Consider the following 115,343-nt stretch of genomic DNA (forward strand, 5'->3'; position numbering starts at 1 on the left):
CGGCTGCGCACGCCCGCGGGCTGCTCGGCCGCACCGGGTTCCGGTCCGCGGTGCAGGAGCTGACCCCGGACCTGGCCGCGGAGGTCCGGGGCGTCGCCGCGGGCGCGGGGGTCGACCCGGACCTGCTGCTCGCGCTGCAGCTGATCGACGAGGAGCCCGCCGCCCGGTCGGTCGCGCTCGCCAAGTGCACGGGGTTCGGGCTCGCGCTCCCGGACGGTCCGACCTGGATCGGGCAGAACATGGACCTGGGTGCGCACACCCGGGGCCACCAGGTGCTGCTGCGGGTCGCCCCGCGCGGCGACGCCCCGGCCGCGCTGGTGTTCACCGTCGCCGGCGTCGTCGCGCTGATGGGGGTGAACGCGGCGGGGGTCGGGGTGTGCGTCAACGCCGTGCCGCAGCTCCCCGCCGCCCGCGACGGCCTCCCGGTCGCGTTCGTGATCCGCCGGCTGCTGCAGGCGCGCTCGCTCGACGAGGCCGTGCGGCTGGTCCACGACCTGCCGCACGCGACGAGCCAGCACTACCTGCTCGCCGCCCCGGGCCGGGTGCGGTCGCTCGAGGCGCGGCCGGACGGCGTGGCCGAGCACCACCCGGCCGACCCGGCGCGGGTGCTGCACACCAACCATCCGCTCGGCCCGGTGACCGGGACACCCGGGTCGCCCGCCGCGCACCGCGACTCGGAGGCCCGCCTGGCCGCCGTCCGGGCGCGGGTGGGGTCGGGCACCCCGGCGCTGGCCGACCTGCAGGACGCGCTGCGCTCCGCCGACGACCCCGCGCACCCGGTCTGCCGGGTGGGCGGCGCGGGCCCGCAGGACTACACCACCGGGTCGATGATCTCGGCGCTGCGGCCGGGCGAGCCGGTGCACTCCTGGGTCAGCCCGGGCCCGCCGAGCGAGGTCCCCTACGCGCACGCGGTGCTGCGGGACGGCCGTTCCTGACGGGAGCCGACGAGCGGGGCCGGGCGCGCCCGCGTCGACCGTGACGGTCGCGGGCCGTCGTGCTCCGGGCGGGCTTGTCCGGCGGCGCCCGGCCTGGTCCGATGACGCCGTGGACCTCGGACTAGCGGGACGGCGGGCGGCGGTGGCCGCGGCGAGCGGCGGGTTGGGCTTCGCGAGCGCGGCGGCGCTCGCGGCGGAGGGGGCGCGGGTCACGATCTGCGGCTCCGACGAGGGGCGGGCGATGGACGCCGCCGAGCGGATCGGGGCCGCGTTCGTCGTAGCCGACCTGACCCGCCCGGAGGAGGGGACGCGGTTCGTCGAGGAGGCGGCGCGGCTGATGGGCGGCGTCGACATCCTGGTCACCAACGGCCCCGGCCCGGCCCCCGGCACGGCGCTGGACACGCCGGCCGACGCCTACCCGGCGGCGCTGGAGCGCAGCCTGCTCGCGGTCGTGCACATGTGCCTGGCCGCGGTGCCGGGCATGCGGGCCGCGGGATGGGGGCGGATCGTCGCGATCACGTCGCTGGGGGTGCGCCAGCCGTACCCGAACCTGGTGCTGTCCAACACCGCGCGCGCCGGGGTGACCGGGTTCCTCAGGACGCTGGCGACCGAGACGGCCGCCGACGGCGTCACCGTCAACTCGGTGCTGCCCGGTTTCCACGACACCGCGCGGCTGCGGAGCATGAACGACGGCGGCCTGCCGGACGTCCCGGTCGGCAGCGCCGACGACTTCGGCGCGGTCGTCGCGTTCCTGTGCTCGCGCCAGGCCGGGTTCCTGACCGGGACCGCGGTCCCGGTCGACGGCGGGGCGAACCGCGCGCTGCTGTAGTCCAGATGCCGGTCAGCTGGGCGGGCGCCACGGCCGCGGCGGCAGCACCGGCAGGCCGGACGGGGCGCACTGGCCGCCGCGCTCGCCGGCGAACCGGAAGATCGACCAGCCGATCAGCCCGGCCAGCAGCGAGCCGGCCAGGATGCCGATCTTGGCCTGGTCGACCAGCGCCTGGTCGTCCAGCGCCAGGTCGGTGACGAACAGCGCCACGGTGAACCCGATCCCGGCCAGCCCGGCGCCGCCGATGAGCTGCCCCCAGCGCAGCGTGTCGGGCACCCGCCCGATCCCGGTGCGCAGCGCGACCCAGGTTCCCGCCGACACGCCGACGACCTTGCCGACGGTGAGCCCGACGACGATCCCCCAGGTGAGCGGCGACGACGCGGCGGCGGCGAGCGTCGCGCCGTCGAGGGGGACCCCCGCGTTGGCCAGCACGAACAGCGGCACGATGACGTAGCTGCTCCACGGCTGGATCCGCAGCTGCAGCCGCTCGTTGGGGGAGACGGCCTCGGTGACCGCCGCCTGCGTCGCGAGCGCCCGCTGCGGGCTCGGGTCGACGAGGAAGCTGCGGCCCAGCACCGCGACCTGGTCGATGTCGTACTGGCGGGGGGCGTAGGCGTTGACCAGCAGGCCCAGCGCCACCCCGACGACGCTGGGGTGCACCCCGGACTCCAGCACCGCGAGCCACATCACGAGCCCGATGACGACGTAGAGCGGGGTGCGCCAGAACTGCGCGTAGCGCAGCGCGAGCAGGGCGAGGAACAGGACCCCGGCCAGCAGCAGCGGCGTGACCTGCACGTCGTCGGTGTAGAAGAACGCGATGGCGGCGACAGCGCCGATGTCGTCGACGATCGCGAGCGCCAGCAGGAACACGCGCAGCTGGTCGGGGCAGCGGGGCCCGACCAGCGCGAGCACCCCGATCACGACGGCGGTGTCGGTGGAGATCGCGATGCCCCACGCCCCCGCGGCGGGCCCGCCGGCGTTGAACGCGAGGAACAGCAGCGCGGGCACGACCAGCCCGCCCACCGCGGCCAGGGCCGGCGCGGCGATCGCCCGGGCCCCGCGCAGCTCGCCGAGCACCGCCTCGCGCGACATCTCCAGCCCGACGCTGAAGAAGAACAGCACCATCAGCCCGTCGTTGACCCAGTGCCGCAGGTCCTCGGTGAGCGCGGTGTCGCCGATCCGCAGGGAGAACTCGGTGTGCCAGAACTCCTCGTACCCGCCGCCGAGGTTCACCCAGAGCAGGGCGACGACGGCCGCGGACAGCAGCAGCACGGCCGAACCGGACTCCGTGCGCAGGAAGCCCCGCGCGGCGCGACTGAGGTCTCCGCGCTCGGCTAGTGTCGTGGTCACGGGCTCGATCATCCCCTAGGAGGTCGACGATCAGCACCACGCCTCTGGACCCGCCCATCGGGCCCTACGACCACCTCAAGGGTGTGCTCGGGGCCCCGCTCACGCTCGTGGAGTACGGCGACTTCGAGTGCCCGTACTGCCGGGCCACCGTGCCCGTCGTCCACGAGGTGCTCGAGCGGCTCGGGCGCCGCGTGGTGTTCGCGTTCCGGCACTTCCCGCTCGCGGAGCTGCACCCCTACGCGCTCTCCGCCGCACTCGCGTCCGAGGCCGCGGCGCTGGTCGGGCAGTTCTGGCCGATGTACGGGCGGCTGATGTCGGGTGACGAGCCCGCGCTCACCCAGGCCGACCTGCGCCGCTACGCCGAGGAGATCGGCGTGCCGCCCGAGTCGGTGCTGTGGCCCGCGACCCAGCGGGTGGAGGACCGGGTCGAGGCCGACTTCAACTCCGGGGTCCGCAGCGGCGTGCGGGGCACGCCGGCCCTGTTCGTCAACGGCATCGCCTACCGCGGCGAGCGCACGGTCGACGCGCTGGTCGCGGCGCTGGAGGCGCACGACGCCGACCAGCCGGTCACCTGAGCCGGCCCCCCGGCGTCAGAGGATCGCGCCCGGCTCGTCGGCGGCCTCGGGCAGGATCACGCCGTCCTCCAGGACGTTCGCGCCCGGCACCTCGTGCAGGAAGATCGCCACGTCCTCCTTCGCGTCGCCGGTGATCGCGCACCAGGCGTCGGCCAGGCCGTGCAGGAGCTTGCCCCGCAGCTCCGCGGAGCGGCCGTTGCGGATCAGCCCGACCATCCGCGGCCCGGTGACGGCCTCGCCCGCGGCGAAGATGCTGCCCGGGGGGACCTCGACGAACGAGCAGTGCACGTACCGGCCCGGCGCGCCCGTGACCTCGGAGTGGACCTTCGTGACGGCCGCGGCCACCTCCGCCCTGTGGGCCAGCGTGGCGCCGCCGGTCGGGACGGTGAACTGGTAGTAGGGCATGTCGTCCTCCTGGTGGATGGTCGAACTCGAATCGAACGTGACAGTAGCACTCGATTCGTGTCCTACAGTGTGACGATGAAGCACGACGAGCTCCAGGACGTCTACTGCTCGGTCGCGGGCACCTGGTCGGTGATCGGCGAGCGCTGGACGATGATGATCCTGCGCGAGTGCTTCCGCGGCGAGCGCCGCTACGACCACTTCCGCACCAAGCTGGGCCTGGGCAGCAACGTGCTCAACGACCGGCTGCGCGTGCTCGTGGCCGAGGGGATCCTCGACCGCGTGTGCTACCAGGACCACCCGCCGCGCCATGAGTACCGCCTCACGGCGAAGGGGGCCGACCTCTACCCGGTGCTGCTCGCGCTGATGGAGTGGGGCGACAAGCACGTGCACGAGGTGCCGCCGGTGCGGCTGGTGCACACCGGCTGCGGGCACGCCGCGCAGCCGCGGATGACCTGCGCCCACTGCGCGGAGCCGGTGGCGTGGCGGGCCATGACGGCGGAGTTCGAGCCGGACGCCTGGTAGCGCGGCGGGTCAGGCGTCGTCGAGGACGGTCCGCGTGCGGCGCGCCACCTGGTCCTTCGCCTCCTGCGGCAGCTCGTCGACCCCGGCGAGCAGCGGCAGCAGCTCCGGCGAGGTGAGCAGCGCGCGGAACGTCGTGCCGATCGTGACGCCGTGCCCGGGCCGGTGGACGACCTCGACGGCGTCCCCGGCCCGCACCTCGCCCGGCACGACGACCCGCAGGTAGGCCCCGGGGACGGCGGCCTCGGTGAAGGTGCGGACCCAGCCGCGGCGGTCGAGCCAGGCGGCGAAGGTCCGGCACGGGACGCGCGGCACCGTCACCTGGAGCACCAGGTCCGCCCCGACCCGCCAGCGCTCGCCGATCACGGCGCCGGTGACGTCGACGCCGCGCGTCGTCAGGTTCTCCCCGAACGCCCCGGACGCGAGCGGCCCCAGCACCTCGGCCCAGCCGTCGAGGTCCTCCCGGGCGTAGGCGTAGACGGCCTGGTCCGGCCCGCCGTGGTGCCGGACGTCGCAGATCCGGTCCCCGGACAGCCCGCTGCCGCCCGCGTCCGGCTCCCGCACGCGGACCGGACCGGCGACCGGGCGCTTGTCGATGCCGGTGAACCCCGACTTCGCCGCGATCGGCCGCACCCCGCCGACGTTGACCGACTCCACCACGCTCATGCCCCGACGATAGGCGGGTCTCAGCGGGCGGCCCCCGCGCGCCGCTTGTTGTAGACGTCGAACGCGACGGCGAGCAGCAGGACCAGGCCCTTGACCATCGACTGCACCGACTGGTCGACGCCCATCAGCTGCATGCCGTTGCTCATCACGGCCATGATCAGGCCGCCGACCATCGCCCCCACGACCGTGCCGACGCCGCCGGTCACCGCCGCGCCGCCGATGAACGCCGCCGCGATCGCGTCGAGCTCGAACATGGTGCCCGCGGCGGGCTGGGAGCCGTTGGACCGCGAGGAGTAGATGATCCCCGCGACGGCCGAGAGCAGGCCCATGTTCACGAAGATCCAGAAGTTGACGGCTCTGACCTTGACGCCCGAGAGCGTGGCCGCGTTGAGGTTGCCGCCGATCGCGTAGACCTGGCGGCCGAAGATCGTCCGCTTGGTCACGACGCCGTAGGCGAGCACCAGCACGCTGAGGATGATCAGCACCAGCGGCAGGCCACGGGCGTGCGCGAGCTGCCAGGCGAAGGCCATGACGACCGAGCCGACCAGCACCACGCGCGTCACGAACAGCGGGAACGACTCGACCGGCTGCAGGTAGCGGACCCGGGCGACCCGGGTGCGGAACCCGCTCACGGCGTAGCCCGCCACCGCGAGCGCCCCGATGAGCAGGGTGAACACGTCGTAGCCGTCGCCGCCGAGCAGCCCGTTGAGGAAGCCGCTGGCCACGAGCTGGTACTCCGCGGGGAACGGCGAGAGCGAGATGTTGTCGAGCACCCGCAGCGTCAGCCCGCGGAACAGCAGCATCCCGGCGAGGGTGACGATGAACGCGGGGATCCCGACGTAGGCCGCCCAGAAGCCGTGCCAGGCGCCCACCGCGAGACCGACGGCGAGCGCGGCGAGGACCCCGACCCACCACGGCAGGCCCTGGCCGATCACCAGCACCGCCGACACCGCGCCGGTGAGCGCGACGACCGAGCCGACCGACAGGTCGATGTGCCCGGCGACGATGACGATCACCATGCCGATCGCGAGCACCAGGATGTAGGAGTACTGCAGGACGATGTTGGTGATGTTGCCCGGGCTCAGCGACACCCCGCCGGTGAGGATCGCGAACAGCGCCACGATCGCGACGAAGGCGATGTAGATGCCGCTCTGGCGCAGGTTGCGGGTGATCAGCGCCCGGATGTCGCTGGTCCCGGTGTGCAGGGCGGCGGCGGGCGCGTCGCCGCCGACCGGGTCCTTCTGCTGGGGGGCGGTGGTGGTCATGCGACGGCCTCCGGCTCCTGGGTCATGAGGGCCATCAGGCCCTCCTGGGTGGCGTCGGCCACCGGCACCTCGCCGGTGATCCGTCCGGCGGACAGGGTGTAGATGCGGTCGCACACGCCGAGCAGCTCCGGCAGCTCCGAGGAGATGACGACGACGGCCTTCCCGGCCGCGACGAGCTGGTTGACGATCACGTAGATCTCGTACTTCGCGCCGACGTCGATGCCGCGGGTGGGCTCGTCGAGGATGAGGACGTCGGGGTCGGTCAGCAGCCACTTGGCCAGCACGACCTTCTGCTGGTTGCCGCCGGAGAGCGTGCCCACGACGCTCATCACGCTGGGCGCCTTGATGTTCATGTCGCGGCGGCTGTCCTCCGCGGCGCGGGTCTCCTCGTTGCCGTCCACCCAGCCGCGGCGCGAGAGCCTGCCCAGCGCGGCGGCGGAGACGTTGCGGCGGATGTCGTCGATGAGGTTGAGGCCGTACTTCGTGCGGTCCTCGGTGGCGTAGGCGATGCCCGCGTCGATCGCCTCGGCGACGGTGCGGGTGCGGACCGGGCGACCCCGGACGAACAGCCGTCCGGTGATGTCGCGGCCGTAGGAGCGGCCGAAGACGCTCATCGCGAGCTCGGTGCGGCCGGCGCCCATCAGCCCGGCGATGCCGACGACCTCGCCCGCCCGCACGTGGAACGACGCGCCGTCGACGACCGTGCGGTCCTGCACGGGATGGCGCACCGTCCAGTCCTCGACGCGCAGCACCTCCTCGCCCGGCGCGGAGTCGCGCGCGGGGTAGAAGGAGTCGATGTCGCGCCCGACCATCCCGCGGATGATCCGCTGCCGCGGGTGCTCCTCGGCGGCCAGCGCGAACGTCTCGACGGTGCGGCCGTCGCGGATGACGGTGGTGCGGTCGGCGATGCTGACGATCTCGTCGAGCTTGTGGGAGATGATGATCGAGGTGATGCCGCGGTCGCGGAAGCTGCGCATGAGGTCGAGCAGGTGCGCGGAGTCGGTGTCGTTGAGCGCGGCGGTGGGCTCGTCGAGGATGAGCAGCCGCACGTCCTTCGACATCGCCTTCGCGATCTCCACCAGCTGCTGCTTGCCGACGCCCAGCTCGCCGACCGGGGTCACCGGGCTCTCCGCCAGCCCCACCTGTTCCAGCAGGCCCGTGGCCTCGGCGTTGGTCCGGTTCCAGTCGACCAGGCCCCCGCGGCCGCGCCGCTCGTTGCCCAGGAACAGGTTCTCCGCGATCGACAGGTGCGGGACCAGCGCCAGCTCCTGGTGGATGATCACCACGCCGCGCTGCTCGCTGTCGCGGATGCCGGTGAACGGAGCGGGCGTCCCGTCCAGGACGATCTCGCCGTCGTAGGTCCCCGCGGGGTGCACCCCGGAGAGCACCTTCATCAGCGTCGACTTGCCGGCGCCGTTCTCGCCGCAGATCGCGTGGATCTCGCCGCGGCGCACGGCGAGCGTGACGTCGGCCAGTGCCGTCACGCCGGGGAAGGTCTTGGTGATGCCGCGCATCTCCAGGATGTGGTCGTCCATGACGTCGTCCTCGGTGCAGTGGGGGCGGCCGCCGGTCCCGGTGGGGGACCGGCGGCCCGTCGGACGGGGCCGTCAGCCGGCCTGGCCGCTCTCGACCTCCTCGGCCGTCCAGTAGCCGGAGTCGACGAGCACCGACTGGATGTCGTCCGCGTACACGGTCTCGACCGGCAGCAGGTAGGACGGGACGACCTTCACGCCGTTGTCGTAGGTCGTGGTGTCGTTGGCCTGCGGCTCGCCGCCGTCGAGGAACGCCGTCGCGGCGATGACGGCCTGCTCGGCGAGCAGGCGCGTGTCCTTGAAGACCGTCGAGCTCTGCACGCCCTGCGCGATGAGGGAGACCGAGGCGATCTCGGCGTCCTGTCCGGTGACGGTGGGCATCGGGTTGGCGGCCGTGCCGTAGCCGGTGTTCTGCAGCGCGGTGATGATGCCGCGGGACAGGCCGTCGTAGGGGGACAGGACGCCGTCGACGCGGGTGCCGTCGTTGTAGGCCGAGGTCAGCAGGTCCTCCATGCGCCGCTGCGCGGTCTCCTGCTGCCAGCGCAGGATCGCCACCTGCTCGATGGAGGTCTGGCCGCTGCCGACGACGAGGGTGCCGTCGTCGATGCGGGGCTGCAGCACCGACATGGCGCCGTCGAAGAAGAAGAAGGCGTTGTTGTCGTCCAGCGAGCCCGCGAACAGCTCGATGGTGAACGGTCCCGTCGCGGTGCCGGGTGAGCCGTCCTCCGTCTGCAGGCCCAGGCCGGTGAGCAGGGCGTTCGCCTGCGCGACGCCGACCTGGAAGTTGTCGAAGGTGACGTAGAAGTCGACGTTCGGGGTCTCGCGGATGAGGCGGTCGTAGGAGATGACCGGGATCCCGGCGTCGGCGGCGGCCTGCAGCTGGCTGCTCAGCGCGGTGCCGTCGATCGCGGCGATGACCAGCAGGTCGGCGCCCTGGGTGATCATCTGGTCGACCTGCTGGCTCTGGGTCGGGATGTCGTCGCCCGCGAACTGCAGGTCGACCTGGAACCCGGCGTCGGTGAGCTGCTGCTGCACGGCGTTGCCGTCGGCGATCCAGCGCTCGGAGGTCTGGGTCGGCATCGACACCCCGACGAGCAGGTCGGCGGCCGCGGCGTCGGTTCCCGCGCCGCCGGAGCCGCCCGCCCCGGACCCGCCGCAGGCGGTCAGGCCGACGGCCAGCAGTGCCCCCACCGCGACGGCGCGCAACCGTCCCGTCACGTGCAGTCTTCTCATCACGTGGATCTCCTCTTCGAGACGTCGGTACCGGTCGTCGCCGGGTCGCGGAGGTGAACGCGCGCACCGCCGCATGTGAGCGCTAACAATCGAAGCGTCGCCGCGGTTTGTCAAGGGGCTCGGCGACATCCGTCGCCACCGTTCGACGGGTCAGGGGCCGGCGTGCAGGATCGCCCCGGCCAGCGCCGCGATCCGGGCCTCGACGCCGGGGCCGGGGTGCCGGCGGCCGGTGCCGGCGAGGTCGTGCACGGCGTTGCGGGCGGCGTGCACCAGCAGCTCGGCGTCGACGGCCGCGAGGCCGGGCCGGGCGGCCCGCACCGTCGCGACCCACCGGTCGACGTCGGCGCGCAGCGCCGCGGCGATCTCCCGGGTCGCCGCGGGCGGCAGGTTGATGTCCTCGGTGACGTACACGCCGAACAGCTCCCGGTGCTGCACGGCGAGGCCCGTGTAGCGCTCGACGAGGTCGCCCAGCGGGTCGGCCGCACCGGGGTCGGGCCGGGGGAGCAGGGCGGCGGCGCGGGAGAACGCGGCCAGCAGCAGCTCGGCCTTGGTGGGGTAGTGGTGGTAGATGCTCGGGCCGGCCATCCCCGCGGCGGCCCCGATGTCGTCGACGCTGACCGCGGCGTACCCGTGCCGGTGGAACAGCGCGATGGCGGTCTCCAGCACCTGCTCGCCGCGGTCCGGGGACGCCGCGGCCCGGCGCCCGCGCGCCGGGCGCCCGGGCGCGGCCGCCGGGAGGACCGTGGCGCACGCCGCCGTCGCGGCCCGGGCCAGCCCGGTGCGGTAGCGCTCGTGGGGGAGGTCCAGCGGGCGGGTCGACGGGCTGGCGAGCGCGGCGAACGCGCCGGCGGCGAGCAATTGCGCCTGCCCGGCGTCGACGTCCGGACGGGCCGCCCGCACGTGGTCGGTGAACGCGTCGAACAGGCCGCGGAACCGGGCGGTGGCCTCGGTGCGGTCGCGGTCGTCGAGGTGGCGGATCTCGCGCCGGAACAGGACCCAGAAGTCGCGGCGGGCCAGCGCGGCGTCGGTGAGGCGGTCGAGGGCGTCGGCGAGCCCGGTGGCCCCGTCGAGGGCGGCCTCGACGTGGTCGAGCCCGGTGGCGACGGCCCCCGCGAGCAGCGCGTTCTTGTTGCGGAAGTGCCGGTACACCGCCGGGGCGGTGACCCCGACGCCCGCGGCCACGTCGGCCAGTGCGACCCGGTGGAAGCCGAGGCGGTGGAAGTGCGTGGCCGCGGTCTCGGCCAGCTCCCGGCGGCGCTGCCCCGCGGGTGGACGGCGCTGCCCCGCGGGCGGACGGGCCGCGCGCACGCCGCCTGCCTCGATCGCCACCGCACCCTCCCCGCCCCGTCCGTCGGCTCACGCTACCCGGGGCCCGGCCGGTCCCACGAGGGGCTTGCCTAGTGAATATTCACTAGATAGCGTGCGGCCCATGGCGACCACGGGAGAGAACCCGGAGCAGCGGTACCGGGAGGCCGGCTACCGGGCGACCGGCCTGTGGACCGAGCAGACGCTCGCCGGACTGGTGGCCGCGCAGGCCGCCCGGCACCCGGACCGGGACCTGTTCCTGTTCCAGGGCCGCCGCGTCACCTACGGCGAGTTCGAGGTGTGGACGCGGACGGTCGCGGCCGACCTCGTCGGGCGCGGCGTGCGGCCGGGCGACCGCGTGCTGGTGCAGCTGCCCAACTGCCTGGAAGCGCTGGTCCTGCAGGTGGCGGCGTTCCGGGCCGGGGCCGTCGACGTCCCGGTGATGCCGATCTACCGGCAGCACGAGATGCGCCAGATCCTCGCCGACTGCCGCCCCGCCGCGGTGTGCACCGCGACCGAGCTGGGCGACCGGGCCCCGGTCGCCGAGATCGACGCGCTGCTCGACGAGCTCGGGCTGGCCCCCGCGGTGCGCTACGCCGTCGGGGAGGCGCACCCGGGCTGGTCCGCGGTGCCGGGGCCGGTCGACGCGCCGGTGGAGCTGCCCGGGCCGCCGCCGGTGGACGAGCCGGTGCTGCTGCTCTACACCTCCGGGACGACCGCGGCCCCCAAGGGGGCGCTGCTGAGCAGCCGCGCGCTGATCGCGCACCTGGTCAACTTCCGCGACGCGCTCGGCGCGGGCGAGCACACCGTCACCCTGGCCGCGACGCCGCTGTCGCACCTGGGCGGGTTCGTCGCCGCCGTGGTGTTCCCGGTGTTCCTGGGCGGGCGCTCGGTCGTCATGCCCGGGTGGCAGCCCGACACCGCGGTCGAGCTGATCGACCGCGAGGGCGTCAACCTGATGATGGGGGCCACGGTGTTCGCGGCCGACCTCACCGCGCGCTACGAGTCCGCCCCGGCCTCGACGCGCCGCCTCGACGTCTACGCGTGCGCCGGTGCGGCCATCGCGCCCGAGGTCGTCGACCGGGCGTCGGCGGTCGGGATGGCCGTCGTGCGCGCCTACGGGATGACCGAGACCGCGGGGGTCTGCGCCGTCGCCTGGTCCGGCGACCCGCTGGCGCGCCGCCGCGAGTGGGACGGGCGGCTGCTGCGCGGCATGGAGATGCAGGCCGTCGACGACGAGCGGCGGCCGGTCCCGCCCGGCACGGTCGGGCACCTGCGCATCCGCGGCCCCCAGCTGCTCACCGCCTACACCGACCCCGCGCTGACCGCGGGCCAGATCGACGCCGACGGCTGGTTCTACCCCGGCGACGTCGGCCGCGTCGACGCCGAGGGCTGGGTGCAGATCGCGGGGCGCACCAAGGACATCGTCAACCGCGGCGGCGAGAAGTTCTCCACGATGGACATCGAGATCGCGATCTCGTCGTGCCCCGGGGTGCGTCGCGTCGCGGTCACCGCCGTCGCCGACGAGCGGCTCGGCGAGGCCGTCGGCGCCTGGATCGTCGTCGACGACGACCTGCTCGCCGCGGGTCCCGACCGCGTGGTCGCGCACCTGCACGAGCGCGGCCTGGCCCGGCAGAAGACCCCCGTCGAGTGGCACGTCGTGGACGAGATCCCGGCCACCGCGATCGGCAAGGTGCAGAAGCACCGGCTCGCCGACCTCCCCGACCGCCGGGTCTGGACGACTGGCCCGACCCCCGTGAAAGGTTCCCGATGAGCAGCACGACGAGGACGGTCTCCGACGGCGTCGGCGTCCTCACCTTCGACCGCCTCGAACGGCGCAACGCCCTGAGCATCGAGATGTTCACCGAGCTCTCCGACACCCTCGACGCCTGGGCGCACGACGACTCCGTCGCCGTCGTCGTGATCACCGGCGGCGAGGACGTCTTCTGCGCGGGGCTGGACCTGGACCTGCAGTCCGGCTTCACCGACGAGACGCGCGCGGAGTACTCCGAGGTGTGCCTGCGGGCCTACGGCACGCTGCTCGACTACCGCAAGCCCACGATCGCCGCTGTCGCCGGGGCGGCCCTCGGCGGCGGCTGCGACATCGCGGTCTTCTGCGACATGCGCATCGCCTCGCGGAACTCGGTCTGGGGCTTCCCGCAGATCAAGTTCGGGCTCACCCCGTACTTCTCGCCGCTGTGGAAGATCGTCGGGCTGAGCCAGGCGAAGCTGCTCACGTTCTCCGGCGAGCGGATCGACGCCGCGGAGGCCCTGCGGATCGGCCTGGCCGACCGGCTGACCATGCCGGGGGAGGTGCTGACCGGCGCGCTGCGGCTGGCCCGCTCGATCGCCGAGACCACCGTGGAGTCCGCCGTCAACAACAAGGAGCTGGCGCGGCGCTCCCCGGCGATGGACCCGATCAGCGCCCTGACCTACGAGACGCTGGCCTACCGGGAGGTCATCCGGCACCCCGAGGTCATGGACCGGATCGCCGAGGCCTACCGGGCGGTCCGGGAGCGGAAGGGGGAGAAGTGAGCGCGTTCCTGCACGACTTCGCCGACCGGTGGCTCGCCGCGTGGAACTCCCACGACACCGGCGAGGTGCTGGCCCTGCTGCACGACGACGTCACCTGGGACGACCGCGTCTTCTGGCCAGGGGTGATCCACGGGATCGACGGCATGCCGGCCTACGTCGACCGGATCTGGCAGGCGATGCCGGACGTGGTCTTCACCGAGACCGAGCGCTTCCTCAACCCCGACCACAGCCGCGGCCTGGTGCTGTTCGAGCAGTCCGGCAGCGCCCCGGCGAAGCTCGGCACCGGCGGCACGTTCCGCTCGCACGGCTGCGACATCTTCCTGGAGTTCCGCGACGGCAGGCTCGCGCACTACCTCGCCGCCTACGACATCGTCGGGATGCTGGAGCAGATGGGCGCGCTGCCGCCGCGGGGGGACCGCACCGGCAGCGCGTACGTGATGTCGCTGGCCCGGTCGGGAGCGGGGTGAGCCTCGACTCCGCCGTCGCCGGGTTCGGCCGCGTCGACGACCGGTCCGACCACCCCACCACCGTCGCGGACCCGCCGGCCGCCGCCGCACCGCAGGAGGAGACCACCTGATGTACCTGAACACCTCGGTCGAGGACGGCGTCGGCATCCTGGCGCTCGACCACCCCGAGAAGCGCAACGCGCTGGGCTGGGAGCTGCACGAGGGGATCGTCGCGGCGCTGGAGGCCTGGGCCTACGACGACGCCGTCGCCGCCGTGCTGCTCATCGGCACCGAGGAGCACTTCTGCTCCGGCTGGGCCCTCGACGTGCTGCAGGGCACCACCGCGGCGGACCGGACCCGCTTCACCGACCTCGCGTACCGCCTCATGATCACCCTCTACGACTTCCGCAAGCCGACGGTCGCCGCGGTCGCGGGCGTCGCCCCCGGCTACGGCATGGACCTGGCGAACATGTGCGACATCACGATCGCCTCGGAGAACGCCGCGTTCGGGTCGACGCAGGTCAAGTACGCGATGAACGGCTTCTACCACGGCATGCTGCGCAAGACGAACAGCCAGCGCGCCCGCCGGATGTACTTCACCGGCGACCCGATCGACGCCCACGAGGCGCTGCGGGTGGGCATCGCCGACGAGGTCGTGCCGGTCGGACGGCTGCGCGAGAGCGCGCTGCGGCTGGCGAAGCAGATCGCCGAGCACGGCGCCGAGCTGACGACGGTGCTCAAGGAGGTGGCCCTGCGCGCCTCGCACATGGACCACGCCGCGGCCACCGCCTACGAGCTGCGGGTCACCCACGACCTGCTCGGCCGCGAGCTGTTCGAGCGCTCGATCGCCGAGGGCCTCGACCGGCTCCGGCAGGGCCGGAGCAGGGCGACGCAGCGGCTGGGCGGGGACCGTGGCTGACCGCTTCCCGCGCACCGTCTACGACGCCGACCACGAGCAGCTGCGCGCCACCGTCCGGTCGTTCATCGCGACCGAGGTGGCCCCGCACCACGACGACTGGGAGCGCGCAGGCGTCGTCGACCGGGACCTGTACCGCCGCGCGGGGGACCACGGCCTGCTGCTGCCCGCCACGCCCGAGGAGCACGGCGGGGCGGGCGTCGGGGACTGGCGGTTCTGCGCCGTGCTCGACGAGGAGTTCGCCCGCTCCGGGTACGCCGCGGCCGGGCTCGGGATCGCGCTGCACAACGACGTCGTCGGGCCGTACCTGCTCGACCTCACCACCGACGAGCAGAAGCGGCGCTGGCTGCCGGGCGCCACGTCCGGCGAGCTGGTCGGGGCGATCGCGATGACCGAGCCGGGCACCGGCAGCGACCTGTCCGGGATCGCCACCCGCGCGGTCCGCGACGGCGACGACTACGTCGTCGACGGCGCGAAGACGTTCATCTCCAGCGGCCAGCTCGCCGACCTCGTGGTGCTCGCGACCCGGACGTCGCCGGAGCGCCACCGCGGGCTCACGCTGTTCGTCGTGGAGGCCGACACCCCCGGCTTCACCCGCGGCCGCAACCTGGACAAGCTCGGCCTGCACGCCCAGGACACCAGCGAGCTGTCCTTCACCGGCATGCGCGTCCCGGCGGCCAACCGCCTGGGCGAGGAGGGCGAGGGCTTCCTGCAGCTCGTGCGCAACCTCCCGCAGGAGCGGCTGTCGCTCGCCGTCACCGCGGTGTCGGCCGCGGAGGGGGTGCTGGCCCGCACGCTGGAGTACGTCGCGGAGCGCACGGCGTTCGGCCGGCCCGTCGGGTCGTTCCAGAACAGCCGCTTCCTGCTCGCCGAGCTGCGCACGGAGCTCGACATCGCCCGCGTGTTCGTCGACCGCTGCGTCGAGCTGCACGCCCGGGGCGAGCTCACCGCGGTGCAGGCGGCCGAGGCGAAGTGGTGGACCACCGAGCTGCAGGTGCGGGTCGCCGACCGATGCCTGCAGCTGCACGGCGGGTACGGCTACATGCGCGAGCACCCGGTGGGGCGGGCGTTCGTCGACGCACGGGTGCAGACCATCTACGGCGGCACGACCGAGATCATGAAGGAGATCATCGGGCGGGACCTGGGCCTGTAGGGGCCGCGGGGACGGTCATACGCGTCCCGGGGCGGCGCACCAGCACCCCCTCGGAGCACAGCGCGCGGACCGCCCGGCGCACGGTGTTCTCGGAGACGTCGTAGTGCCGGGCGATGGCCCCGGTGGACGGCAGCGGCCCGTTCCCCGCGAGGGCGCCGCGCCCGACCGCCGCGCCCAGGTCGTCGGCGATCTGGCGGGTCAGGGAGCGGTCGCCGGTCCGGTCGACGCGGCCGAGCACGGACGCGAGCAGCGCCCGCGTGGCGTCGACCGGGTCGGGGGCGTCCGCGAGGGCCCGGCCCAGCGCGTGCACGTCCCAGTACCGGCGCCGGGTCGCGCTGCGGGCGTCCGGGCGCAGGCCGATGCGTTCGATCTGCCGGCGCAGCGTCGTGGGCCGGATCCCCAGCTCCCGGGCGGCGACGGCCTCGGACACGAGGCCCGGATGGATCCACACCGCGTCGCCGTGGGTCATCTGCTCCGTGCCTGTCGGGTGTGCCGCAACCGGGGAGGGGAGGTTAGCCTCGGGGTAGGGGCGGCGTATCTCCCCAGTATTGAGGGGGTGGGATGCTCGCGGTCTTCCTCGTCGACGACCACCGCGTGTTCACCGAGCTGCTCGCGATGGGCCTCGACGCGCAGCCGGACCTGCGCTGCGCCGGCACGGCGCACTCGGTGGCCGAAGCGGTCGAGCAGGCGCGGACCCTCGCCTTCGACGTCGCGGTCGTCGACCTCCAGATGCCCGACGGCGGCGGCCTCACGGCCATCCCGCGGCTGCGGGAGCTGCGCCCCGCCGCCCGGATCGTGGTCCTGACCGCGCACCCGCGCCCGGAGCTGGTCCGGCTCGCCCGGCGGGCGGGGGCCGCCGCGGTGCTGGCGAAGGACGCGCCGCTGGCCGAGATCCTCGACGCGGTGCGGGCCCCGGCGGACGGTCCGGCGGCGCCCCCGGAACCGACGCCCGCCGCGCGGCTCACCCCGCGCGAGCTGCAGGTGCTGGTCGAGCTGGGCCGCGGCCGCGACGCCACCCGCATCGCGGCGGCGCTGGGGATCTCCGTACACACCACGCGCGACCACATCCGCGCCGTGCTGGCCAAGCTGGGCGTGCACACCCAGCTCGACGCCGTGGTCACCGCCGACCGGCTCGGCATCGTCCTGGTCGGCGGCGGGTGCTGAGCATGTGGTCCGACCCCCGTGCGGCCGGGCTCCGCCCGCCCGACGCCCGCCCCACCGTCCGGGCGACGGTGCTGCGGCACACCGCGCTGATCGTCGCCGCGGCCGTCGTGCTGTCGGCGCTGGTCACGGCCGGGGTGTGGGCCGTCGCGCAGGGCGAGGCGCGCCGCACGGCCGAGCGGGTCGCGACGCAGGTCGGGGCCGCGGTCATGGTGCCGCTCACCGCGCGCGACTACGCGCAGCCGCTCGACCGCGCCGACCTGCTGCGCGACCTCGACCCGTTCCTGCGCTCCGGCGTGGTGCACCGCGTCAAGGTGTGGCGGGTCGACGGCGACCAGGCGGAGATCGTCTTCTCCGACGAGCCCCGGATCGAGGCGACCCGCCGCGGGACGGACCTTGGGCTCGGCCGCCGGATCGACGCGGGGGAGACCGTGGTCCTGTCCGTCCCCGACGACCCCGAGCACCGCTTCGAGAGCGCGCGGGCGGACGAGCTGCTGGAGGTGTTCGTCGGCTTCCGCGACGCCGGGGGGAACCCGGCCCGGCTCGAGGTCTACGTGCCGGTCGACGTCGCGGGCACGACCCGCTCCGCCGTGGTGGTGCTCCTGCCGATCGCCCTGGGCGGGCTGCTGCTGCTCGGCTCGGCCATGCTCGCGCTATCGGTCGCGCTGGCCCGGCGCATCGACCGCGACCGCCGCGAGCGCGCCGACACGCTGCACTACGGCCTGGCCGCGTCCGACCTGGCGCGCCGGGACCTCGCGCGGTGGCTGCACGACGACGTCATCCCCGACCTCGCCGGGGCGGGGCTGCTGCTCGACACCGCGGCCGGGTCGGGGTCCGGCGAGCTGGTGGGGCGGGCCCGCTCCATGATCGGCGAGGACGTCCGCCGGATGCGCGCGCTGCTCACCGAGCTCGTGCCGGACCGCGTCACCGGGGAGACCTTCGTGACGGCGGTGCGGGCGCTGGCGGCCGAGGCCGGCGCCGACGTCGAGGTCGACGGGGTACCGGACGTCGGCGACGACGCGGCGACCCTGCTGCACCGCATCGCCCGGCAGCTGCTGCACAACGCCGCCGGGCACGCCGGGGCGTCCCGGGTCCTCGTCCGGCTCGGGGCGGCCGGGGACGACACGGCCCGCCTGGACGTCGTCGACGACGGGCGGGGGTTCGACGCGGACCGCCCGCCCCCGCCCGGGCACGTCGGGCTGCTGCTGGTGCGCCGGATCGCTGAGGAGTCCGGGGGCGGGATGTGGGTCCGCAGCACCCCCGGGGCCGGTACGGCGGTGTCGGTGACGCTCCCCGCCGCGCTGCGGCTGCCGGGCCGGGTTCAGGTGCCGCAGTAGGTGACGTGCGGCGGGGCGCCGTCGGGGGCGGGCTGTGCGTACTCCGCCAGGCCTGGTCGCTCGTCGAAGGGGGCGCCGACGACGTCGAGCAGCTTGTGGAACGGCGCGAGGTCGCCCGCGGTGGCGGCGGTGAGCGCCTCCTCGACCAGGTGGTTGCGCGGGACGTAGACCGGGTTGACGCGGTCCATCGCCGCCGCCACGGCCGTGCGGTCGGCGGGCAGCAGCGCGTCGCGGCGCCGCGCCCAGGCGTCGAACGGCGCCGGGTCGACGAACAGGTCGCGCGCGGTGCCCGCGGCGAGGGCCCGGAAGAACAGGGTGAGGTCGACGCCCTGGCCGCGCAGGAGCTCCAGCACGTCGCTCGCCAGCTGGGGGTCCGGGGTGGTGAGCCCGAGCTTGGCCGCCATGCCCTCCTCCCAGTGCCGCCGGTAGGCGTCGGGGAACTCCTCCAGCACGGCCGTCGCGGCCGCGACCGCCTTCTCGGTGTCCGGGTCGATCAGGGGCAGCAGCGACTCCGCGAGCCGTGCGAGGTTCCACTGGGCGACCGGGGGCTGGTTGGCGTAGGCGTAGCGGCCGCCCGAGTCGATGGAGCTGAACACCGCGGCGGGGTCGAAGGCGTCGAGGAAGGCGCAGGGCCCGTAGTCGATGGTCTCGCCGGAGATCGTCATGTTGTCGGTGTTCATGACGCCGTGCACGAAGCCGACGAGCATCCAGCGGGCCACCAGCTCGGCCTGGACGTGCACGACGCGGCGGTAGAACTCCAGGTACGAGCCCGCGTCGGGGTGGTGGCGGGCGATGGCGTGGTCGGCCAGCCCGCGCAGCACGTCGAGGTCGCCCGCCGCGGTCTCGCGCAGGTTCGCCGCGTACTGGAACGTGCCGACGCGCAGGTGGCTCGCGGCGACCCGGCACAGCACCGCGCCGGGGAGCGCCGTGCCGTCGCGCGGGACGGGCACGCCGGTGGCGACGACGGACAGCGCGCGCGTCGTCGGGATGCCGAGGCCGTGCATCGCCTCGCCCATCAGGTACTCGCGCAGCATCGGGCCGACCGCGGCCAGCCCGTCGCCGCGGCGGGAGAACGGTGTGCGGCCGGACCCCTTGAGGTGCAGGTCGCGGCGGCGGCCCGCGGTGTCGATCACCTCGCCGAGCAGCAGCGCCCGGCCGTCGCCCAGGCGCGGCTGGTAGCCGCCGAACTGGTGACCGGCGTAGACCTGCGCGACCGTGGTGACGCCCTCCGGGAGACCGTGCCCGACCAGCGAGGACACCCCGGCCGGCTCGCGCAGCAGCGCCGGGTCGACGCCCAGCTCGGCGGCGAGGCCCTCGTTGAGCACCAGCAGCCGGGGCGCGGGCACCTCGGCGGCGGTCCACGGCACCGACAGGCTCGGCAGCTCGCGGGCGTAGGAGTCGTCGAACTCGAACAGCGTCCTGGCGACGGTCATCCCCCGAGGCTACGTCCGGCCGCCCCGTCCGGCACGCGCCGCGGACGTGCGACGGGTCTCCGTCCGCCCGCGGGCGCAACGCCGGGCGGTCCGGGAGCGATAGGGACAGTGCCGGCGCCGTGACGTGCGCGCCGGCGCGACGGAGAGGCAGCACGATGATCAGGCAGCAGCTCGGGGTGGTCCGGTGAGCGACCCGTCGACGGTCCGGCGTCCGTCCCGCGCGACGATCGAGGCCGTCCAGGCCTCGTGCGCGGCGGTCGCGGCGCGGCCGGTGCGGCTCGCGGAGGTGTTCTACGCGAACCTGTTCGAGATGGCCCCGCAGCTGCGGGGCATGTTCGCGGCCGACATGACCGACCAGATGCAGAAGATGACCGACGTCCTGCTCGGGGCGATCGCCCAGATCGCGACGCAGGACACCGTCGAGCTGGAGGCCGTGCTGCGCCGGCTCGGGGCCGACCACCGGACGCGGTACGGCGTTCAGGCCCAGCACTACCTCGTGATCGGGCACGCCCTGACCCGCGCGGTCCGCGAGGTGGCCGGCCCGGCCTACTCCGGTGCGCTGAGCTCGTGCTGGATCGCGCTGGTCCAGTGGGTCGCCGCGCACATGGTGGCGGGCGCGGAGGCGGTCGACGACGAGCTCGACGCCGTGGTGCTGCCCGAACCCCGCCCGGCCGAACCCCGCCCGTCCGAACCCCGTTCCGTCGAGCCGCTCCCGGCCCCTCGCCTCCCGGTCGCGGTCCGGGGCGAGAGCTGAGCCGTGCCCGTCACGCCCCTCCCGCTGCGCGGCCGCGGCACCCGGATCGAGTACGGCGCCGACTACAACCCGGAGCAGTGGCCCCGTGAGGTGTGGGCGCGCGACGTCGCGCTGATGCGCGAGGCGGGCGTCACGATCGCGACGGTCGGGGTGTTCTCGTGGGCGCTGCTGCAGCCCGCGGCCGACGCCTGGGACCTCGACTGGCTCGGCGACGTGCTGGACCTGCTGCACGACGGCGGCATCGCCGTCGACCTCGCGACGGCCACCGCGTCGCCGCCGCCGTGGCTCACCACGGCGCACCCGGAGGTCCTGCCGGTCGACGCCGACGGGCGGACGCTGTGGCCGGGCGGGCGCCAGCACTGGCGGCCGACCTCACCGGTGTTCCGGCGGCACGCGCTGGCGCTGGTCGAGCGCCTCGCCCGCCGCTTCGGCGACCATCCGGCGCTGGTGGCGTGGCACGTCAACAACGAGCTGGGCTGCCACAACGCCCACGACTACTCCGACGACGCCGCCGCCGCGTTCCGGGTGTGGCTGCGGGAGCGCTACGGCTCGGTCGGCGCGTTGAACGCGGCATGGGGCACCGCGTTCTGGTCGCAGTCCTACGGGCGGTGGGACGAGGTGCTGCCGCCGCGGCTGGCCCCGACGCCGGCCAACCCCACCCAGCAGCTCGACTTCGCCCGCTTCTCCTCCGACGCCCTGCGCGAGCACCTGCGCGCCGAGCGCGACCTGCTGCGCGCGATCACCCCGGACGTACCGGTCACCACCAACTTCATGGTGATGGGGGAGGCCAGCCGGATGGACTACGCGTCCTGGGCCGGTGAGGTCGACGTCGTCTCGAACGACCACTACGTGCGCCCCGGCCGCCACGAGCACGACGAGCTGTCGTTCTCGGCGAACCTCACCGGCGGGCTGGCCGGCGGGCGGCCGTGGTGGCTGATGGAGCACTCGACCAGCGCCGTCAACTGGCAGAAGGTGAACCGCGCCAAGCGGCCGGGGGAGCTCGCCCGCGACGCGCTCACCCACGTCGCGCACGGGGCCGACGCGATCTGCTTCTTCCAGTGGCGCCAGTCGACGGCGGGGGCCGAGCGGTTCCACTCGGCGATGGTGCCGCACGCCGGGCCCGACAGCGCGGTGTTCCGCGACGCCGCCGCGCTCGGTTCCGTGCTCGACGCGCTGGCGCCGGTCGCGGGGTCGCACCGGGGGCGGGCCCCGGTCGCGCTGCTGTTCGACTGGGACTCCTGGTGGGCCACCGCGCAGGAGTTCCTGCCCAGCACGCGGCTGGACTACCGCCGCGACGCGGTGGAGTGGTACGCCGCGTTCGCCGACCTGGGCGTGCGCGTCGACGTCCTGCCCGCCGACGCCGACCTCACCGGCTATGCGCTCGTCGTCGCCCCGATGCTGCACGTCGTGGACGGGGCGCGGGCCCTGCGGCTCACCGGGTACGTGGAGGGCGGCGGGCACCTGGTCGCCACCTACTTCTCCGGGATCGTCGACGAGCGGGCGCACGTCCACCTCGGCGGGTACCCGGGCGCGCTGCGCGACCTGCTGGGCATCCGGATCGAGGAGTTCACCCCGCTGCTCGACGGGGAGTCGGTCGGGCTCGACGCGTTCGGCGGGACCGGGACGGTCTGGACGGACCGGATCGACGTCGTCGACGCCGAGGTGCTGGCCCGCTACACCGGCGGCGAGAACGCGGGACGCGCCGCGGTGACCCGCCGCACCGCGGCCGGCGGCGGGTCCGCCGCGTGGGTGTCGACCCGGCTGCAGGGCCCCGCGCTGGCCGGGCTGGCCGAGCGGCTGCTGCCGCCCGGGGTGGGCTCGGACCTGCCGCCGCAGGTGCGCGGCCACGTCGAGCTGGCGGTGCGGGCGGGCGACGGCGTCGAGTTCTGGTTCCTGGTCAACCGCACCACCGACCCGGTCGAGGTCGAGCTGGACGGCGAGGTCCTGCACGGCACGCGCGAGGGTCCGGCGGTCCGGCTCGGGCCGCGCGGGGTCGCGGTGCTGCGGCGGGACCCGGCCTGACGCCCGACCCCCTCGTCGGGGGTGCCGGCCGTTCCGGGTGGGGCCGTGCGGCCGGAACGGGTCGGTGGGCGTGTTGCGCGTCGACCCACGGCGCGGTCTGCCGGACGGGTGGGCGCAGGTGCCGCCGTCCTCGATCGCGACATCGGCCGGGGAGCAGGTCTGCGCCGCGGTGTCGGTCGGGTCTCGGGAGCAGCGGTAGGTCGCGTCCGGCGGCCGCCGCCTCGGGGCCGCACTCGGGAGGCGGCGTCGGACTCCGGTCCGTCGTTCCGGGCGTCCGGGTCGGGTGCGGAGTCGGCCGGGTTCCCGATCACCGGCCTCGCCTGCTCGCCGTGCCGACGGGCCGTGCGCACTGCCGCCAACTCGTTCGAACACATGTTCGCACGAATGCGTGGAGAATGGTAGAATGGGCCCATGTCCGAGGCGGCTCTCATCGAGCGGATCGCGCAGCTCGAGGAACGGAAGGCGGCCATCGCCGCCGAACAGTCCGAGGCCGTTCTCGCATTTGCGACAGCACACGCGGAATCGCAGACCGCGGCCGGTGACGTCGACCCGGAGATGCTCGAACGCAGTATCGCCGCCCAGGTCGGGTTGGCCTGTCGGGTGTCGCCGACCGAGGGTCGGCGGCGGGTCCGGATCGCGCGGGACCTGCACTCCGGGCACGCCCGGGTCCGGGAGTTGTTCGCCGCGGGACGACTCAGTGAGTACCAGACGGCGACCATCGTGGCGGCCACAGCGCACCTGTCCGGTGCTGAGCGTTCCGAGGTCGACGAGATGCTGGCGCAGCGCCGGGTCGAGACCCTCGGCGTGCGCCGGATCCACGACCTCACCCGGTCCCTGGCCGCGCGGGTCGCTCCGGAGAAGTTCACCGCTCGCTGCCGGGCCGCCCGCACCGGCCGCCGGGTGTCGGTCCGCCCCGTCGCGGACGGGATGGCCGATCTGACCGCCCACCTGCCGGTCGAGGAGGCCGTGGCCTGCTACGCCGCCCTCGCCGCTGCGGTGAACGAGGTCGCGGTGCGGGCCGAACCGGTCACCCGTGGGCGCGGTCAGATCATGGCCGACACCCTCGTCGAACGCCTCACCGGACAGGCCACCGCCCGGGACGTGAACATCGAGATCCAGGTGCTGGTCCCGGTCGAGGCTCTGATCGATCCGGACAGCCCGCTGCCCGCGCAGATCGCCGGCCACGGCCCCGTCCCGGTCGAGCTCCTCACCACCGGCGGTGGCCGGAGGACCTGGCGACGGCTGATCACCCGCGACGGAGTGGTGATCGGCGGGGACTCCCGCAGCCGCCTGTTCACCGGGCGGTTGGCCGCGTTGATCCGGGCCCGGGACGGGCATCGCTGCCGTGAACCGTACTGCGACGCCCCGATCCGCCACATCGACCACATCCGCCGCTGGAAAGACGGTGGCCGCACCGAGTTCACCAATGGACGCGGATTGTGCGCATTCCACAACCACGTTCGGGAAATGCCGGGATGGCGGGCGGAAAGCGCGCCGACAGGAATCACGACCACCACTCCCGTCGGCCGGACGTACCGCGCCGGCGTCGATACCCGAGTGGGTCAGCCGCCGTCGTCACCGGAGCACGGGTCCGCCGCCTGACGCCAGCACGCCACCTCTCGCTCCGGAGGCTCGAGAACCGGGCGAGCGGCATGCCGGCCCGCCGGTCGCAGCGCTCGTGCCGCCGCCGCCCGCACCGCTGTCGCAACCTCCGCCGTCCGCCTCGGCCGCTCTCTCCGTCGCCTCCGCCATCCGCAATCCGCCGCTGTCGTGGCCGCCCGCCTTCGTCGCCCGCCTTCGTCACCGACCTCCGTCGCACGGCCTCTTTGCCGCGGCGACGACCGACCGCGGCGACGACCGACCGCGGCGACGACCGACCGCGGCGACGACCGACCGTGCCGTCGCGCCCGTGCCGTGGTGCCCGCGTCGCAATCGCGCGTCGACACCCGGAGGTCGCGCAAGCGTGGTCCCGGGTGCCGCGCCCCGCAGTGCCGCCCCGCGCACCGCCCTCCGGCGCCTCCCGCGCGGGCGGACAGGGGGTACCGCCCAGCCCCCACGCCCGATCCCGTCGACCGGCGACGAGACGCGCCGCCAGCTCGCCGCGCCGGTCCGCGCTCGCCCCACCGCCGGCCGAGACCCGCAGGGGATACCCGCGTCGGCACCCTCGACCCCTCGCACCCGAGTCGCCACGGCCCGCGACGGGGTTCCGCGCGGGCGCCCGGCCCGACGCCCCGGGCGCCAACGGATTCGCCCCGACAACCCCGCAGAAATGGCGGACATCTGTCCACGACAATGCGGGAATGACGCCGATCACAGTGCGGTCCGATCCCGGATGTACCGACTCGTAGCAGGTCAACGCGCTGCTCCGGACTCCATCCTGTCCGAGCCGGGACGCCGGGGTAGGGTGCCGGTAGAGCTTGATCCTTCTGGTCAGAGCTATTCGGAGAGGAATTGCCATGTCGTCGTCCGAGCCGGTCACGCGGAATCCGGACAAGGGTTACGTCGCCATTCTGGGATGGAGCCTGAACGCCGTCGAGGCCCTCGACCGGTTCGACCGCCGCTACGTCGTGGTGGCCCCGGACTGGGCCGAGGAGTACTGCACCGAGCACGACATCCCCTACATCCCGTGGAACTTCGAGCGGCTCAACGACCGCTCCATGGAGATCGCCGAGACCCTGCAGAGCGCCGGCGTCGACGTCGCGATCCCGCTCTACGAGGAGACCGTCGAGTGGGCGGGGGCGATCAACTCCGTCCTGATGGGCAACCCGCGGCTGTTCGGCCAGGCGATGCTGCTCCGGGACAAGGCGCTGATGAAGCGTCGCGCGCAGCTCGGGGGCATCCGGGTGGGGATCTTCGAGGAGGCCCACGACAAGGCCGACGTGATCCGGTTCCTCAAGCGGGTCAACCAGACGCTGCTCAAGCTCGACGGTGACCCGAACGACCCGATCCACCTCAAGGCGTTCGACAAGGCGGGGTGCCTCGGGCACCGGGTGATCCGCACTCCGGACGAGGTCGACACCATTCCGGAGGAGGAGTTCCCGGTCCTCATGGAATCGCACCTGGACGGCTGGGAGTTCGCGGTCGAGGCGTGGATCTACAAGGGGAAGATCCGGTTCCTGAACATCTCCGAGTACGTCCGCCTCGGCTATTCGGTGTTCGTGCCGGCCACCCCGGAACTGGAGAAGTACCGGGCCCGCATCACGCAGGAGATCGAGAAGCTGATCAAGGCCTTCGAGATCGACTTCGGGTTCATCCACCCCGAGTACTTCGTCACCAGCGACGGCGAGATGTACTTCGGCGAGGTCGCCTACCGGCCGCCGGGCTTCAAGGTCTTCGAGCTGCTCGAGCGGGCGTACGGCTTCAACGCCTACCAGGCGCTCGTGCTCGCGTTCGACCCGAAGACCACCGAGGAGGAGATCGAGGCGTTCTTCCCGCAGGAGGTCGTCGACGCCCGTGGCTACGCCGGCTGCTTCGGGGTGTACCCGCGGCGCCGGGTCGTCAGCGAGCTGGCGATGCCGGAGGAGACCGAGGGCCACGAGTACTTCGAGTCCCACGAGCTCACGGCGCCCCTGGAGGAGACGGTCACCAAGCGCACCGCGTTCGGGACCCACTGGGGTCTGGTCTACTTCTTCGGCGACGACCCGTACCAGATGCGCGATCTGCTGGCGAGACAGGAAGAACTTGACTTCTACGTCTAGTACCGACGTCCCGGCGGCGCTGGCCAAGCGGCTGGCGTCGCTCGACGACGCCGTGCGGGCCATGGCGGGGGCGCGCGACTTCGGCAAGCACCTCAAGCTGCGCCACGTGCTCGACGCGCTGCGGCGGGTCCTGCTGCTGCCCGGCGGGTGCGCGGAGGTCCAGGCCCGCGCCGCCGCGCTGGAGGGGGCCGGGCTGTTCCGGGGCACCGACTGGGACTCCCCGGAGATCCTCATCCCCGCGCTCGTCGGGGGGTCGCTGCACAGCACCGAGGCCGACACCGTCCTGATGGAGGCGGCGAGCGAGCTGCGCATGCTCGCCGTCGCCACCGGGTCCTACGAGCACCCGTCGATCTCCGCGCAGGACGCGCACCAGTTCCTCTCGCAGGTGCTGGCCATGAACATCGAGCTGCTGTTCACCCCGCCGAGCGAGGCGGAGCGCACCACGCAGGGCCGCACCGCGCAGCTCATCCGCGACCTGTTCCGGTACCTCGGCGAGACCGTCGGCTACGAGAGCATCCTCGACCACCTCGTCGAGGAGATCTGGCGGATCCTGCGCCAGCGGCCGATCCAGGTCGACCAGGTGCGCGACATGATCACGCAGATCGCGGTCTACCGCAGCGACCCGTCCGTCGACCTGGGGTCCACCGGGCAGGGCCTCGACCGGCTGATCACGAGCCTGTTCGGCACCACCGACGCGTGCCGGGAGGACCCCGGCACCGAGGTCTACCGCTCGCGCCTGGAGGCGATGGACGCCGCGGGCCTGCAGTACGAGGCCACCGGGTTCGCGCGGGCCATGCACGACACCGGACTGGTGTCGCCCTACCACGCGGAGCTGCTGCGGTTCCTGCTCGAGGAGGGCGACTACCTCCTCGCGGAGGCGCTCGGCCTGTCCGGCACCGGCCGCGACTGCATGCTGCGCTTCCACAAGCTGGTGCACCGCCTGATCGACGTCGCGGTGCACCCGCAGACCGCGCAGTGCATCTACGGCCTGGCGCTGCTGCTCGACCGCGGCATCCTCTACCAGCCCGCCGTCGAGCCCGCGCTGTGGCGCCAGCTCGGCCTGGTCCTGTCGCCGTACGCGCAGGAGCGGCTCACCCTCGCGTTCGGGCCGACGCCGGCGCCCCGCGCGCGCCTGCTCGCCGGGGTCCTGTCGATGCTCGGGCTGCCGCTGGGCGTCGGCCAGGGCGACAACCCGACCTGCCAGTCGGCCCGCGCGCTGTCGATGTGGGCCTACAACGACCCCGACTACCTGCTGCAGGTGCTGGTCTGGGCGGCCCGCGACGACGAGCTGATCATGCACTTCGAGGGCCAGTCGATCTCGTCGCGGGAGAGCGGGGGCGGGGTGGCGACGACGCTGCCGACCGACCTCGATCCCGTGTCGCTGCTCGTCGTGCCGCACCTGGACCGCGTCTACGCCGAGATGGGCCGGCGCTGCGCCGACCGCCCCGGCGACCCCCACCGCTGGGTCAACCCCGAGTTCCACGGCTGGTGGTCCGGGCGCGGGTTCCGGATCAACGTCGACGTCGAGACCGGCAAGCTGATCGACCTCGACGAGTTCCTGCGGCACTTCTACGCCAGCTACCACCCCGACTACAACGGCTACCAGCCGCTGATCCACCCGCAGCCCGCCGGCGTCGCCGTCACCGACAGCGCGGCGCGCTACATCGGCTGGCATGCGATCACGATCCTGCGGGTGAACTTCGACCCGCAGGACGAGATGCGGGTCTACTTCTACAACCCCAACAACGACAGCGGCCAGGACTGGGGCGACGGCGTCGTGGTCGGCACCGCGGGCAACGGCGAGCGGTTCGGCGAGGGCTCGCTGCCGTTCGAGCAGTTCGCGTCGCGGCTCTACATCTACCACTACGACCCGTTCGAGCGGGGCGACCCGGAGCGGGTCCCGGCGGCCGACCTGGCCCGTGTCGTCGGCTACATCGAGCGCAGTTGGGGGGCCGACCGGCTGCCCGCGGGCGACCTGCAGGCGGCACCCGAACGGGGGTGAGAGGTGTGACCGGCGGGGGAGCGGGTACGTCCCCGTCATGAGCACCGAAACAACGTCCGCCTCGCGGCACGCCGCCGTGGACCCCGGCGATCTGTCCACCGGCGAGCTGGTGACCCGCCTGTCCAGCCAGGTCACCGACCTGGTGCGCGGCGAGCTGGAACTGGCCCGCACCGAGCTGGCCGAGAAGGGCAAGCGCGCGGGCGTCGGCGCGGGCCTGGCCGGTGCCGGCGGGGTCGTCGCGCTCTACGGGGTCGGCGCGCTGGTGGCGGCCGCCGTCGCCGGGCTCTCCCTCGTCCTCGACGTGTGGCTGGCCGCGCTGATCGTCGCCGTGGTGATGTTCGTGGTGGCGGGCGTGCTCGCGCTGCTCGGCCGCTCGCAGATCCGCCGGGCGGTCCCGCCGGTGCCGGAGGCGGCCGTCGACTCCGTCGGCCGCGACGTCGACACCGTGAAGGCGGCGGTGCGGCGATGACCGGCGCGCACCGGGCCGAGAACGTCGGCTCCGACGACACCCGGACCGTGGCCGACCTGGTGGCCGAGACCCCGGCGGCGCCGGTGGATCCGGACCGCCCCGTCGTCGACGCGCGGACCCCCGAGGACAAGCGGGCCGCGATCGAGGACCTGCGTGCCGAGCTCGGCGACACCGTCTCCGAGCTCGCCCACCGCGTCGACGTCCCGTCCCGGGTGAAGGCCCGCGGCGAGGAGGTCACGGCCCAGGCGAAGGCCGGGCTCGAGCGCGCGCAGACGGCGCTCGACGAGAACGCCCCGCAGGTCGGGCGGGTCGTGCGCGAACGTCCCGGATCCGTCGCCGCCGCGGCCGTCGCCGCCGTCCTCGCCGTGCTGGTGGTGAACCGCCTGCGCCGACGGAACGCCTGATGGGTGCGTCGAGGGTGCGACGGACGGCGGCCGCGGGCCTCGCCGCGGCCGCCCTGCTGCTCACCGGGGCCGGGGCGTGCGAGAGCGGGCCCGGCGTGCCGCCCGCCGGCGAGCAGGGGGACGGCGTCGGCAACGGCGGCGACCAGGGCGACGAACAGGCCCCCGGCGAGGGCGGCGCGGGCGACGAGATCGGTGGCGGCGGGGGCTGACCCGTCAGGTCCGGGACACCGCGGCGACGACGCGGTCCGGGCGCAGCAGGACGGCGCCGGCCCGGCCGCGCGCGAGCCAGCCGCGCAGCACGGGGTCGTCGACGACGACGGCACGGGCGCCGAGCGCGCCGGCCCGGCGTCCCAGCGCGGCGTCGATCGGGCCGGCGTCGGTCGGGCCGGCGTCGGTGGGGCCGGCGGCCAGCAGGGCCCAGCCCGGCCCGAGCAGCTCGTCCAGCAGGACTCGTGAGCGGAGATCCCCGCCCCGGCCGCCGCTTCCGCGCACGGCGGGCTGCGGGCAGACGGTCCCGGGCAGGTCCCCGCGCCGGACGCGGCGGTCCACCCACGCGCTCGGCGGGTACCGCGTCCGGATCCCGGCCAGGGCCCGCGCCTCCGCGCCGGGCAGCCGCAGCAGCCCGGCGACGACGGGCCGGCGCAGGGCGGCGAACAACCCGTTGCCGCCGGTCATGGCCCGCCCGACCCGCACGGCCGCGCGGGTCACCGCGACGACGTGCGGTGCCCGTTCGGCCTCGTAGGTGTCGAGCAGGTCCTCGCCCGCCCGCCCGTCGAGGACGGCGGCGAGCTTCCAGGCGAGGTTGTGGGCGTCCCCGAGGCCGGTGCCCAGGCCCTGCCCGATGAACGGCGGCATGAGGTGCGCGGCGTCGCCGAGGAGCAGCACGCGACCGCGCCGCCAGCGCCGGGCGAGCTGCGCGCGGAAGACGTACTCGGCCCGCCGCACGACGGTGTACGACCCGGGCGACGCCCACGGGGCGAGCAGGGCCGGCAGGTCGAGGCCGTCCGCGGTCTCGCCGTCGTGCATCCGGAGCTCCACCCGGTACCGGTCGCCGGTGAGGTGCAGGGCGGTGGCGGCCCGGCGCGGGTCGCAGACCTGGTCGACGCCGCCCCAGCCCGCGATCCCGGCCGGGCTGCGCAGGTCGACGACGAGCCAGCGCTGGGCGAACCCCAGCACCCGCGTCCCGGACCCGATCGCGGCCGCGACGGTGCTGCCGGCCCCGTCACAACCGAGCACCGCGGCGGCCGGGACCCGCTCACCGCCCGCGAGGACGACGTGCGGCCCGTCGCCGTCGTCGGACACCCCGGTGACCTCGACGCCGCCGCGCACCGGGACGCCCGCCCGCCGCACCGCCGCGCGCAGCACGGCCTCGAGGTCGGGCTGGTCGAACAGGTTGGCCTCGGGATGGCCGTGGACGCCGGGGGCGGTGTCGCGGCGGAACACCGCGAACGGGCGGTGCGCCGCGTCGAGCAGGCGCAGCCCGGTGGCCGGGCGGCTGATCGCCGCGAACTCCTCGTGCACGCCGAGGTGCTGCAGGACCCGCACGGCCGCCCCGTCCAGGTGCACGGCCCGCGGCCGGGCGTAGGGCTCGGTGTGCCGGTCGAGCACGGTGACCGGCACACCGAGCCGCCCGAGCAGCCCCGCGACGGCGAGCCCGGTGGGGCCCGCCCCGACCACCACGACGCCCGGCACGGTCCCAGTCTCGCGCGGGATCGCGCCCGGCGCGTGATGATGCGGGGATGGGAGACGTGGCGGACGTCGCCGTGGTCGGGGCCGGGCCCGCGGGTGCGGCCACCGCGCTGCGACTGCTGCAGCTGCGCCCGGACGCGCACGTCCTGCTGCTCGACGCGGCCGACTTCCCCCGCGACAAGGTGTGCGGCGACGGCGTCGCCCCGCACGTGGTGGCCATGGTCGACGCCCTCGGCGGGCCGGACCTCACCGCCTTCGGCCCGCCGGTGTGGGGGCTGCGGGTGCGCTCGCCGGGCGGGCGCACCGTGGACGCCCGGTGCGACGACCCGAGCCGGGTGATCCCGCGGACCGTCCTCGACGCGGCGCTCGTCGACGCCGCCGTGGCCCGCGGCGCGGTGCTGCGGCGCCACCGCGTGCGCCGGCTGGACGTGCGGCCGGACCGGGTCGTCCTCGACGGGGAGATCGCCGCGCGCGTCGTGGTCGGGGCCGACGGCGCGCACTCCGCGGTGCGCCGCGCGCTCGGCGCCCCGCCCGCGCCCGCGCGGTCCACGGCGCTGGCCGTGCGCGGCTACACCGACTCCGGCGCCGACCCCGACGCGCTGGTCATCGCGTTCGCCCGGGCCCGCCCACCCGCGTACGCGTGGTCGTTCCCGCTGCCCGGCGGCGGCGCGAACGTCGGCTACGGGGTGTTCGGGTCGGCCGTGCCCACGAGCAGGCGGGAGCTGCTGGACCGCCTCGCCGAGGAGCTCCCCGGGCCGCTCCCGGCGCACGTGCGCGGGCACCACCTCCCGCTCTCCACCGGGCCGCGCTTCCAGCCCGACGGCCGGGTCCTGCTCGTCGGCGACGCCGCGGCGCTGGTCAACCCGGTGACCGGCGAGGGCATCTTCTACGGGGTCGCCTCCGGCGCGCTGGCCGCCCGGGCCGCGCTGCGCGGCGACGGGGCCGGGGCCGCGTACCGGGCGGCGCTGCGGCGGGCGCTGGGGCGCCACCACCGCCACGTCGGGGCGCTCGCCCGCGCGGTGCCGCACGGCCGGTTCGTCGACGCCGCCGTGGTCGCGGCGGGCCGGGACCGCCGGGTGTTCGACGCGGTCGTCGAGGTGGGGCTGGGCCGCGGCACGGCCTCGGCCCGCGTGCTGGCGTCGATCGTGGCCGACTACGTCCGGCTCAGGTGACGAGCGCCGGTCCCGCCGCGACGAGCAGCACGACGTCGATCAGCGCCACGACCAGCACCGCGCGGAACGGCGCCCGCGACCCGGGGCGGCGACCCACCCGGAACCCGGCGACGAGCACGGCGCCCGCCACCACCGGGGCCGCGACGAGCACCCCGACCGGCACCGCCCCGGACCCCGAGACGCCGCCCGCGAGCACGACCGACGCGGCCAGCAGCAGGGCCGCCGCCGCGATCCGGCTGCGCGCCGCGCCGAGGCGGTGCGGCAGGCCGCGCACCCCGGTGGCCAGGTCGTCGTCGAGATCGGGCAGGACGTTCGCGAAGTGCGCCCCCGACCCGAGCAGCGCCCCCGCCACCGGCAGCCACCACGGCGGCGCACCCCCCGAGCCCAGCACGACGAACACCGGCAGCAGCCCGAAGCACACCGCGTACGGCACGACCGACGCCCGCGTGGCCTTGAGCCCCAGGTCGTAGGCCAGCCCGGCGGCGACGGCGACCAGGTGCAGCCCGCCGGCGAGCACCCCGGAGGCCAGTGACAGCGGCACGCAGAGCACCGCGGCGACGAGGGCCGCGACCCCCACCGTCCGCGGGTCGACGACCCCGGCGGCCGCGGGCTTGTCGGTGCGGCCGACGGCCCGGTCGCGACCGGCGTCGAGGTGGTCGTTGAGCCAGCCGATCGAGAGCTGCCCGGTGAGCACCGCGGCGGCCACGAGCAGCACCCCGACGGAGTCGCGCCCGGTGGTGACGGCGAGCGCGGTGACCAGTGCGGTGACCGCGACGGTCGGCTCCGGATGGCAGGACCGGGCCAGTGCCAGCACGCGCCGTGTGACCGATCCGTCCGGACCGGGGCCGAACTCGGCAGGCCGCATGCCACCCAGCATGTCAGCCTGAGGAGTGGCCACCCTCCGCGCGACCCGTCCGCGCAACGACCCGGGCCAGTACGACGACCTCGCCGCCCAGTGGTGGGACCCGCGCGGCGGCTTCGCGATGCTGCACTGGCTCGCCGAGGCCCGGGCGGCGCTCGTGCCGCGGGCCGACCGCCCCGGTGCCGTGCTCGTCGACCTCGGCTGCGGCGCCGGCCTGCTCGCCCCGCACGTCGCCGGGAAGGGGTACCACCACGTCGGCGTCGATCTCACCGCGTCGGCGCTGCGGCAGGCCCGCGAGCACGGTGTCACCGCCGTCCGGGGCGACGTCGCGCACGTCCCGCTGGCCGACGGGTGCGCCGACGTCGTCGCGGCGGGGGAGATCCTGGAGCACGTCACCGACCTGCCCGCGGTCGTCGCGCAGGCCTGCCGGCTGCTGCGCCCCGGTGGGCTGCTGGTGATCGACACGATCGCGGCGACCGCGCTGGCCCGCGTCGTGGCCGTGACGCTGGCCGAGCGCCTGCCCGGGGGGCCGCCGCCGGGCATCCACGACCCGGCGCTGTTCGTCGACCGGTCCGAGCTGGTGCGCGAGTGCGCCCGGCACGGCGTCGACCTGCAGATCTGGGGCGTCCGGCCGTCGCTGGTCGACGCCGTGCGGTCGTGGCCCCGCGTGCGGATGGTCCGGGTCCCGACCACCGCGGTGCTGTTCCAGGGCGCGGGGCGGCGCCGGTGACCGCGCGGATCACCGGCACCGGGTCGGCCGTGCCCGGCGAGGGCTTCGGGCAGGACGAGATGTGGGACGGCTTCTACGCCGCGCACTCCGGGGGCGGGCGGGCGCGTGAGCGGGTGTTCCACGGGGCCGGGGTGACGCGGCGGCACGTGGCGGTGAACCCGCTGGTGGAGGACGCGTCCGCGTGGAGCACCGGGCGGCGGATGCGGCGCTACGCCACCGACGCCCTGCCGCTGGGCAAGGAGGCCGTGGCCGCCGCGCTCGCCGACGCCGGGATCGCGGCCGAGGACGTCGGGTTGTTCGCGGTCGTCTCCTGCACCGGCTACGCCACGCCGGGCGTCGACATCCGGGTGGCGGCCGACCTCGGCATGGCCGCCGACGTCCAGCGGCTCGTCGTCGGCCACATGGGCTGCTATGCGGCGCTGCCCGGGCTCGGCGCGGTGAGCGACTACGTGGTGGCGCGCGGGCGCCCGGCGGTGCTGCTGTGCCTGGAGCTGACGTCGCTGCACGTCCAGCCGCCGACCGGGGACATGGGCCAGGTCGTCTCGCACGCGCTGTTCGGCGACGCCGCGGCGGCGCTCGTGGTGGAGCCCGGCGCCGGGGCGGGGACGGCGATCGTCGACGTCGCCGCGCTCACCGACCCGGGCACGGCCGACCACATGACGTGGGAGGTCACCGACCAGGGCTTCCGGATGGGGCTCTCCCCGGAGGTGCCCGCGGTGCTGGCCCGGCACGTCGGCCCGATGGTGACCGGGCTGCTCGCCCGGCACGGCCTCGCCGTCGGCGACGTCGACGCGTGGGCGGTGCACCCCGGCGGCCCGCGCATCCTCGACGTCGTGGAGCAGGAGCTCGCCCTGCCCGGCGACGCGCTCGCCGACTCGCGCGGTGCTCGCCGAGCACGGCAACTGCTCCTCGGCGACCGTGCTGCTCGTCCTGGCGCGGCTGCGGGCCGCGGGCCGTCCCCGGCCCGGCCGTCCGGCCGTCGTGCTGGCCTTCGGGCCGGGCCTGACGCTCTACGCCGCGCTGCTGTCCGGGGACCGGCCCGTCACGGGGTCGACGTGGTCGGCCGGGACGACGGCGGACCAGACCGCGGTCCAGCAGCCGGGGCAGCAGTACTGGCGGAACACCACGGGGGCGTCGACGTAGTCCGACGCGGTCGCGATGATCTGCGGGCCCGCGTCCGTCGCCGGTCCCTCGTAGCGCGCCAGCGTGAGCGACCCGGCCTCGCCGAGCGACTCCCCGCAGTGCCGGCAGGCGACCACGTGGCCGCCGCCCGACGGCACCTCGACGAGGTTGTCGTCGAGACGGCGACCCGTCGCGACGTCGAGGGGGCCGGACGGGGCGGGCGAGCCGGACCGCTCCCGGCGGTGCCCGCGCTGCCGGTCGCGCTCGGCGGCGGTCGCGGCGTCGTCGACCCCGTCGCCGTCGAGCACCACCCCGTAGACGGAGCGCGCGGCGTCGGCGGTGATCAGCGGCAGCGACTCCGCGAGGTCCGCCGACTCCCGCCGGATGGCCGCCGCGCTCGGCGCCGCCGACCTGACGACGGCCTCGGTCCGCGGCCTGCACTTCGGCGGGGCGCTCGCGCCGGGGGAGCCGACCGGCAACGAGCTCGCCGCCGCCGAGATCGTCGGGTGGCTGGGGGAGCGGCACGAGCTGGCGGGGTGATCGGCGCGGGGCCTAGGCTCGCGGCGTGATCGTCTGGCACAACCCCCGCTGCTCGAAGAGCCGGGGCGTCCTGCAGGTGCTGGCCGAGGCCGGGGTGGTGCCCGAGGTGGTGCGCTACCTCGACACCCCGCCGTCGCGGGCCGAGATCGAGGACGTGCTGCGCCGCCTGGGCACCGACGATCCCGCCGCGATCGTCCGCACCGGCGAGGCCGTGTACCGCGAGCTGGGGCTGGCCGGGGCCGACCGCGACACCCTGCTCGACGCGCTCGCCGCCCACCCCGCGCTGATCGAGCGGCCGGTCGTGATCGACGGGGACCGGGCCGTACTGGCCCGCCCGCCGGAGCGGGTGCGTGAGCTGCTCGACCGCCCCTGACGCCCGCGCGCACGGGTCGTGCGTGGGCCGGTCTCAGGACCGGTGGGGCGCCAGGCGCGCCGCGATCCGGTGGTGGGAATCGCGACGGCGGGGGGAGGCGTCGGGGCCGGGTGGGTCGCCCAGTGCCACGGCGACGTCGGTGATCCCGTAGGTGACGCGGTGGGCGAGCAGGTCGACGGCGGTCTCCAGCCACGGGCCGGCCTCGGCGGGCGGGCCCGGTCCGAGCACCGCGTCGAACCACACCGGCGGCAGCTCCGCGCGCTCGATCATCCCGGCCAGGCGGGCGCGCAGGGCCGTGCGCAGGGCGTCGGCGGAGCGGTGGCCCTCCGCGATCGCCTCGGCCCGCTGCTCCCGGCGCTCGTCGTCGGCGGCCAGCACGGCCGCCGACCGGTCGGCCGCGTCGGCGACGTGCTCGGCGGTGCGGCGGTAGTCGTCGAGGTCGAGGCGGGCGGCGGCGAACTCGCGGACCGCGCCCGCGCGCGTCGGCGTGCCGGGTTCGCTGCGGGCGACGGCCAGGCTCGCCGCGACGACGGCCTGCACCGCCCGGCCGTGCCCGACCCGCCAGCGGCGCAGCTCGGTGAGGTCGGCCTGGTGGATCCGGCGCCGCGGCTCGGGCAGCAGCTCCGCCTCCAGGTCGGCGCCGCGCTCGGCCCGGGCGGCGAGCACGACGAGGTCGGCACCGCCGTCGAGGTCGGCCGTGCGGGCCCCCGTGGACGCGCGGACGTGCCGGTCGAGCCAGCGCAGCCGCCGGTCGAGCCGCGCGGTGGTCTCGTCGAGGCGCCGGGTGAGCTCGCGCTCCACCGAGTCGACGGCCTCGGTGGCCTCGTCGACGCGCCGTTCGAGCAGGCCGGTGTGGTCGGTGTGCCGGCTCAGGTCGTCGCGCAGCTCCTCGACGGGCCCGGCGTCGGCCTTCGCGTCCACGTCGCGGCGGAGCTGGGTGAGCCGGTTCTCCAGGCGCGCGATCTGGTGGTGCAGGTCGGGGTGCTGGTGGTCGTCGTCGTCCACGGGCTCAGACCTCCTCGTCGACCGGCGGGCGGCGCACGGTGAGCAGGAACCCCGCGACCGCGACGACGGCCACGGCCGCCACGGCCGCCCGCAGCCACCCCGGCGCCCACTCCGGCGCGACGGCGGCCAGCCCCACCCCGGCGACCAGCACGGCGACCGCGCCGCCCCGCCGCTGCCGGTGGCCCTCGGGCGGGCCGAAGCGGTGCGCGGCCGCGATCACGACCGCGGCGAGGATCCCGGCGGCCAGCAGCGCGACGCCCCACGTGCTCCACCACCCCGCCACCAGACCGACGACGAGCAGCACCGCCGACCCGGCGCCGAGGGCGAGCGCCGTGCGGAGCACCAGCCGGGTGCTGGCGGCGTGCGCGACGGCCTCCTCGGCCCGGGCGGCCTCGTCCTCCAGCGCCAGCACCTCGTCGGTGGCCCGGACGATGTCGTCGACGCGCTCGTCGGTGAGGTCGGTGTCGCGCAGGTCCTGGTGGGCGCGGAGCAGCTCGAACCGCCGTCGCCGCGCGGCCTCGACGAGCCGCGCGGGCGAGTCGGGTCCGTCCTCGTCCTGCACGTCCCCATCATGGCCGAGCACCCCGTCGGGGCCCGGCGACGCGCGGCGTCAGCCGCCGAGGACCTCGCGCAGCGTCCGCCCGAACGCCTCGGGCTGCCCCGGGTAGCCGAACTCGCCGCCCATGAAGCCGCCGTGGTGGCTGGGGAACACGGTCGCCTCCTGCCCGAGCAGCGCGGCCGTGGCCACCGTGGTGCGGCCGGTGAGCAGGCCCGCCGACTCCTCGCCCACGGCCAGCACGACCCGCGTCGGGGCCGCGAGCAGCGCGTCGACAGGCAGGCGGTGGGCGGTGAACGCCGCGGACCGGTCGGACAGCAGCGGGTCGTCGCGGTTCCCGTCGTCCTCGGTCGGCATCCCGAACGCGGCCGGGTCCGGGGCGGGCTGCGCGAAGAACTCGTCGGTGAACTCGCCCTGCCACGACGTCCCCGCGATGAAGCCGGCCATGCCGGCCCCGAACCCCTTGGCCTGGTACGCCTCGCGCCAGCCCGCCTCGGCGCGCGCGGCGGCCGCGGCGTCGGGGAGGGTGGTGATCAGCGGGGGCTCGTGCGCCACCAGGATGCGCACGTCGTCGGGGTGCGTCGCGACGAGCTCGAGCCCGGTGATCGCGCCCCCGCTGCTGCCGAACAGGTCGACCGGGCCCGCGCCGAGCGCCCCGATCAGCGCGTGGACGTCGGCGGCCTGGGTCTCGGGGCGGTTGTCGACCCGGCCGTCCCTGCGCGTGCTGCGGCCGATCCCGCGCGGGTCGTAGGTGACGCAGGTGCGGTCGGGGAACTGCGCGGTCAGCGCGCGGAAGCCGGTGGCGTCCATCGGCTGGCCGATCATCAGCAGCACCGGGCGGCCGTCGGCGGGGGGCAGGGGGCCGAGGACGTCGTAGGCGAGGTCGGCGTCGGGCAGCGCGAGCGTGTGGGTCGTCATGCCGGTAGGACGGCGGCCGCGGCCGGAACTCATCGGTCCGCGCGACCACCGTCACATCTGAACAACTGTTCATGTGTTGTTAGAGTCGTCGCGATCATCCGACGACGTCTGGAGGCGCCGTGCCGACCCGTCCCCTGCCGGCGCTCCTCGCGCTGCTCGCGGTCCTGCTGGCCGGCTGCGCGACCACCGGCCCCGGGCCCGCGACCGCCGACGCGCCCCCGACGCTGACGATCGCCACCGGCTTCGCGATCGACGACCTCGACCCGATCGAGAACGGGTTCTGGGGCCCGGAGTTCGGCTACGTCGAGCTGCTCATGCACCCCGAGCGCGACGGCGACCCGACGCCGTGGGTGCTGTCCGGCCTGGCCAACCCCGGCCCGCTGACCTGGGTGCTCGACCTGAACGACGGCGTCACCTTCCAGAACGGCGCCCCCCTCGACGGTGCCGCCCTGGCCGCGCTGCTGACCTTCCAGCTCGCCGAGAACCCCGACCTCGCCGCCGGGCTCCCCGGGGCGACGGCCGCCGCGACCGGGCCGCTGCAGGCCGTGCTGACCACCGCGCGCCCCGCGCCGAACGTGCCCGCCCTGCTGGCCGACGAGTCGATGGTGCCCGTCTACGACGTGGCCGCCTACCGGGCCCACCGCGCGTCGGGCGCGCCCGCGGCGGACCTGCCGGCCGCGGGCCTCTACACCGGGCCCTACGTCGTCGACTCCCTCGACGCGGAGTCGATGCAGCTCTCCCCGCGGCAGGGCTACTGGGACGGCGTCCCCGCGCTCGACGACCTCACCGTGCGGTTCGTGCCGGAGGTCTCGGCGCGGATCCAGGCCGTGCAGGCCGGGGAGGCCGACATCGCGCTGTACCCGCCGACGGCGTCGGCGCAGACCCTCGACGGCCGCACCGACGCGTTCTTCGTGACCGGCGAGCCCGTCGGCCCGACGTTCGTGCTCGAGTTCAACCAGCGCACGGCCCCCTTCGACGACCCGCTGGTCCGCCGCGCGGTCTACGCCGCCGTCGACTACGACCAGATCGCCGGGCAGGTCATGAACGGCCTCTACGCGCCGGCCACCGGGCTCTACACCGACTCGCGTCCCTGGGCGGAGCGGACGCAGCGCACCGACACTGCCGCCGCGGGCGCGCTGCTCGACCGGGCGGGCTGGGTCCGCGAGGGCGACGGACCCCGCACCCGCGAGGGCGTGCCGCTGGCCTTCACGATGCTCACCTACCCGCAGCAGCCCGACTCCGACACGCTCGCGCTGGCCGTGCAGTCGCAGCTCGCGGCGCTCGGGGTGGGGGTGGAGATCCGGCAGGTCCCCGACATCACCTCGGCGGTCGAGGAGCCCGCGGGGTGGCAGGCCGCGGTGCGCGGCAACGGGTTCATCTCCTTCGGCGGCGACTACGTCACCCCGCTGAACACCTACCTGCGCAGCGGCGGTCCGGGCAACGTCACCGGGATCGCCGACCCGGAGCTCGACGCGCTGATCGACTCGGTCGCGGTCGAGCTCGACCCCGCCGCCCGCGACGACCTGCTGCGGCGGATCCAGACGCGCGTGGCCGACGACGGCTACCTCGCCTACCTCGGCATCCGCCTGCCCGCCGTGGTCGCCGGCCCCGCGTGGCGCGGCTACGAGGTGCCGATCTCCAACCTCTGGGTGGACGCCCGCACCGCGCCGGCCGCCTGAGGTGCGCGCCGTACCGGCCCGGCTGGTGCAGGCCCTGGTCACGCTGGCCGGGGCCGGGGCGCTGGTGTTCGGGATGCTCGCGGTGACCCCGGGCGATCCCGCCCGGCGCGTGCTGGAGGCGCGCGGGGTGACCGAGCCGAGCCCGCCCGCGATCGCCGCGGTCCGGGCGGAGCTGCGCCTGGACGACCCGCTGCCGCTGCGGTTCCTCCGGTGGGCCGCCGACGCGGTGACCGGGGACCTCGGGATCTCCTGGCGGACCGGGCAGCCGGTGGCGCTGGAGTTCGCCGCGCGGCTGCCCGCGACCCTGCGGCTCACCGGGGCGGCACTCGTACTGGCCGTCGCGCTGGCGCTGCTGCTCGGCGCGGCGGCCGCGGCCGCCCCCGGGCGGTGGCCGGACGTCGTCTCGCGGGTGGTGGCGCTCGGGATGCTCGTCGTGCCGAGCTTCGTGCTCGGCGTCGTCGTCCTCGACGTGGTCGTGGTCGGGGCGGGGCTGGGCCGGGTGATCGCCGACGGGACCTGGGCCACGGTGTTCCTGCCCGCGCTGACGCTCGCGCTGGCGTCGGGGGCGACCTGGTCGCGGGTGCTGCGCACCGGCCTGCTGGAGGCCCGCTCGGCGCCCTACCTGCGGGTCAGCGCCGCGCGCGGGGCGTCGCCGGGCCGGCGGCTGCGGGTGCACGAGCTGCCGAACGCGGCGGCGCCGTTCCTCACGGTCGTCGGGCTGGGCACCGCGGCGCTGATCGGCGGGGCGCCCGTCGTCGAGAGCGTGTTCACCTGGCCCGGCGTCGGCCGCTACACCGTGGAGGCGATCGACGCCCGGGACATGCCGGTCGTCGTCGGGTTCACGCTCGTCGCGGTCGTGGTCTACGTGGTGACGAGCCTGGTCGTCGACCTGCTGTGCGCCCTCATCGACCCCCGGCTGCGGCGGGACGCGCGGTGACCGCCGTCGTGGCCGTCCCCGAGGCCCGCGCCGGGGTGTGGCGCGCGCTGCTGCGCCGCCCGGCCGCGCGCGCGGGGCTGGTGCTGGCCGCGGCGCTGGCCGCGGCGGCGCTGGTCGGGCCGTTCCTGGCCGTCGACCCCGACCTGCCCGACTACGCCGACCAGCTCGCCGCCCCGAGCGCCGCGCACTGGCTGGGCACCGACCAGTCCGGCCGCGACCTGCTCGCACGCAGCCTCGCCGGCGCGCGGACGTCGCTGGGCGCGGCCCTGCTGGTCATGGCCATCGCGTCGGTGGTCGGGCTCGTCGTCGGCACCGTCGCGGGGTCGGTCGGCGGACGGGTCGACGCCGTGCTCACCCGCCTCACCGACGTCCTGCTGGGGCTGCCGTCGCTGGTGCTCACCCTGGCCGTGGTCGGGGTGCTCGGGCCCGGCTTCGGGAACCTGGTGCTCGCGATGTCGGCCACGAGCTGGGCCGGGCTCGCGCGGCTGGCCCGCAGCGTCGCCCGCGGCAGCGACCGGCGGCCCGACGTCGTCGCGGCCCGGATGGCCGGGGTCGGGCGGGTGCGGGTGGCGCTGGGGCACGTGCTGCCCGCGGCGGCGTCGCAGGTCGCGGTGGCGGCGACGCTCGGGCTGGGGGAGACCGTGCTCGCGCTCGGCGGGCTGTCGTTCCTCGGGCTCGGGGCGCAGCCGCCGACCGCGGAGTGGGGCAACATGCTCGCGACCGGCCGCGCCACGTTCGCCTACGCCCCGTGGCAGCTGGTCGGGCCCGGCGTGGGGCTGGTCCTCACCGTCACCGCGGCCGCGCTGATCAGCGACGCGCTGCGCGACGTCACCGACCCGGGGCGTCCCGGGTGAGCGCCCCGCTGCAGGTCACCGGGCTCACCGTGCGGTACCCGGGGGGCCGCGTCGCCCTCGACGGCGTCGACCTCACCGTGGGCGCGGGGGAGCGCTGGGCCGTCGTCGGACGCTCGGGCAGCGGCAAGACCACCCTGGTCCGCGCGGTGCTCGGGCTGCTCCCGCCCGGCACGCAGGTGTCGGGCAGCGTGCGGGTGGGCGGCCGCGAGGTGCTCGGCGCCCCGGACGCCCAGCTGCGGGCGCTGCGCGGGCTCGTCGTCGGGTACGTGCCGCAGGACCCGTTCGCGGCGTGCGACCCGCTGCGGACCGTCGGGCACCACGTCGTCCAGGCCTGGGCCGCGCACCGCCGCCGCCCGCCCGACGGCGCCGTGCCCGCCGCGCTGGAGGGCGTCGGCATCCCGGACGCCGGGCGGCGCCAGGCGCAGCACCCGCACCAGTGGTCGGGCGGGATGCTGCAGCGCGCGACGCTGGTGGCGGCCACCGCCCACGGCCCGCTGCTCACCCTGGCCGACGAGCCGACGAGCGCGCTGGACGCCGAGCTCGCCGACGACGTCCTCGACCTGGTCCGCCGCTCCTGCGGGGCGCTGCTGCTGATCAGCCACGACCTCGCGCTCGTGGGCAGGCACGCCGGTTCGGTGCTCGTGCTCGACGAGGGGCGGGCCGTCGAGCGGGGCGACCCGGCGACGCTGCTGACGGCCCCCGCCGCCCCGGAGACCCGGGTGCTGGTGGCCGCGTCCGCCCCGGCCCCGCGCGCGGCGGGCCCGGAGCCGGGACCGGTCGTCGCGGGCGTCCGCGGGGTCGTGCGCCGCTACGGGACGGTCACCGCCGTCGACGGGGTGGACCTCGACGTCCGCGCGGGCGAGGTCGTCGGCGTGATCGGGCGGTCCGGGTCGGGCAAGTCGACGCTCGCGCGGCTGGTGGGCGGGATGGAGGCGCCGGACGCGGGGCGGGTCCGCCTCGCCGGGGACCGGCCCGGGTTCGTCATGCCGGTGTTCCAGGACCCGGTCGCGAGCCTGGACCGGCGCTGGCCGCTGTGGCGCACGCTGGCCGAACCGCGCCGGGCCCGCGGCGAGCGCCACCCCCGGCGCCGGCTGCGCGACCTCGCGGCCGAGGCGCTGGCCGGGGTCGGGCTGGCCGGGGTCGACGTCGACCGGCTCCCCGGCACCCTGTCGACCGGGCAGGCCCAGCGGGTCGCGCTCGCCCGCGCGCTCGTCGCCCGGCCCGTGCTGCTCGTCGCCGACGAGCCCACGGCCAGCCTCGACGTCGCCGCTGCCACCGCGATCGCCGCCCTGCTGCGCACGATCGCCGACGACGGCGCGGCGCTGCTCGTCGTCAGCCACGAGCAGGCGCGGCTGCGCAGCTACGCCGACCGCGTGGTCACCATGCGGGCCGGGCGGCTCGTCGACGGGGAGGCCCGCGACCGTGCCGCACGCTGAGCTGCTCCTCGTCGCCCGCCCCACCCCGTCGGGGGTCGACGGGCGGTCGCTCGCGGCGCTGGCCGCCGCGGTCGCGGACCGCACGGCCCTGCCGGTGCGGGTCGCGCACCTCGACCAGGCCGAGCCCTCGATCCACGCCGCGCTCGACGCCGCGGCCGCCGCCGGGGCGGCGCAGGTGCGGATCGTCGCCCTCGCCGTGCCCGACGACCGCTACCTCACCGCCTGGATCGGGCGGGCCGTCGCGCACTGGCGCGCGGACCGGGCCCACGCCGTGGACGTGACCCTCGCCACCGGTCTGGCGGGCCACCCCGATCTCGCGGGGGCCATCGCCCGGCTCGGTGACGACGCCGGGGAGCCGGTCCGGGCGGGCCCCGGCGCGTTCCGCAGCCCGGCCTGGTCGGTGCTGCCGCGGGTGGTCCGGCACCTGCTGGTCTGCCGCGGCCCGCGCTGCACCGCCTACGACGCCGGGACCGCGCACCGCGCGCTGGTCGCGGCCACCGGCCACGACCCCGGCACCCTCGTCACCCCGACCGGCTGCCTCGGGCCGTGCAACCTGGGCCCGCTAGTGGTCGACCACCCGGCCGGGACCTGGCACACCGGCGTCGACGCGGCTGCGGTGGCCGCCCTGCTGGCGGGCCCGGATCCCCGCAGCTGAGGCGGCGCCGCCGTACCGACACACGCGCGGCGGATTCCGTCAAGACTTGTAGTTAGGCAATCCTTGGATAAGGGTTGCCTATGGCCCGTACGTCGGGGGAACGTCGAGAAGGGGCAGTCATGCCGCAGCTGAGATCGGCCGATGCAGGCCGCCGCGCCGTCCACGACCTGGTCGGCATCGGGTTCGGCCCGTCGAACCTGGCGCTGGCCATCGCCCTGGACGAGCACGGGGAGGGCCGCGTCGCGGCGCGGTTCGTCGAGCGGCAGGCGGAGTTCGGCTGGCACCGCGGGATGCTGATCGAGGACGCGACGATGCAGGTGTCGTTCCTCAAGGACCTCGCGACCCTGCGCAACCCCACCAGCCGCTACGGGTTCCTGTCCTACCTGCACGACCGGGGCAGGCTCGTCGACTTCATCAACTACGGCACGTCGTTCCCGACGCGGCTGGAGTTCCACGACTACCTGGAGTGGGCCGCGTCGGGGTTCGCCGACCGCGTCGACTACGGCACGACGGTCGTCGGCGTCGACACCGTCCCCGACGACCCGGAGCTCCTCGACGTCCGCACCGCCGACGGCGGGCGGCTGCGCACCCGCAACGTCGTGCTGGCCACCGGGCTGGTGCCGCACCTGCCCGAGGGCGTCACCGCGGGCCGGCGCACCTGGCACAGCCGCGACCTCCTCGCCGCCACCGCCGCGGCGGCCGACGCGGGCATCGAGGTCCGGCGGGTGATCGTCGTCGGGGCCGGGCAGAGCGCCGCCGAGGCGGCCGACCACCTGCACCGCACGTTCGCCGACGCCGAGGTCTGCGCGGTGTTCGCCCGCTACGGCTACAGCCCCGCCGACGACAGCTCGTTCGCGAACCGGGTGTTCGACCCGAGCGCCGTCGACGACTTCTTCCGGGCCCCGAACGAGGTCAAGGACCTCATCCTCGGCTACCACGGCAACACCAACTACTCCGTCGTCGACCTCGACCTGATCCAGGCGCTCTACCGGCGGCACTACCACGAGAAGGTCAGCGGGCGGGAGCGCCTGCGGTTCCTCAACGTCAGCCGGGTGGCCGACGTGGTGGAGACCGGTGACCGCGTCGAGCTCGCGGTGGAGTCGATGGTCGACCGCAGCCGCGAGGTGCTCACCGCCGACCTCGTCGTCTACGCCACCGGCTACCGGCCGTCGGACCCGGTGGGCCTGCTGGGTGCGGTCGCCCCGCGGTGCCGCCGCGACCGCCTGGGCCGCCTCGACATCGGCCGCGACTACCGGGTGGCCACCGACGACGACCTCCGCGCCGGCATCTACGTGCAGGGCGCCACCGAGCACACCCACGGCCTGTCCTCGACGCTGCTGTCCAACGTCGCCGTGCGCAGCGGGGAGATCGCCGCGTCCGTCGTGGCCCGCCGGCCCGCCCACCGGCCCGCCCACCTCGCGCGCGCCGCCTCCGGCGCCTGAGCGCCCCGACCACCGAGGAGCACCCCATGTCCACCAACCCGTTCGACGACCCCGACGGCACCTTCCACGCGCTCGTCAACGACGAGGGCCAGTACTCGCTGTGGCCCGTGTTCGTGGCGGTCCCGCAGGGCTGGACCGTCGCGCTGGGCCCGGCCGGGCGCCAGGAGTGCCTCGACCACATCGAGGCGCACTGGACCGACCTGCGCCCGCGCAGCCTCGTCGCCGCGATGGAGTCCGACGAGCAGCGCACGGGCGACTGACCGCCGCCCCCACGCACCACCCGCACACCGCACTCACGACGGGGTACCCGCATGTCCGCGACCACCTGGCCCGCCCTCTTCGCCGAGCAGGTCCGCCGCGACCCCGACGCCGTGGCGCTCGTGCTCGGCGACGAGCAGCTCACCTACGCCGAGCTCGACGCCCGGGCCAACCGCCTCGCCCACCTGCTCGTCGCCCGCGGGGCCGGGCCGGAGCGGGTCGTCGCGCTGGCGCTGCCGCGCTCGCTCGACATGGTCGTCGCCGAGGTGGCGGTGCTGAAGTCGGGTGCGGCCTACCTGCCGCTCGACCCCGACCACCCGGCCGCCCGCCTCGCCCACACGGCGGCCGACGCCGCGCCCGCGGTGCTGGTCGCCACGGTGGAGCTCGCGGCGGACCTGCCCGGCGACGTCCCGCGCGTGCTGCTCGACGACCCCGCCGTCGTCGCCGAGCTCGCGGCGGCCCCGGTCGACGACCCGCGCCCGGTGCTCGACGTCCGCAACGCCGCGTACGTCATCTACACCTCGGGGTCCACGGGGCGGCCCAAGGGCGTGGTGCTCTCCCACACCGGGGTGGCCAAGCTCGTCGCGACGCAGGTGGAGCGGTTCGGCATCGGCCCGCACAGCCGGGTGCTGCAGTTCGCCTCGCCCAGCTTCGACGTCGCGTTCTGGGACCTGTGCCTGGGCCTGCTCTCCGGCGGGCGGCTCGTCGTCGTGCCGTCGGAGCTGCGGGTGCCCGGCCCCGAGCTGGCCGCGTACGCCCACCGGCACGGCGTCACGTTCATGATCCTGCCGCCCGCGCTGCTGGCCGCGATGCCCGCCGACGTGACGCTGCCGCCCGCCACGCTGCTGGCCGGGACCGAGCGGGTCTCCCCGGAGCTGGTCGGGCGCTGGGGCCGCGGTCGGCGGATGTTCAACGCGTACGGGCCGACCGAGGCCACCGTCAACTCGACGCTGGGCGAGGCGCACCCGGCCCGGCTGCGGGGCCCGTCGGTGCCGATCGGGGTGGCCGACCCGATGACCTCGGTGCACGTCCTGGACCACCGGCTGGCACCCGTCGCCGGGGAGGAGCCCGGCGAGCTGTACCTGGGCGGCCCGGGCCTGGCCCGCGGCTACCTGGGCCGCCCGGCGCTGACCGCGGAGCGGTTCGTCGCCGACCCGTGGACGCCGGGCGGGCGGCTCTACCGCACCGGCGACCTCGTGCGCACCGACGCCGACGGGAACCTGCACTTCCTGGGCCGCGTCGACGACCAGGTGAAGATCCGCGGCCACCGCATCGAGCCCGGCGAGATCGAGTCGGTGCTGCGCTCGCACGGCGGTGTCGACCAGGCCACGGTCGTCGTCCGGGAGGACCGGCCGGGGGACCGGCGGCTGGTGGCCTACGTCGTGCCGCGCCTGGACGGGGCGGGGACCGGCCGGGTGGCGGACTGGAAGGACGTCCACGAGCTGCTCTACGCCGCCGACGGCGACGACTTCGCCGGCTGGAACTCCACCTACGACGGCACCCCGATCCCGCGCGCCGACATGCGGGCCTGGCGCGACGCCACCGTGGCCCGGATCCGCGAGCTCGCCCCGCGCCGCGTCCTGGAGATCGGGGTCGGCAGCGGGCTGATCCTCACCGAGGTCGCCCCCGGCTGCGAGCACTACACCGGCCTGGACCTGTCGGAGCGCGCCGTCGAGGCGCTGACGCGGCGGGTCGCGGCGGACCCGGCGCTGGCCGGGCGCGTGGACCTGCACGCCCGCGCCGCCCACGACCTCGACGGGCTGCCCGGGGGCTACGACACCATCGTGATCAACTCGGTGGTGCAGTACTTCCCGTCGGGGGACCACCTCGCCGACGTCCTGCGCCGCGCCGCCGGGCTGCTCGCGCCGGGCGGGGCGGTCTTCGTCGGCGACGTGCGCCACGCCGGGCTGCTGCGCACGTTCCGGGCGGGGGTCGCGGCGGCCCGGCCCGGCTCTCCTGCGCTCGACGCCGCGACCCTCGATGCGGCCGTGGCCTGGGAGGGGGAGCTGCTGTGCGACCCCTCCTTCTTCACCGAGCTGGTCGCCGACGACCCGCGGCTGGGCAGTGCGGACGTCACGCTGAAGCGGGCCACCGCGCACGACGAGCTGAGCCGCTACCGCTACGACGTGGTGCTGCGCGCCGGGGCACCCGCGGAACCCGCGGCGGCCGAGGAGGTCGCGTGGGCCGGGTCCGCCGACCTCGCTGCCCGCCTGGCCGCGGGCCCCGACCTGCTGCGCGTCACCGGGGTGCCGAACCTGCGGCTGCACGCGGACCGGGCGGCGCTCGCCGCGGTCGACGGCGGGCCGGTCCCCGGCGCCGGGGTGGACCCCGAGGACGTGCACGCGCTCGGCGAGCGCCTGGGCTACCGCGTCGCCACCACCTGGACCGCGGGGGCCGACGACGGCCGGTTCGACGCCGTGCTGGCGCGCCCGGGCGTCGCGACCGGCCCGGTGTACCGGCCGGGGCCCGCGACGGGCCCGACCACCAACCGCCCCACCCCGTTCCGCGACGTCCGGGAGCTGGTGGCCGGTGTGCGGGCGCACCTGCGGGAGCGGCTGCCCGAGTACATGGTGCCCGCCGCGGTCGTCGCGCTGCCCGCCCTGCCGGTGCTGACCAGCGGCAAGATCGACCGGGCCGCGCTGCCCGCCCCCGACCTCGGCGCCCAGGTGGGCGGGCACCGCCCGCGCACCCCGCGCGAGGAGGTGCTGACGGCGCTGTTCGCGCAGGTCCTCGAGGTGCCGGGGATCGGTGTCGACGACGACTTCTACGCCGTCGGCGGCGACAGCATCCGGGCGATCCAGCTCGTCGTGGCGGCCCGGGCCGCGGGACTGGCGGTGACGCCGCGGCAGGTCCTCACCCACCGGACCGTCGCCGGGCTCGCCGCGGTCGTCGAGGTGGTCGCGGAGTCCGGCCCGGACGCCGGGGTGCTCGTCGGGCTCCCCGCCGGCGACCCCCTCGCCGAGGCCGGGGAGGTCTGGCCGGTCTCGCCGCTGCAGGAGGGCCTGTTCTTCCACGCCGCCCTCGACGCGGGAGCGGCGGACGTCTACCGGATCCAGGAGGTGCTGCACCTCGACGCGGTCCCGGACGCGGCCGCGCTGCGGGCCGCGGGCCAGGACCTGCTCGACGCCCACCCCCAGCTGCGGGCCGGGTTCCACCAGCTCGCCGACGGCCGCGTGGTGCAGGTGATCGCCCGGACGGCGGAGCTGCCCTGGGCCGAGGTCGACCTCGCGGACCCGGACGGCCTCGACGCCGTCCTCGACGCCGACCGCGCGGTCCGCCTCGACCTCGCCCGTCCGCCGCTGCTGCGCCTGACCCTGGTCCGGCCCGGCGACGGGACGGCCCGGCTCGTCGTGAGCTTCCAGCACGTCGTCGTCGACGGCTGGTCGGTCGCCGTGCTGGTCGAGGACCTGCTGCGGCGCTACGGGCGGCACGTCGCCGGCACCGCCGACGCGGTCGACGACGGGGCCGCGCGCGCGGTCCACCGCGCCTGGTTCCGCTGGCTCGCCGCCCGCGACCGCACCGCGGCCCGCGCCGCCTGGCGCGCGGAGCTGGCCGGGCTCGACGGCCCGACCCACCTGGTGCCCGCCCTGCCCGCGCCGCCCGCGGGTGCCGGCTCCCCGGCGACCGGGGTGCACGCGCGCCGCGAGGCCCGGCTCGACCCGGCGACCACCGCCGCCCTCACCGACGCCGCCCGCGCCGTCGGCGTCACGCTCGGCACCGCCCTGCACGCGGCCTGGGGCCTGCTGCTGGGCCGGTTCACCGGGGAGCACGACGTCGTGCTCGGCTCCACCGTCTCCGGCCGTGACGCCGCCGTGGACGGCATCGAGGACGCCGTCGGGCTGTTCATCGCCACGGTGCCCGTGCGCCTGCGCTGGTCCCCGGCCGACCGCCTCGCCGACGTGCTCGTCCGGATGCGCGACGCCGGCACCGACCTGCTGGACCACCAGCAGGTCGGGCTGGGGGAGCTGCAGCGGCTCGCCGGGCTGCCCGACCTGTTCGACACGCTCGTCGTGATCGAGAACTACCCGCGCACGTCCGCCCCCGTGGCCGGGCTGCGGGTCACCGGCGTCGACGTGCACGACGCCGTCCACTACCCGGTGGCGCTGGTCGTCGACGTCGCCGACGGGCTGGGGCTCACCGTCAAGTACGACCCGGCGCGGGTGGCCGCGGGGGCGGCCGACCTCGTCGCCGAGCAGCTGGTCGCGATCCTCACCGCGCTGGCCACCGCCCCGGACACGACCGTCGCCGCGCTCCCGCTCGGCGCCGCCCCGGCCCCGGTCCCCGAGGTCCCGGTCCCCGACGCCACGCTGCTCGACCGGATCGAGGCGCAGGCCGGGCGCACGCCCGGCGCGGTCGCCGTCGTCGACGAGCGCGGGGAGCTCGACTACGCGCGGCTGCTCGACCGCTCCCGGGACCTGGCCGGGCGGCTCGCCGCGCGCGGCGCCGGGCCCGACGAGGTCGTCGCCGTCGCGGTGCCGCGGTCGGCGGAGCTGGTGGTGGCGCTGCTCGGCGTGCTCGGGGCGGGGGCGGCCTACCTGCCGGTCGACCTCGACCAGCCCGCCGCCCGCACCGCGGCGATGCTGGCCGACGCCGGGGCCGTCGCGGTGGTGACCGCCGACGGGGCCGGTCTCGCCGGGGTGCCCGGCGTCGCGGTCGACGGCGGCGGCGGGCGCGCACCGGTCCACCGCGCCGGGCCCGACCACGCCGCCTACCTGATCTTCACCTCCGGCTCGACCGGGCGCCCCAAGGGCGTCGTGGTGACCCACCGCGCGATCGTCAACCGGCTCGCCTGGATGCAGCACGAGTACGGCCTGCGCGCCGCGGACCGCGTGCTGCAGAAGACCCCCGCCACCTTCGACGTGTCGGTGTGGGAGTTCTTCTGGGCGCTGTGCGAGGGGGCGGCCGTGGTGCTGGCGCGCCCCGACGGGCACCGCGATCCCGCGTACCTGGCCGAGGTGGTGCGCCGCGAGCGGATCACCACGATGCACTTCGTCCCGTCGATGCTGGCGGCGTTCCTCGCCGCCGAGCCCGACCTGGCCCCCGGCTGGTCCGCCGGCCTGCGCCGGGTGTTCAGCAGCGGCGAGGCGCTGCCGCCCGAGGTCGCCCGGCACTGGGCGGCGTCGACGGGGGTGCCGCTGCACAACCTCTACGGGCCCACCGAGGCCGCGGTCGACGTCACCCACCACACCTGCACGGCCGGGGACGGTCGCACGGTCCCGATCGGGCGGCCGGTGTGGAACACCGGGGTGCTCGTCCTGGACGGGTGCCTGCGCCCCGTGCCCGACGGCGTCGCGGGGGAGCTGTACCTGACCGGCGTCCAGCTGGCGCGGGGCTACCAGGGGCGGCCGGGCCTCACGGCGGGCCGGTTCGTCGCCGACCCGTGGGGGACGGGCGGGCGGATGTACCGCACCGGCGACCTCGTGCGGCGCGCGCCCGACGGCGCGCTGGAGTACCTGGGCCGCACCGACTTCCAGGTCAAGATCCGCGGCAACCGGATCGAGCTGGGCGAGATCGAGGCCGCGCTCCTCGCGTACCCCAACGTGGCCCGCGCCGCGGTGGTCGTGCGCCACGACGGCCCGGCCCCGGCGCTGGTGGCCTACGTCGTACCGGGCAAGGCGGACCCGGCGGCGCTGCTCGCCCACCTGGCGACGGTGCTCCCGGCCCCGATGGTCCCGGCCGCGGTCGTCGCGCTCGACGACCTGCCGCTCACCCCGAGCGGCAAGCTCGACCGCGCGGCGCTCCCGGCCCCGGCCGCCGCCCGCACCACCGGCCCGCGCGAACCGGCCACCGCAGCCGAGCGTGTGCTGTGCGCGGTGTTCGCCGAGGTCCTCGGCCTGGAGCGCTGCGGGGCCGACGACGACTTCTTCACCGCGGGCGGCGACAGCATCTCCTCGATCGGGGTGTCGAGCCGCGCCCGCCGCGCCGGGCTCGCCGTCGGGCCGCGGGAGGTGTTCGCCGGGCGCACCCCGGCGGGGATCGCGGCGCTGCTCGACGACGCGGAGCGGCCCGGCCCGGCCCGGTCCGCGCTGCGCGCCGTGCCCGCGGAGGAGGTCGCGCAGGTCCGGCGCGTCAGCCCGGTGCCGGTGGCCGCGGTCTGGCCGCTCTCGCCGCTGCAGGACGGGCTGTTCTTCCACGCCGGGTTCGACACCGCGGGCGACGCCTACACCGTGCAGGAGGTCGTCGACCTCGACCACCGCATCGACCTCGACCGGCTGCGCGCGGCCTGCGCGGCGGTGCTGGCCGCCCACGACGGCATCCGGGCCGGGTTCACCAGCGAGGGACTGCCGGGCCCGGTGCAGTTCGTCGCGGAGCACCTCGACCCGCCGGTCACCGAGATCGACCTGTCCGGGCTGCCCGCCGACGAGCGGGCCGCCCGCACCGCGCAGGTGCTCGCCACCGACCGCGCCACCCGCTTCGACCTGGCCCGCCCGCCCCTGTTCCGGCTGCTCGTGCTGCGTCGGGGCGACACCGACACGCTCGTGGTCAACCGGCACCTGCTGCTGTGGGACGGCTGGTCGGCCTGGCTGTTCCTCACCTCGCTGCTGGCCCACTACACCGGCCGCGCCGCCGCGCTGCCCGCCCCGGGCTCCTACGCCGACTTCCTGGGCTGGCTCGACGGCCGCGACCCCGAGCGCGGCACCGCCGCCTGGAGCGCGGCACTCGCGGGCCTCGCCGAGCCGACGCTCGTCGACCCCGCAGGGACCCCGGTGACCGGGCCGTCGCGGGTCGTGGAGACCTCGCTCCCCGCCGGGACGACCGCCCGGCTCCGCGAGCTCTCCCACCGGCACGGCCTGACCGCGAACACCGTCTTCAGCACCGCGTGGGCGATCACGCTCGCGACGGCCGTCGGGCGCACCGACGTCGTGTTCGGCACCGCCGTGGCGGGCCGCCCGTCGGAGGTGCCGCGCGTCGAGGACACCATCGGGCTGTTCCTCAACACCGTCCCCGCCCGCGTGCGGCTGCTCCCCGACGAGCCGGTGCTCGACCTGCTGCGCCGCGTCCAGGACGAGCGCCTCGCGCTCGCCGAGCACGAGAGCACCGGTCTCGGGCCGATCCAGCGGGCGTCCGGGCACCGCAGGCTGTTCGACACGCTGTTCGTGATGCGCGGGGCCGACACCGCGCAGCGCGAGGTGCTGCGCGGGCTGGGCGTGACCGGGCTGTCCAACGTCGACGCGACGCACTACCCGCTCAACCTCGTCGTCACCCCGGGCGAGCCCTACGCCGTGCTGGTCTCGCACCGGCCCGACGTCGTCGCCCCCGCGGTGGCCGACGCCCACCTGGCCCGCTTCACCGCGGTGCTCGACCAGCTCCTCGCCGACCCCGCGCGGCCCGTCGCGCAGCTCGACACCGTGCTGCCCGGCGAGCGGACCCGCCCCGCGCCCGCCGCCCCGGTCGGCGACGAGACCATCGTCGACCTGCTCGCCGCGCAGGTCCGGGCCACCCCGGACGAGACCGCGCTCGTCTCCGGTGGGCACCGGATGACCTACGCGGAGCTCGGCGCGGCCGTCGACCGCACCGCGCGGCTGCTGCTGGCCCGCGGCGCCGGCCCGGAGCGCGTCGTCGCGCTGGCGCTGCCGCGGTCGGCGGAGACCGTCGTCGCGCTGTTCGCGGTGCTGCGGACCGGCGCCGCGTACCTGCCGCTGGAGCTGGACCACCCGGCCGAGCGGCTCGTCGAGACCCTCGACGACGCCGCGCCCCTGCTGCTGCTGTCCACCTCCCGGGTGGCCGCCCGCCTCGGCGCCACCTCCACCGGGATGGGCGGGCTGCCGACCCTGCTGCTCGACGACCCCGCGGTGGTCGCCGAGCGCGCCGCGCTGCCCGCGGGCCCGCTGACCGACGACGAGCTGGGCCCGTTCGCGCCGTCGCGCCCCGGCCGGCTCGACCATCCCGCGTACGTCATCTACACCTCCGGCTCGACCGGGCGCCCCAAGGGCGTGGTCACGCCGTACGGCGGGCTGACCAACATGCAGCTCAACCACCGCCGCGAGATCTTCGACCCGGTCGTGGCCGCCGAGGGCGGGCGCAGGCTGCGGATCGCGCACACCGTGTCGTTCGCCTTCGACATGTCCTGGGAGGAGCTGCTCTGGCTCGTCGAGGGCCACGAGGTGCACGTCTGCGACGAGGAGCTGCGCCGCGACGCCCGCGCGCTCGTCGCCTACTGCGACGCCCACCGCATCGACGTCGTCAACGTGACCCCGACCTACGCCCACCTGCTGCTGGAGGAGGGACTGCTCGACGACGGGGCCGAGGCGCACCGGCCCCCGCTCGTGCTGCTGGGCGGCGAGGCCGTCTCCGACGCCGTGTGGACCACCCTGCGCGACACCGACGGGACCCTGGGCTACAACCTCTACGGCCCCACCGAGTACACGATCAACACCCTCGGCGGCGGCACCACCGACAGCGCGACGCCCACGGTCGGCCGCCCGATCCGGGCCACCACCGCGCACGTCCTCGACGCCTGGCTGCGCCCCGTCCCCGACGGCGTGCCGGGCGAGCTCTACATCGCCGGCGCCGGGCTGGCCCGCGGCTACCTGAACCGGTACGCGCTCACGGCGGAGCGGTTCGTCGCCGACCCCAGCACGCCGGGCGGGCGGATGTACCGCACCGGCGACCTCGTGCGCCGACGCGACGACGGGACCATCGACTTCCTGGGCCGCACCGACGACCAGGTGAAGATCCGCGGCCACCGCGTCGAGCTGGGGGAGGTCGCCGCCGCGCTCGACGCGCACCCGTCGGTGGCGCGGTCCGCCGTGGTCGCCGTGCCCGATCCGGCCGCCGCGGGGACCAGGCGGCTCGTCGGCTACGTCGTGCCCGCCCCGCTCGACGCCGCCGCGCGGGCCGCGGTGGAGGCCGACCAGGTCGCCGAGTGGGAGGAGATCTACTCCGACGAGTACACCGAGATCCCGACGGCGTCCGGCGGCGACGCCGGCGGGTTCGCCGGCTGGGACTCCAGCTACGACGGCGCGCCCATCCCGCTGCCGCAGATGCAGGAGTGGCGCGCGGCCACCGTCGAGCGGATCCGGGAGCTGGCGCCCCGCCGGGTGCTGGAGATCGGTGTCGGCACCGGCCTGCTGATGGGGCAGCTGGCCCCGGACTGCGACGCGTACTGGGCCACCGACCTCGCCGCGCCGGTGATCGAGAAGCTGCGCGCCGACGTCGCGCGCGAGCCGGAGCGGTTCGCCGGCGTCGAGCTGATGGCGCGGCCCGCGCACGACCTGAGCGGGCTCCCGGCCGGGTTCTTCGACACCGTGGTGATCAACTCCGTGGTCCAGTACTTCCCCGGGGCCGACTACCTGGCCGGGGTCGTCACGGCCGCGCTGGAGCTGGTCGTGCCGGGCGGGGCCGTGTTCGTCGGCGACGTGCGGCACCTGGGCCTGCTGCGGACCTTCCGCACCGCGGTCGAGCTGCGCCGCGCCGATCCCGGCGCCGACCCCGTGTCGGTGGAGCGGGCCGTGCGGCGCTCCGTCGCGCTGGAGAAGGAGCTGCTGCTCGCACCGGAGTTCTTCGCGGAGCTGGCCGAGCGGGTGCCCGGCACCGCGGTGTCGGTGCGCACCCGGCGCGGCCGCGCGCACGACGAGCTGACCCGCCACCGCTACGACGCGGTGCTGCACCGCGCGCCCGCCGACGTCCGGCCCGTCGCCGGGGCCCCCACCCTGATCTGGGGGCTGCAGGTCGCCGACCTCGACGGTCTGGCCGCGCACCTGCGCGAGCAGGGCCCGGACCTGCTGCGCGTGGCCCGCGTCCCCGACGCCCGGCTCGCCGGGGAGTGCGCCGCGCAGCGCGCGCTCGCCGACGGCAGGCCGGTCGGCGCCGCCCGGGCGCTCCTGGACGCCGCGGGCGGGGTGGAGCAGGAGGACCTGCACGCGCTCGGGGCCGAGCTGGGCTTCGCCGTCGCGGTCACCTTCGCCGAGCCCGGCACCGTCGACGCCGTCTTCCTGCGGGGGGACACCGCGCCGCCGGTGGCCCTGCACCTGCCGGGCGACTCCGGGGCGCCCACCGCGAACGACCCCACCGCCGCCCGCGGCGCCGGGGCGCTCGTCGCCGCCGTCCGCGACGCGCTGCGGCAGCGGCTGCCCGACCACCTGGTGCCCTCGGCGTTCGTCACGGTGCCGGAGCTGCCGCTCACCGCCAACGGCAAGCTCGACGTGGCCGCGCTGCCCGACCCGGACCCGACGGTCCGTCTGGTCGGCAGCCGCGCGCCGGAGACCGCGACCGAGGAGGTGCTCTGCGGGCTGTTCGCAGAGGTGCTCGCGCTGCCCGCGGTGGGCGTCGAGGACGACTTCTTCGACCTCGGCGGGCACTCGCTGCTCGCCACCCGCCTGATCAGCCGCGCGCGCACCGCGCTCGGCGCCGAGCTGGCGATCCGCGACCTGTTCGAGGCGCCCACGCCCGAGCTGCTCGCCGGGCGCGCGGCCGCGGGCGCCCCGGCCCGCCCGCCGATCGTGGCCCGCACCCGCCCCGACCGCGTGCCCGCCTCGCCCGCGCAGCGGCGGCTGCTGCTCGTCGACGCCATCGCCGAGCCCGGGACGGCCTACACGTTCCCGCTGGTCCACCGCCTGCGCGGGCCGCTCGACGTCGACGCGCTGCGGGCCGCGGTGCACGACGTCGTGGCGCGCCACGAGTCGCTGCGCACCGTCTTCGGTGTCCACGACGGCGAGCCGTACCAGCGGGTGCTCACCGACCCGGAGATCCCGTTCACGGTCGCGGGCGGGGACGCCGTCGACGCCGACCTGGCCGACCTCGTCGCCCGCCCGTTCGACCTGGCCCGCGAGATCCCGCTGCGGGTCGCGCTGTGGCGCCTCGCCGAGGACGACCACGTGCTCGCCGTCGTGCTGCACCACGTCACCACCGACGAGTGGTCGGACCGGCCGTTCCTCGGCGACCTCGACACCGCCTACCTCGCCCGCGCCGCGGGCCGCGCCCCGGCGTGGGCGCCGCTGCCGGTGCAGTACGCCGACCACACCCTGTGGCAGCGCGAGCTGCTCGACTCCGGCGTCGGCGACGCCCAGCTCGCGTACTGGACCGACGCACTGCGCGGGCTACCCGTGGAGCTGGAGCTGCCGCTCGACCGGCCCCGCCCGGCCCGGCCGAGCGGGCGCGGCGGCATCGTCCGGGCGACGCTCGACCCGGCCACCGCCTCCGCGCTGCGCGCGCTGGGCGGCGCCACCGGCGCGAGCATGTTCATGCTGCTGCACGCGGCCGTCGCGGCGCTGCTGCACCGCCTCGGTGCGGGCGAGGACATCCCGCTCGGCGCGCCGATCGCGGGGCGCACCGACTCCGCGCTCGACGACCTCGTCGGGTTCTTCGTCAACACCCTGGTGCTGCGCACCGACCTGTCCGGTGACCCGAGCTTCACCGAGCTGCTCGCCCGCGTCCGGGAGGCCGACCTGGCCGCGTTCTCGCACCAGGACGTCCCGTTCGAGCGGGTCGTCGAGGCCGTCAACCCGCCGCGGGCGGCCGGACGCAACCCGCTGTTCCAGGTGATGCTCGCCTACCAGAACCGCACCGACCGGGACGGGCCGTTCCTCGGGCTCGCCCCCGAGTACCACCCGCTCGCCGACACCACCGCCAAGTTCGACCTCGACGTCACGCTCGTCGAGGACCCCGACGCGGTCACCCTGCACCTCGAGTACGCCGACGACCTCGTCGACCGCGCCACCGCCGACCAGCTGCTGCAGCGGCTGGTCACCCTGTTCGCGGCCGTCACGCGCGACCCCGACGCGCCGCTGCGCACCGTCGACGTCCGGACCGACGCCGACCGCGCGGCCCAGCGGCTCGCCGCCGCCGCCGAGCGGCCGCGCACGGTCGACCGCGGCACCGTCCCCGAGCTGTTCGCCGCCGCGGTGCGCCGGCACCCGGACCGCGTCGCGCTCGTCACCGGCGCCGGGCGGCTCACCTTCGCGCAGCTCGCCGCGCGCGTCGACGCCGTCGCGGCCCTGGTCACCGGGCACGGCGCAGGCCCCGGCGACCTGGTGGCGCTGGCCCTGCCCCGCGCCGACGTCGTCCCCGCGATCCTGAGCGTGCTCGCCGCCGGTGCGGCGTACCTGCCGCTCGACGCGAACCACCCCGCCGAGCGCCTGGCGCTGGTGCTCGCCGACGCCGCCCCCGCGCTGGTGCTCACCACCGCGGGCACCCGGCTGCCCGGGGGCGGCCCGCGGCGGGTGCTCCTGGACGGCCCGCTGCCCGACGCGCCCGCGTCCGCGCCGGTCGCCGTCACCGGGGACGCGGCCGCCTACGTGATCTACACCTCGGGCTCCACCGGCGTGCCCAAGGGCGTCACCGGCACCCACGCGGGCCTGGCGAACCTGTACGGCTCGCAGTACGAGGACCTCATCGCGCCCACCGCGGCCCGCCTGGGCCGGGAGCCGCTGCGCGCGGTGCACCTCGCCTCCTTCGGCGTCGACGTCTCGTGGGAGCCGGTGCTGTGGCTGCTGGCCGGGCACGAGCTGCACGTCGTCGACGAGGCGGTGGCGCTGGACCCGGCCGCGGTCCTCGCCCACCTCGACGCCCACGCGATCGACTACGTCGACCTCACGCCCACCTACCTGCGCGAGCTCGGCCGCCTCGGCTTCCTCGACCCGGAGCGGACCCGCCCCGCCCTGCTCACGGTCGGCGGCGAGCGGACCCCGCCCGAGCTGTGGGACCGGCTGACCGCGCTGCCCGGCACGGTGGTGCACGACGTGTACGGCCCCACCGAGTTCACCGTCGACGCCTACCGCTGGCACGGCCCGGCCGGCGGTGCGCCGGTCGCGAACACCCGCACCCACGTCCTCGACGCCCGGCTGGTCCCGACCCCGGTCGGGGTGCCGGGGGAGCTGTACCTGTCCGGGGCCGGGCTCGCGCGGGGCTACCTGAACCGCGCCGCCCTCACCGCGGGCCGGTTCGTCGCCGACCCGTCCGGCCCGCCCGGGTCGCGGATGTACCGCACCGGCGACCTCGTGCGCCGCCGCGCCGACGGCTCGATCGCGTTCCTCGGCCGCACCGACGACCAGGTCAAGCTGCGCGGGCTGCGCATCGAGCCCGGCGAGATCGAGGCCGCGCTGACCGCGCTCCCCGGGGTGGACCAGGCCGCCGTCGTCGTCCGCGACGACGGGCCGACCGGCCCCCGCCTCGTCGCCTACGTGGTGGGGGACGCCGACCCGGCCGGGCTGCGCGGCGCGCTCGCGTCCTCGCTGCCCGAGCACCTGGTGCCCTCGGCGTTCGTCGTGCTCGACGCCCTGCCGCGCGCGGTCAGCGGCAAGCTCGACCGCGCCGCCCTCCCCGCCCCCGACGACGCCGGGACCGGCGGCCGCGCCCCGGAGACCCCGACCGAGCGGGCGCTCGCGCGGATCGTCGCGGACGTGCTGGAGCGCGACGGGGTCGGGGCCGACGACGACTTCTTCCTCCTCGGCGGGCACTCGCTGCTCGTCATGCGGGTCGTCGGGCGGATCCGCGCCGAGCTCGGTGCCGCGCTGACGCTGCGGTCGGTGTTCGACGCCCCGACGGTCGCCGGGCTCGCCGCGCTGGTGGAGGCGGCCGGGCCCGCCGCCGCGACCCGCCCGGCCCTGGTGGCCCGGGACCGGCCCGAGCGGGTCCCGCTGTCGTTCGCCCAGCGCCGGCTGTGGGTGCTGCACCGGGTCGAGGGCCCGAGCGCGACCTACAACATCCCGGTCCTGTGGCGGATCACCGGCGACCTGGACGTCGCCGCGCTGCGGGCGGCGTTCGGCGACGTCGTCGGCCGGCACGAGAGCCTGCGGACGGTCATCGGTACCGATGGCGACGAGGCCTTCCAGCGGATCGTCGACGACGCCGAGGTGCCGTTCGAGGTCGTGGGGTCCGCGGAGGAGGTGGCCCGCGCCGCCGGGTACGGCTTCGCGCTCGACCGCGAGCTGCCGCTGCGCGTCACCGCGGCGCGCACCGGGGAGCGCGAGCACCTCGTGCTCCTGCTGCTGCACCACATCGCGGCCGACGACTGGTCCGACGGCCCGCTGGGCCGTGACCTCGCCACCGCCTACGCCGCCCGCACCGCCGGGACGGCCCCGCGGTGGGCCCCGCTGCCCGTCCAGTACGCCGACTACACCCTGTGGCAGCGCGCCCTGCTCGGCGACGAGTCCGACCCCGACAGCGTCGCCGCCCGGCAGATCGCCTGGTGGCGCGACGCGCTGGCCGGGCTGCCCGAGGAGCTGGCGCTGCCCACCGACCGGCCGCGGCCGGCCGAGTCGAGCTTCCGCGGCGGCTCGGTCGCCCTCGACGTGCCCGCCGACCTCGCCGACGGGCTCCGCGCGCTCGCGCGGCGCACCGGCACGTCGATGTTCATGGTGGTGCAGGCCGCCGTCGCGGTGCTGCTGCACCGCCTCGGCGCGGGCACCGACATCCCGATCGGCAGCCCGGTCGCCGGGCGCGACGAGGAGGCCCTGTCCGACCTCGTCGGCTTCTTCCTCTCCACGACCGTGCTGCGCACCGACGTCTCCGGCGACCCCGCGTTCACCGAGCTGCTGGCCCGGGTCCGCGAGACCGACCTCGCCGCGTTCGACCACCAGGACGTGCCGTTCGAGCGGCTCGTCGAGGCCCTCAACCCGGCGCGCTCGCTGGCCCGGCACCCGCTGTTCCAGACGATGGTCGTCTACCTCGCCGACGACGGCGGTGCGCCCGCGCTGCCCGGGCTGGACGTCACGCCGGAGGAGATCGGGTCCGGCACGGCGAAGTTCGACCTGTCCTTCGACTTCGTGGAGGACGGGTCCGGTGGCGACGGCTCGGCGATCGGCGGCGCGCTGGAGTACAGCGCCGACCTGTTCGACCACGCCTCGGCGGTCGTGCTGGTCGAGCGGCTGATGCGGGTGCTCGCGGCCGTCGTCGCCGACCCGGAGCGGCGCGTCGGCCGGATCGACGTCCTCGCCGACGACGAGCGCGCGACGATCCTCGGCCCCTGGGCCGACGGGGGCGCGGCTCCGCACGTCGACGGCGCGACCGTCCCCGAGCTGTTCGCCGCCCAGGTCGCGCGCACCCCGTCGGCCACCGCGGTGGTGTCCCCGGGGATCCGCTGGACCTTCGCCGAGCTCGACGCCCGCACCGCCCGCCTCGCCCGGCTCCTGGCCGCGCGCGGGGCCGGCCCGGAGCGGCTCGTCGCGCTCGCGCTGCCGCGCTCGGCGCGGGTGCTCGAGGCCGTGCTGGCCGTGCACCGGGCCGGGGCCGGGTACCTCCCGCTCGACCCGGACGACCCCGCCGGGCACACCGCGGGCACCCTGGCCGACGCCGCACCGGTGCTGGTGCTGACCACCGCCGAGGTGGCCGGCACGCTGCCCGCCACCGACGTGCCCGTGGTCCTGCTCGAGGACCTCGACGCGCTCGCCGACCCCGGCGGCGCGCTGCCCGGCCCGCGGCCCGACCATCCCGCGTACGTCATCTACACCTCCGGCTCCACCGGGCGCCCCAAGGGTGTCGTGGTGCCGCACCGGGGGCTGGCGAACCTGTTCGCGAGCCACCGCGCGGTGCTGCACCGCCCCACGGTCGCCGCGACCGGGCGCTCGCCGCTGCGCGTCGGCCACGCCTGGCCGTTCGCGTTCGACGCGTCCTGGCAGCCGCAGCTGTGGCTGCTCGACGGCCACGCCGTGCACGTCCTCGACGACGAGACCCGCCGCGACCCGGAGCTGCTGATCGCGGCCGTGCGCCGCGAGGGGCTGGACTTCCTGGAGGTCACCCCGTCCTACCTCGCGCGGATGGCCGACGTCGGGCTGTTCGGGGAGGACGGCACCGACTGCCCCCTCGCGCTCGTCGGGTTCGGTGGCGAGGCGGTGTCGGCGCCGCTGTGGCGGCAGCTGCGCGCGCTGCGCTCCACCGCGGCGGTCAACCTCTACGGGCCCACCGAGGCCACGGTCGACGCGCTGGTCGCGCACGTCGCCGACAGCACGTCGCCGCAGGTCGGGCGGCCGGTGCTGGGCAGCCGGGCGTACGTGCTCGACGCCGGGCTCGCCCCGGTCCCCGCCGGGGTCGCCGGGGAGCTCTACGTCGGCGGCGCCGGGCTCGCCCGCGGCTACCTCGGCCGAGCCGGGCTCACCGCGGAGCGGTTCGTCGCCGACCCGTGGACGCCGGGGGAGCGGCTCTACCGCACCGGCGACCTCGCCCGCTTCGACGCCGACGGCCGGCTGACCTACCTCGGCCGCGCCGACGACCAGATCAAGATCCGCGGCTTCCGGGTGGAGCCCGGCGAGGTCGAGGCCGCGCTGACCGCGCTCGACGGCGTCGCCGAGGCCGCCGTGCTGGCCCGCGCCGACGGCGGGGTGACCCGGCTGGTCGCCTACGTCGTCGGGCACGAGCTGGACGGCCCCGACCTGCGCCGCGCGGTGGGGAGGACCCTGCCCGCGCACCTGGTGCCCGCTGCGGTCGTCGTCCTCGACGCGCTGCCGCTGCTGTCCACCGGCAAGCTCGACCGCCGCGCCCTGCCCGCCCCCGACTTCGCCGCGCTGGCGGGTCCGGCCCGGGCCCCGCGCACCCCGCGCGAGCAGGTGCTCGTCACGGTGCTCGCCGAGGTGCTGGGGTTGCCGTCGGTCGGCATCGACGACGACTTCTTCGCACTGGGCGGCGACAGCATCCTGGCCATGACGCTGGTCGGGCGGGTCCGGGCGGCCGGGCTGCGGATCACGCCCCGCCAGGTGTTCCTGCACCGGGGCGCGGCCGAGCTGGCCGAGGTCGCCACCGACGTCGGGTCCGCGGCCCGCCCCGCCGACGACGGCACGGGCGAGGTCGCGTTCACCCCGGTCATGCACTGGCTGCGCGAGCTCGGCGGCCCGTTCGCCGGCTACCACCAGCAGGCGCTCGTCCGCGCCCCGGCCGCGCTGGACCGGGCCGGGCTCACCGCGGTGCTCACCGCGCTGGGGCGCCGCCACGACCTGCTGCGCGCCCGGCTGGTGCGCGCGGGCGGCTGGTCGCTGCGGGTCCCGGCGGCCGACGGGTTCGACGCGGCGGGCTGGCTCACGCGCGTCGACGTCGCCGGGTCCGGGCCCGACGCGCTGCGCGCCGCGGTCCGCGACGGCGCGCTCACGGCCCGGGCGGGGCTCGACCCCGATGCGGGCGCGATGGTGCGGGCCGTGTGGTTCGACGCCGGCGACGAGCCCGGGCGGCTGCTGCTGATGGCCCACCACCTCGTCGTCGACGGGGTGTCGTGGCGGATCCTGCTGCCCGACCTGGCCGCGGCCTGGGCCGACGTGCAGGCGGGACGGACACCGGTGCTCGATCCCGTCGACACCTCGTTCCGGACCTGGTCGGGGTTCCTCGCCGGGGCGGCGGCCGACCGGGCCGGGGAGCTGGGGCACTGGACCGGGCTGTTCGACGGCGTCGCGCCGCTGCCGCTGGAGCGGCCGCTGCGCGCCGACGTCGACACCGTCGCGACGACCCGCGAGGTCACCCTGACCCTGCCCCCGGAGCGGACGGTGCCGCTGCTGGGCGCGGTGCCCGCCGCCCTCGGTGCGGGCGTCGACGACGTGCTGCTCGCGGCGCTCGCCGTCGCCGTCGCCGACTGGCGGACGCGGCACGGTGACGGTGGGCGGGACGACGCGGTGGGCGCGCTCGTCGTCGACACCGAGGGGCACGGCCGGGCGGAGGAGCTGGCGGGCGACGGGGCGATGGACCTGTCCCGGACCGTCGGCTGGTTCACCGACGTGCACCCGCTGCGCCTGGACCTCGGCGGCGCCGACGCGGCCGCCGTGCTGGCCGGCGGGGACGGGGCGGCCGCCGTGGTCGCGCGCACCGCGGCCCTGCGCGCCGCGCAGCCCGACGGCGGCATCGGGCACGGGCTGCTGCGGCGCCTGCACCCGCCGACCGCCGACGTGCTCGCGGCCCTGCCCGTGCCGGAGATCGAGTTCAACTACCTCGGCCGGTTCGCCGTGCCGGAGGCGACGGACTGGTCGTTCGCCGACGAGAGCGCCGCCGCCGAGGTCGGGCCGGACCCGGACATGCCGGAGGGGCACGCGCTGTCGGTCTCCGTCGTCACCGACGACCACGACGACGGCTCCCGGATGACGGCGACCTGGTCGTGGCCCGCCGCGGTGCTGTCCGAGGAGGCCGTGCGGGACCTGGCCCGGACCTGGTTCCGGGCGCTGGACGCGATCGCCGCCGCCGCCCGGTGACGCGCGAGGGCCCGGCCGGATCGCTCCGGCCGGGCCCGATCGTGCGGGTCGTGCGGGTCGGTCAGGCGGCGGCGGTGCTCGTCGCCGGGTCGCCGTCGACGGCCGCGGCCAGGCGCGGCACCAGGTTGTCCAGGATCAGCGGGATGCTCAGCGGGGTCACGAACGAGACGGCGTTGTTGACCGGCTCGCCCTCGGTGACGAACACCTCGTGACCGCCGGAGACGACGCCCAGGCTGCTGTAGAGCGCGTCGGCGCGCAGGGCGGCCTCGGTGCTGCCGTCGGCCAGCCACACCAGCGCGTCGACGTCGAGCGCGGCGACCTGCTCGCCGGGCACGGTGCCGCCGAAGCCGTCGGAGCTGATGTAGGACGCCAGCGTCGGGGGCACGACGAAGCCCAGCGAGGTGAGCAGGCGGCCGCGCGGGTCGCCCTCGCCGTAGAAGTAGTAGCCCTCGTACAGGGTGGTCATCACCGCGGACCTCCCGGCGAACTCCGGGTGCTCGGCCTTCGCCGCGGTGAACAGGGCCTCGGTGTCGGCGACGAGCGCCTCCGCCTGCTCCTGCTTGCCGAGGATCCGCCCGAGCGTGAGCGTCGTGTCCTGCCAGGAGATGGTGAAGTCCTCCTGGCCCGCGGGCTGGGCGACGGTCGGGGCGATGCCGCTGAGCGTGTCGTAGTCCTCCTGGGTCAGCCCGGAGTACAGCCCGACGATGAGGTCCGGGGCGAGCGCCGCGACGGCCTCGTAGGGGATGCCGTCGGTCTGGTCGAGCAGCGTGGGCGGCTCGGCGTCACCGAGCGCCTCCTGCGCCCACGGGTGGATGCCGTTAGGGGCGTCGAGGAAGTTGCTCGTGCCGACCGGGACCGAGCCGAGCGCGAGCATCGCGTCCTGCTCGTTGAGCCCGACGAGCACCACGCGCTGCGGCTCGGCGGTGATCTCGGTGGTGCCGTACTTGTGCTCGATGCTCACCGGGTAGGCCCCGGACGGCGCGGCCGCCCCGCCGTCGGCGGCGGGCTCGGCGGGCGCGCCCCCGCCGCAGGCGGCGACCGTGGCGAGCAGCGCGGCCGAGGCGAGGGCCGGTACCACCCGCAGGGCTCGCCGGTGGGGGGACGGGGTGGTGCGGGCCATCGGGGGTTCCTCCAGCAGGACGGGAACCGGCATCGGTCGCCGGATCTCGTGAGGTTTGCCTATCCAAATGCCTCCGTCAAGTACGCGTACCGGACACCGGGATGCGGGTCAGATCCCGGCGCGGTGGGTCCACCGGCCGCCGAGCAGCGTGCCCGCCACGGGCATCGACCGGAGCGCGCCCGGCGCCGCGGTGCGGGGGTCGCGGTCGGTGACCACGAGGTCGGCCCGCCGCCCGACCGCCACCGGCCCGTCCGGTCCGGCCGACGCGGCCAGCGCGACGTCGAGCGGGAGGTGCTGCTCGGGGTGCCACGGCGGGCGGTCGTCGCCGGAGCGGTGCACCGCCGCGGCCAGGGTGACCCACGGGTCGAGCGGGGCGACCGGGGCGTCGGAGCCCAGTGCGAGGACCGCACCGGCGTCGAGCAGGCTGCGGTAGGCGAACGCCCGGTGGGTGCGCCCGGCCCAGTGCCGGTCGGCGACGTCGCGGTCGTCCACGGCGTGCTCGGGCTGCACGCTCGCCACGACGCCCAGCGCGGCGAACCGGCCCACGTCGGCGTCGGACAGCAGCTGGGCGTGCTCGATCCGGCCGGCGGCACCGGTGGCGGCGAACGCGTCGAGGACGAGGGCGTTGGCGCGGTCGCCGATGGCGTGCACGGCGACGTCGATCCCGGCCGCGGTCGCCCGCCGCATCAGCGGGTCGAGCTCGTCGGGCGGCACGAGGAGCATCCCGCAGGGGTGCGCGGCGTCCGGCGGGACGTCGTAGGGATCGTGGCAGTAGGCGGTGCGGGTGTTCAGCGACCCGTCGGTGAGGATCTTGAGCGGGCCCGCCGTCAGCAGGTCGCCGGTGCCGGGCACGACGTCGCCGGTGCGCAGGCCGCGCGCCACGGCGTCGTCGAGGTGCGAGGGCCACACCGCCGCGACGACCCGCAGCGACCCGGGCGCACCGGAGAACCGGTCGGTCCACGTGTCGAGCTGCCACGGCTCCTGGAAGTCGACGATGCCGACCGTGCCGCGCGCGGCCGCCTCGGCGAGGACCGCCGCGACCTGCCGGTCCACCGCCGCGCGCGGCAACCGGGCCAGCTCCTCGCGCAACCGCTGGCCGCCGGTCTCGCGGACCACACCGGCGCCGGTCCCGAACCGGCGTGCGGCGGCGCCGTTGACCCAGCAGCAGTGCAGGTCGGCGGAGACGAGGACGACCGGCACGTCGCCGCCCGCGCGGTCGAGCATCGCCGCGGTCGGGGTGTCGGTCCACAGCGCGTCGCGGAACCCGAAGCCGACGAGCGGGACGCCGGGGTCCGGCGGGGCGGTGCGCAGCCGCTCGGCCACCAGCCCGGCCGCGGCGGCGGCCGACGCGGCCCCGGAGACGTCCAGCCGCATCCGGTTGAGCGCGTACTCGTCGAGGTGGACGTGGTTGTCCCACATCCCCGGTCCCAGCCACCGGCCGTCGAGGTCGACGACCTCGGCGCCCGGCGCCTCGACGGCGGTGCCGATCGCGGCGACCCGCCCGTCGCGCACGAGCACGTCGACGGTCCGGTCGGCGAGCCGGGCGGAGCGGAGCAGCGTCGCGGGAGGAGTGGACACGCAGGTGAGCCTAGCCTCAGATCCCGGGACCGTGGCCGGACCGGCGGCCGGGATCCTGCGCTGCGCGCGGCCGGGATCCTGCGCTGCGCGGGGCCGGGCCGAACCGGCAGAGTGCACGGCATGCGGCGCGTGGTGTGTGCGGAGTTCGGGGGTCCGGAGGGTCTGGCCGTGGTCGAGGGGGCCGCACCGGAACCCGGACCGGGCGAGGTGCTCGTCGAGGTCGCCGCGGCGGGCGTCAGCTTCGTCGACGGGCTGATCGTCGCGGGCCGCTACCAGCTGCGGCCGCCGCTGCCGTTCACCCCGGGATCGTCGGTGGCGGGGCGGGTCGCCGCACGGGGCCCGGACGTCGACGGCCCGGCCGTCGGTACGCCCGTCGTCGCCGCCCTGATGGACTTCGGCGGGTACGCCTCGCACGTCGTCGTGCCCGCGGCGCTCGCGGTCCCGGTGCCCGACGGCGTCGATCCCGCCGTCGCCGCGTCGGCGATGGAGAGCTACAACACCCTGGTCCACGCCGTGACCCGGCGCGTCACGATCGCGGCGGGGGAGTGGGTCGTCGTGCTCGGGGCGGGCGGCGGGATCGGGCTCGCCGCCCTCGACGTCGCCCGGGGTCTGGGGGCGCGGGTCGTCGGCGTCGCGTCGTCGGAGGAGAAGCGGGCGGCGGCCACCGCGGCCGGGGCGGAGGCCGTCCTCGACTACACCGACCTCAAGGACGGCATCCGGGCCGCGACCGGCGGCGGGGCCGACGTCGTGATCGACCCCGTCGGCGGCCCCGCGTCCGAGTCGGCGCTGCGGGCGCTGCGCGCGGGCGGGCGGTTCTGCGTGCTCGGGTTCGCCTCGGGGGAGATCCCGCGGCTCCCGGCCAACATCGTGCTGCTGCGCAACCGCACCGTGATCGGCGTCGACTGGGGCGACTGGGCGCGCGAGGTCGCGGGCCCCGCCGGCAACGCCGAACTCCTCGCCGACGTCCTCGGCCGCATCGCCCGCGGCGAGCTCCACCCGCCGCGCCCCGCGACGGCGCCCCTGGACGACGCGGCGGAGGTCCTGGCCCGCTACGCGCGGCGCGGCGTCACGGGCAAGGTCGTCCTGGTCCCCTAGGCAGGCTCCGACGGCCCCTGGTCAGCGGGCCGTCCAGGTCGGGGGCCGCTTGCCGAGGAACGCGGCCACGCCCTCCGTGGCGTCGGCGCTGGGCAGCACCACGTCCTTCGCCGCCTCGGTCGCCGCCCACCCCGCGCCGTCGCCGCCGAGGGCGTCGTCGATCGCGCGGACGCAGGCCGCCACGGCGAGCGGGGCGTTGCGGCAGATCCGCGCGGCCAGCCCCAGCGCGCCGTCGAGCGCGGCGCCCGGCTCGGTCAGCAGGTTCACGAAGCCGAGGTCGTGGGCGCGGGCGGCGGGCATCGGGTCACCGGTCAGCACCAGCTCCCGCGCCACGTTGACGGGCAGCGCGCGCGGCCCCCGGAACAGCGCCCCGCAGGTGGGGACGAGGCCGATGCCGACCTCGGGCAGCCCGAACCGGGAGTCCGCGGCCGCGACGACGAGATCGCAGGCCATGGCGATCTCCATGCCCCCGCCGAGCGCGAACCCCTCGACCGCGGCGATCAGCGGGGTGCGCCGCTGCCGCCGGACGACGCCGTACTCCCCGCCGCGCTCGGTGACGTAGTCGCCGTTCGCGGTGAGGTCGCTGCCCGCGCAGAAGTACCCGCCCGCCCCGGTCAGGACGCCGCACCACAGGTCGGGGTCGTCGTCGAGCCGGTCCAGCGCCGCGCTCAGCGCGTCGGCGGTGGCGCGGTCGATCGCGTTGCGCCGGGCGGGCCGGTCGACGGTGACGACCAGGACGTGGCCGCGCACCTCCGTGCGGACGGGACGGTCGGCGCTGGTCATGGTCCCCCTCGGGCTCGGGTGCCGGGCCGGCCGAGGCTACCCGGGAGGAGCCGGCAACTGGGCTGATCGGCCCAACTTCGGCCCCGGGCCGGTGGGGGAGGTGCGGGGCGGGTACCCGGGGGTCCGGCCCGCCGCGGGCCGGACGGGGCGGTGGACATGACGGTGGACGAGCGTGCGCGGGTTCCGCGGACGCTGCGGGTGACGGCGGCGCTCGGCTGGCGGGCGCTGGTCGTCGTCGCCGCGCTGTATGTCGTGGGCCAGGTGCTCGCGACGCTCGCGTCCGTCGTCGTGCCGGTGGCGATCGCGCTGCTGCTCGCCGCCCTGCTCACGCCCGCGGTGCACTGGCTCGTGCGGCACCGCGTGCCGCGCTGGGTGGCGACCGCCGTGGTCATGACGGGCGGGCTCGCCGTGCTCGGCGGGGTGCTGTCGTTCGTCGTCATCGCGTTCGTCGACGGCGTGCCGGACCTCGCGGCCCAGCTGACCGCGGGCGTCGACGCGCTCGCCGCCTGGCTCACGAACGGGCCGCTGCACGTCAGCGAGCAGCAGCTCAGCAGCGCCCAGCAGGACCTCCTCGCGCTCATCGGCGACAACCAGGGTGCGCTGACGACCGGTGCCCTCACGACGGCCGCGGCGCTCGGGGAGACCCTCGCCGAGATCCTGCTCGTGGTGTTCACCCTGATCTTCTTCCTGCAGGGCGGGTCGGCGATCTGGCAGTTCCTGCTGCTCGCGGTGCCGTCGGACGTGCGGGCCCGGACCGACGTCGCCGGGCGCCGCGGGCTGGCCGCGCTGGTCAGCTACGTGCGGGCCACGGCGGTGGTGGCGGTGGTCGACGCCGTCGCGATCGGGATCGGGCTGGGGGTGCTCGGCGTGCCGCTGGCCGTCCCGCTGTCGGCGCTGGTGTTCCTCGGGGCGTTCGTGCCGATCATCGGGGCGCTGGTCGGGGGCGCGGCGGCGGTGCTGGTCGCGCTCGTCGCCCAGGGTCCGGTGTCGGCGCTGATCGTGCTGGCGATCATCGTGGGGGTCATGCAGCTGGAGGGCCACGTCCTGCAGCCGCTGCTGCTGGGCCGCGCGGTCCGGCTGCACCCGCTCGCCGTCGTGCTGGCCGTCGCGACGGGGCTGCTCGTCGCGGGCATCGCGGGCGCGCTGTTCGCCGTGCCCCTGCTGGCCGTCCTGAACTCCGGGATCCGGTCGCTGCGCAGCCCGACCGACGAGCACCTCGACCCCGATGAGGTGCGCGGCAGCGAACCGGAGGAGAGCGCCCCGCCGGAACCCGGGCACGACCGGTACGGCGACCCCGACGCGTCCGCGATCGAGGCGCACGTCGTCCCGACGTGACCCCTACGGTCGGGGCATGACGCAGACCGTTCCGGACGTCCTGGTGGTCGGCGGCGGGATCGGCGGGCTCACCACCGCGCTGTGCGCGGCCCGCCGCGGCCTGTCGGTGCGGGTGCTGGAGCAGGCCGCGACCTACGGCGAGATCGGCGCCGGGATCCAGCTCGCGCCCAACGCCACCCGCGTCCTGGGGCGGCTCGGGCTGCTCGACCGCCTCCGCGACGTCGGGGTCCTGCCCCGGCGGCTCGTCCTCGCCCACGCCGGCACCGGCCGCGAGCTCACCCACCTCCCGCTCACCGACCTCCCGCGGCGCTACGGCGGCCCGTACGTCGTGCTGCACCGCAGCGACCTGCTGGCCGCGCTGCTCGACGCCTGCCGCGCCGCGGGCGTCGCGCTGGAGACGGGGGCCCGCGCCGGGGAGGTGACCGACACCGGCGGCCGGGTCGAGGTCCGCTGCACCGACGGCCGGGAGTTCGCGGGCGGGGTGCTGCTGGCCGCCGACGGGCTGCACTCGCGGATCCGGCCGCTGCTCGTCGCCGACGAACCGGTCTGCTCGGGCTACGTCGCCTACCGCGGCGCGGTCCCGCTGGAACGGGTGGCGCACCGGTCCGACCTCGACGACGTCGTGGTGTTCGTCGGTCCCGGCCGCCACCTCGTGCAGTACCCCCTGCGCGCCCGGACGCTCTACAACCAGGTCGCGGTGTTCCGCAGCCCGGGGTTCGCTCGCGGGGAGGCCGACTGGGGCGGGCCGGACGAGCTGGACGCGGCGTTCGCCGGGAGCTGTGAGCACGTCCGCGGCGCGATCACCGCCGTGGGCCGCGACGCCCGCTGGCCGATGTACGACCGGCCGCCGACCGAGCACTGGGTGACCGGCCGGATCGGCCTGCTCGGCGACGCCGCCCACCCGATGCTGCAGTACCTGGCCCAGGGGGCCTGCCAGGCGGTGGAGGACGCCGACGCGGTGACCGACGCCCTCGCCTCCGGCGCGCCCGCGGCCGAGGCGCTGCGCCGCTACGCCGAGCGGCGGGCGCCCCGCGCGGCCCGCGTCCAGACCACCGCACGGCGCTGGGGCGAGCTGTGGCACCTCGACGGGGCCGAGGCCGGGGCCCGCGACGCGCTGCTGCTCGGACGGGACCCCGACGACCACGACCACGTCGGCTGGCTCTACGGCTGATCCTCCGGCTCGCCCGCCGCGCTCCCGGGCACGTTCCGTCAGAACCTCAGCATCGGCGCCGGTCGCCACGGGGCCTCGCGCAGGCCCCGGCCGAACGCCCGGGCCAGCATCGGCCGGAACCCGCGGTCCGGGTACCGCTCCACCAGCTCGCGGAACCGCGCGCGGGGCACCCCGGGCGCACCGACCAGCCCGCCCGTGACGTCGGCGAGGTCGGCCCGGCGGAACGCCTCCACCAGCGGGTCCGGGTGACGCGCGCGCCGCAGGCGGTGGTGCTCGTCGACGAGCGCCGCGACCAGGGCGGAGTGCCCGGCGTCGGCCCCGGTGAGTGCGCCGACGGCCCGGCTCGACGACGTCGGGAGGTAGTCCCAGGTCCCGTCGAACCATATCCCGGCGTCGTGGAAGAACGCGGCGACGCCGAGCGCGCGGGCCCGGTCCTCGGGCACCGGTCCCTGCAGTGCGACGACGCCGATGACGCGGTGGACGTGGCCGCGGTAGGTGGCGAGCTCGTCGCCGAAGACGGCGGCGTGCTCGGCGAACAGCTCGTCGGCGGTCTCGTGGGCCGAGTCGTGGGCCGAGTCGTGGGCCGAGGGAGGGGGCATCGGCACAGCATGCCGCTACCGCGGCGGGGCGGTCAGCTCCAGATGGCCGCGGACGACCTCGCCGACCGTCGGCGCCGCGACGCGGCCCCAGGACTCCGGATCCCACAGCCCGGACCGCTTCAGCGACGCCGAGCAGTGCACGAACACCGACTCGACGGTGATCCCGATCGCCGAGACGGGCCGCCTGCCGTCGCCGGTGACGCGGTCGAGCACGGCGTCGTCGACGGTGATCACCGCGTGCCCCTCGACCCGCAGGATCTCCGCCGTCCCGGGCAGCAGGAACATCAGGCCGGCGTGCGGGTTGGCCAGCAGGTGGTGCGCGGAGTCGAGGAGGTTGTTGCCGGCGAGGTCGGGCACCGCGATCCGCTTCGGGTCCAGCACCCGCACGAACCCGGGGTCGCCTCCCCGGGGCGACACCGTGCACCGGCCGTCGGCCCCCGAGGTCGCCAGCAGCACGAACGGCGAGGCGGCGATGAGCGCGGCCGCCCCGTCGTCGACGTGGTCGATCTTCTTGCGGGCCACCAGCTCGAGCGGCGGGCGGTAGTGCTCCGCGAGCTGCTCGGGGGTGGTCAGGACGGACTCGAAGGCGGGCACGGACCCACCTTAGGTAAGGATCACCTGAACTCATACCCCCGTCGCGAGCGCCGCCGCCCGCCCCGCCCCGCGCCCGGAGAACAGGCACCCGCCCAGGAACGTGCCCTCCAGCGACCGGTACCCGTGCACCCCGCCGCCGCCGAACCCGGCCACCTCGCCCGCGGCGTAGAGCCCGGGGAACGGGGTGCCGTCCGCCCGCCGGACCCGGCCGGACAGGTCGGTCTGCAGCCCGCCGAGGGTCTTGCGGGTGAGCACGTGGAGCTTCACGGCGATCAGCGGGCCGTGGCGGGGGTCGAGCACCCTGTGCGGGGCGGCGGTGCGCACGAGCTTGTCGCCCCGGTAGCGGCGGGCCCCGTGGATGGCGGTGACCTGCAGGTCCTTGGTGAACGGGTTGTCCATCTCGCGGTCGCGGGCCACGATCTGGCGCTCCAGGTCGGCGAGGTCGAGCAGCGGGGTGTCGGTGAGCCGGTTCATCCCGGCCACGAGCTCGGGCAGCGTGTCGGCGACGACGAAGTCGGCCCCGTTGCGCAGGAACGCCCGGACGGGACCGGGGGCGCCTGCGCGGGCCCTGCCCAGCGTCGCGCGGACGTCCTTCCCGGTCAGGTCGGGGTTCTGCTCGGAGCCCGAGAGCGCGAACTCCTTCTCCACGATGGACTGCGTGAGCACGAACCAGGAGTGGTCGTGGCCGGTGGCGGTGATCGCGCCGAGGGTCGAGAGGGTGTCGAAACCGGGCAGGTTCGGGGCGCCGAAGCGCTTCCCGGTGGCGTCGAACCACAGCGACGACGGCCCGGGCAGGATCCGGATGCCGTGCCGGGCCCAGATCGGGTCCCAGTTGCGGACGCCCTCGGTGTAGTGCCACATGCGGTCGCGGTTGACGATCCGCCCGCCCGCGGCCTCGGTGATCCCGAGCATCCGGCCGTCGACGTGCTCGGGCACCCCGGAGATCATCTCCTGCGGCGGGGCGCCGAGCCGGGCGGGCCAGTTGGCGCGCACCAGGTCGTGGTTCGCGCCGATCCCGCCGGAGGTGACGAGCACGGCCTGCGCGCCGAGCGCGAACTCCCCGGCCGCGATCCGGGAGCTCGCGGTGCCGCGCGGGGCCGCGCTGGGCTCGAGCACCGTGCCGTGCACGCCGGTGACCGTGCCGTCGGTGACCGCCAGCCCGTCGACGCGGTGCCGGAAGCGGAACTCGACGAGCCCGCGGGCGGCGGCGTCGCGCACGCGGCGGGCGAACGGTTCGACGACCCCGGGCCCGGTGCCCCAGGTGACGTGGAAGCGCGGCACCGAGTTGCCGTGGCCGTCGGCCAGGCCCCCGCCCCGCTCCGCCCACCCGACGACCGGGAACCAGCGCACCCCCATCCCGTGCATCCACGACCGCTTCTCGCCCCCGGCGAAGTCGAGGTAGGCGGTGGCCCACTGGCGGGCCCAGAAGTCCTCGCCGGAGGGGTCGTCGACGCCGCGGTCGAACCCGGCGCTGCCCAGCCAGTCCTGCATCGCGAGGTCGGCCGAGTCGCGGATGCCCAGGCGGCGCTGCTCGGGGGAGTCGACGAGGAACAGCCCCCCGAAGGACCAGAACGCCTGCCCGCCCAGGTTCTGCTCCGGTTCCTGGTCGAGCAGCAGCACCCGGCGGCCCGCGTCGGCCAGCTCCGCGGTGGCCACCAGCCCGGCCAGACCCGCCCCCACCACGATCACGTCGGCGTCCATGCTCCCCATCCTGCCCCGGCCGTGCGGGCCGCGCGATGACCGCCCGGGGCGGTCGGGGGACCCGGCGCACCCCGCCGCGGTGGGGCAGGATGCCGGCATGGCCGACGAACGAATCGAGGTACGCCGCACCGTCCCCGCCACCCCGGAGGCGATCTTCGCCGTGCTCCGCGACCCGCAGGGCCACGTCGAGATCGACAGCTCCGGGATGCTGCAGGACGCCACCGGGGAGCCCGTGACGGCCGCGGGCGACACCTTCGTCGTGCACATGGACCGCGAGTCCCTCGGCGACCTGCCGATGGGCCGCTACGACGTCGAGGTCACGATCCGCGACCTCGAGCCCGACCGCGAGATCTCCTGGACGATCCTCGGCACGATCCGCCCGGCGATCGGCCACGTCTACGGCTACCGCCTGGAACCGGACGGGGACGGCGGCACCGTCGTGACCTCCTACTACGACTGGTCCGGCATCAACGACGAGTGGCGCGCGAAGAAGGTCTTCCCGATCATCTCCGAGCAGGCGCTGAAGGCGACGCTGGGCATCCTGGAGCGCACGGTCAGGCGCCGAGCCGCGTCAGCGTCTCGCGGCTGATCCCGATCCCGGGGAAGGCGGCGAGCCGCCCGAGCGGGAAGTTGCCGATCACCCGCAACAGCTCCTCGTCCTGCAGGATCCCCGGGCCCGCGGCGGCCCGCAGCTCCGGCCCGCGGTCGGGGTCGGCCAGCCACTCCTGCAGCGTCGAGTCCGCGGTGAGCGCGCGGCGCGGGAGCGGGGCGTCGACGGTGACGGTGCGGCACAGCCGCAGGTCCCGCGACGACGCGCCGACCGCGATCTCGAACTCGCCCGGCTCCACCACCCAGCCGCCGTGCACCGTCGACCAGAACGACAGGTCGCGGGCGCCCAGGGTGAAGCCCACGGTCCGCGACTCCCCGGGCTCCAGCGCGATCTTGGTGAACCCGCGCAGCTCGGCGGGCGGGCGCGCGACCGAGCACTGCGGGTCGCCGACGTAGAGCTGCACCACCTCGCGGCCCGCGCGCCCTCCGGTGTTGGTGACGGTGGCCCCGACCGTCACGTCCGTCCCGTCGACGGCGACGGTCAGCGCGGAGTAGGCGAACTCGGTGTAGGACAGGCCGTGGCCGAACGGGTGCGCGACCGGGCGGTCGAGCGCGTCGAACCCGCGGTAGCCGACGAACACGCCCTCCCCGTAGCGGACGCGGCCCTCCTCGCCGGGGAAGTTGAGGTGCGAGGGGGTGTCGGCCAGGCGCAGCGGGATCGTCTCGGCCAGCCGCCCGCCGGGGTCGACGGCGCCGGTGAGGACGTCGGCGAGCGCCCCGCCGCCGGCCTGCCCGCCCAGCCAGCACTCGACGAGCGCGGCGACGCGGTGCTCCCACGGGTCGGTGCGCACGACCCCGCCGTGCGCCAGCGCCACGACGACCGGGACCCCGGTGTCGACGAGCCGTGACAGCAGCATGAGCTGCGCGGTCGGCAGGTCGATGTGCTCGCGGTCGAACCCCTCCGACTCCTCGACGGCGGGCAGCCCGAGCAGCGCGACGACGACGTCGGCCCCGGCGGCGAGTGCGACGGCCTCGTCGGACAGGGCGCGGTCACCGGGCCCGTCGAGCGCGTAGCCCGCGGCGAAGGAGACCGTCGCCCGCGGCAGGGCGGTGACCAGCTCGTCGAACGGGACGTCGAGGCGCGTCGGGTTGACCTGCGAGCTGCCCGCGCCCTGGTAGCGGGGCGTGCGGGCCAGCTCGCCGACCACCGCGACCGTCAGCGACGGGGAGTCGTGCAGCGGCAGGATCCGGTCCTCGGGGTCGTGGCCCCCACCGCCGGGAAGACCGTTGCGCAGCAGCACGATCCCGTCGGCGGCGGCGCGGCGCGCCAGCGCGTGGTGGGCGTCGACATCGAACGCCTCGCCCGGTTCGGGCCGGTGCGCCCGCTCCACCAGCGTCCGCATCCGGTCGACGGCCCGGTCCAGCACTGCCTCGTCGAGGCTCCCGTCGGCGACGGCGTCGACGATCGCCCGGTCGCTGACCCCGCGGTTCGGCGGCATCTCCAGGTCCAGGCCCGCCACCAGCGCGGCGACGCGGTCGGCCACCGCGCCCCAGTCGGACACGACGACGCCGTCGAAGCCCCACTCCTCGCGCAGCACCGTCGTGAGCAGCCACCCGTGCTGCGAGGCGTACACGCCGTTGACCTTGTTGTACGCGCACATCACGGTCCACGGCCGGGCGCGGGTGACCACGTGCTCGAACGCGGGCAGGTAGATCTCGCGCAGCGTGCGCTCGTCGACCTCGGCGCTCACCCGCAGCCGGTCGGTCTCCTGGTTGTTGGCCGCGAAGTGCTTCACCGACGTCCCGACGCCCCGGCTCTGCACTCCCTCGACGAGCGCCGCGGCCAGCACGCCCGCCAGGTGCGGGTCCTCGGAGAGGTACTCGAAGTTGCGCCCGCACAGCGGCGAGCGCTTGATGTTGACCCCCGGCCCCAGCACCACCCCGACGCCCTGGGCCCGTGCCTCCTCGCCGAGCGCCTCGCCGATCTCGCGGACCAGGTCCGGGTCCCACGACGACGCGAGCGCCGCGGCCGTCGGGAAGCAGGTGGCCGGCAGGCTGCCGCCGAGGCCGACGTGGTCCCCCGCGCCGGGCTGCACGCGCAGGCCGTGCGGGCCGTCGGAGACCAGGATCGACGGGACCCCCGGCACGGCGGCGGTGTGCCAGAAGTCGGCGCCGATACACAGGGCCGCCTTCTGCTCGACGGTGAGGTTCTCCATGGCGCCGATCATGCCCGCAGGCGGGCCGCCACCTCCAGGACCTGGTCCGCGTCGGCGGCGTAGGGCGTGTTGAGCGACATCCGCCCGGCGAGGGCGCCGAACCGGTCGCGCAGCCGCACGGCGACCTCGCCGGCGTCACCGGCCACCGCGAACGCGTCGAGCACGTCGTCGTCGACCAGGCCCGCCATCTCCGCCCAGGCCTGCTGCCGGGACAGCCGGTTGAGCCGGTCGGCCAGCTCGCCCCAGCCGTGCAGCTCCAGGACCGGGCGGTAGGCGGGGGTGGAGCCGTAGAACGCGATCTGCCGGCGGACCCCCGCCTCGGCGGTGGCCCGCTGCTCCGGGGTGTCGCCGAGCACGGCGAACGGCGCCAGCCCGACCGTGAAGCCGTCGAGCGGGCCGCCGCGACCGCGGATCAGCGCGGGGACCGTGACCTCGGTCAGGTACCGGACGGTGGTCAGGCTGTGGCAGGAGATCCCGTCGGCGACGCGGCCGGCGACCTCGGTCATCCGCTCCCCGACGGCGGCCAGCAGCACCGGGGGCGGGCCGTACGGGTGGGGGCCGGGGTCGAAGAACTCCGTCATCAGCGTGTGCCGGTAGAACTCGCCGTCGACGCGCAGCCGCCCGCCGGTGGCGAAGCGCTCCCAGATCGCCCGCAGCGCCGTGACGTACTCCTCCATGCGCGCGGCCGGGCGGCTCCACGGCATCCCGAACCGCCGCTCGATGTGCGCCCGGACCTGCGACCCGAGCCCGAGCTCGAACCGGCCGCCGGACACGAGCTGCACGTCGTTGGCCGCCATCGCCGTGGTCATCGGGTTGCGGGCGAACGCCACGACGATCCCGCTGGTCAGCGTGATCCGGCTCGTCGCGCGGGCCGCCAGCGCGAGCGCGACGAACGGGTCGTGCGAGGTCTCCGGGACCGAGACGCCGTCGTAGCCGTCGGCCTCCGCGCGGACCGCCGCGGCCTCGCAGGCCAGGGGATCGGCCGCGACGTCGACCACCGCGTCGAGCAGCACCTCAGCCCGCCGCGGTGAGGTAGCGGTCGCGCAGCCGGTGCTTCTGCAGCTTCCCGGTCTCGGTGCGGGGCAGGGAGTCGACGAAGTCGATGCTGCGCGGCACCTTGTACCCGGCGAGGTGCGTGCGCAGGAACGCGAGCAACTCCCGCTCCAGCTCCGGCGACCCGACGACGCCGGGGGCCGGCTGCACGACCGCCTTGACCTGCTCGCCCATCTCCTCGTCGGGGATGCCGATGACGGCGAGGTCGAGCACCGCCGGGTGCAGCGTCAGCGCGTTCTCGACCTCCTGCGGGTAGATGTTCACCCCGCCCGAGATGATCATGAACGCCTTGCGGTCGGTGAGGAACAGGAACCCGTCCTCGTCGAGGTAGCCGACGTCGCCGGTGGTGCCCCAGTTCGGGTGGTCCGGGTGCTGCGCGGAGGCCGTCCTGCCGGGGTCGTTGTGGTAGGCGAAGGGGAGCACCTCGCGCTCGAAGTAGATCAGCCCGACCTCGCCGGTGGGCAGGTCGGCGCCGTCCTCGCCGCAGACGTGCACCACGCCCAGCAGCGACCGGCCGACCGACCCGGGGTGCTCCAGCCAGGTGGGGGAGTCGATCACGGTGACGCCGATGGCCTCGGTGGCCGCGTAGTACTCCTGCAGGACCGGGCCCCACCACTCGATCATCCGGCGCTTGACCTCCACCGGGCACGGTGCGGCGGCGTGCACCGCGACCCGCAGCGAGGACAGGTCGTAGCCGGCGCGCACCTCCTCGGGCAGCTTGAGCATGCGCACGAACATCGTCGGCACCCACTGGCTGTGCGTGACGCCGTAGCGCTCGATCGCGGCCAGCGCCGCCGTCGGCTCGAACCTCGGCATGACGACCACCGTGCCGCCGACCTGGTGGATCATCCCGCCGAAGCGCAGCGGCGCGGCGTGGTAGAGCGGTGCGGGGGAGAGGTAGACGGTGTCGTCGGCGAACCCGTAGAGCGGGCCGAACAGGCCGAGCAGCGCGTCGCCCCCCTCGCGGACGTCGACGCCGGGCAGCGGCGCCTTGACGCCCTTGGGCTGCCCGGTGGTGCCCGAGGAGTAGAGCATGTCGCGGCCGCGGGGCTGCTCGTCCAGCGGCTCGGCCGGCGCGGCGGCGAGTGCGGTCTCGTAGTCGTCGTGGTGGTCGGCGGGGTCGGGCCCGTAGGCCAGGCGCAGCGTGACCTGCGGTGTCCCGTCCAGCAGCGCGGTGGCGGTGCCCGCGCAGTGCGACGACACGACGATCGCCTTCGCCCCACAGTCGTTCACGATGTAGGACACCTCGGACGGCGTCAGGTGCTGGTTGATCGCGGTGATGTAGAGCCCGCTGCGCATCGCGGCCCAGAACACCTCGAAGGAGCGCAGGCCGTTCTCGGCGAGCAGGGCGACGTCGTCACCGGGGCGCAGGCCGGCCGCGTGCAGCACGCGGGACAGGCGCACCGAGCGCTCCTCGAGCTCCGCGTAGCTGAGCGCGGCCCCCGTGTCGGACATGACGACGGCGGCCTTGTCCGGGGTCGTCGCGGCGAAGGTCCCTGGGTACACGGCGTTCTCCTCGGTGGCGGGTGCGGGGGATCAGGGGCCGGTCATCGGCGGTTCACTCGCGGGATCCACCCCGACGCAGCGGTGGGCGAGTGCGACGAGCAGCGCGGTGAGGCGGTCGTCGGGCAGACCGCTGCGGAAGAACAGCGTGGACTGGACGGCCCCGACGGCGGCGTGCACGGTCACCCGCAGCTCGGGGTCGGACAGGTCCGGGCGCAGCGGGGCGAGCACGTGCACCCAGTCCTCGATGTAGTGGCGCTGGCGCCTGCGCAACCGGCGCCGGTCGTCCTCGGGGAGGTTGTGCACCTCGCGGTGGTAGGCCGCGAGCATCGAGCGCTCCGTGATCGCGACGTCGATGTGGTCGCGGACCAGCGCGGTCAGGGCGCTGCGGTCGTCGGGGGCCGACGACACGATCTCCGCCGCCCGGGTCGCGATGCGGTCCATGCCCTGGTCGAGCACCGCGACCAGCACGGCCATCTTGCTGTCGAAGTGCCGGTAGATCCCCGTGCCGACGATCCCGGCGTGCGCCCCGATCTCGGCCATCCCGACGCTGTGGAACCCGCGCCGGGCGGCGAGCTCGGCGGCGGCGTCGAGGATCCGGGCCCGCCGGTCCGGGTCGCGCCTGCGCCCGGTGTCGGTCGACGGCATCTGGTGAGTGTGGCACCGGGAGGTCTACGTTGCTAGTGACTCGTCGATGACTCGGCCGGTCGACGACGACTCCACGGGGAGGACGCGGTGGACTTCACCGAGACCGACGAGCACCGCGACCTGCGTGCCGCGGTCGGCACGGTCGCGGGCCGGTTCGGCCCCGCCTACTACGCCGAGCGCGCCGCGGCCCACGAGCCGTGCAGCGAGCTGTGGGCGGCGCTGGGGGAGTCGGGCTTCATCGGCGTCAACGTGGCCGAGGAGCACGGCGGCGGCGGGGGCGGGCTCGTCGAGCTGGCCATCGTCTGCGAGGAGATCGCCGCCCGCGGCACCCCGCTGCTCCTGCTGCTGGTCTCCGCGGCCATCTCGGCGGAGGTGATCGGCGAGTTCGGCAGCGAGGAGCAGCGGACGCGGTGGCTCCCCGGCCTGGCCGACGGCACGGTGAAGGTGGTCTTCGCGATCACCGAGCCCGACGCGGGCTCGAACACCCACCGGATCAGCACCACGGCCGTGCGCGACGGCGACGACTGGCTGCTCAACGGCACGAAGTACTACATCTCCGGCGTCGACGAGGCGGAGGCGCTGCTCGTCGTCGCCCGCACGGGGCGCGACGCCTCCGGCGGCCCGCTCATGTCGCTGTTCGTCGTCCCCACCGACGCGCCGGGGATGCAGGCCGTCCCGCTGCCCGTCGACGCGATGCTGCCCGAGCGCCAGTTCACCCTGCACCTCGACGACGTCCGGGTGCCGGGCACCTCGCTCGTCGGCGGGGAGGGCGAGGGCTTCCGGCAGGTCTTCCGCGGGCTGAACCCGGAGCGGATCACCGGGGCCGCGCTGTGCGTCGGCATCGCCCGGCACGCGCTCGACCGGGCGGCCGCCTACGCCACCACGCGGAAGGTCTGGGACACCCCGATCGGCGCCCACCAGGGCGTGTCGCACCCGCTGGCCAAGGCGAAGATCGAGACCGAGCTGGCCGCGCTGATGACCCGCAAGGCCGCCTGGCTGCACGACCGCGGCCTGCCGGCGGGCGAGGCGTCGAACATGGCCAAGTACGCCGCGGCCGAGGCCGCGATCGCCGCCGTCGACGCGGCCATCCAGTCCCACGGGGGCAACGGGCTGGCCACCGAGTACGGGCTCGTTCCGTACTGGGGGCTGGCGCGCCTGCTGCGGATCGCGCCCGTCAACCGCGAGATGATCCTCAACTACGTGGCCCAGCACAGCCTGGGCCTCCCGCGCTCGTACTAGGAGGGGTGACCGCCGTGGAGAACCTCGTCCAGCGGATCAACGTCGGCGACTCGCTGACCCGCACCGCCGCCCTGCGGCCCACGCGGCCCGCGCTCGTCGACGGCGACCGCCGGTGGACCTACGCGGAGTTCAACGCCTGGGTCAACCGGCTCGCGCACGGCCTCGCCGCCCGCGGCTACGTCCGCGGCGAGGCGCTGGGGCTCGCGTCGGCCAACAGCGCGGAGTTCCTCGCCGTCTACTACGCGTGCGCGAAGCTCGGCGTGGTCTGCGTGCCGACGAACCTGGGCTGGCGGCCCGACGAGGTCGCCTACGTCCTCGGGCACTCCCGGGCGCGCGGGATCGTCGTGGAGGCGCCGCTGCTCGACGCGCTGCGCGACGGGATCCCGGACGGCGTCGAGGTGATCGTCGCGCCCGGCCCGGGGCCGGCCCCCGACGGCGCACCGACGCTGGACGCCGTGCTGGTCGACGACCCGTCCGAGCCCGAGGCGCACGTCGAGGACGCCGACGCGCTGACCTACCTCTACACCTCCGGCACCACCTCGTTCCCCAAGGGCGTGGTCGGCAGCCACAAGGCGATCTACCTGGGCTCGATGTCGGGGGCGCTGGAGGCGGGCTGGAACTGCGACGACCGGTTCGTCGCGATGATGCCGATGTTCCACACCGCGCAGCTCAACGCGTTCTGCACCCCCGCGGTGCTGGTGGGCGCGACGATCCACGTGCACCGCGGCTTCGACCCGGGAGCGTTCCTCGACACGATCGAGCGCGAGCGGATCACCCAGGTCTTCGGGCTGCCGATGATGTTCCGCGCCGCGCTGGAGCACCCGTCGTTCGCCGACCGCGACCTGTCGTCGCTGAAGCGCGCGGTCTACGCGATGGCCCCGATGCCCGACGCGCTGATCCGGGCCTGCCTGGAGGGCTTCGGGTGCGACTTCGCGCTGCTGTTCGGGCAGACCGAGATGAGCCCGGTCACCACGCTGTTCCGCCCCGAGCACCAGCTCACCCACACCGGCGCCGTCGGCACGCCGATCGTCGGGGTCCAGGTGGGGATCATGGCCGAGGACGGCACGCTACTGCCGGCCGGTGAGCTGGGCGAGATCGTCTACCGCGGCCCGTCGACGATGAACGGCTACCTGCGCGACCCCGACGCCACAGCGGAGGCGTTCGCGCACGGCTGGTTCCACTCCGGCGACGTCGGCCGCTTCGACGACGACGGCGTGCTGTGGTTCGCCGACCGCTACAAGGACGTCATCAAGACCGGCGGCGAGAACGTGGCCTCGATCGAGGTCGAGAAGGCCGTGTACGCCGCCGACGACCGCGTGGCGGAGGTGGTGGTGATCGGGCTCCCGCACGAGCGGTGGAGCGAGGCCGTCACCGCGGTGGTCGTGCCGAAGCCGGGGGAGACCGTCGACGAGGGGGCGCTGCTGGCCGCGGTGCGGGCGGGCCTCGACGGCTACAAGGTCCCCAAGTCGGTGATCGTGGTGGACGAGCTGCCGCGCACGAGCACCGGCAAGATCCGCAAGAACGTGGTGCGCGAGGCGCACGCGGACCACTACGGAGGTCGCTGAATGCCCGTCCTGAGATCGGCACTGGACACCGCGGCGGAGGACTACCGCGCCAACCGGGCCGTCCAGCTCGACCTGCTGGAGCGGGTCGCCGAGCAGCAGGCGATCGCCGTCGCGGGCGGGGGCGAGAAGTACCAGCAGCGGCACCGCGACCGGGGGCGGCTGCCGGTGCGCGAGCGGATCGAGCTGCTGCTCGACCCGGACTCCCCGTTCCTGGAGCTCTCCGCGCTCGCCGCATGGGGCACGGCGTTCACGGTCGGGGCCACCGTCGTCACCGGGATCGGGGTGGTCTCGGGCGTCGAGTGCGTGGTGATCGCGCACGACCCCACCGTCCGCGGTGGCGCGATGAACCCGTACTCGCTGAAGAAGACGCTGCGCGCGCTGGAGATCGCGCGGGTCAACCGGCTGCCGGTCGTCAACCTGGTGGAGTCCGGCGGCGCCGACCTGCCGACCCAGGCCGACCTGTTCGTCCCGGCCGGGCGGATCTTCCACGAGCTGACGGCGCTGTCGGCGGCCGGCGTGCCGACCGTCGCGCTGGTGTTCGGCAACTCCACCGCGGGCGGCGCGTACGTGCCCGGCATGTGCGACTACGCGGTGCTCGTCGACAAGCAGGCCAAGGTGTTCCTCGGCGGCCCGCCGCTGGTGAGGATGGCCACCGGCGAGGACGCCGACGACGAGGCGCTCGGCGGTGCCGACATGCACTCGCGCGTCTCCGGGCTGTCCGACCACTTCGCCGTCGACGAGCGCGACGCCCTGCGGATCGGCCGGGAGATCCTCACGCGGATCAACTGGCGCAAGCTCGGCCCGGCGCCGCGCGGGCCCGCCGAGGAGCCGGTGTACGACCCCGAGGAGATCCTGGGGATCGTCTCGACCGACACGAAGGTGCCGTTCGACCCGCGCGAGGTGCTGGCCCGCACCGTCGACGGCTCGGAGTTCGACGAGTACAAGCCGCTCTACGGCACGTCGCTGGTCACGGGGTGGGCGCAGGTCCACGGCTATCCGGTGGGCGTGCTGGCCAACCACCGCGGCGTGCTGTTCAGCGAGGAGGCCAGGAAGGCCACCGAGTTCATCCTGCTGGCCAACCAGACCGACACCCCGCTGGTGTTCCTGCAGAACACCACCGGCTACATGGTGGGCACGAGCTACGAGCAGGGCGGCATCGTCAAGGACGGCGCCAAGATGATCAACGCGGTGGCCAACAGCACCGTGCCGCACCTGACCGTGAACATGGCGTCGTCGTTCGGGGCGGGCAACTACGGCATGTCCGGCCGCGCGTACGACCCGCGGCTGCTGTTCGCCTGGCCCGGCGCGAAGCTCGCCGTCATGGGGGCGACGCAGCTCGCGGGCGTCCTGTCGATCGTCGGGCGGGCGTCGGCGGCGTCGCAGGGCAAGCCGTTCGACGAGGCGGCCGACGCCGCGCGCACCGCCGCGATCGAGGCCCAGATCGAGGCGGAGTCGCACGCGCTCTTCGTGACCGCCCGCCTCTACGACGACGGCATCATCGACCCGCGTGACACCCGCACCGTGCTGGGGATGTCGCTGTCGGCCACCCACTCGAACACCGTCGAGGGCCGTCGCGGCTTCGGCGTCTTCCGGATGTGAGCACCCCCGTGATCCAGAAGCTGCTGGTCGCCAACCGCGGCGAGATCGCCGTCCGCGTCCTCCGCACCGCGCGGGCGCTGGGGATCGCCACCGTCGCCGTGTACTCCGATCCCGACGCCGACGCCCCGTTCGTCGCGGCCGCCGACGAGGCCGTGCGGCTGCCCGGTGCCGCGCCCGCCGACACCTACCTGCGCGGGGACCTCGTCCTCGACGCCGCCCGCGCCACCGGCGCCGACGCCGTGCACCCCGGCTACGGGTTCCTCTCGGAGAACGCCGGGTTCGCGCGCGAGTGCGCCGCGGCCGGGATCACCTTCGTCGGCCCGTCGCCCGAGGCGATCGCGGCGATGGGGTCGAAGATCGAGGCGAAGGCGCTGATGGCGGGGGCCGGGGTGCCGGTGCTGCCGGGCGCCACCGTCGGCGAGGACGACGACCTCGCCGCGCTCGGCGAGCAGGTCGGCTTCCCGCTGCTGGTCAAGGCCGCGTTCGGTGGGGGCGGCCGCGGGATGCGGGTGGTCCCCGACCCGGCCTCGCTCGCCGACGCGGTGGCGAGCGCCCGCCGCGAGGCCGCCTCCGCGTTCGGCGACGGCACCGTGTTCCTGGAACGGTTCGTCGTCGACCCGCGCCACGTCGAGGTGCAGATCCTCGGCGACGCCCACGGCTCGGTCGTCGCGCTGTTCGAGCGGGAGTGCTCGATCCAGCGCCGCTACCAGAAGATCGTGGAGGAGGCGCCGTCCCCGGCCGTCGACGACGCGCTGCGCGCCTCGCTCGGGGCCGCCGCGGTCGCGGCCGGGAAGGCGCTGTCCTACGTGGGCGCGGGCACCGTCGAGTTCGTCCTCGACGCCCACGGCGCGTTCCACTTCCTGGAGGTCAACACGCGGCTGCAGGTGGAGCACCCGGTCACCGAGCTGGTCACCGGCCTCGACCTCGTGGCGCTGCAGCTGCGCGTCGCCGAGGGGGAGCCGCTGCCGCCCGAGGTGCACGGCGCCCGGATCACCGGGCACGCCATCGAGGCCCGGCTCTACGCCGAGGACGTGCCGGCCGGCTTCCTTCCCGCGACCGGCACGCTGCACGCGTTCTCGGTGCCGGGTGACGTGCGCGTCGACACCGGCGTCGCCGACGGGTCGGTCGTCGGCCCGCACTACGACCCCATGCTCGCGAAGGTGATCGCGCACGGCCCGACCCGCGCCGCGGCCGCCCGCACGCTCGCCGCGGCACTGGCCGGTGCGCGCCTGCACGGCGTCGTCACCAACCGGGACCTGCTCGTCGGGATCCTGCGCGAGCCCGACTTCCTGGCCGGGGCGACCGACACCGGCTACCTCGACCGCCACCCGGAGCTGCTCGCGGGCACCGACTCCGCGGTCGCGCTGCACGCCGCGGCCGCCGCGCTGGCCCGCCAGTCCGCGAACCGCGCCGCCGCGCGCGTGCTCGGCGGGCTGCCGTCGGGGTGGCGCAGCGTCTCGCCCGCCCCGCAGCACGTGTCGTTCCTGCTGGGGGACCGGACCGTCGAGGTCGCCTACCGCGTGCGCCGCGGCGGCGCCGACGTCACCGTCGACGGCGAGTCGTTCGCCGTCACCACGCACGCGGTGACCCCGACGTCGGTCGACCTCACCGTCGGCGGGGTGCGGCGCACGGTGTCGGTGCACTCCGCGGGCGGGGTGTCCTGGGTCGACGGCCCGCTCGGCTCCACGACGCTCGTCGAGGTGCCGCGGTTCGTCGACCCCTCCGCCGCGCAGGCCCCCGGCTCGCTGCTCGCGCCGATGCCCGGTGCGGTGCTGCGGGTGCTCGCCGGGCCCGGTGCCGCGGTGACCGCCGGCCAGCCGCTGGTGGTCCTGGAGGCGATGAAGATGGAGCACACGGTCGCGGCCCCGTCCGACGGCGAGCTCGCCGAGCTGCACGTCGCCGCGGGCGACCAGGTGACGACCGGGCAGGTGCTGGCCGTGGTGACCGGCGCCACGCCGAACGGTCAGGACTGACTGCTAGCCTGCGGACGGATCGCACCGACGCAGTTCGACGCACGAGGAGAACCAGTGGACATCAACGGAGCCGCAGCGGTCGTGACGGGCGGTGCGTCCGGCCTCGGGCTGGCCACCACGGAGAAGCTGCTCGACGCGGGTGCGTCGGTCGTCATCCTCGACCTGCCGTCGTCGGCGGGGGCGGACGTCGCCGCGAAGCTGGGTGACCGCGTGCGGTTCGCGCCCGGTGACGTCACCGACGAGGCCTCGGTGAGCGCCGCGCTCGACGCCGCCGCCGAGCTGGGCCCGATCCGCGTGGCCGTCAACTGCGCGGGCACCGGCGACGCGATCCGCGTCCTCGGGAAGAAGGGCGTGTACCCGCTCGACAAGTTCGCGCGCATCGTGAACATCAACCTCATCGGCACGTTCAACGTCATCCGGCTGGCGGCCGAGCGCATCGCGGCCACGGAGATCGTCGACGGCGAGCGCGGCGTCATCGTCAACACCGCGTCGGTCGCGGCGTTCGACGGCCAGATCGGGCAGGCGGCGTACTCGGCGTCGAAGGGCGGGGTCGTGGGCATGACGCTGCCGATCGCGCGCGACCTCGCGTCGGCGCTGATCCGCGTCGTCACCATCGCGCCCGGCCTGTTCGACACCCCGCTGCTCGCGGGCTTGCCCGAGGACGCCCGGATCTCGCTGGGCCAGCAGGTGCCGCACCCGTCGCGGCTGGGGCAGCCGTCGGAGTTCGGTGCGCTGGTCGTCCACATCGCGGCCAACCCGATGCTCAACGGCGAGGTCATCCGCCTCGACGGCGCCATCCGGATGGCGCCCCGCTGACGCGGTCGGGCCTGCGCGTCGCCCGGTAGGTTGGCGGAGCTGGGCGCGGAGGGGCCGCGCGGAGGAGGGAACGTGTCCGACGAGGTCCTCGTCGAGCGCCGCGGCGCCGTGCAGGTCATCACCATCAACCGGCCGCAGGCGAAGAACGCGCTCAACGGCGAGGTCGCCCGGGGCATCGCCGACGCCGTCGACGAGCTGGACGCCTCCGACGAGCTGTGGGCGGGCGTCCTGACCGGCGCGGGAGGCACGTTCTCCGCCGGCATGGATCTCAAGGCGTTCCTGAAGGGCGAGCGCCCGGGCATCGAGGGCCGGGGCCTGTGCGGGATCACCGAGGCCCCGCCCCGCAAGCCGCTCATCGGCGCGGCCGAGGGCTGGGCCCTGGCCGGCGGGTTCGAGCTGCTGCTGGCGTGCGACTTGGTCGTGGCCTCGCGCACCGCGAGGTTCGGCGTGCCCGAGGTGAAGCGGTCCCTCGTCGCCGCGGCCGGCGGCGCCCTGCTGCTGACCCGCCGCGTCCCGTACGCGCTGGCGATGGAGATGCTGCTGACCGGCGACCCGATCGGCGCCGAGCGGGCCGCGGAGATCGGCCTGGTCAACCGCGTCACCCACGAGGGCGGTGCCCTCGACGCCGCCCTGGAGCTGGCCGCCACCATCGCCGCCAACGCCCCGCTCGCCGTCGCGGCGACGAAGCGTATCGCACGGCAGAGCGCCGACTGGACCGTCGAGCAGGGCTGGGCCGAGCAGGCCGCGATCATCGGGCCGGTGTTCGCCTCTGACGACGCGCGCGAAGGGTCCACGGCGTTCGCCGAGAAGCGGGCGCCGGTCTGGAAGGGCCGCTAGGCCGCGAGCAGGTTCCGGCGCGGGGTCTGCGTCGGGTCGATCCATCGGGGTGGGACGAACTCCGGTAGCCCGTCGCGGATCCGGACCGTCCAGTCCGAGTGGTGGATCTGGCGGTGATGCGCTTTGCACAGCATGACCAGGTTGTTGAGCTCGGTCGGTCCCTCGCGTCCCCAGTGATCCACATGGTGGACGTCGCACCAGGAGGGTGGTCGGTCGCAGCCGGGGTGGGCGCAGCCGCGGTCTCGCACGGTAATGGCCTTGCGGAGCCCGTCAGGGATGGTGCGCTTCTCGCGGCCGACGTCGAGGGGTTGGCTGTCGCCGTTCATGACGATCGGGACGACGCCGGCGTCGCAGGCCAGGGTGCGCAGGGTGGCGGGGGTGATGGTGCCGCCGAACTCCAGCATCGCCCCGCGCGCTCGGGCCTCGAGGTCCTCGAGTCGGATGGTGACGGTGAGGTGGGGTCGGCGGCCGCCGGTTTCGGGGAGGTGGTTGCCGTGGTCGAGGACGTACCCGCAGACGTCGGCGAGTGCTTCGGCTTGTCGCTGGGCCGCGGTTCGGTCGTCGTCGGCGGTGAGCGGTTTGGCCTTGGCGTCGATGACTGCGGCGATGGCGTCGTAGAGGGCGGGGTCTTCGAACCGGCCCTTCAACGACCCGCCTGCGCCGCCGCGGTGGCGGGTCAGTCGGAGCTCGTTGACCGGGGGCGGGGTGTCGTCGGGTTCGGGCCCGTCCTGATCCAACCGGTCGACCAGCAGGGTCCCGAAGCTGAGCAGTTGTCCTGGCTTGGCCTGCTGGGCGTAGTCGGCGAGCTGTGCCTCGGCGCCGGTCCACTCCGCGGTGCTGAGCCGTTCGGCGGCCCGAGTGCGCAGCACGCGGTGGATGACTTCGACGTGCCGCCACCCGATCACTCCTGCGTCGAGGGCTGCGGCGGTGGCGGGCATCCGAGCGGGGAACTGTTCCCCGCTGAGAGTGGTGCGGCCGTGGACGTCGGTGGCCGCGGAGGTGAAGGAGCGGGCCTGCCGCTGATCCCACGACAACAGGTCTGACACCGCAGCAGCGGTGGAGGGATAGCCGCGGGACAGGAACGTGCCCCGATCGTCGAGAACGGCCACCGCGGCACTGGAGATCGCCTCGACCCGCCGGTGCACGCCCTCGCAGACGGTCAGCAGCGAGATCAGGTCGGCTTCTGAGGCCTGGGTGGTGGCTGCGGCAAGCTCGTCGACTGCGGCAGCGAGGTGCTGGTGCGCGTCTCGGAGGGTGTCGCCGGCCATGACCTGATCCTACTAGAACATACGTTCGATCGTGGGTCGATCGCCGCAGCTCAGGGACCGTTCGGCGCATGGCTGGTCGCTTCGAGCGGCGGTCTGTCTGGCATTCCTCAGCGTGGTGCGCAGGCGCCGGTCGGGCGTGGGTCGTCTGGAGTGAACTTCCGGGATGACGTGGTCGGGTTGGCGGCCGTTCCCGACCGACGTGCCCGACCTGCGCCCCGGAGGCTCGGCCGGGTCGGGCGAGACGTCCGGTGGTCCCGAACCGCAACCCCACCGCCTGGATCGACCCCGTGCCCGACCGGCTGGCGTCGTGGCCCGCAGTAGACCGCACCACGTTCGGGACCGGTGGCCGGCCGACTCAGCCTGCCCGGCGCACCCCATCCGCCCGTACTCCGCGGGCGGCACCGTCGAGGCCTGAGCGGGAACGCCGTCGAACCGGGGCAGTGCGTTGCACCCGCCCTTCCCGGCCGAGCAGTGCCACCCATCGGGGCCTCCGGCCAATTCGCCGGGCGCCTCCCGCCAACTCGCCGGGCGCCCCCGGCCAACTCGCCGGGTAGAGCGGCCAACTCGCGTGGCGATCGCGGCAAACGCGCCGGGCGGCTGCGGCAAACTCGCCGGCTAGAGCGGCCAACTCGCCGGGCGGCTGCGGCAAACTCGCCGGGCGGCTCCCGCAAACTCGCCGGGCGGCTGCGGCAAACTCGCCGGGGGGTGGGGTCGGGTCAGGGGGAGCCGGGGGTCACCCCCAGGCTCTCCTCCAGGTCCGTGAGCGCCAGCACCCGCGCCACCGGCCCGTCCGGCGTCACCACGACCCGCATCCCGTGCGGGGCCTGCGCCGCGATCTCCAGCAGCAGCCCGATCCCGGCGCTGGCCAGGTGCGCGACGGCGGTGAGGTCGACGACCACGGTGTCCCCGGCGTCCGCGACCGCCTCCAGGACCCGGTCGCGCAGCCCCGGCACCGTGGCGACGTCGAGCTCGCCGGCCAGCTCCAGGCACGGCCCGTCGTGCACGCGCAGGCCGGCCCAGGCGGGTGACGCGGTGCCGGAGGGGCCGCCCGCGGGGGAGGGGTCGGGATCGTCGACGGGGTGCACCGTGAACGTCATGCGCGTGCCCTGCGCCGACCGCTCGACGACGGCGCCGCCGGTGAGCCGGTCGATCACCAGCAGCCCGCGGCCGCGGTAGCCGGGGTCCTCCGGCGGGGGCCGCCAGCTGCCCTCGTCGCTCACCTCGACCTGCACCGCGCCGTCGGCCCGCTGGTCGAGCCGGTAGCGGTACTCGCCGGGGGCGCGGCCGCGGTACGCGTGCTCCACGGCGTTGGCCAGCGCCTCGCCGAGCGCGAGCTGCAGGTCGTCGCCGGTGTCCTCGGACAGGGCGGCGGCGGTGGTCCAGGCGGCGACGTCGCGGCGCACGACGGCGAGCTGGTCGGGCCGGGCGGGGCCGCGCCCGGCCAGGGTCGGCGGGCGCAGCCGGGCGACGATCAGGGCGACGTCGTCGGCCGGGCCCGCCCCGTCGAGCGCGGCGTCGAGCACGGCGGGGACCAGCTTCTCGACGGGGCTGGTGCAGTGCGTAGCCGCCGCGCGGGCCAGCCGGGCGAACCCGTCGTCGACGATCTCGCCGCGGCGCTCGACGAGCCCGTCGGTGTAGAGGATCACGGTGGACCCGGGGGCGAGCGTGGTGCTCCCCTCGGTGAACGGCGGGCCGCCGGTGACGCCGAGCACCGCGCCGTGGGCGTCCTCCAGGAACTGCGACCCGCCGTCGGGACCGATCACCAGCGGTGGGGGGTGGCCCGCGCGGGCCCAGCGGACGTCGCCGGTGCGGGTGTCGAGGACGACGCAGATCGCGGTGCTCGCCCGCGCCCCCGGCACCCGGACCGACCAGCGATCCAGCCAGGTCAGGGCCTCGGCGGGGGCGTGGGTCTGCAGCAGGTACGCCGAGAGCGCGCTGCGCAGCTGGCCCATCACCGCGGCGGCGGTCGGCCCCTGCCCGACCACGTCGCCGACGACGATCGCGACGTGGTGGTCGTCGAGGGGGAGCACGTCGTACCAGTCGCCGCCGGTGTTGCTGCCCGACGCGGCCGGGAGGTAGCGGGCGGCGAGGGTGACGCGGTCGTGGTCGGGCAGCGCGGGCGGCAGCAGGCTGCGCTGCAGCGTGTCGGCGAGCTCGCGGCGGGTGTCGGCCAGCGCGGCCCGCTCGAAGGCCAGCCCGGCCTCGCTGGCGAGGGTCTGCAGGAACGTGCGCTCGTCGTCGTCGAAGGCGCGGGGCCCGGCGAAGCCGACCGCGAGCGCGCCGACGATCCGTTCGCCGACGGTCAGCGGGAGCGCCGCACCGGAGGCGCCCCAGTGGGGTGTGCCGGCCCGGATCACGGTGTCGACCGCGGGCACCGCGTGCGGGTCGCCCACCTCGTGGACCATCGTGGGCCCGCCGGGGGCGGGCAGCGTGACCGAGACGGCGACCGCCCCCGTCGCGTCGACGATCCCGGCCTCGAGCACCCGCGCGGCCTCGGTGACGCTGCCCGCCGCGGCGAGCGCGGCCGTGACCTCGTGGAGCTGGCGCTCGCGGGTGGCGAGCCGGTCGGTCTCGATCATCAGGGCGACGCGGCGGCCCAGCTCCTCCGCCGTGGCGACGTCGGTCTCGTCGTGGCGGCGGACGCGCCCGGTGGCGGCGAAGACCAGCTCGCCGAGCAGCCGCCCGGCCACGAGCAGCGGGACGACCAGCCCGCCGCCGAACCGGGCCCCGGCCGCCTCGGTGGGGGTGCCCGGGGGCAGGTCGTGCAGCTCGTAGGCGCGGCCGGCGCGCTGGAGGGCGTCCTGCTCGGCGGTGGGGCGCCCCGGCGGCAGCGCCCGCACGGCGTCGGCGACGGCGGGGTCGCGGTGGTGGACCGCCACGACCGCGTGGGTGCCGTCGGGGCGGGCGAGGTAGACCACGGCCAGGTCACCGAGCACCGGGGAGGCCGCGGCGACGAGGTCGGCGAGGCGGTCGCGCAGGGCGCCGGGCCGGCCGAGCAGGCGCCCGGTGTCGGCCAGCAGCCGGTCGCGCTCGGCGATCCGGCGGCGTTCGGTGACGTCGCGGACCGTGCTGAGCAGCATCGGCTCGCCGCCGTCGCGGCCCGGTGCGGTGGCGACCGACACCTCGACCCACAGCCAGTGCCCGTCCCGGTGGCGCACCTGCACGACGTAGGTGCCCGTCCCGTGCTCGATCGCCGTGGCCAAGGCGGCGGAGGCCTCCGCCGCGGCCTCGGGGTCGGTCTCCGGGTCGGGGAGCCACGGGTAGGGGGGCGGGTAGGGGAGCCCCTCCCGGCCGTAGCCGAGGATGGTGTGGACGGCCGCGTTCACGTCGACGACCGAGCCGTCGGGAGCGACCACGCACAGGCCCTCCCGCATCGCGTCGATCAGCGCGCGGCGCCACGCCGACTCCTGGTTGCGCACCCGGGCGAGCTGCAGGTTGGACCGGACCCTGGCCAGCAGGTCGGCCGAGGAGAAGGGCTTGGTCAGGTAGTCGTCGGCCCCCGCGGCGAGCCCCTCGATCGCGGCCTCCTCGCCCGCGCGCGCCGAGAGCATCACGACGGGGGTGGTGGCGGTCGCCGGGTCGGCGCGCAGCGCCGCGAGCAGGGCGAAGCCGTCGAGTCCGGGCATCATCGCGTCGGTCAGGACCAGGTCGGGACGCTCCGCGAGCGCGGTGGCGAGCGCGCTGTCCCCGTCGCCGACGACGAGCACCCGGTAGTGCGGGGACAGCAGCCCGGCCAGGAACCGGCGCAGGTCGCTGTTGTCCTCCGCGACCAGGACGGTGGCGCCCGCGGTCGGTCCCGCGTCGAGCGGGACCGGCGCGTCGACGTCCGAGGTCGACCACTGCAGCGCCTCCTCGCGGTAGCGCTGCGCCGCGACGGAGACCCGTGCCGTCGTCGGCGGGGCGCCGGTGAGCGCGGCCGGGGGCAGCGTCACCGTGAACGTGGAGCCCCGGTCCGGGACGCTCTCGACGCCCGCGGTGCCCCCGTGCAGCGCCGTCAGCTCGGCGACGAGGGCCAGCCCGATGCCGGACCCCTCGCGGCTGCGCCCCGCCGCCCCCTGCACGCGGTGGAAGCGCTGGAACAGCAGCGGCACGTCCTGCGCCGGGATCCCGATGCCGGTGTCGGAGACGGTCAGGCGGACCCCGCCGTCGTCGGTGGGGGCCAGCGCGAGGGACACCTCGCCGGCGAGGGTGTACTTGACGGCGTTGGACAGCAGGTTGAGGACGATCTTCTCCCACATGTCCACGTCGACGGCGACGGCGGACGGCAGCGCGGGGCACTCCACCGCGAACCCGAGCCCGGCCCGGGTGATCGCGGGGGCGAAGGACTCGGCGACGCCGCGGGTCAGCCCGGCGAGGTCGACGGAGGTGAGCTGGGGGGCCAGGCGGCCGCCCTCGAGCCGGGCGAAGTCGAGCAGGGTGTCGACGAGCCGGCGCAGACGGCCGCTGTTGCGCCGGATGACCTCCAGCCGCGCCAGGTGCGGCGGGGGCAGGGGGTGGTCGAGATCGGCGAGCGCGTCCTCCGCGGGCCCGGCGATGAGCGTCAGCGGGGTGCGCAGCTCGTGGCTCACCCCGGTGAAGAACTCGGTCTTGGCCCGGTCGAGCTCGGCGAGCTCGTCGGCGCGGCGCCGCTGGGCCTGGTAGGCCTGCGCGTCGGTGACCGCGGTGGTGACCTGCCCGGCGACGAGGTCGAGGAACCGCCGGTACTCGACGTCCAGCGCCCGGAACGGGCTGACCCCCGCGGTGAACACGCCGACCGTCCGGCCGGTCGCCCCGGTGAGCGGCACGCACACGGCCGCGTCGGGCGCGACGGACTCGTCGATGTGCCCGGTGGGCAGGAACAGGCCACCGAGGTCGGCGGCGAGCCCGGTCAGGTCCCGCGGCACCCCCGTCTCCAGCACCGACCACAGCGGCGACCCGGGGTCGAGCACGGGCGGCACGATCCGCGGGTCGTCGACCATCCCGAAGTACGCGGTGCGGACCGCGGCCCCCGCGTCGTCGAGGAGGTAGACCGAGGCGAACGGGACGTCGGCGCGCCCGCGCTCCAGCGCCGCCAGGACGGTGCGGCAGGCCTCGGCGACCGACGGCGCGCTGGCCGAGGACACGTCGCCGAGCTCGCTGAGCACGCGCAGCCTGCGCTCGCTGAGCACCCGCTCGGTGTCCTCGCTGACCACGCAGAGCAGGCCCGAGATCCGGCCGTCGGCGTACTCGAGGGGACTGTAGGAGAAGGTGTGGTAGCTCTCCTCGACGTAGCCCGCCCGCTCCAGGGTGAGCAGCAGTCCCTCGTCCCAGGTGGCCTCGCCCGTGTCCAGCACCTGGCGCACCCGCGGCACGACGTCGTCCCAGACCTCCGCCCACACCTCGCTGGCGGGCCGACCCAGCGCCCACGGGTGCTTGGCGCGCAGCGTGTCGCGCTGGTAGGCGTCGTTGTAGAAGAACGCGAGATCGGGGCCCCAGCCCATCCACATCGAGAACCGCGACGTCAGCAGGATCCGGACGACGCTGCGCAGCTCGGCGGGCCAGGTCTCGGGCGGCCCCACGGGCGTCGACGCCCAGTCGTGGGACGCCATGACGCGGCCGACCTCACCGCCCCCGGCGAACAGAGGGTTCGGCGTCGGGGACCGGTCGGTGCGCATCGTCGGACAGTCTGACCTCCCGGTGATCGGTCCGCCATCGCAACCCGGGCCGGCTCGGGCGCCCGGCGCCGGGACCCCTACGCGGCGCGGGCACTCGCCGCGTACGAGCCCGCGACGGTGAGCACCGCGACCGCGCCGAGCACCACCAGCAGCGGCACCGTCCAGGCGTTCGTGGCCTCGTGCACGGCCCCGACGACCGTCGGGCCGGTGGCCGCGACGAGGTACCCGCCGCCCTGCACGAGCGCCGACATCCGGCGGCCCTCCGCGGGTCCCCTGGCCGCGCGCACGACGATCGAGAAGATCACGGTGAACCCGCCGCCCTGCGCGACGCCGCCCAGCGCGCACCAGACCGGCCACAGCTCGGGGGCCAGCAGCAGGCCCAGCGGCAGCGTCGCCCAGAACGCGCAGACCACCAGCAGGGAGGGCAGCGGGCGGTCGAACACCCGCAGCAGCACCGGCACCCCGAACGCCCCGGCCACGGCCGCGACCTGGAAGACCGACGCGCTCACCCCGGCCGCCGCGGGGTCCATGCCCAGCTCGTCGTGCAGCAGCAGCGGCAGCCACGCCGTCACGCCGTAGTAGGAGAACGCCTGGCCGCCGAATGCGATCGTCAGGGCCCAGACGATCGGGCGCCGCCACCAGACCGGTCCGCCCCCGACCCCCTCGTCCGGCGCGGGCGCCTCCGCGGCGCGGCGGGCGTTGCCGCGGGTGCCGAGCCAGAAGACGCCCGCCGCCAGCACGGCGACCAGGCCCCACGCCGCGAGGGCGGGCCGCCAGCCCAGCCCCGCCGCCAGCGGCACCGTGAACGACAGCATGATCATCGAGCCGACGTTGAGCGCCGCGGTGTAGCCGCCCAGCACGATCCCGGCGCGGTGCGCGGGCACGTCCCGCCCGACGATCACCGGCACCGCCACGTTGCCGACGGTGATCGCGATCCCGATGACCAGCGTGCCCACGATGACGGCGGGCAGCCCGTCGGTGGAGCGGACGACGGTGCCGACGAGCAGCGCGCCGAGCGCGATCAGCACCCCCCGCTCCAGCCCGGCCCTGGCCAGCAGCAGCGACGCGAGCGGCGTGGCCAGGGCGAAGCACAGCACCGGCAGGCTGGTGAGCAGCCCGGCGGTGCCGGCCCCGATGCCCAGGTCGGCGCGGATCGTGTCGAGCACCGGGGAGATCGCGACGATCGGGCCGCGCAGGTTGAGCGCGAGCACGACGAGGGCGAGGACGAGCAGGCCGGTGCCGGTGCCGGGCCGGACGGCGGTCGCGGGACGGGTGGAGGTCACCACCTCCATGCTCGTCCCGCGGCGCCGTCAGGTCACGCGGGGGTGAGCAGTTCCACCGCGGGCGCGGCCACGAGCAGCGAGTGCCCCTGGTGCGGCTCCATCTCGATCGAGAAGGAGTGCAGGTCGTCGACCGTGCCCAGGGGGCGGCTGGTGAACATGTCGGAGACCTCCGCGCCCGGGGTCAGAAACTCGGACCGGACGGTCCCGGTGACGGGCTCGCCCGAGAAGTTCAGCACCGTCAGGTGCAGCTGCCCGGGGTCGGCGAGCTGGTGCACCAGGACGAGCAGGCCGCGGTGCGAGACGTCGGGCACGTCGACCTGCTGCGCCGTCGCGATGCCGTACCGGGTGCGGACGGCGAGGATCGCCTGCAGCTGGCGGACGAAGCTGGCCTCGTCGTCGAGCTGCTCGGGGATCGTGCCGTAGAGGCTGCGCCCGCGCGGCAGGCCCGACGACGAGCTGCGCGCTCCGGGGTTGGCGCCCATCAGGTCGTGCGCGGCGCGGTGGATCCAGCGGGTGTCGCCGCTCTCCAGCAGCTCCGCGACCTGGTCGGGGGCCAGGGTGAGCATGCCGCCGAGGTCCCAGCCGGACAGCGCGAACACCCCGGGCTGCAGCGCGTTGAACATCGCGAGCAGCAGGTGCACGCGCATGATCCGGGCGGTGTCGACCTCCTCGATGGCGTCGAGGTCGGTGATGCCCAGCGTCGCGGCGATGACGGTGGCGGTGGTGCAGGCGATGCCGTTGGTCGTGAAGATCAGGTTGTACGGGGCGTCGGGCCCGGTGAGCCGCTCGCACAGGTCGCGGCGCACGCTCTCGGCCAGGTCGCCGCCGGTGATCTCCGCGCCCCGGTAGGTGTAGACGTCGTCGCGGTGCCCGGTGGCCCAGTGCACCAGCTCGTAGGTGAGCTCGTCGTGGTTCTGCAGGGCGTGCACGAGCGAGGCCGGGTCGACGCCCAGCTCCAGCGACGTGCGCAGCGTCAGGCGCAGGAACTCGGTGTCGCCGGTGGCGAGCGCGTGGTGGTAGGCGGGGCGGTTGACGAAGTCGTAGGACAGGTCGGCGCCCGCCTCGGCGGTGACGCGGATGTCGTCGATCGTCAGGTTCAGCTCCTGGAAGGTGAACCCGCCGAGCTTGCGGACCATCGAGCCGATCAGGTGGTTGGCGGCCTGGGAGAGCGGGTGGCCCTCGGACCAGGCGGGGAGCCCCTCCGTCGACTTCTCGACGCCGAGGAAGCCGTTGGCGTCCAGCCGCAGCGCACCCGCACCGAGGTCGGTGAGCGAGTGCAGGGCGTCGCCGATGACCAGGCGCATGCCGGCGAAGCTCGGGTCGAGCCAGTTGATCGAGGGCTGGCCCTCCTTGAAGTAGTGCAGGTAGACCCAGCGCCGCTCCACCCCGTCGACGCCCTCGACGGCCTTCGTGGCGCTCCAGTTCGTCTCCTTGACGCCCTCGGCGTAGAAGATGACGCGCTGCAGCCGCCCGATGATGTAGCCGGCCTTCTCCAGCTGCTCCTCGGTGGCCGGGTCGATGTTCACCGAGTCGCGGCCGGACGGGACCTCCGGCAGCAGCGTCCAGTCCTCCGGGTCGATCTCGATCATGTGGTAGACGCCGGGGTAGTCGGCGTACTTCATCTCGGCGAGCCGGAAGTCGGCGCCCTTGCCGGTGTGGCCGGGGACGATGTCGTCGATGATCGTGCCGCCGGACCAGGTGGCCATGCCGCACATCGCGCGGAACTCCGCCTCGGTGCCGAACGCCGGGTCGATCTCGGTGCTCATCCGGTCGAAGTGCCCGTCGACGCTCGGGGTGGTCTGCCAACCCGACAGCCCGCCCGCGCGCTTCACCGGCCCGGTGTGCACGGCCTCGATGCCGATGGTCGCGAACGCGTCCCACAGCGCCTCGTCGGCCAGCGCGCCGAGGAACGACTCCCCCGGGCGGGTGATGAAGGAGATCGGGTAGGCGGTGAACCACACCGACGCCGTCTCCACCGCCTGGCGCGGCCCGGGGTTGGCGAACGGGTTCTGCCACATCGTGCCCTGGCCGGAGAACTGCCTGCTGATCTCGTTGGCGTCGGCCAGCATCGACTGGCTCAGCAGCCACGACACGTACGCCGGGTTCGTGCCGGTCGGCTTCCCGTCCTTGGCCACCGACCGGCGCGCGAACGGCGCCTTGACCTTCGCGCGGTGCCGCAGGCTCCGGGGCCGGGCCGGATGGAAGTGCTCCGCGTAGGTGATCTCGCTCGGCTCGTGGGACTGCTCGTCTGACATCGACTCTCCGTGCAGGATCGCGGCGCTCGTTCCACCGGACGGTAGTGGAGCCGGGCGCGGTGGCCGGGGGTGGCCACACCCCCGGTGGGGGAACGAACCGGCGTCGGCCGGGGGTGTGCGGCCGGACGGAGGAACCTCGGTGATCACGCCCCGTGGTCGGGAGGCGCGCGGGTCCGCCCGGACGCCCGGGTGGCACGCTGCGGGCGTGACCGACACCCTCGCCGAGCGGGCCGCGGCCGCGCTCGCCATCCCGCTGCAGGTGGCCCTCGAGGCCCGGGCGCTGGACCCGTCCGATCCCGCCGCGGGCGTGGTCTTCCCCGTGGCCGGGCTGGCGATCAACCCGGGCGGCACCCTGCACGCCGGGGCGCTGGGCTCGATCCTGGAGCTGACCGCCTTCCTGGCCCTGCTCCCGCACCTCGACGCCGCCGAGCACGCCGTGACCCACCACATCTCCACCCAGATCCTCAGCCCGGGGCGGGCGGGGGAGGAGGTGACGGTGACGGCCGCGGTGGAGCGCCGCACCCGCCGCCTCGGCTTCGTGACCGCCACCGCCGCGGTGGGCCTGCGCCTCGTCGCCCGCTCGCAGATCACGAAGTCGGTGATCGACATCCGCTGACCCGGCGGGGTGGCGGTCAGGGGTCGTCGGGGGGCGGGTCGTCGGGGAGCAGGGGCACCTCCAGCGGGGCGCGGGTGCGCAGCAGCGTGCCGCGGGTGACCGAGCGGGCGCCGAAGCGGGCGCGCAGGTCGTCGAGGGTGGAGTCGAGCGCGGCGCCCGCCGCGCGGTCGAAGGGCAGCGCGAGCTGGACGGCGTCGTCGTCGGCGAGGTTGCCCAGCGAGACCCCGAGCAGCGTGAGCCCGCGCTCGCGGATCATCGGCAGCGCCGCGACCAGCAGCTCCCGGCACGCGGCCAGCAGGGTGGCGGTGTGCGCGGTGGCCTCGGGGACGGTGTGCGAGCGGGTGGCGCGGGAGAAGTCGCCGAAGCGCAGCCGCAGCACCACCGTGCGGCAGACGCGGTGGCCGCCGCGCAGCCGCCGCCCCAGGCGGTCGAGCGTGCCGGCGAGCAGGGCGTCGAGCTCGTCGGGGCTGCGGGGGCGCCGGCCCAGCGCCTGCTGCGACCCGATCGAGCGCCGCCGCTCGGTGGCCTGCACCGGGCGCGGGTCGCGGTTGTGGGCCAGGGCGTGCAGGTGCCGCCCGCCGGCCCGGCCGAGCATCGAGACCAGCGCGGGCTCACCCACCGCGGCGACCTCGCCGACCGTGCGGATGCCCATCGCGTGCAGCTTCTCCGTGGTGACGGCCCCGACGCCCCACAGCCGGCGCACCGGCAGCGGGTGCAGGAACGCGAGCTCGGCCTCCGGGGCCACCCGCAGCAGCCCGTCGGGCTTGGCCACCCCGCTGGCCACCTTGGCCAGGAACTTCGTGCGCGCGACGCCCACCGTGATCGGCAGCCCCACCTCGGCGGCGACCCGCTCCCGCAGCCGCGCCGCGATCTCGACCGGCGCACCCGCGATCCGCCGCAGCCCGCCGACCTCGAGGAACGCCTCGTCGATCGAGATGCCCTCGACCAGCGGCGTGGTGTCGCGGAACACCGCGAACACGTCCTTGCTGGCCTGGGCGTACGCCGCCATCCGCGGCGGCACGACGATCGCCTGCGGGCACAGCGACCGCGCCTGCCGCCCGTTCATCGCCGTGCGCACCCCGCGGGCCTTGGCCTCGTAGCTGCACGCGAGCACCACCCCGCCGCCGACGATCACCGGCCGCCCGCGCAGCCGGCGGTCGTCGCGCTGCTCGACCGACGCGTAGAACGCGTCGAGGTCGGCGTGCAGGATGGTGGCCGCGTCGGCGGGCGGGCTCGGGTCGGACACGAACACATGTTCGCATCGACCCCCGACAGAATCGTCGCCTACGGTGCGACCGTGACGCGACCGGTGATCATCGGCAACTGCTCGGGCTTCTACGGGGACCGCCTCGCCGCGGCCAGGGAGATGGTGGACGGCGGGCCGATCGACGTCCTGTGCGGCGACTACCTCGCCGAGCTCACCATGCTGATCCTGGCCAAGGCCCAGGCCAAGGACCCGGCGGGCGGGTACGCGAGGACGTTCCTCACCCAGGTCGAGGACGTGCTCGGCACGTGCCGGGAGCGCGGGATCCGGATCGTCGCGAACGCGGGCGGGCTCAACCCCGCCGGGCTGGCCGACGCGGTCCGGGCGCTCGCCGCGCGGCTGGGGCTCACCGTCGCCGTCGCCCACGTCGAGGGCGACGACCTGCGGGGCGACCTGTCCGCGGTCACCCCCGCGGTCGTCGGCACGCCCGTCTCCGCCAACGCCTACCTCGGCGGCTGGGGCATCGCGCAGGCGCTCGCCGCGGGCGCCGACGTCGTCGTCACCGGGCGGGTCACCGACGCCTCGCTGGTCGTCGGCCCGGCGGCGTGGTGGCACGGCTGGGACCGGGACGCGGACGACCAGGAGGGCTGGGACCGCCTCGCCGGCGCCGTCGCCGCCGGGCACGTCATCGAGTGCGGCCCGCAGGCGACGGGCGGCAACTACCCGTTCCTCGACGAGATCACCGACCTGCGCCGCCCGGGCTTCCCCCTCGCCGAGGTCGCCGCCGACGGGTCGTCGGTGATCACCAAGCACCCCGGGACGGGCGGGCTGGTCTCCGTCGGCACCGTCACCGCGCAGCTGCTCTACGAGATCGCCGAGCCCGCCTACCTCGGACCGGACGTCACCACCCACATGGACACCGCGGTGCTCACCCCCGACGGCGAGCACCGCGTCCGGATCTCCGAGGTGCGGGGCAGCCCGCCTCCGTCGACGCTCAAGGTGGCGCTCAACGACGTCGGCGGCTTCCGCAACACCATGACGTTCGTGCTCACCGGCCTCGACATCGAGGCGAAGGCCGCGCGCTGCGAGGCCCTGCTGTTCGACGTGCTGGGCGGGAAGGACCGCTTCGCCTCCGTCGACGTGCGGCTGCTGCGCTTCGACACCCCCGACGCCGCGGAGAACGCGCTGGCCACGGCGCACCTGAAGATCACCGTCATGGACCCGGACCCGCGCGTCGTCGGCCGGGCGTTCTCGGGGGCGGCGATGGAGCTCGCACTGGGCGGGTACGCCGGGTTCCACACGACGACGCCGCCGACGTCGGAGTCGGCGTACGGGGTGTACCGGCCCGCCGCGGTGCCGCGGACCGCGGTGGAGCAGGTCGTGGTGCTGCCCGACGGGTCGCGCCACGTCGTCGCCGACCCGCCGACCGGGCCCGTGCCGCCGCCGCCCGTGGTGCCCCCCGCCGAGCTGCCGGACGGGCCCACCGTCCGCGCGCCGCTCGGCGCGGTGTGCGGCGCGCGCTCGGGGGACAAGGGCGGGAACGCCAACGTCGGGATCTGGGCCCGCGACGACGCCGGCCACGCCTGGCTGCGCGCCTACCTCACCGTCGACCGGCTCCGCGGGCTGCTCGGTCCGGAGGCCGCCGACCTGCACATCGAGCGGTTCGAGCTGCCCGCCCTGCGCGCGGTCAACGTGGTGGTGCACCGGCTGCTCGGCGACGGCGTCGCGTCCACCGCCCGCCCCGACCCCCAGGCGAAGGGGCTGGGGGAGTACCTGCGCAGCCGGATCGTCGACGTGCCGGCCGCACTGCTCGACTGAGGTCCGGGGCGGCGCCGCTCAGCCCAGCAGGCCCGATCCGCCGCCCAGGAGCCCGGTGACGGTCTCGACGACCGGCACCTCGGGCGTCGACACCGCCGGGAGCTCGACGTCGGGGAGGTCGAGCTCCGCGTCGCCGACGTGCAGCGGCGGCGTCTCGATCTCGGTCGGGGAGACCTCCAGAGCCGGCACCGTGACCTCGGGCTCGGGCCCGACCTGCAGCAGCTCGGCGCCCTCGACGGTGACGGCGGGCAGCGTCGCCGACGTCGCGCCGAGCCCGACCGGCCCCGCGTCGAGGGGACCGACCTCGGCGTCCGGGAGGTCCGCGACGGTGTCGGAGGTGGCCACGCCGACACCCTCCCCGTCGACGGTCACCCCGAGGTCGGGGGTGGTGACGGTGGCCCCGCCGACCGTGACCGGCGGGGTGGCGACCGGGCCGATCGGGGTGGGCGGCAGGACGACGGCGGGCACCTCGACCTCGGGGGTGCCGAGGTCGGGGACCGGCACGGTGACCGTCGGCGACCCGGGCGGGGTCGGCCCGGCCGTGCCGGGACCGCCGGGCCCGGGCGGCGTCGACGGCTCCGCGCCGGGCGGCGGCACCGCGGGCCCCGGGACGACCGGGGTGCCCGGTGTCGCGACCGGGCCCGGAGCGGCAGGGGAACCCGGGACGGCGCCGGCACCCGGAACGGCGCCGGACCCCGGTGCGGCCGCGGTGCCCGGTGCCGCCGCGGTGCCCGCCGGGGCGGACGCGCCCCGCGCGACGGGCCCCGTGAACGGGGCCAGCACGGCCCGGCCGATGTCCGTCCCGCTGACGGGCGGGGCGTCGGCGAGGGGCAGCGCGGTCGAGGCCCGCGCGACGTCGGGCCCGGCGAGGAGACCCGGCCGGTCGACCCCGCCGTCGATCCCCGCGGACCCGGACGGCTCCCCGGCGTCGGCCTCGGGGGACGGCAGCAGCAGGGCGTCCTCCAGCGCGGTCGTTCCGAACACCGCCCCGACGACGAACAGCGCGCCCGCCGCGGCGGTGGCCCGGCGGACGTGGTGGCGCGGCGGCTCGTCGGCGTCCGGCTCGGGCGTGGGCCGGGAGTGGCCGCGGGGTACCAGCGGACGGTCCAGCGCGCGTCGCGCCCGGCCCTCGCGCCGCAGCAGGGCCGACACCGGCACCGGCTCGCCCGGCGGCACCACCGGGGGGCGTGCCTCGACGGACGGGGTGGTCGAGTAGCGGCACAGCAGGTCGGCGACGGTGACGGCGTGCGGGGAGCGCCGTCGGGTCGGGGAGAGCGCGTCCACGGTCGGGGGCCTTCCGGGCGAGCGGGTGGGGGAGGGGGTGCCGATCGTCGCGCGGTAACCGGCCCGTCGCTAGGTGTCATTCGCCCGTTCACCGACAGCCACCTGAACGGCCCAACGGGCCACTGACCGTCACGGCGGGGCCGTTGGTCGTGTCGCTCGACCGGATGCCGCGAGCGACTCCGGCGTTCGGCGCAGCAGCCCGTCCGCGTTCGGCGAACCGTGCCCGTCCGCCGCTAGGCCCCCAGTGCGCGGCTGATCGCCCGCGCACTCGTCCGGACCAGCGGGGCGAGGGCCAGCGGCGTCGCGGTGCCGTGCCGCACGACCAGCGACACCGCCGCGACCACGGCCCCGCGCCGGTCGTGCACGGGTGCGGCGACCGACAGCGCGTCGTCGGTGACCTGCCGGTCGCTCACCGCGTACCCGCTCACCCGGACGTCGGCGAGCATCCCGCGCAGCGCCCGCGGGTCGGTGACGGTGTGCGGCGTGTACCGCTCCACCGGCCCCGTCAGCACCTCCTCCTGAAGCTCCGGCGGCGCGTGCGCGAGCAGGACCAGCCCGACGCCGGTGGCGGTCAGCGCGAACCGCCCGCCGACGCGGGTGAGCACCGGCACCGCGCCGGACCCGGCGATCCGCTCGACGAACACGACCTCGACGCCCTCGCGCACCGCGAGCTGCACGTTCTCCCGCGTGACCTGGCTGAGGTCCTCCAGGAACGGCAGCGCCCGCTCCCGCAGGGCCGACCCGCGCGGCGCGAGCGCCCCCACCTCCCACAGCCGCAGCCCGATCCGGAACCGCCCGTCCGCACCCCGCTCCAGCGCGCCCCAGCCGACCAGCTCCCCGGCGAGGCGGTGCACGGTCGACAGCGGCAGCTCCGCGCGGCGGGCGAGCTCGGACAGCGTCAGCGCCGGGTGGTCGGCGGAGAAGGCGTCGAGGATGCGCAGGCCGCGGGCCAGCACCGGTCCGGGACGGGGCACCGGCGCCACCTCCTACAGGTCGAGCACGAGTCTCCCGCACGCCGCCCGGGAGACGCAGACGAACATCGTGTCGTGCGCGGCCTGCTCGGCGTCGGTGAGCAGCGAGTCGCGGTGGTCGACCTCGCCGGACAGCACCCCCGTCTCGCAGGTGCCGCACGTGCCCTCCCGGCACGACGACAGGATGTCGACCCCCGCGCCCTCCAGCGTCTCGAGCACGGTCCGGTCGACCGGCACGGTGAGGACCGTGCCGCTGGAGGACAGCTCCACCTCGAAGGAGTCCCCCGAACCGTCCGCGGCGGCGCCGCCGACGTGCTTGGGCGCGAACCGCTCCACCCGCAGGGACCCGTCCGGGCAGCGCTCCTCGATCGCGTCGAGCAGGGGCGCCGGGCCGCAGCAGTAGACCAGCGTGTCGGGCGCGAACACGTCGAGGTCGAGCAGGCCGTGCTCGTCCTGCGGGCGGATCTCGACGCGGTCGCCGTGGGCCGCGCGCAGGTCGTCGACGAACGCCATCGACGCCGCCGATCGGCCCCCGTAGACGAGCCGCCACTGCGCCCCCGCGGCCGTCGCGGCGGCCAGCATCGGCAGGATCGGGGTGATCCCGATGCCGCCGGCCACGAACACGTACCGCGGCGCGGGCTCCAGCGCGAAGTGGTTGCGCGGCCCGCGGACGCGCACGGTGTCGCCGGGGCGCAGCGCGTCGTGGACGAAGGCGGACCCGCCGCGGCCGTCGGGCTCGCGCAGCACCGCGACGCGCCACGTCGACCGGTCGGCGGGGTCGCCGCACAGTGAGTACTGCCGCACGAGGTCGTCCTTCAGCAGCAGGTCGACGTGCGCACCGGGCTCCCACGACGGCAGGTCGGCGCCGGACGGGTCGCGCAGCGTCAGGGCCAGCACGCCGTCGGCGACCACCGCGCGGGCGTCGACGACGAGGTCGGACTCGGGCTCGGTCATGCGTGCGCTCCCACCGGCTCGGGCGTGCGGGGGACGGCGGTGCCGTGGCCGACGGGGTGCGCGAGCAGCCACTCCCACACCTCGACGGGCCCCTCGGCGACGTGCACCGCGCCGCAGTGGCAGGTGCCCTGCAGCCGGTCGCTGCCGGGCAGCCAGACCACGCGCAGCACGCCGCGGCCGGTCAGCATCCGGGTCGGCTCCACGTCAGACCCGCACGGCCGTCGACGAAGCGAGCCGCGCCAGCATGCGGCGCGCGGCCAGCCCGCCGGTGTCGATGTTGATCGACAGCTCCTGGTACCCGGCCGGCTCGGACGCGATCACCTGCTCCAGCACGTCCAGCGCCTCGACGTCCTGCAGCACGACGGTGCGGTTCTGCTCGGCGAGGAACGCGGAGACCTCCTCGTCGTCGAGCGCGAAGTCGCGGGCCACGGCCCAGAAGTCGTGCGTGGAGGTCTCCGTCTCCGGCGTGATCGCGTAGACGACCTCGACGTGGAAGGCGTCCGGGTCCGTCCCGTCCGGGTTCGGCTGCGACCCGACCGGCGCGATCCGGCTGTGCAGCAGGTACAGGCACGGCGGCGTGTACTCGATGTCCTGCCAGCGCGAGATCCGGCCGCTCAGGCCGGTGGAGCGGGAGTAGAACGGCGGGCACTCGGCGTCGTCCATGTGGCGGGAGACGTAGACGATCCCCGCCTCGTCGTCGACCTCGGTGGTGATCGGCGTGCCCGCCACCTCCGGCGTGCCGATGTAGCCGCCGTGCAGGTAGGTCTCGTGGGAGAGGTCGAGCAGGTTGTCGACGAGCAGGCCGGCGCGGGCCGCGAGGGGCTCCATGCCGGAGACGGCGGTCCAGCCGGGCGAGTCCAGCCACGGCGCGCGCGGGATGCGGACGCCCCCGGCGAGGTCCGGGTCCCCGATGAACACCCAGACGAACGAGTCCTGCTCCACGACGGGGTAGGAGCGCAGCCGGGCGGTGCGCGGCACGCGGGTCTGGCCCGGCACCGCGACGCACGCGCCGTCGGCGCCGTAGGTGAAGCCGTGGTAGCCGCAGACGACCTGGTCGCCGACCAGCCGCGTCGGGGCCTGGGAGAGCGGGAAGCGGCGGTGCACACAGCGGTCGGCCATCGCGGTGACGGCCCCGGCCTCCGTGCGCCAGAACAGGATCGACTCGCCGCAGATCGTGCGGGAGAACAGGTCGTGGGTGATCTCGCGGCCGTACGCCGCGACGTACCACTGGTTCCGGACGATCATGCGAGCTCCTTGGTGGGCGTGGCCACGGGCGCGACGGCGCGCAGCAGGGTGAGGACGGCGGCCACGGCGACGAACACCGCTCCGACCACGAGGTAGAGGTTCTGCGGGGTCGCCCCGCCGTCGAGCAGGACGCCGGCCAGTGCGGGCGCGAGGATGGCCCCGGCGCGGCCGATGCCCAGCGCCGTGCCGACGCCCGTGGTGCGGACGCCCGCGGCGTAGATCCCGGGGGTCAGGGCGTAGAGGCCCGCGACGCAGCCGTTGACGAACAGCCCGATCAGCCCGCCCAGCACGAACGCCAGCGCCAGCGACGACGTCGAGGCGATGAACACGGCCAGCAGCGCCGCGGTGATCACCAGGTAGGCGATCAGGACGTTGCGCAGCGCGAACTTCGTGGCCAGCAGGCCGAGGAACGCGGCGCCGAAGATGCCGCCGACGTTGAGCAGCGTGCCGCCCGCGATGCCCTGGCCGGGCGTCAGGCCGGCGTCGACGAGCAGCGTGGGCGTCCAGCTCGTCACGAAGTAGAAGCCGGCCATCACGCCGAAGAACGCGACCCAGAGGATCAGGGTGGTGCGCCGCAGCTCGGGGGCGAGCAGCGACCGGAAGCCCGCGCCGACGCCGGTGGGGGCTCCGGTGGCGTCGGGGAGGCGGTCCTGGTGGGGCAGGCCCATGCGGGCGGCGAGGGCGTTGACGCGGCCGAGGTCGCCGCGGGTGAGCAGGAAGTCCATCGACTCGGGCAGCCGCAGGAACACCAGCGGGACCGCCAGCAGCGTCACGACGCCGCCGAACAGGAACACCGCGCGCCACCCCTGGCCGCCGATCAGGACGGCCGCGACGACGCCGCCGAGCGTGGCGCCGAGCGCGTAGCCGGTGGAGTTGAGGCTGACGGCGAACCCGCGCCAGCGCCGCGACGCGTACTCCGACGCGATCACGTTGCTGCTGGCCAGGATCCCGCCGATGCCGACGCCGGTGATCACGCGCAGCAGCCCGAGCTGCACCGCGTTCTGGCTGACCGACGACAGCAGCATCGCCGCGCTCGCGACGACCAGGCAGCCGAGGATGATCGGGCGGCGCCCGACGCGGTCGGCCCACGGCGCCACGAGCAGCGACCCGAGCGCCATGCCGACGAGGCCCGCGGAGAGCAGCAGCCCGGTCTGGGTGCCGGTCAGGCCCCACTCGGCGCTGACGGACGACGCGGTGAACGCCATCACCAGCACGTCGAACCCGTCGATCATGTTCAGCAGCACGCAGACCACGACGACGCCCCAGCGGAAGCGGGTCATCGGGCCGTCGTCCAGGGCTTGTCTCACGCTCATGCGGCACTCCGTCGTGTCGTGGTGGTCCGATCAGAGTGACGAGGACGGTGTGCCGCGACGAACAGGCTTTCCGGATGCCGGAAGACCGACCTCCGTAGGCTGGTCGCATGCGGATCGCGTCGTTGCTGCCCGCCGCCACCGAGATCGCCGCCGCCGTCGGCCTGGTCGACGACCTCGTGGCGGTCACCTTCGAGTGCGACCACCCGGCCGGGATCCGCGACCGCGTGCCGGTCGTCGTCGACACCGCACTGCCCGCCGGGCTCGCCCCCGGGGAGATCGACGCCGTGGTGCGCGACCGGTCCGCGCGCGGCCTGCCGATGTACGAGGTCGACGCCGACGCGCTCGGCCGGCTGCGGCCCGAGCTGATCCTCACGCAGGACCTGTGCCGGGTCTGCGCGCTGCCGGCGGGGTCGGTCGCCGACGCGCTGGCCCTCCTCGGGTCCGACGCCGAGGTGCTGTCGATCGACCCGCACTCCGTCGACGACGTGCTGGCCGCGATCGCCGCCGTCGGGCACCGCGGCGGGGCCCCCGACACCGCCGACGCACTGGTGGGGGAGCTGCGGGGGCGGCTCGACGCCGTCGGGCGGGCGGTGGCGGACCGGGCCCGGCCGCGGGTGCTCGTGCTGGAGTGGACCGACCCGCCGTTCCTCGCCGGGCACTGGGTCCCCGAGCTCGTGCGCCGCGCGGGCGGTGAGCCGGTCGGCGGCGTCGACGCGGGCCGCAGCACCACCGTGGACTGGGCCGACCTGCCCGACGCCGACGTGGTCGTCGTCGCCCCCTGCGGCTACGGCCTCGACGACGCCCGCACGCAGGCCGCCGCGGTCCGCCCGCTGCTGCCCGACGTCCCGGTGCTGGCGATGGACTCCGCGTCCTACGTCGTGCGGGCCGGACCCCGGCTCGTCGACGGGATCGAGGCGCTGGCCGGGGCCCTGCACCCGGACGCCGTCGCACCGGCCCCGCCCGGCCGGATCGCGCGGCTCTGAGCGCACCGGGTGACGCGCGTGCGCGCCGTCACCCCGGACGTCAAGATCGCGTCAAGGCGGCGCCCCCGGCCGTCAAGCCCCCGTAGCGGGCGCCCCGCCACCACCCGGGCCGGGGGGACGCTCTCGCCGTCCCGCCGGAACGGCCGGTGGGGGTGGGAGGTCCGGCTATGGCCGACATCGCGTACGTGCTGCTGCTGGTCGGCGGCTTCCTGGTGCTCGTGCTGACACTGCGCGGACTGGAGAGGCTGTGATCGTCGCGAACGTCGTCGGGGTGGTCGTCGCCCTGACCCTGCTGGTCTACCTGTTCGTCGCGCTGATCCGTCCGGAGAAGTTCTGATGTCGTCCACCGTCGCCGGCCTGCTCCAGGTCGGCGCGCTCCTCGTGCTGCTCGCGGCCGTGTACGCGCCGTTCGGCGACTACATGGCCCGGGTGTACGAGAGCGAGAAGCACTGGCGGGTGGAGCGGGCGCTCTACCGCGTCGTCCGGGTCGACCCGGGCTCCGAGCAGCGCTGGACGGTCTACGCCGCCGCCCTGCTCGCGTTCTCCTTCGTCTCGGTCCTGTTCCTCTACCTGCTGCAGCGGTTCCAGGCGTTCCTCCCGCTGAGCCTGGACCGCGGCGCGGTGGAGCCGGGGATCGCGTTCAACACCGCCGTGTCGTTCGTGACCAACACGAACTGGCAGTCCTACGTGCCCGAGACGACCATGGGCCACCTGGTCCAGATGGCCGGGCTGACGGTGCAGAACTTCGTCTCGGCCGCGGTCGGCATGGCCGTCGCCGTCGCGCTCGTGCGCGGGTTCGCCCGCACGGGGTCCGATCGCCTCGGCAACTTCTGGGTCGACCTGACCCGCGGCGTCACCCGCATCCTGCTGCCGATCTCGGTGGTCGGGGCGATCGTGCTGATCGCGCTGGGCGTCACGATGTCGCTGCGGGCCGGCGTCGACGTCACGGGGGTCGACGGGGCGCGGAGCACCATCGCGCTCGCGCCGACGGCCAGCCAGGAGGTCATCAAGGAGGTCGGCACCAACGGCGGCGGGATCTTCAACGCCAACTCCTCGCACCCGTTCGAGAACCCGAACGCGGTCACGAACGTCCTGGAGGTCTTCCTGCTGCTGGTGATCCCGGTCTGCCTCACCCGCACGTTCGGCGTGATCGTGCGGGACAGGCGCCAGGGGCACCTGCTGATCGCCGTCATGGGCGCGCTGTGGGGGATCCTGCTCGCCGTCGCCTGGTGGGCCGAGAGCCACCCGAACGGCCCGGCGCACCTGCTCGCGGGCGGCGCGCTGGAGGGCAAGGAGACCCGGTTCGGCATCCCGTCCTCGGTGCTGTTCGCCATCTCCACCACCGGCACGTCGACGGGCGCGGTGAACAGCTGGCACGACGCCTACACCGGCCTCGGCGGCGGCATGACGCTGCTGAACATGCTGTTCGGCGAGGTCGCGCCGGGCGGGGTCGGCGCGGGTCTCTACGGCATGCTGGTGCTCGCGGTCATCGCGGTGTTCCTGGCCGGGCTGATGGTCGGGCGCACCCCGGAGTACCTGGGCAAGAAGCTCGGGCGGGTGCAGATCACCGCCGCCGTCGTCGCGATACTGGCGATGCCGACCATGGTGCTGCTCGGCACCGGGGCGGCGCTCGCCCAGCCCGCGGAGATCGACGCCGCGCTGAACAACTCCGGCGCGCACGGACTGTCCGAGGTGCTCTACGCCTACGCCAGCGCCGCCAACAACAACGGCAGCGCGTTCGCCGGCATCACGGTCACCAGCGGCTGGTTCCAGGCCTCGCTCGGCGTCGCCATGCTGATCGGCCGGTTCGTCCCGATCCTGGCGGTGCTGGCCCTGGCCGGGTCGCTCGCGGCGCAGAAGCGCGTCGAACCCGGGGCGGGCAGCCTGCCCACGTCCGGGCCGCTGTTCGGCGTGCTGCTCGGCGGCACGGTCGTCCTCGTCGCCGCACTCACGTTCTTCCCGGCCCTCGCACTGGGCCCGTTCGCGGAGGCACTCGCATGACCGCAGTACTGGACAAGCCGCAGGAGCAGCGTTCCGTCGCGGCCGGGGCGTTCGCCCCGTCGCAGCTGCTCGCGTCGCTGCCCGACGCGCTGCGCAAGCTCCACCCGCGCGCCCAGCTCCGCAACCCCGTCATGTTCGTGGTGTGGGTCGGGTCGGTGCTGGTCACGGTGCTGGCGTGCGTCGAGCCCAGCGTGTTCGCGGTCCTCATCGCCGTCTGGCTCTGGTTCACCGTGCTGTTCGCGAACCTCGCCGAGGCCGTCGCGGAGGGCCGCGGCAAGGCGCAGGCCGAGTCGCTGCGCCGCACCAAGGCGGAGTCGGTCGCCCGGCGCCTCACCGCGGACGGCGGCGAGGAGCAGGTGCCCGGCACCGAGCTGCGCATCGGTGACCGCGTGGTCGTCGAGGCCGGTGAGGTCATCCCCGGCGACGGCGACGTCGTCGAGGGCATCGCCACCGTCGACGAGTCGGCGATCACCGGCGAGTCCGCCCCCGTCATCCGCGAGTCCGGCGGCGACCGGTCCTCGGTCACCGGTGGGACCACGGTGCTGTCCGACCGGATCGTCGTGGAGATCACGACGAAGCCGGGGGAGTCGTTCGTCGACCGGATGATCGCCCTGGTCGAGGGCGCCGAACGGCAGAAGACGCCCAACGAGATCGCCCTGACGATCCTGCTCTCCGCCCTGACGATCATCTTCCTGCTCGCCGTGGTCGCCCTGCAGCCGATGGCCGGCTACTCGGGGGCGCAGCAGTCGCTGATCGTGCTCACCGCGCTGCTGGTCTGCCTCATCCCGACGACGATCGGCGCGCTGCTCTCCGCCATCGGCATCGCCGGCATGGACCGGCTGGTGCAGCGCAACGTCCTCGCGACCTCGGGCCGGGCCGTGGAGGCCGCCGGCGACGTCGACGTGCTGCTGCTGGACAAGACCGGCACGATCACCTTCGGCAACCGGCAGGCCACCGACCTGGTCCCGGTCGGCGGGGTCGGGACCGAGGAGCTGGCGGCCGCGGCGCGGCTGTCCAGCCTGGCCGACACCACGCCCGAGGGTCGCTCGATCGTCGCGCTCTGCGCGGAGCGGTTCGGGCTGGCGGGCGAGGCCACCCGCGACGAGGCCGTCGCCGAGTTCGTGCCGTTCACGGCGCAGACCCGGATGTCGGGGATCGACATCGGGGGGCGGGAGATCCGCAAGGGCGCCTCGAGCGCCGTGGCCGGGTGGGTCGGGTCGCTCGACGCCGAGGTCACCGACGTCGTCGACGCGATCAGCCAGGGCGGCGGCACCCCGCTCGTGGTGGCCGAGCGCGGCCGGGTGCTGGGCGTCGTCGCGCTGTCCGACGTCGTCAAGCCCGGCATGCGCGAGCGGTTCGACGAGATGCGCTCGATGGGCATCCGCACCGTCATGATCACCGGGGACAACGCGCTCACCGCCGCGGCCATCGCGAAGGAGGCGGGCGTCGACGACGTCCTCGCCGAGGCCACCCCCGAGGACAAGATGGCGCTGATCAAGAAGGAGCAGGCGGGTGGGCGGCTGGTCGCCATGACCGGGGACGGCACCAACGACGCTCCCGCGCTCGCGCAGGCCGACGTCGGCGTCGCGATGAACACGGGGACGGCCGCGGCCAAGGAGGCCGGCAACATGGTCGACCTCGACTCGGACCCCACGAAGCTCATCGAGATCGTGGAGATCGGCAAGCAGCTGCTCATCACCCGCGGCGCGCTCACCACGTTCTCCGTGGCCAACGACCTCGCGAAGTACTTCGCGATCCTGCCGGCCATGTTCGCGGTGCTCCACCCGCAGCTCGACAAGCTCAACGTGATGCAGCTGGCGTCGCCGAACTCGGCGATCCTCTCGGCCGTCGTCTTCAACGCGCTGATCATCGTGGTGCTCATCCCGCTGGCGCTCAAGGGTGTGCGGTACCGGCCCACCGGTGCGGCGAACCTGTTGCGCCGCAACCTGTTGATCTACGGACTGGGCGGCGTCGTCACGCCGTTCGTCGGGATCTTCCTCATCGACCTGCTCGTCCGCCTCATCCCGGGGATCTGATGCTCACCTCCATCGTCCGCCAGTCCGGCGCCGCGCTGCGCGTGCTGCTGGTCATGACCCTGCTGCTCGGGGTCGTCTACCCGCTCGGGATCTGGCTCGTCGCCCGCGTCCCGGGCCTGTCCGGGCCCGCCGAGGGCTCGATCATCACCTCCGCCGACGGCACGGCGGTCGGGTCGTCGCTGATCGGGATCGACCCGGTCGCGGCCGACCCGGCCGCCGACCCGTGGTTCCACACGCGGCCCTCGGCCACCGCCGAGGACGAGCTGGGCCTCGGCCCGGGCGACCCCTCCACCTCGGCCGGGGCCAACCTCGGCGGCTTCGACGAGGGGCTGGTCGCGACGATCGCGGCCCGGCGGGAGGCGATCGCGGCCCGTGAGGGCGTCGACGTCTCCGCGGTGCCGGTGGACGCGGTGTCGAGCTCGGCGTCGGGGATCGACCCCGGCATCAGCCCCGCCTACGCGGAGCTGCAGGTCCCGCGGGTGGCGCGGGTGACCGGCCTGTCGCAGGACGCGGTCCGCGCCCTCGTCGCGGACGCGACGAGCGGCCGGGTCCTCGGTTTCCTGGGCGAGCCGCAGGTGAACACGACCGAGCTCAACCTGGCGGTGGCGGCCGCGGGCGCGGGCTGAGCGTCCGTTGCAGCAAGGCCACCTTCACGCAACGAGATCGCGTGAAGGTGGCCTTGCTGCAATCGGGGTGGTGGGGTGCGGGAGGAGGATGGGTCTGTGGGTGAGCGTGGGGAGTTGCGGATCTACCTCGGGGCCGCGCCGGGTGTGGGCAAGACCTTCGCGATGCTCGGCGAGGCGCACCGCCGGATCGAGCGCGGCACCGACGTCGTCGTCGGGCTGGTGGAGACGCACGGGCGGGAGAAGACCGCCGCGCTGCTGGCGGGCATCGAGACCGTGCCCCGCCGCCGCCACCTGCACCGCGGCACCGCGCTCGAGGAGATGGACGTCGACGCCCTGCTCGCGCGCGCGCCCGAGGTGGCGATCGTCGACGAGCTCGCGCACACCAACGCCCCCGGCTCCCGCAACGCCAAGCGCCACCAAGACGTCGCCGAGCTGCTGGAGGCCGGGATCGACGTCCTGACCACGGTCAACGTGCAGCACCTGGAGTCCCTCAACGACGTGGTGGAGCGGATCACCGGGGTCACCCAGCGCGAGACCGTGCCCGACGAGGTGGTGCGCCGCGCGGAGCAGATCGAGCTCGTCGACATCACCCCGGAGGCGCTGCGCCGCCGCATGGCCCACGGCAACATCTACGCCGCGGAGAAGGTCGACGCGGCCCTGAGCAACTACTTCCAGCCCGGCAACCTCATCGCGCTGCGCGAGCTGGCCCTGCTGTGGGTCGCCGACCAGGTCGACGTGGCGCTGCAGCGCTACCGCGCCGACCGCGCGATCACCGACACCTGGGAGACCCGCGAGCGGGTCGTCGTCGCCGTCACCGGCGGCACCGAGAGCGAGACGGTGGTGCGCCGGGCCGCGCGGATCGCCAAGCGCGCCGGATCGGCCGACCTGCTGTGCGTGCACGTCCTGCGCGGCGACGGCCTCGCGGGCGCCCCGGTCGGCGCGCTCGCATCGCTGCGCACGCTGGCCGACGACGTGGGCGGCTCGTTCCACACCGTCGTGGGCGGCCCGGGGGACGGCGGGGTCCCGGCCGCGCTGCTCGACTTCGCCCGCGGCGTCAACGCCACCCAGCTGGTGATCGGCACGTCGCGGCGCTCCCGGCTCGCCCGCGCGCTCGACGAGGGCATCGGCGCCCAGGTCGTGCAGGACTCCGGCCCGATCGACGTCCACATGGTCACCCACGCCGAGGCCGGCGGGCGGGCCCTGCGGCTGCCCGCGCTGCGGTCGGGGATCCCGGGCCCGCGCGGCGCACTGGGCTGGGTGCTGGCCGCGGCGCTGCCGGGCCTTGCGACCGGGATCGGGGTGCTGCTGCTGCGGATCGTCGACCTGTCCACCGACGTCGTCCTGTTCTTCCTGGCCACGGTCGTCGTCGCGCTGGTGGGCGGGCTGGGACCCGCGGTCCTCGCCGCCGTGCTCGGCGGTCTGCTGCTCAACTACTTCCTCACCCCGCCCACCGGCAGCCTGACGATCGCGCAGCCGGAGAACGCCGTGACGATCGTGGCGATGGTGCTGGTCGCCGTCCTCGTCGCGCTGGTCGTCGACCGGGCCGCGCGGCGCACCGAGCAGGCCGCGCGGCTGCGCACCGAGGCGGCGCTGCTGGCGTCCTTCTCGCGCACCGTGCTGACCCGCACCGACCCGCTGCCGCGGCTGCTGGAGAAGGTCAGCGACGCGTTCGGGCTCAGCTCGGTGGCGGTGCTGGAGCGCTCGCAGGGGGAGTGGCGCCGGGTGGCCGAGGTCGGGCCGCCGGTGTGCGACCGCCCCGAGGACTGCGACGTCGACGTGGCCGTGGAGCCGGGGCTGCACCTCGTCGGCCGCGGCCGCGCGCTCGCGGCGGCCGACCGGCGGCTGCTGGAGACCGTCGGCGGGCAGGCCCTGCTCGCCCTGCGCAGCCAGCGCGACGCCGCCGACGCCGCGGCCGCCCGCCGCCGCGCCGAGTCCACCGAGCTGCGCAGCGCCCTGCTCTCGGCCGTCGGCCACGACCTGCGCACGCCGCTGACCTCGATCAAGGCCGCGGCGGGCAGCCTGCGCGACGAGCACCTGCGGCTGTCCGCCGCCGACAAGGCCGACCTGGCCGCGACCGTCGAGGAGTCGGCCGACCGGCTCACCGCGCTCGTCGACAACCTGCTCGACTCCTCCCGCCTCGCCGCGGGCGCGGTCGTCCCGCTGCTCGCCCCCGTCGGCTACGACGAGGTGGTGCTGCGCGCGCTCGCCGGGGTGGAGGGGGCCGCGCGCGTCGAGGTGGCGGTCGACGAGACGCTGCCCGACGTCGTCGCCGACGCCGGGCTGCTGGAACGGGTGGTCGCCAACCTCGTCGACAACGCGCTGCGCCACGGCCGCGGCGCGCCGGTCGCGGTGCGGGCCAGCGCCCACTCCGACCGCGTCGAGCTGCGGGTCGTCGACCGCGGCCCGGGGAAGGCCAGGGAGAGCCTGTTCGCGGCGTTCCAGCGCCGAGGGGACCGCAACAGGACCGGGGGAGTGGGCCTGGGGCTCAGCGTCGCGCGCGGGTTCACCGAGGCGATGGGCGGGTCGCTGGTCGCCGAGGACACCCCGGGCGGCGGGCTGACCCTCGTCGTCGCCCTCCCCGCGGCCCCCGCCCGAGCGGTCCCGCT

At 75.6% G+C, this 115,343-nt stretch carries 84 protein-coding genes (2 of these 84 cut by a window edge); 49 read left to right on the forward strand and 35 right to left on the reverse strand.

Going from position 1 to position 115,343, the window contains the following annotated elements; translation table 11 throughout:
- Both H6H00_RS20785 and H6H00_RS20790 read left to right on the forward strand, forming a co-directional pair.
- A protein-coding gene (locus tag H6H00_RS20785; RefSeq protein ID WP_185717408.1) for a C45 family autoproteolytic acyltransferase/hydrolase crosses the window boundary here: on the forward strand, positions 1–935 show its 3' portion. It extends 124 nt beyond the left edge of the window; the window shows 935 of its 1,059 coding nt (coding positions 125–1,059); its start codon lies beyond the left edge, outside the window; the stop codon is at positions 933–935.
- A 109-nt stretch (positions 936–1,044) separates the two neighbouring features.
- Positions 1,045–1,764 (forward strand): SDR family oxidoreductase, encoded by a 720-nt coding sequence (locus H6H00_RS20790; RefSeq protein WP_185717409.1) that lies wholly within the window; start codon positions 1,045–1,047, stop codon positions 1,762–1,764.
- A gap of 12 nt (positions 1,765–1,776) precedes the next feature.
- Here H6H00_RS20790 and nhaA read toward each other — a convergent pair whose 3' ends face one another.
- Positions 1,777–3,114, reverse strand: coding sequence for a Na+/H+ antiporter NhaA (nhaA, locus tag H6H00_RS20795; protein WP_255425283.1), 1,338 nt, complete (start codon positions 3,112–3,114; stop codon positions 1,777–1,779).
- Between nhaA and H6H00_RS20800 the strand changes: the two genes are divergently transcribed.
- Entirely contained in the window at positions 3,102–3,689 is a 588-nt protein-coding gene (locus H6H00_RS20800) for a DsbA family protein (RefSeq protein WP_185717411.1), read from the forward strand. The two genes, nhaA and H6H00_RS20800, sit on opposite strands and share 13 nt — an antisense overlap.
- A gap of 15 nt (positions 3,690–3,704) precedes the next feature.
- Here H6H00_RS20800 and H6H00_RS20805 read toward each other — a convergent pair whose 3' ends face one another.
- Entirely contained in the window at positions 3,705–4,094 is a 390-nt protein-coding gene (locus tag H6H00_RS20805) for a tautomerase family protein (protein ID WP_185717412.1), read from the reverse strand.
- A gap of 75 nt (positions 4,095–4,169) precedes the next feature.
- On the opposite strand from H6H00_RS20805, the gene H6H00_RS20810 reads away from it, so the two are divergent.
- Positions 4,170–4,616 (forward strand): winged helix-turn-helix transcriptional regulator, encoded by a 447-nt coding sequence (locus H6H00_RS20810; protein WP_185717413.1) that lies wholly within the window; start codon positions 4,170–4,172, stop codon positions 4,614–4,616.
- Between the two features lie 9 nt (positions 4,617–4,625).
- Here H6H00_RS20810 and H6H00_RS20815 read toward each other — a convergent pair whose 3' ends face one another.
- The 5 genes from H6H00_RS20815 to H6H00_RS20835 all read right to left on the reverse strand — a co-directional run bounded on the left by H6H00_RS20815 (position 4,626) and on the right by H6H00_RS20835 (position 10,638).
- Positions 4,626–5,279: an MOSC domain-containing protein gene (locus tag H6H00_RS20815; RefSeq protein WP_185717414.1), complete on the reverse strand. Its 654-nt coding sequence runs from the start codon at positions 5,277–5,279 to the stop codon at positions 4,626–4,628.
- Positions 5,280–5,299: 20 nt separating this feature from the next.
- Positions 5,300–6,544 carry a multiple monosaccharide ABC transporter permease gene (gene mmsB / locus H6H00_RS20820; RefSeq protein WP_185717415.1) on the reverse strand — a complete coding sequence of 415 codons (1,245 nt, stop codon included), beginning with the start codon at positions 6,542–6,544 and terminating at the stop codon, positions 5,300–5,302.
- Positions 6,541–8,079, reverse strand: coding sequence for a multiple monosaccharide ABC transporter ATP-binding protein (gene mmsA, locus H6H00_RS20825; protein WP_185717416.1), 1,539 nt, complete (start codon positions 8,077–8,079; stop codon positions 6,541–6,543). The genes mmsB and mmsA overlap by 4 nt, the downstream gene beginning before the upstream one ends.
- 72 nt (positions 8,080–8,151) lie before the next feature.
- On the reverse strand, positions 8,152–9,294 hold the full coding sequence (gene chvE / locus H6H00_RS20830) for a multiple monosaccharide ABC transporter substrate-binding protein (RefSeq protein ID WP_255425285.1): 1,143 nt from the start codon (positions 9,292–9,294) through the stop codon (positions 8,152–8,154).
- A 165-nt stretch (positions 9,295–9,459) separates the two neighbouring features.
- Complete coding sequence (locus H6H00_RS20835) at positions 9,460–10,638, reverse strand: TetR/AcrR family transcriptional regulator (RefSeq protein ID WP_185717418.1); 1,179 nt, start codon at positions 10,636–10,638, stop codon at positions 9,460–9,462.
- A 100-nt stretch (positions 10,639–10,738) separates the two neighbouring features.
- Between H6H00_RS20835 and H6H00_RS20840 the strand changes: the two genes are divergently transcribed.
- From H6H00_RS20840 to H6H00_RS20860, 5 genes are all read left to right on the forward strand, one after another.
- Complete coding sequence (locus H6H00_RS20840; RefSeq protein WP_185717419.1) at positions 10,739–12,388, forward strand: class I adenylate-forming enzyme family protein; 1,650 nt, start codon at positions 10,739–10,741, stop codon at positions 12,386–12,388.
- Positions 12,385–13,149, forward strand: coding sequence for an enoyl-CoA hydratase/isomerase family protein (locus H6H00_RS20845; protein ID WP_185717420.1), 765 nt, complete (start codon positions 12,385–12,387; stop codon positions 13,147–13,149). Before H6H00_RS20840 ends, H6H00_RS20845 begins: the two co-directional genes overlap by 4 nt.
- On the forward strand, positions 13,146–13,616 hold the full coding sequence (locus tag H6H00_RS20850) for a nuclear transport factor 2 family protein (RefSeq protein WP_185717421.1): 471 nt from the start codon (positions 13,146–13,148) through the stop codon (positions 13,614–13,616). Before H6H00_RS20845 ends, H6H00_RS20850 begins: the two co-directional genes overlap by 4 nt.
- Before the next feature lie 109 nt (positions 13,617–13,725).
- Positions 13,726–14,514: an enoyl-CoA hydratase/isomerase family protein gene (locus tag H6H00_RS20855; protein ID WP_185717422.1), complete on the forward strand. Its 789-nt coding sequence runs from the start codon at positions 13,726–13,728 to the stop codon at positions 14,512–14,514.
- On the forward strand, positions 14,507–15,664 hold the full coding sequence (locus H6H00_RS20860; RefSeq protein ID WP_185717423.1) for an acyl-CoA dehydrogenase family protein: 1,158 nt from the start codon (positions 14,507–14,509) through the stop codon (positions 15,662–15,664). Before H6H00_RS20855 ends, H6H00_RS20860 begins: the two co-directional genes overlap by 8 nt.
- On the opposite strand, the gene H6H00_RS20865 is transcribed toward H6H00_RS20860, so the two are convergent.
- Positions 15,639–16,133 carry a GntR family transcriptional regulator gene (locus H6H00_RS20865; protein WP_185717424.1) on the reverse strand — a complete coding sequence of 165 codons (495 nt, stop codon included), beginning with the start codon at positions 16,131–16,133 and terminating at the stop codon, positions 15,639–15,641. The genes H6H00_RS20860 and H6H00_RS20865 overlap by 26 nt on opposite strands.
- A gap of 92 nt (positions 16,134–16,225) precedes the next feature.
- Between H6H00_RS20865 and H6H00_RS20870 the strand changes: the two genes are divergently transcribed.
- Entirely contained in the window at positions 16,226–16,828 is a 603-nt protein-coding gene (locus tag H6H00_RS20870) for a response regulator transcription factor (RefSeq protein WP_185717425.1), read from the forward strand.
- A 2-nt stretch (positions 16,829–16,830) separates the two neighbouring features.
- Positions 16,831–18,162, forward strand: coding sequence for a sensor histidine kinase (locus H6H00_RS20875; RefSeq protein WP_185717426.1), 1,332 nt, complete (start codon positions 16,831–16,833; stop codon positions 18,160–18,162).
- Here the strand turns inward: H6H00_RS20875 and H6H00_RS20880 are convergent.
- Positions 18,147–19,595 carry a protein adenylyltransferase SelO gene (locus tag H6H00_RS20880; RefSeq protein WP_185717427.1) on the reverse strand — a complete coding sequence of 483 codons (1,449 nt, stop codon included), beginning with the start codon at positions 19,593–19,595 and terminating at the stop codon, positions 18,147–18,149. The genes H6H00_RS20875 and H6H00_RS20880 overlap by 16 nt on opposite strands.
- A 184-nt stretch (positions 19,596–19,779) precedes the next feature.
- Between H6H00_RS20880 and H6H00_RS20885 the strand changes: the two genes are divergently transcribed.
- From H6H00_RS20885 to H6H00_RS20920, 8 genes are all read left to right on the forward strand, one after another.
- Positions 19,780–20,349, forward strand: a complete 570-nt coding sequence (locus H6H00_RS20885) for a globin domain-containing protein (protein ID WP_185717428.1) — start codon at positions 19,780–19,782, stop codon at positions 20,347–20,349.
- Between the two features lie 3 nt (positions 20,350–20,352).
- Positions 20,353–22,371, forward strand: coding sequence for a beta-galactosidase (locus tag H6H00_RS20890; RefSeq protein ID WP_255425286.1), 2,019 nt, complete (start codon positions 20,353–20,355; stop codon positions 22,369–22,371).
- Between the two features lie 411 nt (positions 22,372–22,782).
- Positions 22,783–23,973, forward strand: a complete 1,191-nt coding sequence (locus H6H00_RS20895) for an HNH endonuclease (protein ID WP_185717429.1) — start codon at positions 22,783–22,785, stop codon at positions 23,971–23,973.
- Positions 23,974–24,827: 854 nt separating this feature from the next.
- Complete coding sequence (locus H6H00_RS20900; protein ID WP_185717430.1) at positions 24,828–26,069, forward strand: ATP-grasp domain-containing protein; 1,242 nt, start codon at positions 24,828–24,830, stop codon at positions 26,067–26,069.
- Entirely contained in the window at positions 26,053–28,071 is a 2,019-nt protein-coding gene (locus H6H00_RS20905) for a hypothetical protein (RefSeq protein ID WP_185717431.1), read from the forward strand. The genes H6H00_RS20900 and H6H00_RS20905 overlap by 17 nt, the downstream gene beginning before the upstream one ends.
- A 37-nt stretch (positions 28,072–28,108) precedes the next feature.
- Positions 28,109–28,540 carry a phage holin family protein gene (locus tag H6H00_RS20910; protein ID WP_185717432.1) on the forward strand — a complete coding sequence of 144 codons (432 nt, stop codon included), beginning with the start codon at positions 28,109–28,111 and terminating at the stop codon, positions 28,538–28,540.
- The gene (locus H6H00_RS20915; RefSeq protein ID WP_185717433.1) at positions 28,537–28,944 is read left to right on the forward strand and encodes a DUF3618 domain-containing protein; all 408 of its coding nucleotides are present in this window, start codon (positions 28,537–28,539) and stop codon (positions 28,942–28,944) included. The genes H6H00_RS20910 and H6H00_RS20915 overlap by 4 nt, the downstream gene beginning before the upstream one ends.
- Positions 28,944–29,153 (forward strand): hypothetical protein, encoded by a 210-nt coding sequence (locus tag H6H00_RS20920; RefSeq protein ID WP_185717434.1) that lies wholly within the window; start codon positions 28,944–28,946, stop codon positions 29,151–29,153. The genes H6H00_RS20915 and H6H00_RS20920 overlap by 1 nt, the downstream gene beginning before the upstream one ends.
- A gap of 4 nt (positions 29,154–29,157) precedes the next feature.
- Here H6H00_RS20920 and H6H00_RS20925 read toward each other — a convergent pair whose 3' ends face one another.
- Positions 29,158–30,636, reverse strand: a complete 1,479-nt coding sequence (locus H6H00_RS20925) for a bifunctional 3-(3-hydroxy-phenyl)propionate/3-hydroxycinnamic acid hydroxylase (protein WP_185717435.1) — start codon at positions 30,634–30,636, stop codon at positions 29,158–29,160.
- Positions 30,637–30,683: 47 nt separating this feature from the next.
- Here H6H00_RS20925 and H6H00_RS20930 point away from each other — a divergent pair, with 47 nt between their 5' ends.
- Positions 30,684–31,805, forward strand: coding sequence for a geranylgeranyl reductase family protein (locus tag H6H00_RS20930; RefSeq protein ID WP_221775611.1), 1,122 nt, complete (start codon positions 30,684–30,686; stop codon positions 31,803–31,805).
- Here the strand turns inward: H6H00_RS20930 and H6H00_RS20935 are convergent.
- The gene (locus H6H00_RS20935) at positions 31,798–32,670 is read right to left on the reverse strand and encodes a UbiA family prenyltransferase (protein ID WP_221775612.1); all 873 of its coding nucleotides are present in this window, start codon (positions 32,668–32,670) and stop codon (positions 31,798–31,800) included. The two genes, H6H00_RS20930 and H6H00_RS20935, sit on opposite strands and share 8 nt — an antisense overlap.
- A gap of 25 nt (positions 32,671–32,695) precedes the next feature.
- Between H6H00_RS20935 and H6H00_RS20940 the strand changes: the two genes are divergently transcribed.
- Genes H6H00_RS20940 through arsC form a run of 3 tightly spaced genes read left to right on the forward strand, consistent with a single transcriptional unit; the run spans position 32,696 to position 35,432 of the window.
- On the forward strand, positions 32,696–33,397 hold the full coding sequence (locus tag H6H00_RS20940) for a methyltransferase domain-containing protein (protein WP_255425287.1): 702 nt from the start codon (positions 32,696–32,698) through the stop codon (positions 33,395–33,397).
- Complete coding sequence (locus H6H00_RS33020) at positions 33,394–35,088, forward strand: hypothetical protein (RefSeq protein WP_425566756.1); 1,695 nt, start codon at positions 33,394–33,396, stop codon at positions 35,086–35,088. Before H6H00_RS20940 ends, H6H00_RS33020 begins: the two co-directional genes overlap by 4 nt.
- On the forward strand, positions 35,085–35,432 hold the full coding sequence (arsC, locus tag H6H00_RS20955; RefSeq protein ID WP_185717438.1) for an arsenate reductase (glutaredoxin): 348 nt from the start codon (positions 35,085–35,087) through the stop codon (positions 35,430–35,432). The genes H6H00_RS33020 and arsC overlap by 4 nt, the downstream gene beginning before the upstream one ends.
- A 33-nt stretch (positions 35,433–35,465) precedes the next feature.
- Here arsC and H6H00_RS20960 read toward each other — a convergent pair whose 3' ends face one another.
- The 3 genes from H6H00_RS20960 to H6H00_RS20970 are packed head-to-tail and all read right to left on the reverse strand — an operon-like array spanning position 35,466 to position 37,911.
- Positions 35,466–36,437 (reverse strand): hypothetical protein, encoded by a 972-nt coding sequence (locus H6H00_RS20960; RefSeq protein WP_185717439.1) that lies wholly within the window; start codon positions 36,435–36,437, stop codon positions 35,466–35,468.
- A gap of 4 nt (positions 36,438–36,441) precedes the next feature.
- Complete coding sequence (locus H6H00_RS20965) at positions 36,442–36,999, reverse strand: hypothetical protein (RefSeq protein ID WP_185717440.1); 558 nt, start codon at positions 36,997–36,999, stop codon at positions 36,442–36,444.
- A 48-nt stretch (positions 37,000–37,047) separates the two neighbouring features.
- Complete coding sequence (locus tag H6H00_RS20970; protein WP_185717441.1) at positions 37,048–37,911, reverse strand: alpha/beta fold hydrolase; 864 nt, start codon at positions 37,909–37,911, stop codon at positions 37,048–37,050.
- A gap of 119 nt (positions 37,912–38,030) precedes the next feature.
- On the opposite strand from H6H00_RS20970, the gene H6H00_RS20975 reads away from it, so the two are divergent.
- The 8 genes from H6H00_RS20975 to H6H00_RS21010 all read left to right on the forward strand — a co-directional run bounded on the left by H6H00_RS20975 (position 38,031) and on the right by H6H00_RS21010 (position 63,273).
- Positions 38,031–39,590: an ABC transporter substrate-binding protein gene (locus tag H6H00_RS20975; RefSeq protein ID WP_185717442.1), complete on the forward strand. Its 1,560-nt coding sequence runs from the start codon at positions 38,031–38,033 to the stop codon at positions 39,588–39,590.
- A 1-nt stretch (position 39,591) separates the two neighbouring features.
- The gene (locus tag H6H00_RS20980; RefSeq protein WP_221775613.1) at positions 39,592–40,527 is read left to right on the forward strand and encodes an ABC transporter permease; all 936 of its coding nucleotides are present in this window, start codon (positions 39,592–39,594) and stop codon (positions 40,525–40,527) included.
- A complete protein-coding gene (locus tag H6H00_RS20985; RefSeq protein WP_255425289.1) occupies positions 40,524–41,381 on the forward strand; it encodes an ABC transporter permease in 858 nt (285 codons plus the stop codon). The genes H6H00_RS20980 and H6H00_RS20985 overlap by 4 nt, the downstream gene beginning before the upstream one ends.
- Complete coding sequence (locus H6H00_RS20990; protein WP_185717443.1) at positions 41,378–42,817, forward strand: ABC transporter ATP-binding protein; 1,440 nt, start codon at positions 41,378–41,380, stop codon at positions 42,815–42,817. Before H6H00_RS20985 ends, H6H00_RS20990 begins: the two co-directional genes overlap by 4 nt.
- A complete protein-coding gene (locus H6H00_RS20995) occupies positions 42,804–43,472 on the forward strand; it encodes a (2Fe-2S) ferredoxin domain-containing protein (RefSeq protein WP_185717444.1) in 669 nt (222 codons plus the stop codon). Before H6H00_RS20990 ends, H6H00_RS20995 begins: the two co-directional genes overlap by 14 nt.
- A 119-nt stretch (positions 43,473–43,591) precedes the next feature.
- Complete coding sequence (locus H6H00_RS21000; RefSeq protein WP_185717445.1) at positions 43,592–44,914, forward strand: lysine N(6)-hydroxylase/L-ornithine N(5)-oxygenase family protein; 1,323 nt, start codon at positions 43,592–43,594, stop codon at positions 44,912–44,914.
- 26 nt (positions 44,915–44,940) lie between these two features.
- Positions 44,941–45,174 carry an MbtH family protein gene (locus H6H00_RS21005; protein ID WP_185717446.1) on the forward strand — a complete coding sequence of 78 codons (234 nt, stop codon included), beginning with the start codon at positions 44,941–44,943 and terminating at the stop codon, positions 45,172–45,174.
- A gap of 51 nt (positions 45,175–45,225) precedes the next feature.
- On the forward strand, positions 45,226–63,273 hold the full coding sequence (locus H6H00_RS21010; protein ID WP_185717447.1) for a non-ribosomal peptide synthetase: 18,048 nt from the start codon (positions 45,226–45,228) through the stop codon (positions 63,271–63,273).
- A 61-nt stretch (positions 63,274–63,334) separates the two neighbouring features.
- Here H6H00_RS21010 and H6H00_RS21015 read toward each other — a convergent pair whose 3' ends face one another.
- Both H6H00_RS21015 and H6H00_RS21020 read right to left on the reverse strand, forming a co-directional pair.
- Positions 63,335–64,426 carry an iron-siderophore ABC transporter substrate-binding protein gene (locus H6H00_RS21015; RefSeq protein WP_255425290.1) on the reverse strand — a complete coding sequence of 364 codons (1,092 nt, stop codon included), beginning with the start codon at positions 64,424–64,426 and terminating at the stop codon, positions 63,335–63,337.
- A 75-nt stretch (positions 64,427–64,501) separates the two neighbouring features.
- A complete protein-coding gene (locus H6H00_RS21020; protein WP_185717448.1) occupies positions 64,502–65,971 on the reverse strand; it encodes an amidohydrolase in 1,470 nt (489 codons plus the stop codon).
- A 120-nt stretch (positions 65,972–66,091) separates the two neighbouring features.
- Here H6H00_RS21020 and H6H00_RS21025 point away from each other — a divergent pair, with 120 nt between their 5' ends.
- Positions 66,092–67,066 (forward strand): NADPH:quinone oxidoreductase family protein, encoded by a 975-nt coding sequence (locus tag H6H00_RS21025; protein ID WP_185717449.1) that lies wholly within the window; start codon positions 66,092–66,094, stop codon positions 67,064–67,066.
- 21 nt (positions 67,067–67,087) lie between these two features.
- Here H6H00_RS21025 and H6H00_RS21030 read toward each other — a convergent pair whose 3' ends face one another.
- Entirely contained in the window at positions 67,088–67,849 is a 762-nt protein-coding gene (locus H6H00_RS21030) for an enoyl-CoA hydratase-related protein (RefSeq protein ID WP_185717450.1), read from the reverse strand.
- 156 nt (positions 67,850–68,005) lie between these two features.
- Between H6H00_RS21030 and H6H00_RS21035 the strand changes: the two genes are divergently transcribed.
- Both H6H00_RS21035 and H6H00_RS21040 read left to right on the forward strand, forming a co-directional pair.
- Positions 68,006–69,184, forward strand: a complete 1,179-nt coding sequence (locus H6H00_RS21035) for an AI-2E family transporter (RefSeq protein ID WP_185717451.1) — start codon at positions 68,006–68,008, stop codon at positions 69,182–69,184.
- Positions 69,185–69,200: 16 nt separating this feature from the next.
- Positions 69,201–70,355, forward strand: a complete 1,155-nt coding sequence (locus tag H6H00_RS21040) for an FAD-dependent oxidoreductase (protein ID WP_185717452.1) — start codon at positions 69,201–69,203, stop codon at positions 70,353–70,355.
- Positions 70,356–70,393: 38 nt separating this feature from the next.
- Here H6H00_RS21040 and H6H00_RS21045 read toward each other — a convergent pair whose 3' ends face one another.
- The 3 genes from H6H00_RS21045 to H6H00_RS21055 are packed head-to-tail and all read right to left on the reverse strand — an operon-like array spanning position 70,394 to position 73,249.
- Positions 70,394–70,954: a hypothetical protein gene (locus tag H6H00_RS21045; RefSeq protein ID WP_185717453.1), complete on the reverse strand. Its 561-nt coding sequence runs from the start codon at positions 70,952–70,954 to the stop codon at positions 70,394–70,396.
- A 15-nt stretch (positions 70,955–70,969) separates the two neighbouring features.
- On the reverse strand, positions 70,970–71,548 hold the full coding sequence (locus tag H6H00_RS21050; RefSeq protein WP_185717454.1) for a pyridoxamine 5'-phosphate oxidase family protein: 579 nt from the start codon (positions 71,546–71,548) through the stop codon (positions 70,970–70,972).
- Positions 71,549–71,578: 30 nt separating this feature from the next.
- Complete coding sequence (locus H6H00_RS21055) at positions 71,579–73,249, reverse strand: FAD-binding dehydrogenase (RefSeq protein WP_185717455.1); 1,671 nt, start codon at positions 73,247–73,249, stop codon at positions 71,579–71,581.
- A 97-nt stretch (positions 73,250–73,346) separates the two neighbouring features.
- Between H6H00_RS21055 and H6H00_RS21060 the strand changes: the two genes are divergently transcribed.
- Positions 73,347–73,838, forward strand: coding sequence for an SRPBCC family protein (locus H6H00_RS21060; RefSeq protein ID WP_185717456.1), 492 nt, complete (start codon positions 73,347–73,349; stop codon positions 73,836–73,838).
- Here H6H00_RS21060 and H6H00_RS21065 read toward each other — a convergent pair.
- Genes H6H00_RS21065 through H6H00_RS21080 form a run of 4 tightly spaced genes read right to left on the reverse strand, consistent with a single transcriptional unit; the run spans position 73,804 to position 79,218 of the window.
- Positions 73,804–76,014, reverse strand: coding sequence for a glycoside hydrolase family 3 C-terminal domain-containing protein (locus tag H6H00_RS21065; RefSeq protein ID WP_221775614.1), 2,211 nt, complete (start codon positions 76,012–76,014; stop codon positions 73,804–73,806). The two genes, H6H00_RS21060 and H6H00_RS21065, sit on opposite strands and share 35 nt — an antisense overlap.
- Positions 76,015–76,022: 8 nt before the next feature.
- Complete coding sequence (locus tag H6H00_RS21070; protein WP_185717458.1) at positions 76,023–77,027, reverse strand: TIGR03617 family F420-dependent LLM class oxidoreductase; 1,005 nt, start codon at positions 77,025–77,027, stop codon at positions 76,023–76,025.
- 1 nt (position 77,028) lies between these two features.
- On the reverse strand, positions 77,029–78,573 hold the full coding sequence (locus tag H6H00_RS21075; protein WP_185717459.1) for an acyl-CoA synthetase: 1,545 nt from the start codon (positions 78,571–78,573) through the stop codon (positions 77,029–77,031).
- A 30-nt stretch (positions 78,574–78,603) separates the two neighbouring features.
- Positions 78,604–79,218: a TetR/AcrR family transcriptional regulator gene (locus tag H6H00_RS21080; RefSeq protein WP_185717460.1), complete on the reverse strand. Its 615-nt coding sequence runs from the start codon at positions 79,216–79,218 to the stop codon at positions 78,604–78,606.
- 87 nt (positions 79,219–79,305) lie between these two features.
- On the opposite strand from H6H00_RS21080, the gene H6H00_RS21085 reads away from it, so the two are divergent.
- From H6H00_RS21085 to H6H00_RS21110, 6 genes are all read left to right on the forward strand, one after another.
- Positions 79,306–80,457 (forward strand): acyl-CoA dehydrogenase family protein, encoded by a 1,152-nt coding sequence (locus tag H6H00_RS21085; protein ID WP_185717461.1) that lies wholly within the window; start codon positions 79,306–79,308, stop codon positions 80,455–80,457.
- 14 nt (positions 80,458–80,471) lie between these two features.
- Positions 80,472–82,022 carry an AMP-binding protein gene (locus tag H6H00_RS21090; RefSeq protein WP_344735754.1) on the forward strand — a complete coding sequence of 517 codons (1,551 nt, stop codon included), beginning with the start codon at positions 80,472–80,474 and terminating at the stop codon, positions 82,020–82,022.
- Positions 82,023–83,621: an acyl-CoA carboxylase subunit beta gene (locus H6H00_RS21095; protein ID WP_185717463.1), complete on the forward strand. Its 1,599-nt coding sequence runs from the start codon at positions 82,023–82,025 to the stop codon at positions 83,619–83,621. It abuts the gene before it with no gap.
- Positions 83,618–85,594: an ATP-binding protein gene (locus tag H6H00_RS21100; protein WP_255425291.1), complete on the forward strand. Its 1,977-nt coding sequence runs from the start codon at positions 83,618–83,620 to the stop codon at positions 85,592–85,594. Before H6H00_RS21095 ends, H6H00_RS21100 begins: the two co-directional genes overlap by 4 nt.
- A gap of 54 nt (positions 85,595–85,648) precedes the next feature.
- Positions 85,649–86,410 (forward strand): 3-hydroxyacyl-CoA dehydrogenase, encoded by a 762-nt coding sequence (locus H6H00_RS21105; protein ID WP_185717464.1) that lies wholly within the window; start codon positions 85,649–85,651, stop codon positions 86,408–86,410.
- 72 nt (positions 86,411–86,482) lie between these two features.
- The gene (locus H6H00_RS21110; RefSeq protein ID WP_185717465.1) at positions 86,483–87,247 is read left to right on the forward strand and encodes a crotonase/enoyl-CoA hydratase family protein; all 765 of its coding nucleotides are present in this window, start codon (positions 86,483–86,485) and stop codon (positions 87,245–87,247) included.
- Here the strand turns inward: H6H00_RS21110 and H6H00_RS21115 are convergent.
- The 4 genes from H6H00_RS21115 to treS form a co-directional block, all read right to left on the reverse strand.
- Positions 87,244–88,515, reverse strand: coding sequence for an HNH endonuclease signature motif containing protein (locus H6H00_RS21115; RefSeq protein ID WP_185717466.1), 1,272 nt, complete (start codon positions 88,513–88,515; stop codon positions 87,244–87,246). The genes H6H00_RS21110 and H6H00_RS21115 overlap by 4 nt on opposite strands.
- A gap of 716 nt (positions 88,516–89,231) precedes the next feature.
- Complete coding sequence (locus tag H6H00_RS21120) at positions 89,232–94,148, reverse strand: SpoIIE family protein phosphatase (RefSeq protein WP_185717467.1); 4,917 nt, start codon at positions 94,146–94,148, stop codon at positions 89,232–89,234.
- Positions 94,149–94,225: 77 nt separating this feature from the next.
- Positions 94,226–95,431 carry an MFS transporter gene (locus H6H00_RS21125; protein ID WP_221775615.1) on the reverse strand — a complete coding sequence of 402 codons (1,206 nt, stop codon included), beginning with the start codon at positions 95,429–95,431 and terminating at the stop codon, positions 94,226–94,228.
- A gap of 32 nt (positions 95,432–95,463) precedes the next feature.
- The gene (gene treS / locus H6H00_RS21130) at positions 95,464–97,686 is read right to left on the reverse strand and encodes a maltose alpha-D-glucosyltransferase (protein WP_185717469.1); all 2,223 of its coding nucleotides are present in this window, start codon (positions 97,684–97,686) and stop codon (positions 95,464–95,466) included.
- A gap of 205 nt (positions 97,687–97,891) precedes the next feature.
- Here treS and H6H00_RS21135 point away from each other — a divergent pair, with 205 nt between their 5' ends.
- Positions 97,892–98,302, forward strand: coding sequence for a PaaI family thioesterase (locus H6H00_RS21135; protein WP_185717470.1), 411 nt, complete (start codon positions 97,892–97,894; stop codon positions 98,300–98,302).
- 16 nt (positions 98,303–98,318) lie between these two features.
- Here H6H00_RS21135 and dinB read toward each other — a convergent pair whose 3' ends face one another.
- Entirely contained in the window at positions 98,319–99,554 is a 1,236-nt protein-coding gene (dinB, locus tag H6H00_RS21140) for a DNA polymerase IV (protein WP_379539959.1), read from the reverse strand.
- On the opposite strand from dinB, the gene H6H00_RS21145 reads away from it, so the two are divergent.
- Positions 99,555–101,324: an acyclic terpene utilization AtuA family protein gene (locus tag H6H00_RS21145; RefSeq protein WP_221775616.1), complete on the forward strand. Its 1,770-nt coding sequence runs from the start codon at positions 99,555–99,557 to the stop codon at positions 101,322–101,324.
- A gap of 18 nt (positions 101,325–101,342) precedes the next feature.
- Here H6H00_RS21145 and H6H00_RS21150 read toward each other — a convergent pair whose 3' ends face one another.
- The 6 genes from H6H00_RS21150 to H6H00_RS21175 form a co-directional block, all read right to left on the reverse strand.
- Positions 101,343–102,608 carry a hypothetical protein gene (locus H6H00_RS21150; RefSeq protein WP_185717473.1) on the reverse strand — a complete coding sequence of 422 codons (1,266 nt, stop codon included), beginning with the start codon at positions 102,606–102,608 and terminating at the stop codon, positions 101,343–101,345.
- 233 nt (positions 102,609–102,841) lie between these two features.
- Entirely contained in the window at positions 102,842–103,582 is a 741-nt protein-coding gene (locus H6H00_RS21155) for an IclR family transcriptional regulator (protein WP_255425292.1), read from the reverse strand.
- Positions 103,583–103,594: 12 nt separating this feature from the next.
- Positions 103,595–104,533, reverse strand: coding sequence for a PDR/VanB family oxidoreductase (locus H6H00_RS21160; protein WP_185717474.1), 939 nt, complete (start codon positions 104,531–104,533; stop codon positions 103,595–103,597).
- Positions 104,530–104,736 (reverse strand): hypothetical protein, encoded by a 207-nt coding sequence (locus H6H00_RS21165; RefSeq protein ID WP_255425293.1) that lies wholly within the window; start codon positions 104,734–104,736, stop codon positions 104,530–104,532. The genes H6H00_RS21160 and H6H00_RS21165 overlap by 4 nt, the downstream gene beginning before the upstream one ends.
- Position 104,737: 1 nt before the next feature.
- Positions 104,738–105,778, reverse strand: coding sequence for a Rieske 2Fe-2S domain-containing protein (locus tag H6H00_RS21170; RefSeq protein ID WP_185717475.1), 1,041 nt, complete (start codon positions 105,776–105,778; stop codon positions 104,738–104,740).
- On the reverse strand, positions 105,775–107,091 hold the full coding sequence (locus tag H6H00_RS21175; RefSeq protein ID WP_185717476.1) for an MFS transporter: 1,317 nt from the start codon (positions 107,089–107,091) through the stop codon (positions 105,775–105,777). Before H6H00_RS21175 ends, H6H00_RS21170 begins: the two co-directional genes overlap by 4 nt.
- Before the next feature lie 107 nt (positions 107,092–107,198).
- Here H6H00_RS21175 and H6H00_RS21180 point away from each other — a divergent pair, with 107 nt between their 5' ends.
- The 6 genes from H6H00_RS21180 to H6H00_RS21205 form a co-directional block, all read left to right on the forward strand.
- Complete coding sequence (locus tag H6H00_RS21180; protein WP_185717477.1) at positions 107,199–108,074, forward strand: ABC transporter substrate-binding protein; 876 nt, start codon at positions 107,199–107,201, stop codon at positions 108,072–108,074.
- A gap of 247 nt (positions 108,075–108,321) precedes the next feature.
- On the forward strand, positions 108,322–108,411 hold the full coding sequence (gene kdpF / locus H6H00_RS21185) for a K(+)-transporting ATPase subunit F (RefSeq protein WP_185717478.1): 90 nt from the start codon (positions 108,322–108,324) through the stop codon (positions 108,409–108,411).
- Positions 108,411–110,075: a potassium-transporting ATPase subunit KdpA gene (gene kdpA / locus H6H00_RS21190; RefSeq protein WP_185717479.1), complete on the forward strand. Its 1,665-nt coding sequence runs from the start codon at positions 108,411–108,413 to the stop codon at positions 110,073–110,075. Before kdpF ends, kdpA begins: the two co-directional genes overlap by 1 nt.
- A complete protein-coding gene (gene kdpB, locus H6H00_RS21195) occupies positions 110,072–112,111 on the forward strand; it encodes a potassium-transporting ATPase subunit KdpB (RefSeq protein WP_185717480.1) in 2,040 nt (679 codons plus the stop codon). The genes kdpA and kdpB overlap by 4 nt, the downstream gene beginning before the upstream one ends.
- Positions 112,111–112,737, forward strand: a complete 627-nt coding sequence (locus H6H00_RS21200) for a potassium-transporting ATPase subunit C (RefSeq protein ID WP_185717481.1) — start codon at positions 112,111–112,113, stop codon at positions 112,735–112,737. Before kdpB ends, H6H00_RS21200 begins: the two co-directional genes overlap by 1 nt.
- Positions 112,738–112,833: 96 nt before the next feature.
- On the forward strand, positions 112,834–115,343 hold the 5' portion of the coding sequence (locus H6H00_RS21205) for a sensor histidine kinase (protein ID WP_255425294.1). It continues 7 nt past the right edge of the window; the window shows 2,510 of its 2,517 coding nt (coding positions 1–2,510); it begins with the start codon at positions 112,834–112,836; its stop codon lies off the right edge, out of view.

Source organism: Pseudonocardia petroleophila, from assembly GCF_014235185.1.
GTDB classification, from domain to species: Bacteria; Actinomycetota; Actinomycetes; order Mycobacteriales; family Pseudonocardiaceae; genus Pseudonocardia; species Pseudonocardia petroleophila.

Excerpts from the sequence above, each read along its gene's own strand:
- H6H00_RS21180 (WP_185717477.1), top strand. The coding sequence starts at position 107,199 with ATGCGGATCGCGTCGTTGCTGCCCGCCGCCACCGAGATCGCCGCCGCC.
- kdpB (WP_185717480.1), top strand. The coding sequence starts at position 110,072 with ATGACCGCAGTACTGGACAAGCCGCAGGAGCAGCGTTCCGTCGCGGCC.
- H6H00_RS21035 (WP_185717451.1), top strand. The coding sequence starts at position 68,006 with ATGACGGTGGACGAGCGTGCGCGGGTTCCGCGGACGCTGCGGGTGACG.
- H6H00_RS21170 (WP_185717475.1), bottom strand. The coding sequence starts at position 105,778 with ATGATCGTCCGGAACCAGTGGTACGTCGCGGCGTACGGCCGCGAGATC.
- H6H00_RS21045 (WP_185717453.1), bottom strand. The coding sequence starts at position 70,954 with ATGCCCCCTCCCTCGGCCCACGACTCGGCCCACGACTCGGCCCACGAG.
- H6H00_RS20810 (WP_185717413.1), top strand. The coding sequence starts at position 4,170 with ATGAAGCACGACGAGCTCCAGGACGTCTACTGCTCGGTCGCGGGCACC.
- H6H00_RS20930 (WP_221775611.1), top strand. The coding sequence starts at position 30,684 with ATGGGAGACGTGGCGGACGTCGCCGTGGTCGGGGCCGGGCCCGCGGGT.
- H6H00_RS20910 (WP_185717432.1), top strand. The coding sequence starts at position 28,109 with ATGAGCACCGAAACAACGTCCGCCTCGCGGCACGCCGCCGTGGACCCC.
- H6H00_RS21175 (WP_185717476.1), bottom strand. The coding sequence starts at position 107,091 with ATGAGCGTGAGACAAGCCCTGGACGACGGCCCGATGACCCGCTTCCGC.
- H6H00_RS21160 (WP_185717474.1), bottom strand. The coding sequence starts at position 104,533 with ATGACCGAGCCCGAGTCCGACCTCGTCGTCGACGCCCGCGCGGTGGTC.
- H6H00_RS20815 (WP_185717414.1), bottom strand. The coding sequence starts at position 5,279 with ATGAGCGTGGTGGAGTCGGTCAACGTCGGCGGGGTGCGGCCGATCGCG.
- kdpA (WP_185717479.1), top strand. The coding sequence starts at position 108,411 with ATGTCGTCCACCGTCGCCGGCCTGCTCCAGGTCGGCGCGCTCCTCGTG.
- H6H00_RS20915 (WP_185717433.1), top strand. The coding sequence starts at position 28,537 with ATGACCGGCGCGCACCGGGCCGAGAACGTCGGCTCCGACGACACCCGG.
- H6H00_RS20870 (WP_185717425.1), top strand. The coding sequence starts at position 16,226 with ATGCTCGCGGTCTTCCTCGTCGACGACCACCGCGTGTTCACCGAGCTG.
- H6H00_RS20840 (WP_185717419.1), top strand. The coding sequence starts at position 10,739 with ATGGCGACCACGGGAGAGAACCCGGAGCAGCGGTACCGGGAGGCCGGC.
- H6H00_RS21055 (WP_185717455.1), bottom strand. The coding sequence starts at position 73,249 with ATGGACGCCGACGTGATCGTGGTGGGGGCGGGTCTGGCCGGGCTGGTG.
- H6H00_RS20880 (WP_185717427.1), bottom strand. The coding sequence starts at position 19,595 with ATGACCGTCGCCAGGACGCTGTTCGAGTTCGACGACTCCTACGCCCGC.
- H6H00_RS21040 (WP_185717452.1), top strand. The coding sequence starts at position 69,201 with ATGACGCAGACCGTTCCGGACGTCCTGGTGGTCGGCGGCGGGATCGGC.
- H6H00_RS21115 (WP_185717466.1), bottom strand. The coding sequence starts at position 88,515 with ATGGCCGGCGACACCCTCCGAGACGCGCACCAGCACCTCGCTGCCGCA.
- H6H00_RS21065 (WP_221775614.1), bottom strand. The coding sequence starts at position 76,014 with ATGGAGAACCTCACCGTCGAGCAGAAGGCGGCCCTGTGTATCGGCGCC.
- H6H00_RS20900 (WP_185717430.1), top strand. The coding sequence starts at position 24,828 with ATGTCGTCGTCCGAGCCGGTCACGCGGAATCCGGACAAGGGTTACGTC.
- H6H00_RS21095 (WP_185717463.1), top strand. The coding sequence starts at position 82,023 with ATGCCCGTCCTGAGATCGGCACTGGACACCGCGGCGGAGGACTACCGC.
- H6H00_RS20920 (WP_185717434.1), top strand. The coding sequence starts at position 28,944 with ATGGGTGCGTCGAGGGTGCGACGGACGGCGGCCGCGGGCCTCGCCGCG.
- H6H00_RS20970 (WP_185717441.1), bottom strand. The coding sequence starts at position 37,911 with ATGACGACCCACACGCTCGCGCTGCCCGACGCCGACCTCGCCTACGAC.
- H6H00_RS21005 (WP_185717446.1), top strand. The coding sequence starts at position 44,941 with ATGTCCACCAACCCGTTCGACGACCCCGACGGCACCTTCCACGCGCTC.
- mmsB (WP_185717415.1), bottom strand. The coding sequence starts at position 6,544 with ATGACCACCACCGCCCCCCAGCAGAAGGACCCGGTCGGCGGCGACGCG.
- H6H00_RS20855 (WP_185717422.1), top strand. The coding sequence starts at position 13,726 with ATGTACCTGAACACCTCGGTCGAGGACGGCGTCGGCATCCTGGCGCTC.
- H6H00_RS20895 (WP_185717429.1), top strand. The coding sequence starts at position 22,783 with ATGTCCGAGGCGGCTCTCATCGAGCGGATCGCGCAGCTCGAGGAACGG.
- H6H00_RS21030 (WP_185717450.1), bottom strand. The coding sequence starts at position 67,849 with ATGACCAGCGCCGACCGTCCCGTCCGCACGGAGGTGCGCGGCCACGTC.
- H6H00_RS20875 (WP_185717426.1), top strand. The coding sequence starts at position 16,831 with ATGTGGTCCGACCCCCGTGCGGCCGGGCTCCGCCCGCCCGACGCCCGC.
- H6H00_RS21120 (WP_185717467.1), bottom strand. The coding sequence starts at position 94,148 with ATGCGCACCGACCGGTCCCCGACGCCGAACCCTCTGTTCGCCGGGGGC.
- H6H00_RS21200 (WP_185717481.1), top strand. The coding sequence starts at position 112,111 with ATGCTCACCTCCATCGTCCGCCAGTCCGGCGCCGCGCTGCGCGTGCTG.
- H6H00_RS20845 (WP_185717420.1), top strand. The coding sequence starts at position 12,385 with ATGAGCAGCACGACGAGGACGGTCTCCGACGGCGTCGGCGTCCTCACC.
- H6H00_RS21080 (WP_185717460.1), bottom strand. The coding sequence starts at position 79,218 with ATGCCGTCGACCGACACCGGGCGCAGGCGCGACCCGGACCGGCGGGCC.
- H6H00_RS20805 (WP_185717412.1), bottom strand. The coding sequence starts at position 4,094 with ATGCCCTACTACCAGTTCACCGTCCCGACCGGCGGCGCCACGCTGGCC.
- H6H00_RS21060 (WP_185717456.1), top strand. The coding sequence starts at position 73,347 with ATGGCCGACGAACGAATCGAGGTACGCCGCACCGTCCCCGCCACCCCG.
- H6H00_RS21010 (WP_185717447.1), top strand. The coding sequence starts at position 45,226 with ATGTCCGCGACCACCTGGCCCGCCCTCTTCGCCGAGCAGGTCCGCCGC.
- H6H00_RS21145 (WP_221775616.1), top strand. The coding sequence starts at position 99,555 with ATGTTCGCATCGACCCCCGACAGAATCGTCGCCTACGGTGCGACCGTG.
- H6H00_RS21000 (WP_185717445.1), top strand. The coding sequence starts at position 43,592 with ATGCCGCAGCTGAGATCGGCCGATGCAGGCCGCCGCGCCGTCCACGAC.
- H6H00_RS20865 (WP_185717424.1), bottom strand. The coding sequence starts at position 16,133 with ATGACCCACGGCGACGCGGTGTGGATCCATCCGGGCCTCGTGTCCGAG.
- mmsA (WP_185717416.1), bottom strand. The coding sequence starts at position 8,079 with ATGGACGACCACATCCTGGAGATGCGCGGCATCACCAAGACCTTCCCC.
- H6H00_RS21015 (WP_255425290.1), bottom strand. The coding sequence starts at position 64,426 with ATGCCGGTTCCCGTCCTGCTGGAGGAACCCCCGATGGCCCGCACCACC.
- H6H00_RS21025 (WP_185717449.1), top strand. The coding sequence starts at position 66,092 with ATGCGGCGCGTGGTGTGTGCGGAGTTCGGGGGTCCGGAGGGTCTGGCC.
- H6H00_RS20935 (WP_221775612.1), bottom strand. The coding sequence starts at position 32,670 with ATGCGGCCTGCCGAGTTCGGCCCCGGTCCGGACGGATCGGTCACACGG.
- treS (WP_185717469.1), bottom strand. The coding sequence starts at position 97,686 with ATGTCAGACGAGCAGTCCCACGAGCCGAGCGAGATCACCTACGCGGAG.